The following is a 115,343-nucleotide window of genomic DNA, read 5'->3' as shown; positions in this document are numbered from 1 at the left end:
ACCCTCACGTACGACCCGAACCTGCGCCCGGCGCTGATGGGCGACCCGGCCGCCGTCCGGCCGGTCGTCGAGCGCCTGGTGGCCCTCGCGGACGTCGTCAAGGTCAGCGACGAGGACCTGGCGTGGCTGCGGCCCGGCGTCGCGCCGGCCGAGATCGCCGAGGCGTGGAGCCGGTCCGGCCCCGCCCTGGTCGTGGTCACGCACGGTGGCGAGGGCGCGTTCGCCGTCACGTCGGCCGGCGCACGCCTGTCCGTCGCGGCGCCCCGGGTGACGGTGGCCGACACGGTCGGCGCCGGCGACTCGTTCATGGGTGGCCTGGTCGACGGCCTGTGGGAGGCCGGCCTGCTCGGCGCCGACCGGCGCGCCGCGCTGCACGACGTCGACGCCGCGACGGTGCAGGCCGTCCTGGAGCGCTGCGCCCGGATCGCGGCGATCACGGTGTCGCGCCCGGGTGCGAACCCGCCCCGGCGCGACGAGCTCGAGGAACCGACCGACACGACGGAGGGCACCGACGCATGACGGCTGCGACCACGACACCGACGACGCCCGCCGAGGCGTGGGCCGAGCTGCGCGCAGGCAACCTGCGGTTCGTCGAGGACCGGATGCTGCACCCCTCGCAGGGGATCGACCGTCGCACCGAGGTCAGCAGCGAGCAGCACCCCTTCGCCGTGGTGTTCGGCTGCTCCGACAGCCGGGTCGCCGCCGAGATCATCTTCGACCAGGGCCTGGGCGACCTCTTCGTGGTCCGCACGGCCGGGCACGTGCTCGACACGACCGTCATCGGGTCGATCGAGTACGGCGTCAACGTGCTGGGCGCCCCGCTCGTGGTCGTCCTCGCGCACGACTCGTGCGGTGCGGTCGCGGCCACCGTCGACGCGATGACCAGCGGGAACGTCCCGCCCGGCTTCGTGCAGGCCGTGGTGGACCGCGTGATCCCGTCGATCGTCGGCCTCACGGCCTCGGGGCGGCCGCTGGACTCGTTCGACGCGGCCACGCTCGGCCACGAGCACGTCCTGCACACCGCGCGCCAGCTGCACGGGTACTCCGTGTCGCTCGCGGACGAGATCGCGGCCGGCCGGTGCGCGATCGTCGCGCTGGAGTACGCCCTGGCCGACGGCCGCGCGCGCGTCGCGCGCGTCGTCGGCGACATCGGCGCCGGACCGGGCGTGGTCCCGCAGGACTGACCGTCGTGCCGCGTCGCGCCGCCCCGGGCCTGCCGGGACGGCGCGACGCCGGGGCTCAGGCGGCCGGCTCGCGGGCGCGCTCGGCGCGGCGGTGCGCACGCTCCGTCGTCCGGCGACGCTCCTCGACGCTCTCCTCGTCGGACCGGCGGGCCGACTCCGCGTCGTACGTGAGGTTCTCGCCGTTCTCCGGGTCGAAGATCAGCAGCCGTGCCGGGTCGAACCAGAGCTCGGCGGTGTCACCGTCGCGGACCCGCGCCTCGGAGCCGAGCGCCGCGACCAGCTGGGTCCGCATGCCCTCGCCGTCCAGGTCGCGGTCGAGCTCCTCGAGGGTCTTCTCCACCGAGGCGTGCGTCTCGAACGGCACGTACGCGTAGAGCTCCGCGCCCAGCCACTCGACGACGTCCACGTCGGCCCCGAACGTCACACCGCCCGCGCGGGTGTCGTCGTCGAGCATGTCCGCGTCCTCCAGGTGCTCCGGGCGCAGACCGACGATGACGACCCGGCGGTCGCCGATGCGGGCGCGCAGCTCGTCGGTCAGGGGGACCTCGGTCAGCGGCAGCCGCAGCACGTCACCGTCGACCTCTCCCGGCAGGAAGTTCATGGGCGGCGACCCGATGAACCCGGCCACGAAGAGGTTGACGGGCTGCTCGTACAGCGCCCGCGGGCTGGCGACCTGCTGCAGCACGCCCTTCTTCAGCACGGCCACCCGGTCGCCGAGCGTCATCGCCTCGGTCTGGTCGTGCGTGACGTAGAGGGTCGTGGTGCCGAGCCGGCGCTGCATCCGGGAGATCTCGGTGCGCATCTGCCCGCGCAGCTTGGCGTCGAGGTTGGACAGCGGCTCGTCGAAGAGGAACGCGCGCGCCTCGCGGACGATGGCCCGCCCCATCGCGACCCGCTGCCGCTGCCCGCCGGACAGGTTGGCGGGCTTGCGGTCGAGGTGCTCACGCAGCTCCAGGGTGTCGGCGGCGCGCTCGACGCGCTCACGCACCTCCGCCTCCGAGAACTTGCCCTTGTCGAGCCGCAGCGGGAACGCGATGTTCTCGAACACGCTCAGGTGCGGGTACAGCGCGTAGTTCTGGAACACCATCGCCAGCTTGCGGTCCCGCGGCGCCTTGTCGTTGACCACGTCGCCGTCGATCGAGATCTCGCCGCCCGTGATGTCCTCGAGACCGACGACCATGCGCAGCAGGGTCGACTTCCCGCACCCCGACGGCCCGACGAGGATGACGAACTCGCCGTCGTCGATGTCCAGGCTCACGTCGTTCACTGCCGGGTACCCGTCGCCGTACTCCTTGACGACGTGGCTCAGCGTGATCGCTGCCATGACGCTCCTCCTCCTGCGACGGCCCGTCAGCCCTTGACGGCACCCTGGGTGAGCCCGGCGACGATCTGGCGCTGGAACAGCAGGACCAGCACGACGACGGGGATGGTGACGATGACCGCGGCGGCCGAGATGGCCCCCGTCGGCTCCTCGAACTGCGAGGCGCCGGTGAAGAACGCGAGCGCCGCCGGCACGGGCCGGGCGCGCTCGGTGGACGTCAGCGAGATGCCGTAGACGAAGTCGTTCCACGCGAGGAAGAAGGCGATGATCGCCGTGGTCGCCACGCCCGGTCCGGCGAGCGGCACGATGACCTTGCGGAACGCCTGCGCGGTCGTCGCGCCGTCGACCTGCGCCGCCTGCTCCATCTCCCACGGGATCTCGCGGAAGAACGCGGTGAGCGTCCAGATCGACAGCGGCAGCGTGATCGACAGGTAGGGGATGATCAGGCCGGGCCACGTGTCGAACAGCCCGATCGCACGCCAGATGTTGAACAGCGGCGTGACGATCGAGATGACGGGGAACATCGACACCCCGAGCGCGAGCCCCAGCACCAGCGCCTTGCCGGGGAAGTCGAGGCGGGCGACCGCGTACGCGCACAGCGCCGCCAGCACGACCGCGATCCCGGTGGCGATGAGGCAGATGCCCACGGAGTTGCGCAGCGCCGGCAGGAACAGGTCGGACGCGCCGCCGGTGAGGATCAGCTGGTAGTTCTGCCACGACACCGACGTGGGCAGGAACGACCCGTCGTCGAGGTCGGCCGGCGCCTTGAGCGACAGCGACACGATCCACGCCACCGGGAACAGGCAGTACAGGACGATCAGGATCCCGCCGACCCACCACCACGCCTTCGTCCGCCCGCTCATCGTCCCGCCCTCGTCGACGCCGCCAGGTTGACCTTGAAGCCCTTGACGAACAGCAGCGCGATGAGCGCGACGCAGATCGTCAGCAGCACGGACACCGCCGAGCCGATGCCGATCTCCAGGCGCTGGATGGTCTGCCGGTAGGCCAGGAACGACACCGACTCGGTGCCGGCCGCGCCGTTCGTCATGATGAAGATGTTGTCGAAGATGCGGAACGCGTCGAGGGCCCGGAACAGCAGCGCGACCATGATCGCGGCCTTCATGTTCGGGATCGTCACGCGGCGCATCCGCTGCCACCACGTGGCGCCGTCGACCTTCGCCGCCTCCTGCAGCTCGCCCGGGACCTGTGCGAGCCCCGACAGCAGCAGCAGCGAGATGAACGGCGTCGTCTTCCAGATCTCCGAGATGCAGATGACCGTGATCGCGGTGCCGAACGACGCGAACCAGTCCACGTCGTCGGGCACGAACGGCAGCCAGCTGTTCATGAACCCGCTGGTCAGGTCGAACATGAACCGGAACGCGAACGCCGAGACGACCGTGATGATCGCGTACGGGATGAGGATCGCCGTGCGCAGCGCGGGACGCAGGGTGCTCAGCGCGTTGTTCATCACCAGCGCCAGGGCGAACCCGAGGACGAGCTCGACGACCACGGTGACGACCGTGATGAGCACGGTCACCCACAGCGCCTGCCACCAGATCGGGTCGGACAGGATCAGCGCGTAGTTCTCCAGGCCGACGAAGCGCCGCGCGTCGGGGTTGGTGAGCTTGTAGCTGTACAGCGAGTCCCAGACGGCCTGCAGGATCGGGTACCCCACGACGGCGACGAGGACGAGGATCGCGGGCGCGCACAGCAGCAGCCCGAGCCGGGCCTCCTGGCGCGCCCGGTCCGACCGGCGCGGCTTGCGGGGACCGCCGGTGGCCGCGTCAGCCGCGGCCGGGACGGTGGTGGTCGCGGCGCTCACAGCAGTGCCCTCCCCTGCAGGACGTCGGTGATGAGCGTGTCGCCCGAGGCCGGGGTGGAGTCCGGGGAGACGCTGCGGGGCGAGTGCCACGTGCGCTGCAGGCTCGTCGACACCTCGTTGTAGAACGGCGTCTGCGGCCGTGGTGCGGCGTTCTGCAGCGACTCGCGGATGAGGTCGGCCATCGGGAATGCCTCCTGCACCTCGGGGTCGTCGAACGCCACGAGGGACCCGGGCGGGTTGCCGTCCGACAGGTAGTACTCCGCCTGCTTCTCGGGCTGGACGATGCACTGCGCGGCCTCGAACGCCAGGTCGGGGTTCTCGCTGAACGCGCTGACGCCGAGCGTGACGCCCCCGATCGGCGGGCGGGACTCCTCGCCCTCGACCGCCTGCGGGTACAGCGCCCAGCCGTAGTCGTCGACGACCGACCGGTCGAGGCTGCCGGACTCGACGCCCGCGTTGGCGCGCTGCCAGACGAACGGCCAGTTGACCATGAAGCCCGCGGAGTCGCCCTCGAACATCGAGGCGTTGATGTCCTCGTCGGCGTTGGAGAGCTGCGGCCCCCCGACACCCGAGGCGGCGAGGTCCGAGATGATCTGCGCAGCGGTGCGGCCCGCGTCGCTGTCGAGGCTCGGGGTGACGGCCTGCGGGTCCTCCTCGTCGGGGTTCTCGAGGATGTGCCCGCCGGCGGACTCGACCAGCGCGTTGACCCACACGGTGAGCGACTCGGCGCGCGTGCCCTGGACGGCCACCGTGACGTCCTGCTGCTCGGCCGCGTCGATGATCTGGTCCCACGTGACCGGCTGCGACATGTCCAGGCCTGCGGCCTCGGCCACGGACTTGCGGTACCAGAGCAGCTGCGTGTTGGCCCAGAACGGCACGACGACGAGCTCGTCGCCGTACGTGGCGGCCGCGACGGCCCCCTCGGCCACGTCCTGCGTCACGGTCTGCGCCACGTCGTCCGGGATCTCGGCCAGGAAGCCCGCGTTGGAGAACTCCGGGACGAACGGCGGGTCGATGCTCATGAGGTCGATCGACGTGTCGTTGGCCGCGAGCCGCCGGACGAGCTGCTCGCGCTGCCCCGGGGCGTCGCGCGGCAGCAGGGCCACCTCGAGGCGGTACGCGCCGTCGGACTCGTCGCTGCACTCGGCGGCGATGCGCGCCTGCCCCCCGGAGTCGGGGTTGATGTACCACGTCAGCGTGGGAGGCCCCTCCTCGGCCGACGCGCAGGCGGCCAGCGGGGCCACCAGCGCCAGGGCGAGGAGAGCTGCGCGTCGTCGCACCGGGGGTACCTGACCTCTCGCGTCGTCGGAAGGGTCGAACGGTGCTTCACATACGACTACGACCTGCACCGTTCCGCCACCGGAAGCCTGCGCGACCCGACGCGGCGGCGGTGGAAGGATGTGCGCATGACTGACACGAACGGTCCCGACGTCGCGGCCGACGCCCAGCCCGCGTACCGCATCGAGCACGACACGATGGGTGAGGTCCGCGTGCCCGCCCACGCGCTGTACCGCGCGCAGACCCAGCGCGCGGTGGAGAACTTCCCGATCTCCGGGAGCACCCTGGAGCGCGGCCACATCGAGGCGCTCGCGCGCGTGAAGAAGGCGGCCGCCCGCGCCAACGCCGAGCTGGGTGTGCTCCCCCAGGACGTCGCCGACGCGATCGCCACCGCCGCGGACGAGGTCGCGTCGGGGGTCCACGACGCCCACTTCCCGGTCGACGTCTACCAGACCGGCTCGGGCACCAGCTCGAACATGAACACCAACGAGGTCCTCGCCACGCTCGCGACGCGCCTGCTGGGCCGCGACGTGCACCCGAACGACCACGTCAACGCGTCGCAGTCGTCGAACGACGTCTTCCCCACCTCCGTGCACGTGGCCGCCACCGCGGGCGTCGTGCGCGACCTCGTCCCCGCGCTCGAGCACCTCGCCGGCGCGCTGGAGGAGAAGGCGACCGCCTGGGCGCAGGTCGTGAAGTCGGGCCGCACGCACCTCATGGACGCGACCCCGGTGACGCTGGGCCAGGAGTTCGGCGGGTACGCCGCGGCGGTGCGCTACGGCGTCGAGCGCCTGCAGGCCGCGCTGCCGCGCGCCGCGGAGGTCCCGCTGGGCGGCACCGCGGTCGGCACCGGCATCAACACGCCCGCGGGCTTCCCGCAGCGCGTGATCGCGCTGCTGGTCGAGGACACGGGCCTGCCGCTGACGGAGGCGCGCGACCACTTCGAGGCGCAGTCCTCCCGCGACGGCCTCGTGGAGCTGTCCGGCGCGCTGCGCACCATCGCCGTGAGCCTGACCAAGATCTGCAACGACCTGCGCTGGATGGGCTCGGGCCCCAACACCGGCCTGGCGGAGATCGCCCTGCCCGACCTGCAGCCCGGGTCGTCGATCATGCCCGGCAAGGTCAACCCCGTGGTGCCCGAGGCCGTGCTCATGGTCTGCTCCCGGGTCGTCGGCAACGACGCGACGGTCGCGTGGGCCGGTGCCAGCGGCACCTTCGAGCTCAACGTGCAGATCCCCGTGATCGCCTCGGCGGTGCTCGAGTCGATCCGCCTGCTGTCGAACGCGTCGCGCGTGCTGGCCGACCGCACGGTGGCCGGCACGACACCGAACGTCGAGCGCGCACGTGAGCTGGCGGAGTCGTCCCCGTCGATCGTGACGCCGCTGAACCGCACCATCGGCTACGAGAACGCCGCGAAGATCGCCAAGCACGCCGTGAAGGCGGGGGTGACGATCCGCCAGGCGACCCTCGACCTGGGCTTCGTCGAGCGCGGCGACCTCACGCTCGAGCAGCTCGACGCGGCGCTGGACGTCCTCGCGATGACCCGGCCGCCGCAGGCCTGACCAGCGCGTGCGGGGTGTCCCGGGAGGACCCGGGGCACCCCGTACGCCACGGAATTGACCCGCCCGCCGACCCAACCTTTCCTATCACCCGAACGAGTGTCAGAGCACCCCCCACCTGCGCTTTCATCTCGCCTAGCATCGCCGTGCGGTCGCGCGACGACGACGGCGCGGACGAGAGGTGGCGCAGATGGGCTGGCGGGCGCAGGTGCTCCTGGGACGCCTGCGCGACCAGGCCGCCGTCCTGGCGACCGTCACCCTGGTCACCTTCGTGGCCACCACGCTGCTCGGGACCTTCGCGTTCCTGCTGCACGCGACGGGCGACGGCGCGGTGGACGCCGCCCTCGCCCGCGTGCCGGACTCCGAGCTGACGCTCGAGACGAAGATCCGCCTGTCGAACCGCGACGTCCAGGCCGCCGTCGACGCCGCCTCGACCGTGATCGGCGACACCCTGGGCGACGTCCCGACCGAGCAGACGACCTGGCTCACGGGCCGCCTGTGGATGCTGCCCCGCGACCCGAGCGGCGGCACCGCGCCGATGGCGTACCCCGCGAGCACACCGGCCGTGCCCGAGCACGCGGAGCTGCTGTCCGGGGCCTGGCCGGAGCGCGCCCGGGACGACGCGGGCCGCACCCAGGTCAACGTGCCCGACGTCGCCGCGAAGCGTTACGGCTGGTCGACGGGCACCGAGATCCCGGTGCGCACGCTGGGGGGCCAGACCACCGACACCTGGGTCGTCGTGGGGACCCACGTGCTCACGGGCGGCAGCCTGCAGTGGTCGCGCGACCTGCTGGGCGGCACGGGGCACGACGCCGCGTTCCCCGTCCCCGGGAGCGGGGGACGGCTGACGGCCGACGTCTGGGGCCCGGTGGTCGTGGCGCCCGAGACCCTGCTCGGCGCGGGCACCACGGAGACCGCGAACGTCCTGTTCACCCCGACCATCACCGACCTCACCCCCGGTGCCCTGACCGACGTGCGGACGGCGCTGGACACCACCCAGGCGCGCCTGTCGGCCGCACTGAAGGCCGCCGGGGTGAGCGGCATCGTGCGCACGGACCTCGGCACCACCATCGACGCCGCCGCGCGGGAGCTGGCCGTGACCCGCATCGGCGTCATCGTCGTCGGGCTCCTGCTGGTCGTGCTCGCGACCACGGTGATGCTGCTCACCGCACGGCTGCTCAGCGAGCGCCGCGCCGGTGAGGGCGCGCTGCTGGCGGCACGGGGCGGGGCGCCGCACCAGCTGCGCTCGCTCGCGGTGGCCGAGGCCGCCCTGATCGCGGTCCTCACCGCGGCCGTGTCCCCGCTGGCGGCACGCGCCGTGTTCGACGTCCTCGCCGACCGCAGCGGGCTCGGGGCGGCCGGCCTGCGGACACCACCCGGTGTCCCGACCTCCGTCTGGCTCGCGTGCGGCGCCGTCGCGGTCGTGCTGGCCGTCGCGCTCGTCGTGCCCGCGTGGCACGTCAGCGGCTCGTCGAGCGCCGCGCCGCACGCCGCGCTGGTGCGGACGGGTGCCGACCTCGGTCTGGTCGCGGTCGCCGGGGTCGTCCTGTGGCAGCTCGTCGACTACGGCGCCCCGCTGACCCAGGGGACGTCCGGCGTGCGGCTGGACCCGGTGCTCGTGGCCGGACCCGCGCTGGTCGCCCTCGCCGCCGCCGTGCTCGCGCTGCGGCTGGTGGGGCCCGTGGCCCACGGGGCGGACGTGCTCGCGCGCCGCAGCCGGTCGCTGGTCGCGCCGCTCGCGGCGTGGCAGGTGTCGCGCCGGACGGCCGCCGCCACGGGCACCACGCTCGTGGTCGTCCTCGCCGTCGGCGCCGCGACCTTCTCCCAGGCCTTCCAGGCGACCTGGCGCGAGTCCCAGCTGGAGCAGGTCGACCTGGCACTGGGCACCGACGCCCGCATCGACGGGCAGCCGTCCGAGCGGCTGACAGGGTCGGCGGACGTGCGCGCCGGGCTGGCGGACGCGCCCCCGGGCACCCGGCTGCAGCCGGTGGTCGACCGGACGGCGAACCTCGGGCGCAACCTCGGACCGGACCGGGGCACCGCGTCGATCGAGGCCCGCCTCGTCGCGGCCGACACCACCGACCCCGGTGCGCTGCGCGGCCGGTCGGACCCGTCGTGGGCGACGCTCGTCGACCAGCTGGGCGGGACCACGGGGCAGGACGCACCCGGCGTGCCGCTGCCGGGCGAGCCCCAGTGGATCGTCGCGACCGTGACGCCCGGCACGCAGCCGTACGCCGAGGGCCGCGTCGACCTCCAGCTCGCCATCGAGGACGAGGTCGGGGTCCGCTCCTGGCTGAGCGCACCGGAGCTGTCGCTCGGCTCGCCGTCGCTGCTGGTGCTCGAGGTCCCGCGGTCGCGCGGACCGCTGCGACTGGTCGCGCTGCGGGGCGTCGTCGGGCTGCAGGCGGTACCGGCGGAGGTGCCGGACGGGGCGCAGGGACACGACCGGCTGGGCCGGATCGGGGTGGCGCTGCACGACCTGCGCGTGGTCGACCGCACGGTCGGTGCGGGGTCGGACAGCGAGGCGCTCACGGCCTCCGAGACCGGCGGCACCGCCGTGGAGACGACCGCGTCGGGATGGCAGGGGTCGGCGACCACCGACGGGACCCGCCGGGAGGTCGGGACCGGGGAGGCCGCCGCCGTGCCCACCGCCTCGTCCCACCCGGTGAACGCGCTCGTGGTCGACGGCGCGTTCGACATGGTGAGCCTGGTCAACGGCAACGGTGTGCTCGTGGCCCACGCGTGGCCCTCCTCCCCGACGCTGCCCGTCGTCGTCACCTCGTCGTTGGCCGAGCGCGCCGCCTCCGGCAAGGGTGCCGTGCTCGTCCTGCGCGCCGGTGGTGCGCAGATCAGCGCCAAGATCCAGGAGGTCACGCCCCACCTGCCGGGGACACCCCGGGGACCCGCCCTGCTGGCCGACCGCACAGCGCTCGCCCGTGCGGTCACCGAGGCCGGCGGGACGGACCCGCTCGTGGACGCCTGGTGGCTCACGGCGCCCGACGAGGCCGCGCCCGTCCTCGCCGCGGAGATCGCCCGCTCGACCGGGGCGACCGCCACGGTCCGCGTCACCGAGCGGGAGGCGGCGGTCGCCGGGCCCCTGCGTGTCGCCGTGCCCGCCGCGCTCTCACTGGTCACCGGCGCCACCCTCGTGCTCGTGCTCGTGGGCCTCGGCGCGAGCACCGCCGCGGCCGTGCGGTCGCGGCGCCTGGAGCTCGCGAGGCTGCAGGCTCTCGGCGCAGGACGGCGCTCGCTCGTGGCCGGGCTCGTCGGCGAGCACGCGCTGCTGGTCGCGCTCGGTGCCGTCGCCGGCGCGGCCATCGGGTACGGCCTGGCCCGCGTCGTCGCCCCCATCCTCACGGTGTCCACCGACGGCCGCCGACCGGTGCCGGCCCCGGTGCTCGTGTGGGACCCGGGGGCGTCGCTCGCCCTGACGACCGGGCTGGCTGCCGCCGCCTGCGCGGTCGTCGCCGTGCTCGCCGCGGCGCTGGTCCGACGCGCCTCGGGGGCGCTCCTGCGGCTGGGGGACGACCGATGAGCACGACCGCAGCCACACGCGCCCTGGCCCGGGCGACCACCGGCGACGCCCTGCTGGTCGCGCGGCGGCGAGCCGCGCAGGACAAGGGCCTGCTGATCGGCAGCGCGGTCCTGCTGCTCGCCTCCCTCATCCTGACGTCGGCGGTCCCCCGCCTGCTGGAGCGCACGGCGGACCGAGCGGTGCAGGAGAGCATCCTCGCGGCCGGCGACGACGCCGACCTGCTGGCGCGCGCCATGCCCGACCCGTACGGGGAGGGACCGAGGGACCCGGTGACCCTCAGCTACGAGTCGGCGGGGTGGCTGCGCTACCAGTTCGGGGACGTCACGCACCCCCCGGTGGTGACGATCTCCTCCGCGTACACCGTCATGCGGACGCCCGAGGGTGCGTTCGCCGCGGACCTCGTGCACGTCGCCACCCCGGGGGCCGACACGGAGCCGGTGCGCTGGGTGGTCGGCACCGCCCCCGCGGACCTCCCCGACCAGCCGGACGAGGCCGAGGACCCGAGCGGCGCGGAGGCGGCGAACCCGCTCACCGTGCAGGTCGGCCTCAGCACGGCGGCCGCCGCCGCGCTGGGGATCACGCTGGCCGACGGTCCGATGACGATGCGCCGTGACGAGCCCGGCGGCTACGACCACGTCGTGGTGACGGGCCTCTACGAGCCCGTCGACCCGACGTCCCCGATCTGGGAGGACCACCCCGGGCTCCTCGGGGCCCTGACCTCGGCGCCCGGGGCGCCCGTCGAGATGCGGGTCTCGGCGTACGTGCCGTTCGCCGCGGTCCCCGACATGGTCGGGGTGGTGGGCGAGCGCGCGGTCCGCAGCTCGGCACGTTCCGCCGTGCGCACCGACGGGATGACGGTCAGCGACGCGCACGCGCTGGTCACCGACGTCATGCGGACCTCGGCCACCACCGGACGCCTCCAGACCGGCCTGCCGGGGGTCGTCGAGGCGTTCGACGCCGGCATGGCCGCAGCGCGGGCGCTGGTGTCCCTGGTGCTCGCGGGCGTGGCCACCACCGCTGCCCTGTGCCTCGTGCTCACCGCCTCGCTCCTCACGGAGCGCCGCCGCACGTACTTCGCGGCCGAGCGCGCCCGCGGCGCGTCGATCGCGTCCGTCGCGTTCCGCGCGCTCGTCGAGTCGGTCCCCGTCGTCCTGCTCGCCGCCGTGCTCGCCACCGGCGCGGTCCTCCTCTGGCTGCCCGACCAGCGGGGCTCGGCCCTGCTCACGGTGGCCGTCGCCCTCGTGGCCGCCGGCGCACCGGCCGTGCTCGCGGCACGCACCGCCGCGCAGGCCGCGAACGGTCGCCGCGTCCCGGCGGACCGTCGGGACCGTGCCGCGCAGCAGGCGCGCCGCGGGGCTCGCCGGCTCGTCGTCGAGGGCGTGGTCGTGACCCTCGCGGTGGCAGCCCTGATCGCCGTGACCGGGCGCGGCGTGGTCCCGCTCGAGTCCGGCGAGATCGACCCGCTGCTCGCCGCCGCACCGGTGCTCCTGGCATCCGCCGCGGCCCTGGTGGTCGTCCGGGTCTCCCCCGCTGTGGTCCGCGCGGCGGCCCGCTGGGCGGGGCGGTCCCGTGGCCTCGCGGCGCCGCTCGCCGTCGCCCGCGCGCACGGCGCCACCAGCGCGGTCGTCCCCCTGCTCACCGTCACGGTCGCCGTGGCCCTGGTCGTCCTGTCGGGCACCGTCGTGCAGACGGTGCGGACCGGGCAGCAGCTGGCGGCGGACGAGCTCGTCGGCGCACCCGTCCGGATCGACGGTGCGATCGCCGCCGCCGGCGGCGCGGAGCTGCTCGACCGGCTGCGGGGGGCGCCCGGCGTCACGACCGTCGCGACGGGATCGCAGGTGGGCAAGCGCGCGTTCGGTGAGCGGACCGGCCTGAAGGCGACGCTCGTGGTCGTCGACGCCGCCGAGCTCGACGCGGTGCGCCGCGCCCAGGGCCTGCCCGAGGTGGCCGGCCTGGCGGCGCTGGCGGAGCCGGGACCCGCCGGCACCGTCCCCGCACTGGTGGGCGGGGACCTGCTGGCGAAGGCCGGCACGGAGGGCACCGAGCAGGTCATGACGGCGCTCAACGCCACGATCCGGCTGGACGTGCGGGGGGCCACCGACCTGACCGCCGACGCCGGGGCACCGCCGCTGGACACGCGCGCGGCCGTCCGCTTCGGCCGACCGGACGACGGGATCGTCGTCGTCGACCGCCAGGTGCTCGCCGACGTCACGGCGCAGGAGGCGAGCGTCGACCGCGTGTGGCTCGCCGGCCCGGGCGCCGTGGCCGCGGTGGCGGCCGAGAAGATCGCCCCGCCCGCCACGTCGGGCCTGGTCGTGACGACCCGCGACGGCTGGTACCAGGCCTGGTCGCAGTCGACGCTGCCCTCGGCGCTGACGGCCACGTTCCTGGCGGCGACGGGCCTGCTGGCCGCGCTGGCTGTCCTCGCGCTGGTGCTGGTGGTGGTCGCGACCGCGCGGGAGCGGGGACGGACCCTGTCCGCCCTGCGCACCCTCGGGCTGGACGGGCGGACGGCCCGGTGGGCGACGCTCGGGGAGCTGGCCCCGCTGGTGCTCGGCGGCCTGCTGGGCGGCTGCGTGATCGGGCTGGGGCTGCCGGCGCTGATCGGCGGGTCCCTCGGCCTGCGCCGGCTGACGGGTGAGCCGCGCGGGACCACGATCGACGTCACGTGGTGGCCGGTCAGCGTGGCGGTCGCCGCGCTGCTGGTCGCGCTCGTGGTGGCCGTCGCCGTCGAGCGGGCCGTCCGCCGCCGGGACCGGCTCGGGGAAGTGCTGCGGGTGGGTGAACGATGACCAGGATGGAGCAGGCCATGGACCACGGGACGACGGTGCAGCAGGACGCAGCCCGGACGAGCCTGGCGACGCTGGAGGAACGTGCGCGGGCACGCCCGGAGGCGTTCGGGCGCACGTCGCTCATCGTGTGCGAGTCGCTCGTGCGCATCTACCAGGCCGAGGGCATCGAGGTGCAGGCCCTGCAGGGGCTGGACCTGCTCGTCGACGAGGGCGAGATGATCGCCGTCGTCGGCGCGTCCGGCTCCGGCAAGTCGACGCTGCTGTCGGTGCTGTCCGGGCTCGACGTGCCGACCGCCGGCAACGTGCGCGTCGGCGAGTGGGACCTCATGACGATGACCGCCCGCGAGCGCGTGGAGTACCGCCGCTCCACGGTCGGGTTCGTGTGGCAGCAGACCGCACGCAACCTCGTGCCGTACCTGACGGCGGCGGAGAACGTGGCCCTGCCCATGGCGCTGGCGGGCAGGCCGCGCAAGCAGCGCCGCACCGAGGCCGACGCCCTGCTGGACGTGCTCGGCGTGGCGTACTGCGCGGACCGCCGCCCGGGGCAGATGTCCGGCGGTGAGCAGCAGCGCGTCGCGATCGCCGTCGGCCTGGCCAACGCCCCGCGCGTCCTGTTCGCCGACGAGCCCACCGGTGAGCTCGACACCGCGACGTCCGCGGACGTGCTGGAGGCGATGCGGGCCGTCAACCGCGACCTGGGCACCACCGTCGTGGTCGTGACGCACGACCCGGGGGTCAGCGACCACGTGCAGCGCACGGTCGCGATCCGCGACGGCCGCACGAGCTCGGAGGTGCTGCGCCGCACCGCGACCCGCGACGACGGCACCGAGCACGAGGTGGCCGAGGAGTTCGCCGTGCTGGACCGCGCCGGGCGCGTGCAGCTGCCGCAGGAGTACCGCGAGACGCTCGAGCTGGTCGGCCGGGTGCGGCTCACGCTCGAGCAGTCGCACGTCGCGGTCCGCCGCGGGCACGACACCCCCGCCGCGGCAGCCCCGACGACCACCCCGGCGACGGCGCAGCGGGGCGAGGACCACCCCGGACACGGACGGAGAGCCCGATGACCGCCACCACCACCGCCGCGGCGGGGACCACCCCGGGCGCGCAGGCACCGCTCGTGCGCGTCGAGCACGTGGACCGCACCTTCGGCAGCGGCCACGCCGCCGTGCACGCGCTGCGCGACGTGTCCCTCGAGGTCGCCCCGGGTGAGCTCGTCGCGCTCGTCGGGCGCTCGGGGTCGGGCAAGACGACGCTGCTCAACACCATCGGCGGTCTGGACCGCCCCGACGCCGGGCGCATCGAGGTCGCGGGCCGGGAGGTGTCGTCGCTCGACGAGCGCGGCCTGGTCTCCCTGCGGCGTGACGTCGTCGCGTTCGTGTTCCAGACGTTCGGCCTGGTGCCGGTGCTGACGGCGGCCGAGAACGTCGGGGTGCCGCTGCGGATGCGACGCACCCCGGTCGACGAGCGCGAGGCGAGGGTCCAGCTGCTGCTCGACCTGGTCGGGCTCGGGCCGCACGCCAAGCAGCGCCCCGGGCAGCTGTCCGGCGGGCAGCAGCAGCGCGTCGCCATCGCGCGCGCCCTGGCCAACTCCCCGCGCCTGCTCATCGCCGACGAGCCGACCGGGCAGCTCGACTCCGAGACGGGCCGGGCGGTCATGGCGCTGATCCGTGCGGTCGTCGAGGCCGAGGGCATGACCGCGATCGTCTCGACCCACGACCCGGTGATGGTCGCCCTGGCGGACCGGGTCGTGCACCTGGCCGACGGCCGGCTCGTCGACGGCTGACCGGGACACGACCGGTGCGTCACGTGGTGCGGCCAGGAGGGCCGGGCGGTGCGGGCTGGCGGGCGCGCGTCGTGGGCGGGCGGCTGCGGGACCAGTCCCTGGTGGTCCTGATGGTGACGGCCGTGGCCGTGGCGGCGACCACCGTGGTCGGCCTGCTCGCGGGTCTGCTGCACCTCGCGCAGACCGATGCCGTCCGCTCCGCTCTGGGTGATCTCGACCCCGACGACGTGCGGATCGAGGCCACGGTCTGGGTCGACGGCGAGGACACGGAGACGGTCCTCGCCAAGGCCGGCGACGGGTTGGCGGCGATCACGGGGGACGTCCCGACGGACGTCGCGACCTGGCTCATCGGCCCGTGGTACGCAGTTCCGCGCCCGGACGGTGTGCCCGCGCACATGGCCTACCTCGCCACGCTGCCACGCACGGAGAGCACCGCACGGCTGGTCGACGGCCGGTGGCCGCAGGCGACGACCGCACCGGACGGCGCGCTCGAGGTCGCCGTCCCGGTGATCGCGGCGACGTCGAACGGGTGGGGGGTCGGCGCACGGATCGACGCCAAGGTCTGGGAGACCCGGCAGGACGCGACCTGGACCGTCGTCGGCACGTACGAGGCGATCGGACCGAGCGCGGGGTGGGCACGCGACCGGCTGCGCGGCGCCGGCATGGATCCCGCCCGGAACGTGCCGGGCAGTGCGGGGATGCGGACGACCGTGGCCTGGGGACCGTTCCTGGTCGACCCGTCGGTCCTCAGCGGTGCGGGGACCGTCGACACGGCCTACCTGCTCGCCGAGCCGCGGCTGGGCGAGGCGTCGCCCGACGCGGTCGCGGGGCTGCGCGAGCGGGTCGTCGACGGGCCCGTCCTCCTCGCCGAGGCGATCCGGCCGGAGGTACGCGGCCGGCTGACCACCTCGCTGGACGACACGGTCGACGCCATCGGGTGGCAGGTCGCCGTCGCGCGCGCCGGCGTGGTGACGACGGGCCTGCTGCTGGCGACGCTCGCGACGACGGTCATGCTCCTGGCGGCACGGCTGCTGGCCGAGCGCCGGACCGCCGAGAACGAGCTGCTCGCGGCGCGCGGCGCCTCGCCGGGCCAGCTGCGCTCGGCCGTCGTGCTGGAGGCGCTGGGGCTGGCCGCGCTCACCTGGCTGGCGGCGCCGTGGGCCGCCCAGGCAGCTCTGGGCGCCCTCGTGCGGTCGGGCGACCTGACGGCGGCCGGCTACCAGGTGGGACCCGGCGTCCCGGCCCCCGTCCTGCTCGCGTGCGCCGCGATGGCCGGTGTCCTCGCGGTGGCGCTGTGCGTCCCCGCCTGGCACACCGCCGGGTCCAGCACGGGGACCGCGCACGCGGGTCTGCTGCGCGCGGGGGCCGACGTGATGCTGCTCGGGATCGCCGCCGTCGCACTGGCCCAGCTGGTGACGTACGGCTCCCCCGTGGTCCGCGGCACCGGCGGCCCGTACGTCGACGTCGTCCTGGTCGCCGGTCCCGCGCTCGTCGTCCTCGCGGTCGCCACGGTCGCGCTGCGCCTCGTGGCACCCGTCGGACGGGGGGCCGACGCCCTCGCCGCGGGCGCGCGCTCGTTCGTCGCGCCGTACGCGGCCTGGCAGGTCGCCCGGCGTCCCGCCGTCGCGTCGGGGACCGTCCTGCTGGTGGTCGTCGCGGTGGCCGCCGGGTCGTTCTCGGCCGCGTTCGGTGCGACGTGGCGGACCTCCCAGCTCGAGCAGGTCGACCTCGCCCTCGGGACGGACCTGCGCGTCGGAGGCTTCCCCGACGCCCCGCTGACGGCGTCCGTGGCGGTGGCCGGGGCCACCGCGGACCACCCGACGGTCCACGCCCAGCCGGTGGTCGACCGCCACGTCGACGTGGGTCCCCGGAACGGCACCGCCGGTGTCTCGGCGCGGTTGCTGGCGGTCGACGCCTCACGGCCGCAGGACGTCCGCGGACGCACCGGCACCGAGCCCGCCGACCTGCTCGCGGGCCTCGGCACCCTGCCCCCGCCGACCGGTACCGCCGCCGACGTGCCCCCGGACACGCAGTGGCTCGTCGCCGACGTCACGGTCACGACGGACCCGGTCACCGGGGGCGGCTCGGGCCTGGTGCACCTGACGGTGGAGGACGACCGCGGCGTCGTGGTCCAGCTCGCCCCGCGCACCGTCCGGCTGGGTGAGCGCGTCCAGGTCGCCACGCAGGTGCCGCGGTCGGACCACCTGCGGCTCGTCGCCGTCGGGGCGTTCGTCGCGCCCGAGGCGCTGCCGGACCTCGACGCCGCCGCACCGATCCGCGGCAGCGTCCGTCAGCTGGATGTCCGGCTGACGCTGCACGGCCTGCACGGCGTCCCCCGGTCGGCCGGTGTCACCCACTACGCCGCAGCCGCCGAGGCACCCGGGCCGGCGATGACGGTCACCGGCGACGGCTGGTCCGGGACCGTCCACCAGGCGCCCCGGACGTCGGCGCTCGACGTCGCGGGCGGTCTGACCCCGGGCGATCCCGACCGCGCGCTCGAGATCACGGGCTCCGTGCTCGGCGACGGCCGTGCGATGACCCAGGCGAGTCTCGTCGCGAGCGTCGGGAGGCCGACGACGCCGGTGCCCGCCGTCGTCAGCCGGGCCCTGGTGCAGGAGATCGACGTCCGGGAGGGCGACCTCCTGTCGCTGAGCGTGACGGGCACGCCGGTCGACGTCGTGGTGCAGCGCGTCGTCGACGACGTGCCGGGGGCACCGGGCCGCCCGGCCCTGCTCGTGGACCACCGCGTCCTGGCGTGGAGCGTGCTGGACACCGGCGGGCAACCAGGCCTCGCGGACGTCTTCTGGGTGGCCGGGCCGCAGCCCGCCGTCGCGGCCGTGGCGGCGGAGCTCACGGGGACGGACGCGGAGCTGACGTCGCGCGCCGGACGACGCGCCACCGCGGTCGCCGGACCCGTCTCGGCCGCGGTGCCCGCAGCGCTGTCCCTGCTCACGATCGCCGCCGTGGTGCTGGTGCTGGTCGGAGTCGGGACGGTGGCGGCGGCGGCGCTGCGGGCGCGACGGCTCGAGCTGGCCCGCCTCCAGGCCCTCGGTGCGTCACGGCAGGGTCTCGTGGGCGGGCTGGTGGTGGAGACCACGCTGCTCGTCGTGCTCGCCGCCGCCGTCGGTCTGCTCGCCGGCTACGGCCTGTCGGCGGTGGTCGCGCCGCTGCTGACCCTGTCGCCCGACGGCCGTCCACCCTCCCCCGATCCCCGCCTGGTGTGGGGCTGGGGGCGCCAGGCGGTCCGGACCACGGGCCTCGTCGTCGCGGCGTGCGCCGTCGTCACGGCGGTCGTCGGCCTGGGCCTGCGTCGCGCGTCCGGCGCCGCGCTGCGGATGGGGGACGCGCAGTGACCGGCACCACCGCCACCCGTCTGCGGGCGACGACCGGGGACGCGGTGCTCGTCACCCGGCGCCGTGCCCGCCAGGACGCGGGCCTGGTCATCGGCACCGCGGTCCTGCTGACCGCGACGCTGCTGGCGCTGCTGGCCGTGCCGCGCCTGCTGGCCCGCACGGCCGACGACGCGCTGCGCGAGGCCGTCACCCACGCGGGCGCCGAGGCGGACGTCGTCGCACCGGTCGCCGTGGCGGAGTTCGTGTACCCCCCGCCGGAGGACCCGTTCGCCTTCCCCGTCGAGGCGGCCGTGATGCTCGACGAGACCTTCGAGGACCTGCGTCCCGCGACCGCGGTGTCGACGTCGCCGCCCTTCGTCGCCCTGCTCGACGCGCAGCGGTTCCCCGCCCGTCTCCTCACGATCGAGACGCCGTCCGACCCGGCGCCGCCGGTGCGGTGGACCGCCGGACGCGAGCCGGCGACCCTGGTGCCCGACCCGGAGACCGTCTCCCCCGACGACGTGCTGCCGGCCGCGACGCAGACGGACCTGGGGCCCCGTGCCATCGAGGTCGGGCTGAGCGTGGCGTCCGCGGACGAGCTCGGCGTGGACCCCACCGACGGGCCGGTCACCGTCAGCCTGGTGAAGCGCGGCGAGACGGTGGAGGCGCGAGTCACCGGGCTCTACGAGGCCGTGGACCCTGCCGACGTCCGCTGGTCGACCGTCCCCGAGCTGCTCGCGGTGCCGGCCGACGAGAGGGACCCCGTCGGCCTGTACGTGCCGCCCACGGTGCGGTGGGACATGGTCGCCGTCGTCGGGGGGACGCAGCTCGGCGGCTCGGCCGTCGCCCCGGTGGACACCGACGCCCTCACGGTCGACGACGCGCACCGGCTGCGCCGCTCGATCCAGACGGTGGCGGCCCGGGAGGCGATCGTGACGAGCGGCCTGCCCCAGGTGGTCGACGCGTTCGACGCCCACCTCGCCGCCGTCCTCGCGCAGGCCACGCTCGTGGTGACGGGGGTCGGCACGACGGCCGCGTGCTGCCTCGTGCTCGCAGCCGGTCTGCTGGTGGAGCGTCGGCGCACGCACCTGGCCGCGGACCGCGCGCGCGGCGCGTCGCTCGCGTCCGTCGCCACCCGCAGCCTCCTGGAGTCCCTGCCCACGGCCCTGCTGGCGGCCCTCGTCGCCGGTGGTGCCGTCGCCTGGTGGCTGCCCGGCACCGCGGGCCCGACCTGGACCGCGACGGCGGTGGCGCTGGTCGCCGTGGTGGCGCCCGCGGTCCTGGCCGTCCGGGCCGCCCGCGGCGCCTGGACGGGGCGCCGCACACCGGCGGACCGCCGCGAGCGGGCACGCCTCGCCGGTCTGCGTCGCGCCCGGCGGCTGGTCGTCGAGGTGGGTGTGACCGTGGTGGCCGTGGCCGCCGTCCTCGCCCTGCGCGGCCGCGGGATCGTCCCGCAGGCGTCCACGCAGGCGGACCCGCTGCTCGCTGCCGCGCCCGTGCTCCTCGCGGCCGCCGCGGCGCTGCTCGTCGCGCGGGCGGCACCCGCGGCGGTGCAGGCGGCGGCGGGGTGGGCGATGAGGTCGCGCGGGCTGGCCGCACCGCTCGCCGTGAGCCGGGCGCACCGTGCCGCGACGGCCCTGCTGCCGCTGCTGACCGTCACGGTCGCCGTGGCGCTCGTCGTCCTGAGCGGGGTGCTGGTGCAGAGCGTGCGCGACGGCCAGCGGGCCGCCGCGGACCAGCTCGTGGCCGCGGACGTGCGGATCGACGGCGTCATGGACTCCGACGCCGCCCGCGCCGCGATCGCTCGGCTCGGCACCGCCGACGGCGTGACCGCGGTCGCCACGGGCGCCCAGATCGGCGGACGCGCGTTCGGCCCCGGGTCGGATCCGAGGGCCACGGTCGTCGTCGTCGACACCGCCGCCCTCGCCGAGGTGCGCGCGGCCCGTGGCCTGCCCGTCGACGCGGGCCTGGCGACGCTGGGCGAGGCCTCCGACGGTCGCCTGCCCGCGCTCGCGGACGCCGCGCTGCTGGACCGGGTGGACGTCACCGGGGGCACCGAGCTGCAGGTCATCTCCGGGCGGGTCGACGTCGACGTGCGCGGCGCGACGACGGTCCTGGCCGACAACGGCCCCCCACCCGTCGACGCGCGTGCCGCCCACGCCACGCGCACCGGCGACGACGGCGTCGTCGTGATCGACTCCGGCGCGCTGGCCACCGTGTCGGACCGGCTGCCCGCGACGACGCGGGTCTGGGTCGCGGGGCCAGGGGCCGAGCAGGCCGTCGCCGACCTGGGGTTCGCCCAGCTGCCAGGCGTGACGGTGACCACGGCGGACGGGTGGTGGCGCGACTGGTCGCGGGCCCCGCTCCCGTCGGCCCTCATGACGCTGCTGGTCGTCGCGGTCGCCGCGCTGTCCGGTCTCGCCGTGGTGGCGCTCGCCCTCGTGGTGGTCGCGACGTCGGGGGAACGCGGGCGGACGCTGTCGACGCTGCGCACGCTGGGCCTGGACGCGCGGACCGCGCGGTGGGCGACGCTCGGCGAGCTGGCACCGCTCGTGCTCGGCGGGTTCGTCGGCGGCACGGTCATCGGGCTGGCGCTGCCGCCGCTGATCGCCCGGACGCTCGGGCTGTCGTGGGTGACCGGCAGCCCCGGCGACGTCCCGGTGAGCCTCGTGGCGTGGCCGGTGCTGCTCGCCGCGGTCGCGCTCGGGGCCGCCCTCGCCGTCGCCGTGGCCGTGGAGCAGGCCGTGCGGCGCCGGGAGCGGCTCGGCGAGGTGCTGCGCGTCGGGGCCCGCTGACCGGGCGCGCCGACCGGGGCGAGCCGACCGGGGCGCGCTGACCGGGTCCCGCTGACCCCCGCGCCACGGGCGGTCGTCCGGCCGCGCCCGGCCCGTCAGCCGACGGCGGCGCTGACGTCCCTGTCCGGTGCCGGTGCCGCGTGCTGCGGACGGCCGCCGCGCATCGCGAACGCGCAGGCGGCACCCAGCAGCAGCACGAGCACGGTGAACCCCAGCGTCTGGCCGGCGGCCGCGGCGAACCCGGCTCCGGCGGCGGACTGCGCCGCCGCACGCAGCTGCTCGGCCACCTCGGCCGGGACACCCGCCGGCAGGTCGAAGCCGCCCCCGGCCGATCCCAGGCCGGCTGCCGCCGCCTGCCGGAAGCCGTCGACGAAGGGCGTGCGCAGCTCGGCCGGCAGGCCCGCGGCCGCGTCGCGTGCCGCCGCAGGCATCGTGACCGCGAGCCGCGACGTCAGCAGCGCCACGACGACCGCGGACCCGATGACCCCGCCCACCTGGCGGTTCGTGTTGAACGCACCGGCTCCGGCCCCTGCCGTGCGCTGGTCCAGGCCGGTCGTCGCGAGGTTGCCCAGCGGGGAGAACACCAGCCCGGTCCCGACACCGAAGCCGAGCATCGGCACCACGAGGCGCCAGACCTCGACGTCGGGCTGCACCTGCGTCGCGAGGATCCCGATGGACACGGCCAGCACGGAGAACCCGGTGGCCACCACCCACTTGCCCGCGACACGGTCGGACAGGCGGCCCGCGAACGGGGCGACCACGCCGGAGATCAGCGACCCGGGCAGACCCACGAGCGCGGCGTGCAGGGGCGAGAGCCCGAGCACCTGCTGCAGGTACAGCGTGAACGGGAAGAAGATGCCCGTCATGGCGAACGACACCGCGGCTCCCGCCACGTTGGCCAGCGAGAAGTTGCGGTGCGCGAAGAGCCGCAGGGGCAGCAGCGCGTCGTCGCCGCGGTGGCGCTGCCAGAGCAGGAACGCGGCCGACACCAGGGCACCGGCGCCGACGACCAGGGGCACGGTCACCGGGCCGACGATCGTGCCCCACCCGTAGCTCGGTCCTTCCTGCAGGCCGAACACGAGGAGGCTCAGGCCCACGACGGACAGCACGACACCGGGCACGTCGAACGTGCGCGCGTGCGTCGGCAGGGCGGGCAGCCGCGTCAGGGACAGCCACAGCGCGACGACGCCGACCGGGATGTTGACGTAGAAGATCCACTCCCACCCGATCGTCTCGACGATCACGCCGCCGAGCACGGGTCCGGTGATGGTGGCGACACCGGCCACCGAGCCCCACACGCCCAGGGCAGCACCGCGCTTCTGCGGCGGGAACACCCGCGTGATCATCGCCATCGTCTGCGGCGTCATGAGCGCACCGCCGACGCCCTGCACGGCGCGGGCGGCGATGAGCACCTCGACGGACCCCGCCAGGCCGCAGGCCAGCGACGCGGCCGTGAACACCACGAGCCCGGCGACGAACACCGGCCGGGGACCGAACCGGTCGCCCAGCCGGCCGGTGACCAGCAGCAGCACGGCGAAGGTCAGCAGGTACGCGCTGTTGACCCACCCGACGGTGACGAGGTCGGCGTCGAACACGTCCTGCAGGGTGGGGACGGCGATGTTCACGATGGTCGTGTCGACCATGATCATGAAGAAGCCGAGGCACAGCGGGGGCAGGACGCTCCACGGGCTGCGCCCGTGCAGGTCGACACCGGGTGCGGACGAGGTCATGGCGTGCTCCGGTCTGGGGGCGCCGGTCGGCGCGGGTACGAGTGGTGCGGTGCGGCGGTCGCCCGGGGCGACGTCGGCGTGGGGCGGGTGCGGGCGGCGCGGGCTCAGCCCGGGTGCGCGTCGACCCGCGCCTGACGGCGCTCGCGCGCGGCCAGGAAGTCGTCGGGCGGAGGGCCGCCCCAGGTGAGGGTGCCGTCGGCGAGGTCGCGCAGCACCTCGTCCAGCCAGGCGACCTCGCGCTCGAGCAGCGCGAGCTCGCGCTCCCCGTCGAGGACGAACCGGCGGGGCAGGCCCAGGGCGAGCGCCTCGTCGAGGCGGTCCCGCAGGTCGGCGAGCCGCGCCGCCTCCCGGTCACGGCGCGTGGTCAGCGCGGCGGCCACCTCGTCGGCGGGCAGACCGGGTGCGTGGGCCAGCCCGACCGGGAAGTCCGCGTAGGCGGGGCGGTGGTCGGCGAGGTAGGCCGTGACGGCGCGTCCGAGGGTGGCCCGCCCGGCGGGCGTGACGGAGTAGGTGGTGCGCTCGGGTCGGTTGCCGCACCGTTCGGTGCCGACCGCCTCGACGAGGCCGTCGCGCTCGAGCCGCTGCACCGCGTGGTAGACGGCGCCGGGGTTGACCCGCACGAGCCGGGCGTCGCCCCGCTCGACCAGGGTCGTGAAGACGTCGTAGGGGTGGCGGGGCCGCTCGTCGAGCAGACCGAGGACGAGCACCGCGACCGCGCTCGGCTCGCCCGCCATCGTCCACCCCCGTCGACCCGTGACCTTCGTCCTACTCCGCACGGAACATTACGCCCGGATCAAACGGCGGTCCAGCGGAGCACCCGACCGCGCGCACCGGCCGTGCGCACGGGACGGTGCACCGCCGGAACGCACCGCGGGCCGGGCCCACGGGGGACCCGGCCCGCGACGGGCGTCGGACGCTCAGGCCTCGATGCCCTCGAAGAGCTCGGTGACCAGTGCCGCCACCGGTGACCGCTCGGACCGCGTGAGCGTCACGTGCGCGAACAGCGGGTGACCCTTGAGCGCCTCGATCACGGCGGCGACGCCGTCGTGCCGTCCCACCCGCAGGTTGTCGCGCTGGGCAACGTCGTGCGTCAGCACCACCCGCGACGACTGCCCGATGCGCGAGAGCACCGTCAGCAGGACGTTGCGCTCGAGGGACTGCGCCTCGTCGACGATCACGAACGCGTCGTGCAGCGACCGGCCGCGGATGTGCGTCAGCGGCAGCACCTCCAGCAGGTCGCGGTCGAGCACCTCCTCGACCACCTCCTTGCTGACCAGCGCGCCGAGCGTGTCGAACACGGCCTGCGCCCAGGGGTTCATCTTCTCGGCCTCGGAGCCGGGCAGGTACCCCAGGTCCTGGCCGCCCACCGCGTACAGCGGGCGGAAGACCATCACCTTGCGGTGCTGACGCCGCTCGAGCACGGCCTCCAGGCCCGCGCACAGGGCCAGCGCCGACTTGCCGGTGCCGGCGCGACCGCCCAGCGACACGATGCCGATCTCCTCGTCGAGCAGCAGGTCGATCGCGATGCGCTGCTCGGCCGACCGGCCGTGCACCCCGAACACGTCCTGGTCGCCGCGCACCAGCTGCACGTGCTTGTCGGCCGTGACGCGCCCGAGCGCCGACCCGCGCGGGGAGTGCAGCACCAGGCCCGTGTGGCACGGCAGGTCGCTCGCACCGCCCGCGAGCGCCGAGGGGCCCGTGACGACGTCGGCCAGCGCGATCGACTCGTGCTCCCACAGGTCGGCCATCTGCTGCTCGGACACGTCGAGCGCGTCCATGCCCGTCCACCCGGAGTCCACGGCCAGCTCGGCGCGGTACTCCTCGGCCGGCAGCCCCACGGCGGACGCCTTGACGCGCATCGGCAGGTCCTTGGACACGACGACCACGTGCTGCCCCTCGGCGGCCAGGTTGGCGGCGACCGCGAGGATCCGCGTGTCGTTGTCCCCCAGCCGGAAGCCCGCGGGCAGCACGGCCGGGTCCACGTGGTTGAGCTCGACGCGCAGGGTGCCGCCCTGGTCGGTCACCGGGACGGCGGCGTCCAGCCGACCGTGCTCGACGCGCAGGTCGTCGAGCAGGCGCAGCGCGCTGCGGGCGAAGTACCCGAGCTCCGGGTGGTGCCGCTTGGCCTCGAGCTCGGTGATGACCACGACCGGCAGGACGACGTCCTGCTCGGCGAACCGCCGGATCGCGTGGGGGTCGGAGAGCAGGACCGACGTGTCCAGGACGTACGTCAGGCGGGGGCCGGCGGGGCCGCCCGTCACAGGTGCGGTGCCCTCGTCGTGCTGCTGCTGCGAGATGTGGTCCACGGCAGGCTCCCCTCGGCGCGTCAGTGCCGGTCTGGGCGCCGTCCGGCGACTCGGGGCGCGGACGCGCACGCGGGTCGGCAGTCGGCGGCGGGACGGGGTCGGTCGGCCGAGGGCCGGGACCGGCCCTCCTCCCGGAGCGCATGCTCCATGGGCTGACCTCCCGGGACGACGGGTGTCGTCCGTTGCCCCGACCGTAACCCGCATCACATCCGCGACGGCACGAATCGGGTCACGACACGCGAATCGTCACACGCCGTTCACCTGGACGACGGAGGCCTCAGCGACCCATCCGGCGTTCCCGCTGGCTGTAGGCGCGCACGGCGCGCAGGAAGTCGACGCGCCGGAAGTCCGGCCAGTACGCCTCGCAGAAGTAGAACTCGGAGTGGGCGCTCTGCCACAGCAGGAACCCGCCGAGGCGCTGCTCGCCGGACGTGCGGATGACGAGGTCCGGGTCCGGCTGGCCCTTCGTGTACAGGTGCTGGGCGATGTGCTCGACGTCGAACGCCTCGGCCAGCTCGTCCAGGCTGGAGCCGGCGTCGGCGTGCATGCGCAGGAACGAGCGCACGGCGTCGGCGATCTCGCGCCGCCCGCCGTAGCCGACCGCCACGTTGACGTGCAGGCCCTCGACGTCGGCCGTCGCGTCCTGCGCCGCCTTGAGCGCGGCCGCGGTGCGGTCCGGCAGCATGTCGAGCGCCCCGACCGCCTGGATGCGCCAGCGCCGCTCGGCCGCCAGCTCCCCCACGACGTCCTCGATGACACGCAGCAGCTCCTCGAGCTCCGCGGGGTCGCGCGCGAGGTTGTCCGTCGACAGCATCCACAGCGTCACGACCTCGACGCCGACGTCCTCGCTCCACTCCAGGAGGTCGCTGATCTTGTCCGCGCCGCGGCGGTGGCCCGTCGCGGACGGCAGCCCGCTGCCGCGCGCCCAGCGGCGGTTGCCGTCGAGGATGACGCCGACGTGCCGGGGCACCTGCTCCGGGTCGAGCGATGCGGCGAGCCGTCGCTCGTACAGGCCGTACAGCGGGTGCGGCAGGCGCACGCGGAGCCTCCCCCGGGGGTGGGACGTCGGACCCGACAACGGTACTCGCCGCCGCGGCACCCCGGCGGCGGGTGGTCCCGGGGCACCCCGTTCGGGCGTAACCTACGGTGTCGTAACTTCCGGCGGACGAAAGCGGTCACAGCCTCCGATGAGCACTCACCCGGCGCCCGGTCAGCCCACTTCCCGGTCTGCCCCCGCGACCCCCGGCGCCCCCGCCGACGACACGCACGAGGCCGGGCCCGTCGCCCGTGCGGCGGACGCCGTCGGTGACGCCGTCGAGGCCGCGGTCGAGGCCGTCAAGCCCCGCCTGCGAGGCATGATCCACGCCGGCGTGGCCCCGATCGCCCTCGTCGCGTCCATCGCCCTGGTGGCCCTGTCCCCCACCTCCGCGGCCCGCTGGTCGACGGCCGTCTTCGGGGTCACCGCCGTGCTGCTCTTCGGCACCAGCGCGGTGTACCACCGCGGCACCTGGTCCCCGCGGACGGCGGCGCTGCTGCGGCGCCTGGACCACACCAACATCTTCCTCATCATCGCCGGCACCTACACGCCGCTCGCGGTGCTGCTGCTGCCCCCGGCGACCGCCCGCAGCCTGCTGCTCATCGTGTGGTCCGGTGCGGTCGTGGGCATGCTCGCGCGAATCTTCTGGCTCGGCGCGCCCCGGTGGGTCTACGTGCCGATCTACCTCGCGCTCGGCTGGGTCGCGGTGGGGTACTTCCCGCAGTTCTGGCAGACCGGCGGCGCGACGGTCGTCGGGTTCATCGCCGTCGGCGGCCTGGCGTACACCGTCGGCGCGATCATCTACGGCATGAAGCGCCCCAACCCCAGCCCGCGCTGGTTCGGGTTCCACGAGATCTTCCACGCGCTGACCGTGGTCGGCTACGGGTGCCACTTCGTGGCCGTCGCGATCGCGGTGTCCCGCCTGGCCTGACAGGACACGCCTGGCCTGACAGGACACGCCTGGCCTGACCGGGCACCGGCCCGTCGTCAGGCCCGGGGGACCACCGCGTACCGCCGGTTGGCCAGCGACGGGTCGCGCTCGCGCACGGCCCGCAGCGCGGCCGCGTCCAGGTCGACGGTCCGCACCTGCGGCGTCCCGTCCAGCTCCAGCCCCACGACGCCGTCCGGCCCGACGACCAGCGAGCGCCCCACGACACCCGTGCCGGCCTGCCCGACAGCGACGACGGCGGCGGTGTTCTCGATGGCGCGGGCGACGGCGAGGGTCCGCCAGTGCAGGGCCTTCAGGTCGCCGGCGACCCACGCCGCCGGCACCACGAGCACGTCCGCGCCGGCGTCGACGACGCGCCGCGCGGACTCCGGGAAGCGCAGGTCGTAGCAGGTCAGCACGCCGAACCGCAGGCCGGCCACGTCGAGCACGAGCGGCGGGGCGTCCGCGGGGCCCGGGGCGAGGCGGTCCGACTCCCGGTGCCCGAACGCGTCGTAGAGGTGCACCTTGCGGTACACGCCCGCGACGTCGCCCGTGGCGTCCACGGCGACCACCGCGTTGACGGCACGCGGCCGCCCGTCGGCGCCGGGGGCGCCGTCGGGGAGCGTCGTCCCGGCCACCACGGCGAGCCCGTGCCGCGCGGCGGCCTGACGCAGCGCCCCGACGAAGGGGCCGTCCAGCGGCTCGGCGAGGTCCACGCCCACCCCGCGGGGATCGTAGGCGGAGGCGTACTCCGGCAGCACCACGACGTCGGCACGCGCCCGCGCCGCCGTGCGCAGCGCGTCCTGCGCAGCCAGCAGGTTCGCGGTCCGGTCCGGGCCGACCTGCAGCTGGGCCACGGTCACCCGCACCGCGGGGCGCTGGGGCGGCGCGGGTCGGTCGCTCATCGCCCGGGTGCGGGCGGCGCGGCCGGCGGGTCCTCGACGTCGCCGGACGCCGTCACGGCACCCGCGGACGACGCGGCGGTCCCGGCACCCTCGGCGCCGGCACCCTCACCACCGGCACGCTCGCCGACCGTGCCGTCACCGACCGTGCCCTCGCCGGCGGACCCACGCAGCCGCTCGCGGTGCGTCGCGCGCCGCATGCGCCGCGAGAAGGACACCGCGAGAAGGATGACCGCGAGCGCCAGCACGAACGTCGCGATGAACCCCGCGAGCCCGGGGGACCCCTCCTCGGGGCTCTCGATCGTCGGCCCCGGCAGTCGCTGGGACCAGCGGACCCCGGCGACCAGTGCGGTCGCCACCAGCGTGTTCATCGTGCGTGCTCCGTCCCGCGGATCCCCGCGAACAGGTCGGTCTCGGGCAGGGTGGTCTCGACGCGGGACTGCGCGAGCTCGTACTCCTCGTCCCGCCAGCTGGCGAGCTCGACGTCGCGCGGGACGGCGAAGAACCAGCCCTCGGGGTCGATCTGCGTCGCGTGCGCGCGCAGCGCGGCGTCGCGCCGGTCGAAGTACTCGGCACACTCGATGCGCGTCGTCACCTCGCGCTCGGGCACCTCGCGCGCCTGGCGGGAGTCGATCCAGTCGCTGAACGGCGACTCGCCCCCGGCCGCGACGATCGCGTCGTGCACCGCCCGCATCCGCGCGAGCGAGAAGCCGTGGTTGTAGTACAGCTTCAGGGGCATCCACGGCGCACCGCGCCCGCGGTAGCGCTCCGCGTCGCCGGCGGCGTCGAACGCCTCCACGGCCACGCGGTGGCACATGATGTGGTCGGGGTGCGGGTACCCGCCCGTCGGGTCGTACGTGGTGACCACGTGCGGGCGGAACTCCCGGACCAGCTCGACCAGCGGGGCCGACGCCTCCTCGAGCGGGAGCGTGCCGAACGACCCCTCCGGCAGCGGCGGCAGCGGGTCGCCCTCCGGGAGCCCGGAGTCGACGAACCCCAGCCAGTGCTGACGCACCCCCAGCGCCGCCGCGGCGGCGGCCATCTCCTCGCGGCGCACGGCCCGCATCGCCTCCAGCCCTTCGGGGGCGGGCCCGTAGTGCGGGTTGAGCACGTCGCCGCGCTCGCCGCCCGTGCAGGTCACGACCAGCACGTCGACGCCCTCGGCGGCGTACCGTGCGGTGGTCGCGGCACCCTTGCTGGACTCGTCGTCCGGGTGCGCGTGCACCGCCATCAGCCGTAACCGCTCCGAGGTCACCGGGGATCCTTCCGTGGCAGGTCGTGGGACGGGAGACAATGATCCCTCACCCCACCCACAGGTACCGCACGGACGTCCACGAGACACCGCTCGGCGGACCGCAACGCAGCAGGAGGCACCACCGTGGTCGCACCGGCCCCCCGCCCGCCCGTCGGGCGCTACGGACCGGAGCCCACCGACGCCACGCGCCGCCTGCAGCGCGTCGCGCTGGCGGCGCTGGTGGTGGGCGCCATGCTGCTGCTCGGCTGGATCGGCAGCGGCGTCCTGCGGGACCCCGTCCAGTGGCAGGACGTCGGCTACCGCGTGGACGGGCCGGGCTCCACCGAGATCACGTTCGACGTCACCACGGCCGTGGGGACCGGCGCCACCTGCCGGGTGCAGGCGCTGGCCGCGTCGTACGCGCAGGTCGGGGTCCTCGACGTGGACGTCCCGCCGGCCGAGACCCGCACGCGCCGGGTCACCGTGACCGTTCCCACGGTCGAGCTCGCGGTCACCGGCGTCGTGCAGGGCTGCGAACCCGTCGACTGAGCCCGCCGTGCGGGCCGACGCCGCCGCGCCAGGCCCGCGACCTGCGGCGACGTCCCCGCTCACCCGTCCGGCCCACCCGGTCCTGGACGGTGGGTAGACTGTACGTTTACGCCGCCCCCGGTCCGGCGTCGTACGTCAGGTCGACGCGACCGCGGTGGCACGCCCCCCACACCACCCCGCGCCGTCCGGACGTCGGCGACGACCGCGGGCACCGTGCCGCCGGACGGGCGGCCACCCCCAGGCAAGGAAGGGAGCGACCGTGACCGACACGACTGCGGCCACGTGGCTGACGCAGGAGGCCTACGACCGCCTCACGGAGGAGCTCACGCACCTCCAGACCGACGGGCGCAAGGAGATCGCGGACCGCATCGCCGCGGCGCGTGACGAGGGCGACCTCAAGGAGAACGGCGGCTACCACGCCGCGCGCGAGGAGCAGGCGAAGCAGGAGGCGCGCATCCGCGAGCTCCAGGCCAAGCTGCGCAACGTGCAGATCGGCACGCCGCCGGACGACGGCGTCGTCGAGCCGGGGATGGTCGTCACGGCGCTCGTCGCCGGCGACGAGATGACGTTCCTGCTCGGCTCCCGCGAGATCGCCGGGACCGCCGACATCGACGTCTTCTCCCCCACCTCGCCCCTCGGTGCCGCGATCCACGGGCACAAGGTGGGCGACGCCACGTCGTACGTGGCGCCCAACGGCCGCGAGATCCCGGTCGAGATCACGGCGGCCAGCCCCTTCCAGGGCTGACGCGACCCGCCCGACGCGGGGGCACCCCCGAGCCCGAGCCCTGCTCGCCGCTCGACGGGGCGCCCCCGCGCGGTCGTTCCGGAGGGCTCAGGCGTCGCCGAGGCGGTACCCGGCCCGGCGCAGCCCGGCCAGCACCGCCGCGCAGTGCTCCGGGCCCTTCGTCTCGATCTGCAGGTCGACCGCGACCTCGCTGAAGCCCAGGTCGTCGCCGGTGCGCAGGTGGCTGACGTGCATGACGTTGCCGCCCAGGCCGGCGACGTCCCGCAGCAGGTCCGCGAGCGCCCCGGGGGTGTCCTCGACCACCACGTGCAGCTGCAGGTACCGGCCCGCCGACGCCAGGCCGTGCCGCACCACCCGCAGCAGCACCAGCGGGTCGATGTTGCCGCCCGACAGCACGCACACCACCGGGCGTCCGTCGTCGGTGCCCAGCCCGTGCGGGTCGGCCATCAGGGCCGCCACGGCAGCGGCACCGGACGGCTCGACGACGAGCTTGGCGCGCTCCGCCACCAGCAGCAGCGCGCGTGACAGGTCCTCCTCCGAGACGGTCCGCACCGGGACCCGGTGGGCCGCGAGGAGCTCGAACGGCACCGCACCGGGCGTCCCCACGGCGATGCCGTCGGCCATGGTCCGCAGCTCCGGCGCCGGGAGGGGCCGACCGGCTGCGAGCGAGGCGGGGTAGGCGGCGGCGCGCGCCGCCTGGACACCGACGACCCGCACGTCGGGCCGGTCGGCCAGCGCCGCGGCGATCCCCGCGGCCAGGCCACCGCCACCGACGGGCACGACGATCGTGCCCACGTCGGGGACCTGCTCGAGCACCTCGAGCGCGACCGTGCCCTGGCCCGCGTCGATGTCCGGGTGGTCGAACGGGTGGATGAGCACCGCGCCCGTGCGGTCGGCGTGCTCGCGGGCCGCCACGAGCGCCTCGTCGACGGACGTGCCCACCAGCTCCACGTGCGCGCCGTAGCCGCGGGTCGCGGCGATCTTGGGCAGTGCGGCGTCCACGGGCATGAAGATCACCGCGTCGAGCCCCAGCAGACCGGCGGCCAGCGCCACGCCCTGCGCGTGGTTGCCGGCGCTCGCGGCGACGACACCGCGCGCCTGCTCGTCGGGGGTCAGCCGCGCCATCCGCGTGTACGCGCCACGGATCTTGAACGACCCGGCGCGCTGCAGGTTCTCGCACTTGAGCCACACGTCCGCACCGGCCAGCCGCGACAGCGCACGGCTGCGCTGCACCGGCGTGCGCTCGGCGACGCCCTGCAGCAGCTCCGCCGCCGCGCGGACGTCCGCGGGGCCGATCACGACGTCACGGGCGAGCCGCCCGGGGTCGCGTCGGGTGCGTCCGCCTGCTCCTCACGGGTCGCCTGCGCCTCGGACTCCGCCTCCGCGGCCGCCGCGACGGCGCGGTCGAGGACGGGGTGCCCCTTGGCGCGGATGGGGACGTGGTCCCCGGTGCCGAGCTGCGGGAACTTGTCGTGCCCGTGCAGGTACAGCACGACCGTGTTGAGCACGGCTGCGATCGGCACGGCGAACAGCGCGCCGACGATGCCGGCGACCAGGGAGCCGGTGGTCACCACCAGCAGCACCGCCACCGGGTGCAGCGACACCGCGTGCCCCATGAGGAACGGCTGCAGGACGTGACCCTCGAACTGCTGCACCACCAGCACGATGGCCAGCATGATCAGCGCCGAGCCCCAGCCCTGCGTGACGAGCGCGACGAGCACCGCGACGGACCCGGTGACGATGGCCCCGACGAACGGGATGAACGAGCCGAAGAACACCAGCACCGCGAGCGGGACGACCAGCGGCAGCTGGAGGAACGCGGCACCGACACCGATGCCGACGGCGTCCACGCCGGCGACGAGGATCTGCGTGCGCGTGTACGCCCCGAGGGTCACCCAACCGCGGCGGCCCGCCTGGTGGACGCGCTCGCGCGACCCGCGAGGCAGCAGCCCGACCACCCACGCCCAGATGTTCCGGCCGTCGATGAGGAAGAACAGCGTGCAGAACAGCGCGATGAGCGCCCCGGCGACGACGTGCCCGACCGTCACGCCCACGGACAGCGCGCCCGACGCGATCTGCTGCCCGCTGGACGCGACCGCGTCCTGCAGCTGCGACACGTAGTCGTCGAGCTGGGCCGTGCTGAGCTTCAGCGGCCCTTCAGCGAGCCAGTCGGTGAGCTGGGCGAAGCCCTCGCGCGCCTGCTCGCCGAGCTCCGCGATGCCGTTGACGATCGAGCGTCCGGCGAGCGTGAGCAGGCCGATCACCAGCGCGAGCGTCAGCACGAGCGCCGTGCCCGCCGCGACCGCCCGCGGCAGGCGGGCGTGCCGGTGCAGGCCCCGCACCAGCGGCGACAGCAGCACCGTGAGCAGCAGCGCGACGGCCACGGGGACGACGATGACCTTGACCACGGACAGCAGCCAGAGCCCGACCGCGAGCGCGGCGAGGATCACCAGCGCCCGCCACGACCAGCCCGCCCAGGCGCGCACCGACGCCGGCACGGGGTCCGGCCGGGGGGTGACGGCGGGCGGCGTCGGCAGCGCCGGCTCCCCGGCGGGCGTCACCGCCCCGGACGTGCCCGGCGCGCTCACCGAGCGAGCCCCGCCGCGGCGAGCGCCTGCTCGAGGTCGGCGAGCTGGTCCTCGACGTCCTCGATGCCCACCGACAGGCGCACCAGGTCGTCGGGGACCTCCAGCGCGGTGCCGGCCACCGAGCCGTGCGTCATACGGCCCGGGTGCTCGATCAGCGACTCGACGCCGCCGAGGGACTCGGCGAGCGTGAAGACCCGGGTCGCCGCGCACACCGCGACGGCGGACTCCGCCGATCCCGTGCGGAACGCCACCATGCCGCCGAACCCCCGCATCTGCCGGGCCGCGACCTCGTGCCCCGGGTGCTCGGGCAGCCCGGGCCACAGCACCTCGCGCACCCCGGGGTGCGCGACGAGGAACCGCGCGACGGCCTCGGCGTTGGCCACGTGCCGGTCCATGCGGACCGCGAGCGTCTTCAGGCCGCGCAGCGTGAGCCACGCGTCGAACGGCCCGGCGACGGCACCGGACGCGTTCTGCAGGAACCCGACCGCGTCGCGCAGCTCGGTGGTGCCCGTCGGGCCCTGCATGCCGGCGGGGAGCTGGGCGCCGTCCGCGACGACGACCGCACCCCCGACCACGTCGGAGTGCCCACCGACGTACTTGGTGGTCGAGTGCACGACGGCGTCCGCCCCGAGGGCGAGCGGCTGCTGCAGGTAGGGCGTCGCGAAGGTGTTGTCGACGACGAGCACGACGCCGTTGGAGCGCGCGTGCGTCGCGATCGCCGCGATGTCGGCGATGCCGAGCAGCGGGTTGGTGGGCGTCTCGACCCAGATGGCCTTGGTGCGGCCCGGCTGGATCGCGGCGAGCACCGCGTCCGGGTCGGACAGGTCGACGGGCGTGTGGTCGATCCCCCACGGCCCGAGGACCCGCGCCACCAGGCGGTACGTGCCGCCGTACGCGTCGTCGGGGACGACCAGGTGGTCGCCGGGGCGCAGGATCGAGCGCAGCAGCGTGTCCTCCGCCGCGAGCCCGGACGCGAACGCGAACGCGGCGGCGCCGCCCTCGACGGCGGCGAGCGCGGTCTGCAGCGCGTCGCGCGTCGGGTTGCCGGAGCGGGAGTACTCGTAGCCGCCGCGCAGGCCGCCGACACCGTCCTGCTTGTACGTCGAGACCTGGTGGATCGGCGTGACCACCGCACCGGTGGCGGCGTCGGGGTCCTGACCTGCGTGGATGGCGCGGGTCGAGAAGCCGGAGTCGGTCCAGTCGTGGGGCTGCGCGAGCGGGTCGTGGGTCACGGACCCAGGCTAGGCGGTGGGCGCGGCGCCAGCGCGTGACGGCACGCACGGCACGACGGTGCGGTCCGGGCGGGGCCCGCGGAACAGCGTCCGCACCGCGCCTGTTGCACGTGCTGGACCCGACGGAAGGAGACGGTCATGGCCTCGTTGTTCGAGACGCTGCTGGGCACGTCGCTGCGCACGACCATGGTGGACGCCGAGCACGCGCTCAAGGGCCGGGACGCGTACGCGTACCCGGTGCCGACGACGCACGCCGTGCTGGGCACGCCGCTGCAGGGCCCGTGGCCCGAGGGCACCCGCGTGCTGTACCTGGCGTCGGGCTGCTTCTGGGGTGCGGAGAAGGAGGCCTGGCAGCTGCCGGGCGTCGTCACCACGGCCGTCGGCTACATGGGCGGCTTCACGCGCTACCCGACGTACGAGGAGACGTGCACCGGGCGCACCGGCCACACCGAGACGGTGATGGTCGCGTACGACCCGACCGTGCTGTCGGACGTCGACCTGATGCGGCACTTCTGGGAGGAGCACGACCCCACCCAGGGCTTCCGCCAGGGCAACGACGTGGGCACGCAGTACCGCTCCGCGGTGTTCTTCACGACGCCGGAGCAGGAGGCCGCGGCGCGGCAGACGCGCGACGCGTACGCCCCGGTGCTCAAGGCCCGCGGCTACGGCGACGTGACCACCGAGATCCGCTCCGTCGAGGACGCCGGCACGTTCTACTACGCCGAGGACTATCACCAGCAGTACCTGCTGAAGAACCCGGGCGGGTACTGCCCGGTGAACTCGACGGGCGTCGCCTGCCCGGTGCCGTCGGCGTGACACGTGCCCCCGGCCTGACAGTGCCCTCGGCCTGACCGGCCCGGATCGACCTCTCGCCCACGGGTTCCCTAGGTCGCGAGAGGTCGGTCCGGCACGTCAGGCGGGTGTGGGTGGGGCGGGCCAGGATGGGCGCATGCTGCTCGACGACGTCGCCGACGCGTCCGCCCGGGTCGCGGCCACGCGGTCGCGGCTGGCCAAGCGGGCGGTCCTGGTCGACGTGCTTCGCCGGGCTGCGGCCGACGGCCCGGACGACGTGGCGATCGTGTCGCGGTACCTGGGCGGTGAGCTGCGGCAGCGCCGGACCGGGCTGGGGTGGCGGTCGCTGACGGGCATGCCGTTGCCGGCCGACGCACCGTCCTTGACGGTCGGGGAGGTCGACGCCGCGTTCGCCCACATGGCCGGCCTGTCCGGGTCGGGCTCCTCGACCGCCCGCCTCGAGGCGGCGCGTGCGCTCTTCGCGGCCGCGACCGAGCGCGAGCAGCACCTGCTGCGCGGGCTGGTCAGCGGTGAGCTGCGGCAGGGCGCCCTCGACGCGCTGCTGCTCGACGCGGTCGCCGAGGCCGCGGGCGTGCCGGCCGACGTCGTGCGACGGGCCGCGATGCTGGCCGGCGAGACCGAGGCCGTCGCCGTCGCGGCCCTGGGTGCGTCCTCCCCCTCCGCGGCCCGCACCGCGCTGGACGCGTTCACGCTGACCGTCGGCCGGCCGGTGCGCCCGATGCTGGCCCAGTCCGCCCCCGACGTCCCGACGGCCGTCGCCCAGCTCGCCGGCACCGGTGACGCCCCTGCCGTGCCGGTGGTCGTCGACACCAAGCTCGACGGCATCCGCATCCAGGTGCACCGCGACGGTGACGAGGTGCGGGTCTACACGCGCAGCCTCGACGACGTGACCGCCCGGGTGCCCGAGATCGTGGCGGCGGTCCGCGCCCTGCCGGCCCACACCCTCGTCCTCGACGGCGAGGCCCTCGCCCTCGACGCCGAGGGCCGTCCCCGCCCCTTCCAGGAGACGGCCTCGCGCAGCGCGACCCGCGACGCCGACCTCGCCGCGTCGGCGACCCTCACCCCGTTCTTCTTCGACGTGCTGCACGTCGACGGGCACGACCTGCTCGACGCGCCGCTGCGCGAGCGGCTCGCGGTGCTGGACCGGGTGGCCGCGCCGCACGTCGTCCAGCGCGTGGTCACGTCCGACCCGGCCGTGGCGGCCGGGCACTTCCGCAGCGTCGTCGCCGCGGGGCAGGAGGGCGTGGTCGTCAAGGCCGCCGACGCCCCGTACGAGGCGGGGCGGCGCGGCGCGGCGTGGGTCAAGGTCAAGCCGCGGCACACCCTCGACCTGGTCGTGCTGGCGGTCGAGCGGGGCTCCGGACGCCGCGCGGGCACGCTGTCGAACATCCACCTGGGCGCGCGGGACCCGGCCGGCGGGTTCGTCATGCTCGGCAAGACCTTCAAGGGCATGACGGACGAGATGCTCGCGTGGCAGACCCGGCGCTTCCGCGAGCTCGAGGTCGCCGACGACGGGTGGACCGTCACGCTGCGCCCCGAGCAGGTCGTCGAGATCGCGTTCGACGGGCTGCAGCGCTCGACGCGCTACCCGGGAGGGCTGGCGCTCCGGTTCGCGCGCGTCCTGCGGTACCGCGACGACAAGTCCGCCGCCGAGGCGGACACGATCGACACCGTCCGCGCGTTGGTGGCCCCGACGTGACGACGTCTGCCAGGCTCGGCGCATGTCGGACGACGTCCTCCGCGTCGCGGACCTCCGCGCCGCGCTCGCACTCGCCCTGGACGCCTTCGAGGCAGAGGTCGGGCCCGAGGTGCCGCTCGACCACGACCACTACTGGCACCTGCCGGTCGACGCCTCGTTCGACCTCTCGCGAGAGCCGCAGGAGCACACGGTCGGCCAGATCATCGACGACCTCCACGAAGCCCAAGGCCTGGCCGCGGACGGCGATGCGTTCCCGGCGTGGCACGCGCTGAACCATGCCATCGGGCTGCTCCGCGTCCTGGAGCACGCAGCGCGTCGTTGAGGCTCGTCCGTCATCGCGTTGCCCGCAAGACGTTCAAGGGCATGACCGACGAGATGCTCGCGTGGCAGACGCAGCGCTTCCGCGAGCTCGAGATCGCCGACGACGGGTGGACCGTCACGCTGCGGCCCGAGCAGGTCGTGGAGATCGCCTTCGACGGGCTGCAGCGCTCGACGCGCTACCCCGGCGGCCTGGCCCTGCGCTTCGCCCGGGTGCTGCGGTACCGCGACGACAGGTCCGCCGCCGAGGCGGACACCATCGACGCCGTCCGGTCGCTCGCCGCTCCGACCTGAGGACCGTCACGAGCTGCTCGTCCCTGGCCCCGCACGCGCCCGCCCGCATCCGACCACCGGAACCGGCCCGCACGGCGGCAGGCCGCGGCAGGATCGAGCCGTGGGCCGAGCCAGCCGCGCCAAGCGCCGCCGCCGCGACGCGGAGGAGCGCCGTCTCGCCCTCTCCAAGGCTCCGGACCCGGACGACGCCGCCACCTGGACGCTCGCGGGCGTCGTCGCGCTCGTGGCCGTCGCCGTCGTGACCGGGTGGTGGTCGGACACCCGGGTCGGCCCGGGTGGTACGCAGCTGGGCGCGCTCGTCGGCAGGCGCAACCCCGAGCTGCTCACGCTCGACGTGCCCGACGGTCGCCTCGCCCTCGTGGCGGCCGCGCTGACGCTGCCCGCCGTGGTGCTCGCCCTGCTCGGCCGCCGGGCCACCCGACGCGCGACCACGACGTCCCGGCTGACCGGCATCGCCGCCGTCGTCGCCGTGGTGGTGGCACCCGCCGTCGTCTCCTCGTACGTCGCGGCCGCCCTGGGCGCCGCCGCCGACGGCTGGTGGATGGTCGTCACCCACGTGTGGCCCGTCCCGGCCGCGTTCGTCGCGACGTTCTGCGTCTGGGTCGCCGCCGACGGGATCCGGCCCCGGCGCGGGCCCGCCCGCACCTGAAGACCCGCTCGACGCGCCGAGTCCGGCGCGACTCCCTAGCCTGGCGACAACGGATCTGCCCAGGGGGAGCGCATGAACCGGTCCATCAGCATCCTGTTCCGCGCGATCCCGCTCGTCATGGGGGTCGTCTGTCTCGCGTTCGGGCTCGACATCCTGTCCGGCAGCGACAACGCCGGGCACTTCGTCGCGGGCCACGTGAACATCGCGCTCACCGCGATCTGCATCGCCCTGTTCACGACGGCGGCGACGATCATCCGGCAGCTCATCCACCGCTACGGCGAGGTGTGGGAGGTCGCGCTGCCCGTGCTCGGGTACCTCGTCGCGTTCGGCACGATGGTCTGGGGCGTGACGGTGTTCACGCGCGGCGACGAGCCCAAGCTGGTCGTCGCGGGCCACGTGATGCTGGGCATCGGGCTCATCGCCGCCTGCGTCAGCACCGTGGCGACCGCGTCGACGAAGTTCGTCCTGATCCAGCAGGCCGCGGCCCGCGCACCGGGCAGCGGCCCGCCGGACGGCGCGTACTCGCGCACCGCGGGCGCGGTCCTCGTCGCGGTCCCGGTGGTGCTCGCGGCCGTGGGCCTGGTGATCTCCGCGACCCTGTACGCGCACGGCGGGACGCCGCAGCTGGTCGCCGCGCACGTCCTGACCGGGCTGTCGTTGATCTGCGCCGCCCTCATCGCTCTGGTCGCCAGCATCGTGCGGCAGGTGCGCAACGAGTTCGGCGACGCCGAGCGCTACCGGTGGACGTGGTGGGTGGTGGCGATGGGGACGATCAACGTCGTCCTCGGCATCGGTGTCCTGCTGGCGTCGGACGACCCGAACCGCCTCGCACCCGGCGTCGTGCTCATCGGCCTGGGGCTGGTGTGCTTCAGCATCCTGTCCAAGGTGCTGCTGCTCGCGCTGGTGTGGCGTCAGGTCTTCGCGCTGGCCAACCGCATCCCGCTGATCCCGGTGGGGACCGCGCTCGCCTGCCTGTTCACCGCGGCGTTCCTCTTCGAGGGCACCGAGCGGCAGGCGGGCCTCTTCGTGCCCGCCCACGTCATGGTCGGTCTGGGTGCCGTGTGCTTCACGCTCTTCTCGATCGTCTCGATCCTCGAGGCGGGCACCTCGAAGGACTGAGGGGCGGTGCGGCGACACGACGCGCACGCCCGTGGGCTGCGCGGACGCACACCGTGAGGCAGGGTGTGCGGGTGGACGAGACAGCGGGGACCCTGCCGGCAGCGGCCGACGACGCACCCCCGCGGGCCCTGGCGCACCCCGCCTGGCGGTACCTGGCCGCCGCGCTCGTGTGCGGGTCGGCCGTGCTGATGTTCGCGATCCACGTCCGCCCGCTGGCGTACCTGCCGCTCGTCGTCGGGATCGCCCTGGGCTGGGCCGTCGACCGCGTGCTGGGGCGGGACCTGCTGATCATCGGCGCCGGCATGGGCATCGTCAGCACGATCCCGCTCGGCGCGGACCTGTCCGACGCCAGCATGCTGCGCTTCACGCTCGCGCTCGGTCTGGCGGTGGTGGTCCCGTACGTGCTGTCCCGGCACGTCCTGGGCGACGACGTCATCCGGTTCCCGTGGCGCACCGGCCGGCGGTGGACCCGCACGCAGTGGGCGTACCTCATCGGCGTGCAGTCCGCCGGGTACCTGCTGCTGCCCTTCTACTTCCTGTCGTCCGGCGCGTACCGCAACTGGCCGACGGTGATCGAGGGGCAGGAGATCGCGCGCCTCTTCGTCGGCGTCAACGCCGTGGGCACCTGGGACGAGCTGTTCTTCATCTGCACCGTGTTCGCCCTGCTGCGTCGGCACTTCCCGCTGTGGGCGGCGAACCTGCTGCAGGCCACGGTCTTCGTGTCGTTCCTGTGGGAGCTGGGCTACCGCGAGTGGGGCCCGCTGCTGACGATCCCGTTCGCGCTGATCCAGGGCTTCACGTTCTCCCTGACCAAGTCCCTGACGTACGTGCTGGTCGTGCACCTGCTCTTCGACGCCGTGGTCTTCATGGTGCTCGTGCACGCCCACACCCCCGAGCTGTTCGACATCTTCATCACCGCACCCGGGCGCTGACGCCCGCACGAGAGGACCCCCATGACGGACGCCCTGACCACCTGGGCCGGCAGCCACACGTTCCGCGGCGGGCCCGTGGTGCGCCCGACGAGCGTCGACGAGGTCGCCGAGATCGTGGCCGGCGCCCGGCATGTGCGGGCCCTGGGTTCGCGGCACTCGTTCCACGACCTGGCGGACTCCCCCGGCACGCTCGTCGTGCTGGACCGGCTCGAGGCGCCGACGGTCGTCGACCCCGAGGCGGCCACCGTGACCGTGGGCGCTGGTGTGCGCTACGGCGAGCTCGCCGACGACCTGCACGCGGCCGGCTGGGCCCTGCACACCATGGCGTCGCTGCCGCACATCGCGGTCGCCGGCACGGTCGCCACCGCGACGCACGGCTCGGGCGTCACGGCGCCCAACCTGTCGGCCGCGGTGCGCGGGCTGGAGATCGTCGGCGCGGGCGGTGAGGTCCGCACGCTCGGGCCGGACGACCCCGAGCTCGCCGGGTCGGTCGTCGCGCTGGGCGGCCTGGGCGTCGTGACGCGCGTGACGCTCGCGGTGCAGCCGACGTACGACGTCGCGCAGGAGGTGTGGCTCGACCTGCCGTGGGCTACGGCGCTCGACCGGTTCGACGACCTCATGGCGTCGGCGTACTCCGTGAGCCTGTTCACCGACTGGACCGGGGACGACGTCGCCCAGGTGTGGCGCAAGCACCGCGTCGACGCGGACGCGTGGACCCTGCCGGGGCCCGGCGACGTCCTGGCGGGCGCACGCCCCGCCCCGGGCCCCGTGCACCCCGTGCCGGGCCCGGACCCCGTGGCCTGCACGCAGCAGGGGGGTGTGCCCGGGCCGTGGCACGAGGGGCTCCCCCACTTCCGGCTCGACTTCACGCCGTCGGCGGGTGCCGAGCTGCAGTCCGAGTGGCTCGTGCCCCGCGAGCACGCGGTCGCGGCGATCGAGGCGCTGCGCGGCATCGGCCACCTGACGTCCCCGCTGCTGCTCATCAGTGAGATCCGGACCATCGCCGGCGACGACCTGTGGCTGTCCACCGCCCACGGGGGCGACCGCGTCGCGCTGCACTTCACGTGGCAGCCACGGCGGGCCGAGGTGGAGGCGGTGCTGCCGGTGATCGAGGAGGCCCTCGCCCCGTTCGGGGCTCGCCCGCACTGGGGCAAGCTCTTCGCGGACGAGCAGCGCACGCTGCGCGAGCTCTACCCGCGGTGGGACGACCAGGTCGCCCTGCTGACCCGCCGCGACCCCGAGGGGGTCTTCGCGAACGACTTCCTCACCCGGTACGGCCTGCGGGGCTGACGGCCCGGCACGCTCCGGGTCACCCGCGCCGACCGGTCGGAGAAGGGCTGGACGCTTCCGGTGCCGCGGGGGTTCCATGGGGTGTACCCCTCGGGAGGTCCACGTGCGCACCCTCGGCGTCATCGGCGGCATGAGCTGGTACTCGACCGTGGAGTACTACCGGATCGTCAACTCCCTGGTCCAGGAGCGGTTGGGCGGGCACCACAGCGCTCACCTGCTGCTGGAGTCGCTGGACTTCGCGCAGGTGCGCGAGCTGCAGCTCGCCGACGACTGGGACGCGGCCGGTGCGCTGCTCGCGGACGCGGGTCGACGCCTCGAGGCCGCCGGTGCGGACGCCGTGCTCATCGCGACCAACCTCATGCACAAGGTGGCACCCGCCGTGGAGGCCGCCCTCGACGTGCCGCTGCTGCACATCGCCGACGCGGTGGCCGAGGTCGCCACCGCCGCGGGGCACCGCACCCTGGGCGTCCTGGGGACGCGCTGGGTGATGGCCGAGCCGTTCTACGCCGACCGGCTGGCCCGGCACGGCATCGCGACCCTCGTGCCGGACGCCCCCGCGCAGGAGGAGGTCGACCGGATCATCTTCGACGAGCTCACGCAGGGCAGCGCCCCGGAGAGCTCCCGCGCGCGGCTGCAGGAGGTCGTCACGGACCTGAGCGCGGCGGGCGCAGATGCGGTGGTCCTGGCATGCACCGAGCTGGAGCTCGCCCTCCCGCCGGACGGCGGCCCCGTGCCGCTCATCGCGTCGGCCCGCGTGCACGCGGAGGCCGCAGCGGCCTACGCCCTGGCCGGGGCGCAGGTGCCCACCGGGGGCCGCTGACGGCTCAGTCGCCCCACGCGGTCGTCCGCGCCACCAGGTCGGTCCAGCCGCGGCGGCCCAGAGGGGAGTCCGTGAGCACGCGCCGGCCGACGTGCAGCCGCGGGTCGTCGGTGTAGCGCCGGGCGAGCTCGTCCTCGGCGCCGACGTCCCCGGCGTCGGCGCGGACCAGCAGGTCGGCGAGGACGTCGGCGAGGGCGTCCCCCTCGGCACCCGTCGTGCCGTCGAGCGCGGCGCCCCACACGTCCCACAGCAGCACCTCGTCACGACGGCGGTGCGCCACCTCGAGGAGGACGTAGCCGCGGACGAAGTCGGGGCCGGCGAGCTCGGGGACGCCCGCGACGCCGTACCGCGTGAGGTCCAGGCCGTCGCGGCGGTGCGCGGTCCACAGCTCCGCGGCGGTGGCGAACGGGCTGTCCGGCCCCGTGGGCATGTCGAACGGGTCGAACGGCTCCCCTGCCGCGGGTGCCGCCCCGAACGCGGCGTCGAGCTCCGGGTCGTTGCGCACCCACCGCTCGCCGTCCCAGCGCTCGACGACGACGTGGTCCACGCCGTCGCCCGGGAAGAAGTACCGCGCGAAGCCGATGCGGGAGCGCGCCGGGATGCCGTGCTCCCGCAGCAGCCCCACGCCCAGCAGGGTGTGGTCGCGGCAGCAGCCCGCGATGCGGTCGGCGTGCCGGCGGCCGGGCAGCGGGGCGGACGAGACGTCGAGGCCCGCCTCGAGGATCCGGTCGAGCCAGCGCAGGTCGATCGTCGGCAGACGTGCGGGGTCCAGCGTCGCGGCCTCGGCGCGGTAGTGCGCGATCAGTCCCGTCGCGGCCGCGTGCACGTCCTGCGGCGCGGTGCCGAGCGCGCGCAGCACCGCGGAGTGCGGACCGGGGTCGGAGTACGGCGAGTGCGCCGCCCACTCCTGGGGGTCACGGGTGCGTGCCACGCTCACGGGTCCTGCCTCCCGGACGCCGCGCCGTGCGGTCCTCGCGACCGCACCACCGGCGCCCGCGAGGGTCGACCGGTGGTGCGGCGCGGACTCATCGGGTCGTCAGCTGACGCCGACGATGTCCACGACGAACACGAGGGTGTCGCCGCCCTTGATGCCGGCCTGCGGCACGCCGCGGTCGCCGTACGCCAGGTGCGACGGGATCGACAGCAGCACGCGGGAGCCGACCTGCTGGCCCACGAGACCCTCGTCCCAGCCGGCGATGACGGCGCCGACGCCGATGGGGAAGCTGATCGACGAGCCGCGGTCGAACGAGTTGTCGAAGACGCCCCCCTGCCACGACTGGCCCAGGTAGTGCACCTCGATGTCCTGGCCCGCCTCGACGAGCGCGCCGTCGCCGCGGCTCAGCACCACGACCTCGAGCTCCTCGGACGGCGCGGCGTCCGGGAACGTCAGCGTGGGCTTCGTGCCGGGTGCGCCCGAGACCTCGGGCAGCGCTGCGGCCATGGCGATTCTCCTTCGGTGGATGACAGTGCCGGACCATCCTGCACCGTCGAGCACGTCGTCGCCGACCGGAGCGGCGACGCGCACGACGGCCCGGCTCAGCGCCCGAGCGTCGCCGCGAGCCAGCGCAGCTGCGCCTCGACCTGGAAGGCGCCGCCGCCCTCGTGCCCGTTGAACTCGTACACCTCGATGGCCCGCTCCGGACGCGTCGCGGCGAGCGCGCCGTAGTGGTTGTACGCCGCGTACACGGTCGACGGCGGGCAGATCGGGTCGCGCAGCGCGACCGAGAACAGCGTGGGGGCGGTCGCGCGGCGGGCCAGGTGCACGCCGTCGAGGTACGACAGCGTCCGCATGGCCGCGTCCTTGTGCTCACGGTGCACGGACAGGTACGTGACGACCTCGTGGTACGGGTCCGAGTCGATGAGCGAGATCGCCCGCGGGATGTGGCACATGAACGGCACGTCCGGCATGACGCCGGCGAGGTCGTCGACGAGGCCCGCGACGGCCAGCGTCATGCCGCCGCCCTGGCTGCCGCCGGTGACGACGACACGCGCCGGGTCGACGCCGGGCAGGGCGCGCACGGCCTCGACCGCACGCACGCCGTCGGTGTACACCCGGCGGTAGTAGTGCTCGGCGGGGTCGAGGATGCCGCGCGTCATGAACCCGGGGGTGTGCGGGCCCGAGCCGACGGGGTCGGGCGTGCCGCCGCCGCTCCCCCACCGGGAGCCCTGGCCGCGGGTGTCCATGAGCAGGTGCACGTACCCGGCGGCTGCCCACGCGAGCCGCTCCACCGGGCGGCCGCGCCCGCCCCCGTAGCCGATGAACTCCACGACCGCCGGCAGCGACGACCCGTCGGTGGCCGACCCCGCCGGGCGGGTGACCCACGCCTTGACCGGGTGCCCCCCGAACCCCGCGAACGTCACGTCCTCGACGTCGAGCAGCCGCAGCCCGGCGTCGTACGGCTCGCGACGCAGGGCGAGGTCGAACCCGCGGGTCTCGCTGAGGGTCTTCGCCCAGAACGCGTCGAGGTCAGCGGGCTCGTCGAGGTCCGGCAGGTACCGCTCGAGCTCGGGAAGGGGAAGGTCGTACAGCGCCATCGCGGAAGGTCCTTCGCAGGTCAGGCCCATCAGGTCGGGCCGATGCTAACCCGGTCCCGCCCGGGACCTGCGGACCGCGTCCCGCGGTCCGCACCGCCGTCACCCGGTCGCCAGGAACCCCAGGAGGTCATGGCGCGTGAGGACGCCCACGGGCCGCCCGTCGTCGACGACCATGAGGGCGTCGGCCTTCTCGAGCGCCGTACGGGCGGACCCCACCGGCTCCCCCGAGCCGATGAGCGGCAGCGCGGGCGCCATGTGCTTGTCGACGCGGTCGGCCAGCGACGCAGCGCCGGAGAAGACGGCGCTGAGCAGGTCGCGCTCGCTCACCGCGCCCGCGACCTCCCCGATCATCACGGGCGGCTCAGCACCGACCACCGGCATCTGGGAGACGCCGTACTCACGCAGGATCTCGATGGCGTCGCGCACCGTCTCGTTGGGGTGCGTGTGCACGAGGGCGGGCAGGTCGCCGTCCTTGGTGCGCAGCACGTCGGCCACGGTGGCGCCCTCGCCGCCGGCGAGGAACCCGTACGACCGCATCCACGAGTCGTTGAAGATCTTCGACAGGTAGCCGCGCCCGCCGTCCGGGAGGATCACGACGTACACGGCCCGCGCGGCCGCCTCCGGGTCCGCGTCCTGCAGGGCGCGCGCGTGGCGCAGCGTCGCCTCGACGGCCATGCCGCACGAGCCGCCGACGAGCAGGCCCTCCTCGCGGGCGAGGCGCCGCGTCATGGCGAACGAGTCCGCGTCGGACACCGCGATGATCTCGTCGGGGACCGTCGGGTCGTAGGCGGTCGGCCAGAAGTCCTCGCCGACGCCCTCGACGAGGTACGGGCGCCCGTCGCCGCCGGAGTAGACGGACCCGGCCGGGTCCGCGCCGACGACCACGACGCGCCCGCCGTCCGCCGCCGGGCGGTCCGCCGAGACGTCGTGCAGGTACCGGCCCGTGCCGGTGATGGTGCCGCCGGTGCCCACACCCGTGACGAGGTGCGTGATGCGCCCCTCGGTGTCGGCCCAGATCTCCGGGCCGGTGCTCGCGTAGTGGCTGGCCGGGCCGTTCGCGTTGGCGTACTGGTTCGGCTTCCACGCCCCGGGCGTCTCGCGCGTGATCCGGTCGGACACCGAGTAGTACGAGTCCGGGTGGTCCGGCGGCACGGCGGTGGGCGTCACGACGACCTCGGCGCCGTACGCACGCAGCACGTCACGCTTGTCCTGGCTGACCTTGTCCGGGCACACGAAGACGCAGCGGTACCCCTTGCGCTGCGCGACGAGCGCGAGCCCGACGCCGGTGTTGCCGGAGGTCGGCTCGACGATCGTCCCGCCCGGCTGCAGCTCCCCCGAGGCCTCGGCCGCCTCGATCATGCGCAGCGCGATCCGGTCCTTCACCGACCCGCCGGGGTTGAGGTACTCGACCTTGGCCAGGATCGTGGCGCTCAGGCCCGCGGTCACGGACGTCAGCCGCACCAGCGGGGTGCCACCGACGAGCTCGGAGATGTGCTGGGCGTACTTCACGCCGTCGATCCTCTCATCGGGGCTGCGCAGGAGGGACGACGACGCCCCGCCGGCCGGTGGGCCGACGGGGCGTCGCGGTGAGCGGTGGGGTCAGTTGTCCCCGCGCAGGATCGCCAGCAGGCGCAGCAGCTCGAGGTACAGCCACACCAGGGTGACGATGAGGCCGAACGCGGCCGACCACGCGAACTTGGCCGGGACGCCCTGCTCGACGCCGCGCTTGATGGAGTCGAAGTCCATGATCAGGCTCGCGGCGGCCAGGCCGACGGCGACGAGGCCCACGATGATCCCGAGGAGACCCGAGCGCAGCGGGCCGTACGTGCCACCGCCGACGCCGAACATCATCAGGACGATGTTCAGGAGCGAGTACACGAGGTACCCGACCATGCCGATGAGCACGGCGCGCTGGAACTTCGGGGTGACGCGGACCTTGCCGGAGCGGAACAGCACGAGCGCCACGGCGAACACCGACAGGGTGGCCATGACCGCCTGCCCGACGATGCCGTCGTAGAACGACTCGTACATCGCGCTGATGCCACCGAGGAACATGCCCTGCGCGACCGTGTACAGCGTGATGAGCACCGGGCTCGGGTTCTTCTTGAACGCGTTGACCAGGCCGAGGACGAGACCGACGACGGCCCCCACGATCCACAGGCCCGGCGCGAGCGTCCACGTCGCCGCGGCGACGACGACGAGCAGCGCGAGCAGCCCGCCGGTCTTCACGATGACGTCGTCGTAGGTGAGGCGTCCGGTCTCGCGCGTGGTGGCCGGCGGCGCGTCGTACATCTGCTCGAGGGTCGCGGCGTCGGCGGCCTGCGCACCCGGCGTGCCCCATGCGGGGCCCTGCACGACGGTCTGCTGCCCGCCGCGACGCTGCTGGCGCGGGTCACCGAAGACGGCACTGTTGTTGAAGACGGGGTTGCTCATGCGGGGGACTCCTGGTCGTGGCCGGCCGGGGATGGTTCTCTCGACGAGGTGTTCAACGTAACGGGTGCCCCGGACGTTCCCCATCAGTGACGCCCCGGAGCCGTGCAGCGCGCGGTCTCGTCCTCTCGGATGAGACGCCCCGTCCAGGATCCGTCGCGGGAGGGTGCCGCGCGCACCCCGCCCGGCCGTAGCGTCGACGACGTGAGCACAGCGACACGACACCTGGGGGCCTGATGATCGAGGCGCACGGACTGACCAAGCGGTACGGCAGCAAGACGGCGGTCGACGGCGTCGACTTCACGGTGCACCCCGGCCGCGTGACCGGCTTCCTCGGGCCCAACGGCGCGGGCAAGTCGACGACGATGCGCATGATCGTCGGCCTGGACCACCCGACGGCGGGCACGGTGACCGTGCAGGGCCGCCCGTACGCCCGCCTGCGCTCACCGTTGACCGAGGTGGGCGCGCTGCTGGAGGCGAAGGCGGTGCACCCCGGGCGCTCCGCGCGCCAGCACCTGCGCGCGCTCGCAGCGACGCACGGCATCGGCGACAAGCGGGTCGACCAGGTCATCGAGATGGCCGGCCTGGGCCCCGTGGCCGGGAAGCGCGTCAAGGGGTTCTCCCTCGGCATGGGTCAGCGCCTCGGCATCGCCGCCGCGCTGCTGGGCGACCCGCACACGCTGATCCTCGACGAGCCGGTCAACGGGCTGGACCCCGAGGGCGTGGCGTGGGTGCGCGGCCTGGCCAAGCACCTCGCGGCGGAGGGCCGCACCGTCTTCCTGTCCTCGCACCTCATGAGCGAGGTCGCCGTGACGGCGGACGACCTGCTGGTCATCGGGCGTGGCCGCATCGTCGCCCAGGGCCCCGTCGCCGACGTCGTGGCACGCGCCACCAGCACCACGGTCCGGGTCCGCAGCCCGCAGGCGGCCGAGCTCGCCGCGGCCCTGTCCGGGCCCCGCGCCACGGTCGAGGCGATCGAGCCGGGCCTGCTGGAGGTCCACGGCCCGACCGCCGCGGAGATCGGCGAGCTGGCGGCGGCCTCGCGGTTCGTGCTGCACGAGCTCACGTCCGTCAGCGGCTCGCTCGAGCAGGCGTACCTGTCGCTGACCGCCGACGCCGTCGAGTACCACTCCGCCACCGAGGGCACCGACCCCTCGCCCGCAGCCGCCGGTGCCGCCGGCACGACCAGCCCGGAGGCGCAGCGATGAGCACCGCGACCACCCCCCGCACCGAGCACGCCCACCACGCCGCACCCGCACCCGCCGTGCGCCTGACGCCGTGGCACGTGCTGCGCTCCGAGTGGATCAAGATCTGGACGCTGCGCTCGACCCTGTGGACCATCGGCCTGACCGTCGCGGTCCTCGTCCTGCTGGCCTGGGCCATGGCGGCGTCGGCCGGCGTGGCGCCGGAGCAGTTCGAGGGCGGTGCGGGCAGCGCCACGATGGTCTACCTGGTGCTGGCGCCTGGGCAGATCTTCGGTTCGCTGGTGCTCGTCGTCCTGGCGGCGCTCAGCATCACGGGTGAGTACGGCACGGGGCAGGTCCGCTCGACGTTCGCGGCCGTGCCGACACGCCTGCCCGTCCTGTGGGCGAAGGGTGCGGTGGTGGCCGTCGTGACGTTCGCGACCGCGGCCGTCGGCACGGCGCTGTCGCTGCTGCTGGCCGGCGCGATCGAGCCGAGCATGCAGCCCGACTGGTCGGACCCGGAGATGCTGCGCATCGTGGTCGGCACGCCGCTGTACATCGCCACGGTCGCGCTGCTCGGGTTCGCGCTCGGCGCCCTCATGCGCAACACGGCGGCGACCATCGCCACGGTCATCGGCTTCGTGCTCGTCGTCGAGAGCGTCCTGACCCTCATCGCCTGGAAGCCGCTGGAGTACGTGCGGCCGTTCCTGCCCTCGTCGGCCGGGGCCCGCGTGGCCACGCCCGAGGAGTACCTGGACATGACGAACCAGATGTCGGCGCAGGCCGTCGAGCTGTCCCCCTGGGGCGGGTACGCGGTGCTGGTCGCCTGGGTCGTCGTGATCCTCGGTGCCGGCGCCCTGCGCCTGCGCACGCGCGACGTCTGAGACGTCGCCACGACCGACGCGGCCCACCGCCGTCCTGGAGGGGGACGGTGGCGGGCCGCGTCTCGTCGTGCCCGGCGGGGATCAGGCCGCGGGGGTGGCGCCCGCCGCCGCGACGCCGGACCCTGCCGAGCGGCGCCCCGCCCGGCGCAGCCGCGCCCGCTCGACGAGGGTGTAGAGGACGGGCACCAGCACCAGCGTGAGCAGCGTGGACGTGAACAGCCCGCCGATCACGACGATCGCCAGCGGCTGCGAGATGAACACGCCGCCGCCCGTCAGGCCGAAGGCCATCGGCACCAGCGCGAAGATCGTCGCGGCCGCCGTCATGAGGATGGGCCGCAGCCGCTTGCGCGACCCCTCCGTCACGGCGTCGTCGAGGTCCCGCCCGCGGTCGCGGTACTGGTTGACGAGGTCGACCAGCACGATCGCGTTGGTCACGACGACGCCGATGAGCATGAGCACGCCGATCAGCGCGGGCACGCCCAGCGGGGTGCCCGTCAGCAGCAGGCCCAGCAGCGCGCCGGTCGCCGCGAACGGCACCGACACCATGAGGATCAGCGGCTGCAGCAGCGACCGGAACGTCGCCACCATGACCACGTAGACGATCACGAGCGCGACGAGCAGCGCGAGCCCGAGGTCCGCGAACGCGTCCTCCTGGTCCGCCGCGACGCCGCCGATCTCGACGCTCGCCCCGGCGGGCACGTCGACGTCCTCGAGCGCCATGCGCATCCGCTCCGTGAGGCCACCCAGGTCCTGGTCGGCCGGCGTCGCCGAGATCGTCGCCGCACGCTTGCCGTCGATGCGGGTGGTCGAGACGGGCACCTCCACCTGCTCGACGTCGGCCACCGACGTCAGCGGGACGAGGCCCGTCGCCGTCGGCAGCACGAGCTGCTCGACCTCCGCCACGCTCGCGGGCGCGGGGACCGTCACCACGGTGACGTCGACAGGACCGGCACCGAGGTCCACCGTGCCGACGGGCTGCGGGCTCATCAGCCCGGCGACCGTGCCGACCACCGCGGTCTCGGTGAGGCCGGCGGCCGCCGCCTTCTCGCGGTCGACCGTGACGCGCACGGTCGGCTGGTCCGCGGCGAGGTCGTTCGTGACGTCCGTGGTGCCCTCGACGTCGGCGACGACGTCGCGCACCTGCGCCGCGAGCCGCTCCAGCTCGTCGGGGTCGTCGGCCTGCACCACCACGTCGACGGTCGACGACCCGAACGCGGCGTCGGCGCCGGCCACCACGACGTCGCCGTGCCCGTCGCTGCCCGACAGGTCGGCGACGGCCGCACGCACGTCGTCGGCGACCGCGGTGTTGTCGGAGTCGTCGGTGAGGGTCAGCGCGAACGACGCACGCGGGGCGCCGCCACCGCCGAGCACCGCCTCGATGCCGCCGGCGGAGCCGACCGTGGTCTGCACGGTCTGCACGCCCTCGACGCCGAGCAGGACCTCCTCGATCTCCTGCGCCGCCGCGTCCTGCGCCTCGAGCGAGGTCGCGGGCGGGAACGTCTCGGTGACCGTGAGGGTGTTCTGGCCCGCGTCGCCCAGGAAGTTGGTCTCGAGGCGCGTGGCCAGGCCGATCGTCCCCGCGAAGACGACGACGGCGGCCAGCAGCGTGACGACCGGGTGCGCGAGGGCACCGCGCAGCGTGGCGAGGTACGACCGCTGCATCCAGGACCGGCGCTCCTTGGCCTCGGCGGCGGCGCGCTGGGCCTCCGCGTCGTCCCCGGCGGCCGAGGCGTCGGCCTTGACGAACCAGTACGCCAGGACGGGCACGATCGTCAGCGAGACGAGCAGGGAGGCGACCAGGGCGATCGCGGTGGTGAAGGCGAACGGCCGGAACAGCTCGCCGACCATGCCGCCGACCAGGCCGATCGGCACGAACACCGCCGCGGTGGCGATGGTCGAGGCGGTGATCGCGCCCGCCACCTCGCGCACCGCGGTGACGATCGCGTCGCGCTTGCCCTCGCCGTACGACAGGTGGCGCTTGATGTTCTCGATGACGACGATCGAGTCGTCGACGACGCGCCCGATGGCGATGGTCATGGCGCCGAGCGTGAGGATGTTGAGCGAGTACCCGGCGACCTGCAGGCCGATGAACGTCACCAGCAGGGACAGCGGGATCGAGATGGCCGAGACCAGGGTCGAGCGGATCGAGCCCAGGAACAGCAGGATGACGACGACCGCGAACAGCAGGCCGAGGCCGCCCTCGGTGGCCAGCCCCTCGATGGACTCCTCGATGAACGGCGCCTGGTCGAACACCACGGCGATGTCGACGTCGCCGCCGAGCTGCTCGCGCAGCCCGTCGACCGCGTCCTGGGCGCCGTGCGACACGTCGACCGTGTTGCCGGCCGGCGTCTTGGTCAGGGAGACGGCCAGGGCGGGCTGCCCGTCGAGGCGCGACAGGCTCGACGCGGGCACCGGCGCGAGGACGACCTCGGCGACGTCACCGAGCGTGACGGCCTGCCCGGTGGCGGAGCCCAGCAGGGGCAGCGCGCGCAGGTCGTCGACCGACGAGATCGGTGAGCCCGCCTGGACCGAGAGGGTGAGGTCGCCGTCGTCGACCGTGCCCGTGGGCAGCACGACCCCGTTGTCCTGCAGGATCGTCTGCACCGCCGCGGGCGACAGGCCGGCGGCGGTGAGCGCCTGCAGGTCCAGCGTGATCGTCACGGCCTGCTCGGCGACGCCGGTGACGGCGACCTCGCGCACGCCGTCGACCTGCTCGAGGCGGGGCACCACGACGTCCTCGACGACGCGGGCCAGCGCGGCCTGCGGGTCCTCCCCCTCGCGCACGTCGTCCGGGGTGCCGGCGACCGCGAGCTGCACGACCGGCAGGTCGTCGATCGAGCCGGTGATGACCATCGGGTCGACGCCCTCGGGCAGCGCCGAGCGGATGCGGTCGACCGCCTGCTGGATGTCCTGGGCCCGCGCGTCGACGTCGACGCCGTAGGTCAGCTCGACGGTCGTCGTCGAGACCGACGTGGCGGACGTGGACGTCACGGACTCGACGTCCGCGACCCCGGAGACGGCCTGCTCGATGGGCTCGGTGAGCTGCTGCTCGACCAGCTCCGGCGACGAGCCCGGGTCGACCGCGACGACCACGGCGGTCGGGATCTGCAGCGACGGGATGAGCTCCTGCTTGAGGGAGCCGAGGCTGAACCAGCCGAAGACCGCGATCGCGATCGTCACGAGCGCGACGACGGAGCGGTTGGCCAGCGAGAGCCGGGCGAGGCGGGACACGGGTTCCTCCGAGGGGGCCGGGCGAGCGGTCGTGAGGGGTGGGGCGGTGACCGCGGCGTGCGCGACAGGGCGACAGTACGTGCGGGGTGCGGGAGCCGGCACCCTGCCGGGGCCAACGGTTGCCCGGGGCACGGGGTTTCCCGCGGCGGACGTGGGTCCGGTCACAGCCGACCACGTCCGGTGCGGCACGCGAGGTTAGGCTCACCTGATGAGCGCCACCCGACCGACCGCCCTGCCGCTCGTGGCGCCGCGCCGCCCCGCCCCCGTCCTGGCCCGGGTCGTGCGCACGCAGCGCCTCACGCCGCACCTCGCGCGGGTCGTGCTCGGCGGCCCGGACCTGCGGCCGCTCGCAGACCCCGTCTGCGCGGACTCGTACGTCAAGCTCGGGTTCCTGCCCGACGGCGCCCTCGACGACTGCCCGCTGGGCGACGACGGCCGCGTCGACCTCGCCGCGCTGCGCGCCTCCCTCCCGGACGGCGTCCAGGTGCGCCAGCGTGCGTACACGATCCGCGCGTGGGACCCCGGCACCCGCGAGATGACCCTCGACTTCGTCGTGCACGGCGACGAGGGCCTCGCCGGGCCGTGGGCGGCGGCCGCGTCGCCCGGTGACCGCGTGCTGGTGCACGGGCCCGGCGGCGCGTGGGACCCGCGGCCCGACGTCGACGTGCACCTGCTCGTCGGGGACGCCAGCGCCCTGCCCGCGGTCGCGGTCGGTCTGGAGCGGCTGCCCCGCGACGCCGTCGGCGCCGCGTTCGTCGAGGTGCACGGCCCCGACGACGAGATCGCGCTCGACGCCCCCGCGGGCGTCACGGTGACCTGGCTGCACCACGGCGACGCCCCCGCGGGGTCCACGCTCCCCGAGGCGGTCCGTGCCTGGCCGACCCCCGCGGGACGCATCGGGGCCTTCGTCCACGGCGAGGCCGGCGCGGTCAAGGAGCTGCGGGCGCACCTGCGCACCCACGGGGTCGCGCGCGCCGACCTGTCCATCTCCGGGTACTGGCGCCTCGGCGCCGACGACGAGAGCTGGCGCGCGAGCAAGAAGGCGTGGAACGCGCAGATCGAGGCCGCGGAGGCGGCCGCGGGGCTGGACTGAGAGAGTCACCCGGGAACGTCGAGAACCTGGTCGCCCACCCGTCATCCAGGTACCGGCGCCACCCCGGCGCCCCGAGGACGGAGACCGCCATGCCCCGGTACCTGCTGATCGTCGACTTCCGGTCCGGCCCGGACCCCACACCCATGGAGGAGTGGGACGACGCGGACGTGCAGGCGCACCTCGACCACTACGCCCGGCTGAACGACGAGCTGCGGGCGAGCGGCGAGCTCGTCGGCGGCATCGCCCTCGAGGGTCCCGACGTCGCACGGGTGGTGCGGTCCGACGGGCGGTCGGGCACCACCGTGACCGAGGGCCCGTTCACCGAGTTCTCGGAGTGGCTCGCGGGGTTCCAGGTGGTCGACGTCGTCGACGACGCACGCGCGGTCGAGATCGCCGCCCGCGTGTCCGCCGTCCCGGGCCGTGGTGGTGCGCCCTGCGAGCAGCCGGTGCAGGTCAGGCGGGTCGTCGACGGCGCGATCGCGGACCCGGCCACGATGCGTGACTGGCTCGGCACGGCCGACGGGCGCTGAACCGGCCGCCCGGGCGCCAGCCTGCCCGGACGGCGCACACCCCAACGGGTGAGTCCCGACGAAATCGGCACGAGGCTCCTCGCCCCCCGCTAGCGTTCCGGTGCCCACGACGCGAGGGGGACCTGGTGCTGCGCTTCCTGCCGGTGATCGTCGAGATCGCCCTGCTGGTGTTCTGCCTGATCGACTGCATCCAGTCCGACTCCGACCGCGTGCGCAACCTGTCGAAGGGCTGGTGGCTCGTCCTCATCGTCGTGCTGCCCCTCGCCGGCGGCATCGCGTGGCTCACGGTGGGCCGGCCGCAGACCCCGCGCACGCACGTGCCCTGGCGCAGCACGCAGACCGCGGGCTTCCCGGAGTACGAGCACCCGCGCCGCTTCGGCGACGACGACGTCGCCGCCGCGCGCCGCCGCGCCGAGGAGCGGCGCTCGGACGACCTGCACGAGCAGATGCTGCGCGACTGGGAGGCGCAGCTGCGGGCACGCGAGCAGGGGACGCCCGAGGACGGCGCCCCGCGCGCGTGACGCCACGCGACGCCGTCGCCGTGCGGTCGACGAGCCGGGTCCGCCGGCCGGGACCGTGACCGTGCCCTAGGCCTCGAAGACCTGCCCGGCCGCGGGCAGTCCCGGCGTCACCTCGGTCCGCACGGTCGTGGCGCGGGAGGTGTCCTGCACGTCGTCGAGGATCCGCGCGTCCCGCCAGCGGAACGGGATCCCGGCCGCACGCAGCGGCTGCGGGCGGTCCATGAGCTGCACGTGCAGGTGGGGCTCGGAGGTGTTCCCCGAGTTGCCGACCTCCCCCAGCACGTCACCGGCGGCGACCCGCTGACCAGGGGTGACGCGCGCGCTCCCCCGCCGCAGGTGCGCGACGAGCGAGAACACCCCGTCGCCGTGGTCGACGACGACGTGGTTGCCGACCACGGCGCCCGGTCCCCCGAGGTCGCGCAGCGACTCGACGGTCATGAGGTACGCCAGCGCGGGCCACGACGTGCGGGCGCGGTGGTCGCGGCGGCCGTCGACGACGCGCACGACGGTGCCGTCGGCCACCGCGTGCACGGGGAGCCCGAACGACCCGAACGTCTCGGGTCGTGCGAAGCCGCCGGTCCACGGCACCACGGGCGGCGTGCCCGGCGGGCTCGGGAGCAGCACGTCGACCGCGTACGTCTGCCCGTACGCCCGCACGCCGTGGCTCGGCACCTGGTCGGCCGGGCTGTTGAGGGCCGTCCAGCGCCCGCGCACGGGCGAGGCGACCTCGACCGGGTCGTGCGCGACCCGGGGCGGCCGGACGAACGCCATGCCGGCGAGCAGCAGCGACACCGCGACCGACACCACCCGCGGCGGGTCGATCACGAACCCCGCGGCGAGCCACGCGGCGATCCCCCAGAACCACAGCGGCATGAGGCCCGCCACGCCGCGTCGCACACGGTCGCGGCGGCGCTCGGGGGCACGGACGGTCGCGGTGGTGGTCATCGCAGGCCTCCCAGGACGGTGGTGAGCAGCGGGACGAGTCGCTCGGCCGGCACGACGTGCTCGCCGCCCGCCGCGGTGCGCAGCCAGCCGGCCGCCTGGAGCTGGCGCAGGTGGTGGTACACCTGCCCGGTCGAGCCGACGTCGACCGCCGCCGCCAGGTCGCGCGCCGTCCGGGTGCCGTCGAGCACGGCCCGCAGCAGGGCGAGCCGTACTGGGTGGCCCAGGGCCGCGAGGACCGGTGCGACGTCCGCCCAGTCGGCGGCGAGCACGTCGTCGGTGGTCAGGGCGTACTGCCACCGGGCCGTGTCGCCGGCCGGGGTGGTGACGTCGCCGACGACCATGACGGCGCCGGTCGAGCCCGGGCCGCCGGCGCGCCGGGTCAGGCCGTCGAGCGCCCAGAAGGCGTCGCCGTCGGCGGTGGCCGCGTGGGGGGCGTGGGCGTCGGCGGCGGGAGCGACATCCGGAGCGGCGTGGGGAGCGGCGGCGGACGCCCGCTCGAGCGCGGCCACCCGGTCCTCGAGCGCACGGAGCTGCGCGGCGGTCTCGTCGTCCATGCGTCCAACGTACCGTAATTCTGGAATTCCGTAACCGCGACGAGCGCCGGGGTGCCCGGGTGCCCCCGCCGGGGTTCGAACCCGGACTGGACCGGGTTTAAGCCGGTTGCCTCTGCCGGTTGGGCTACGGGGGCGCGTGCGTCATCCTGCCAGCCGCGCACGGCCCGACGTGCCGGGCGCCGGATGCACGACGGCCCCCCGACCGGTCAGGTCGAGGGGCCGTCGGGGCAGGTCTCAGGCCGGGCGGGCGTCACCCTTCGCGGCCGGGGAGTCCTTCTCGGCCTTCTGCGGCGGCAGCGCGGCGTCGCCGGACGCCGGGGCGGCCGGCGCGGCCTTGGGCGCCGCCGGCACGGACGCGGCGCGGAACTCCGCACGCGGGTCGTGCAGCGAGCCCAGGGCGACGACCTCGCGGCGCAGCAGCACCGAGCCGGTCCAGCCGGCGGCGATGCGCAGCTTGCGGTTGAAGGTCGGCATCGCGAACACGTGGTACGAGCGGTGCAGCACCCACGCGAGGAACCCGCGCACCTTGATCCTGCCGAACATCTGCGCGACGCCCTTGTACATGCCGAGCGAGGCGACGGCACCGACGTTGCGGTGCTTGTACTCCGTGGGCTGCGCCGAGCGCAGGACGAGGGCGAGGTTGTCGCCGATGTGGTTGCCCTCGCGCAGCGCGTGCTGGGCGTTCGGCGGGCAGAACTGGCCCGGGTTGTACAGGTCGGGCACGGCGGCGCAGTCACCGGCGGCCCACGCGTCCGCGACGACGGCGCCGTCCGCGTCCGTCACCTGCAGCCTCGCGTTGCAGATGACCCGGCCCAGCTTGTCGAGCGGCAGGTCGGAGTCCTGCAGCACGGGGTTCGCCTTGACGCCGGCGGTCCACACGACCGTCTCGGCGTCGAACTCGGTGCCGTCCGACAGCACGATGTGCCCGTCGACGCACGAGTTGAGGAACGTCGACAGGAAGATCTCGATGTCGCGCTTGCGCAGCTGCTCGAGCGTGTACCCGCCGAGCTCCTCGTTCACCTCGGGCAGGATGCGGCGGCTGCCCTCGACGAGCACGAAGCGCAGCTCGGACTGCTCGATCTGCTTGTACTTGCGCACCGCGTAGCGGGCCATGTCCTCGACCTCGGCGAGCGCCTCGATGCCGGCGAACCCGCCGCCCACGAAGACGAAGGTCAGCATCTTGCGACGCAGCTCGGGGTCCCACGTGGACGCCGCGACGTCGATGCGGCCCAGCACGTGGTTGCGCAGCGCGATGGCCTCCTCGACGTTCTTGAAGCCGATGCCCTGCTCCGCCAGCCCCGGGATGGGCAGCGTGCGGGCCACGGACCCGAGGCCGACGACGAGGTGGTCGTACGTCACCCAGTACGGCTCTCCCTCGATGGGCGTGATCTGCACGCGACGGCTCGCGTGCTCGATCTGCGTGACGTGGCCCTGCAGCACGTCGACGCCCTTGAGGGCGCGGCGGTGCGGGGCGACGACGTTGCGGGGGTCGATCGAGCCGGCTGCCGCCTCCGGGAGGAACGGGGCGTACGTCATGTACGGGCGGGGGTCGACGACGACGATGGCCGCATCGCGCTTGCCGAGCCGGCGGCGCAGCCGCCGCGCGGAGTACAGCCCGACGGTGCCGCCGCCCAGCACCAGGACGCGGGGCACCTTGCGGGGCTTGCCGACGGGCGCCGACATGAGCGCACCCGCGGGGCGGGCAGCGTCGACGGGGGCAGCGGACGACTGAGGCATACCTCATACGGTAGACGCGCGCACCCGCACCGAGCCCCTCCGGAGCCGGTGACGCCGCGCACACCCGGGGACCAGGGCCCGTCCCCGGTCGCGTCAGGCCCGGGGCTGCGACCCCGGCGCGTCGTCCTGCGCGGCGACCGGCACCCGCTCGACGCGCACGCCGGTGATCCGACGCCGGTCGACCCGCCGCACGCGCAGGACGGTCCGCGTCCCGGCGTCGTCGTCCTGGTCGGGGTCCACGTCGACGACGTCCCCGGGCTGCGCGATGCGACCCAGCCGCGCGAGGACGTAGCCGGCGACGGTCTCGTACGGACCCTCCGGGAGCACGACGCCCGTGCGGTCCGCGAAGTCCTCGAGCGAGAGCCCGGCGTCCACGTCGGTGGCGCCGGCCACCCGCACGGGGACGGGGTCGTACTCGTCGACGATGTCCCCCACGAGCTCCTCGAGCAGGTCCTCGAGCGTGACGATGCCGTCGGTGCCGCCGTACTCGTCGACCACGACGGCGATGTGCGCCCCCGTGCGCCGCATGGTCGACAGCGTCGGGAGCACGGCGTTGGTGCCGGGCAGCGACACGATCGGACGGGTCACGTCCCCGACCGTGGTGGCCGCGACCTCGATGATCGCCTCGACGACGCCGGCGCGCCCGTGCGTGTCCGGGTCGAGGTCCGCCTCGCGCACGGCGCGCGCCACCGGCGCGAGCAGGTCCCGGACGTGCACGAACCCGACGATGTCGTCGAAGTCCTCACCGGTGACGGGGTAGCGCGAGTACGGCAGCGTCCCGACGACCCGGGCGGCCTGCGCGATCGGGGCGTCGGCCGCGAGGAACGCGACGTCGGCGCGCGGCCGCATCACCTCGACCAGCGACCGGTCGCCCGCGTCGAAGACGTCGTCGATGAGCCGGCGCTCGTCCTCGGGGAGGTCGGGGTGGGTGCGGACCAGGTCCCGCAGCTCCTGGTCGCTCATCTGGTCGCTCGTGGCCGCGGGGTCGAACCCCAGCAGGCGCACCACGCCGTTCGTGGACTTCGACAGCAGCCAGATCACCGGCGTCATCAGGGCGGCGAAGCGGTCCAGCGGCGGGCCCACCCAGAGCGACACCCGCGAGGCCTGCTGCATGGCGATCCGCTTGGGCACCAGCTCGCCCAGCACGAGCGACAGGTACGCGATCACCAGCGTGAGGACGACCAGCGCGACCCCCTCGGCGGTGCCGCGCGCCATGCCCAGGGACACGAAGACGGGCGCGAGCGACGACGCGAGCGTGGACGCCCCGAACGCCGCCGAGAAGAACCCGGCGACCGTGACGCCGATCTGCACGGCCGCGAGGAACCGGTTGGGGTTGCGCGCCACGGCGGCGACCCGGGCGCCGCGCGCCCCCTGCTTCTCGATCTGCCCGAGCTGCGACTCGCGCAGCGACACCAGGGCGAGCTCGGTGCCGGCGAACACGCCGCCGATGACGATGAACAGCAGGACGAGGCCGATGTCGGCCCAGGTGTCGGCGGTCACGGGCGTCGGGTCTCAGGTGTCACGTGGCGGGTCCAGGGACGAGCGGTGGGGACGTGGCCAGCGTAGGGCCACGTCCCCGCCGCACCCATCCGGGGTACCCGGTCACGGCGCACCCGGGACCGCGAGTCAGGGCGTGCCGGGCGCCGCCCGGGTCGCCGTGACCGTGGTCGGGGAGGTCGGTGCCACGTCGTCCGTCGTCCCGTCGGCCGGCTCGCCCGCGCCGTCCGTCGCGTCGTCCGTCGCCTCGTCCGACGCGGCGCCGTCCGCCCCGTCACCCGGCACCGCGAGCGTCGGCGCCTTGGCGAACGGGTACGGCGGGGTGAGCGCCTGCACACCGGTCCGCGCCCGCCACTCCCCCGTCTCCGCGTCGTTCTCGAAGGCGGACTCCGGCCAACCGCGCAGCGGGTACACGTTCCACCGCGTCCGCCCGTCCTGCGTCGCCGCGGGGGCGAAGTACCACGCCTCGTCGCTGTCCGGACGCGACCACGGGCTCTGGCCGTCGTCGTAGGTCGTGCGGACCTGCCGGCCGCGGTCGTCGTAGATCTGCACGTCGGTCAGCGGGTTGCCCGCCGCGTCGTACACGAACAGGTTGCTCACGGGCATGCCGCCCACGACGACGCCGTCGACGGGGACCTCCTGCACCTGCACGTGCGACGGCCCGGCGTCCGCGTGGCGGTAGGCCCACGCCTCGGCCCGCAGCCAGCCGTCGTGGCCGGCCACCGTGGCCCCGACCGGCACCAGCGCGACGGCGGCCAGGACCGAGACGAGCTGCATCCGCTCGCGCGCACGCGGCGAGGCGAACCACTCGCCGCGACCGATCTGGGCGCTCACCAGGACGAGGCCGCCGAGCAGCAGCGCCCCGGCGAGGTGCCGCGGGAGCCACGCCGACTCCACGCCGAGCATGTGCACGACGACCTGGTAGACGACCCAGCCGCGCAGCACCCACCACACCGGCCGCAGGTCCGTGGCGAGATCCTCGACCGGGGGCCACCACGGCTCACGGCGCAGACGGGCGAGGACCCGGGAGGCCGCCTCCCGCACCCGGCGGTCCGGTGCGCGCAGCAGACGGCCCACACGACCGACGCGACCCGGCACCGGCTCGGCGGGGGCCAGGCCGGCCGCGGACCGCAGCTCGGCCGCGTAGGTCGCGGGTGTCCCGAACTCGTCCACCAGGGACCCGCGGTGCGCCCGACGCTCGTCCGCGAGCGCGTCGGTGAGGTTGGCCTCGAGCCCGTCGGTCAGGTCGTCGACCTGCTCCCGGTCGAGGTCGGCGAGAGCCTCGCGGACCTGCGCGGCGTACGTCCGGACGTCCTGCGCGATCGCGTCGTCCACGATGCTCATGCCACCTCCTCCGTCCCGAGCAGGCGCTGCATCGTGCCTGCGAACTCGTACCAGTCCTTGCGCTGCGCGCTGAGCACGGCCCGCCCCTCCGCGTTGATGCCGTAGTACTTGCGGTGCGGCCCCTCGTCGCTGGGCACGACGTACGACGTCAGCGCCCCGGAGGAGTACAGGCGCCGCAGCGTCCCGTAGACGGAGGCGTCCCCGACCTCCTCGATGCCCGCGGCACGCAGCCGCCGCACCACGTCGTACCCGTAGCCGTCCTCGTCCGCCACGACGGCGAGCACGGCCAGGTCGAGCACTCCCTTGAGCAGCTGCGTGGTGTCCATGCGGCCTCCCGCGGTCGTCCGGCCCGCCACACCGGCCCCGGGATTGCACCGGGGCCGGTGTGCGGCACGTGGTGCGGGCACCCCTCCAGCGCCCGCAGCATGCACAGTACTGCGCAGTCCGCACTACTGTCTACGACGAGACACACGATGTCCCGACTTCACCCGTCCGCGCAGCCCGCACCCGTCGGCCGCCGGGCGGCCCGCTCGGTCCGGGACCGGTCAGCCCTCGGCGATGCTCCAGGCGATGCCGTCGAGGATGTCGTGCTCGGAGGTGACGACCTGCGTCAGCTCACCACCGGCGGCGGCGACGGCGGCCCGCACCCGCCGCACCACGTCACGCCACACGAGCGCCCCGGCACCGATGACGTCGACACGCCCCGGGTGCAGGTACGGCAGCGCCGCGCGCTGCTCACGCGTGCGGGCCAGCATGTCCTCGCACGCCGCGAGCACGTCGTCGACACCGAGGACGGCACCGTCGATCCGGTCCCGGTCGTAGTGGTCCAGGCCCAGCGCGTGCGCCGTGAGCGTCGTCACCGACCCGGCCAGCCCGACGAGGGTCACCGTGCGTCCCAGCGGGACCACGGCCGCCGCGGCATCGAGCGCCGCGTGCACGTCGGCGTCGGCCGCCGCGACCTGCGCCGCGGTCGGCGGGTCGTCGTGCAGGTGCCGCTCGGTCAGCCGGACCGAGCCGACGTCCATGGACACCGCGGCCTCGGGTGCGCCCGTGCCCAGCACCAGCTCGGTCGAGCCGCCGCCCAGGTCCACCACCAGGAACGGCCCGTCGAACCGGGTCGCGAGCACGCCGGTCGCGCCACGGAACGACAGCCGCGCCTCCTCGTCGCCGGCGACGACCTCGGGGTCCACGCCCAGCGCGTCCCGCACGCCCGCGACGAACTCGTCACGGTTGCGCGCGTCCCGCGTGGCCGAGGTCGCGACGAACCGCACCCGCTCCACGCCGAGCCGCTCGCAGACCTCGTGGTACCGGCGGGTGGCGTCGAGGGTGCGCGAGAGCGCCTCGGGCGCCAGCAGGCCGGTGCGGTCGACGCCCTGGCCCAGGCGCACCACCTCGTTGCTGCGCTCCAGGTCGACGAGGGTCCCCGCCGCCGGGTCGACGTCCGCGACGAGCAGACGGATGGAGTTGGTCCCGCAGTCGATGGCAGCCACGCGTGTCACCGGCACATCGTGCCACCGCGGACCGACACGTCGGACCGGAGGACGACCCGCGGACGACCCGCGGGCCGACGTACCGGGGTCCGCGGTTCAGCAGGTGCAGCGGGTCAGCAGGTGCAGCGGTCGGGGCGCCAGCGCTCGGCGATCATCTCCAGCGCCAGGTCCCCCACCGGGTTGACCCCGGGTCCGGCGGCCAGCGCGTGCGCGACCAGGACGTGCAGGCACTTGACGCGGTGCGGCATGCCCCCGGCGGAGACGCCCGCGATCTCGGGTACGTGACCGAGCGCCTCGCGGTCCGCGAGGTAGGCCTCGTGGGCGCGCCGGTGCCCCGCCGCGAGCTCCTCGTCCTCGACCAGCCGCGCGGTCAGCTCCTTCATCACACCGGTCGCCTCGACGGCGCTGACGGCGGCCACCGCCTGCGGCGACGTCAGGTAGTACGTCGTGGGGAAGGGCGTGCCGTCGTCGAGCCGCGGGGCCGTGCGGACCACCAGCGGGCGCCCGCACACGCAGCGCGCCGCCACACCGACGACGCCGCGCGGCGGGCGACCGAGCTGCTCCCGCAGCACCTCGACGTCGCGCGGGCTGACAGCGTCCGTCCCGGGGGTGACGGGGGTGGGCGCGTCGGGCAGCGCGGAGGGTCCGGGGACGTCGCGGTGCGCGGTGGGGTCGGGTCGTGCGGGCACGTCGGTCCGTTCGGTCGGCGGGGGCGGTCCGTCCATTGTCCCCCACCGGCACGTCAGTCCGTGGGGACCGTGGGCTCCGCCGGCAGGGGCGGGTCGTCGGCGGGCGCCACCGGGTCGGCCGGCGGCTCGCCGTCGACGTCCAGCGCACCGGCGACCTGCACGGACTCCCAGACCGTCGCGTACCAGGGCTGCGTCGAGCCGTCGACGGGCGAGGCCGCCGGACCGTCAGCCGCCACCGGGGCGTCGGGCACGACCTCCGGGTCGACGACGCGGAACGCGGTCTCCCCCGGCATCACGAACGACAGCCGCTCGCGGGCCTGGGCGATGACGTACGCGTCGTCGTCCCACCGCCGCAGCTCGGCCTCGAGGTCGGCGTTCTCGGCGCGGGCCGCCTCGGTGGCGGCCCGCAGCTGCTCGACCTCGGCCCGCGACTGCAGGTACGAGCCCAGGGTCGGGTACACCAGCACGAACGCCACGAGCAGCACCAACGAGAACACCATCGCCCGCACCGTGAACATGCGGGGCACGGGCAGGCGGGTGGCCGCGGACGGCGTACCGCGGGGCGGGGTGCCCGCCCGGCCCGGGCCCGGACGCCCGGCGCCGCGCCCCGCACCGGATCGCGACGCACCGGCCTTCGACACCGGCCCCGAGCGCGGCGCCGCGCTGCGTACGCCTCGCGGCGACGTCGACGGCTTCGCCGGCCTGGCCGCCGACCCGCGTCCCGCGCGTGGCACCGACCCCGACGACGGCTCGTCCCGACCCGAACGGCCGCCGGAGCGGGGCGTGGGAGGACGACGGGGGGACGGCATGGCCTTGATTCTGCCTGTCGCACGGCAGATCGGCCGCACGTGGCGGTGTGCGTCGCGTGGAGGCTCGACCTGGCCGTGTCACGACCGGAGATCGCGGGGCGTGGGGCCGCAGGGCAGACCGCCGGCCTCGCCGGAGGGGCGGCCGCGCCCTCACGGCCGGGGGTCGGGCCGGTCCGCGCTCGGCGCGGACGGCGCGCGGAGGGGCTGCCCGCCCGGCGACCTGAGGAGGAGGCCCGACAGCCCCACCAGCACGTACACGGCGCCGTACCACCAGGGGATGAGCGGGTTCCGGGCGAACACCCCGGTCAGGGTCACGAGGACGCCCGCCACGACCACGGCCCAGCACGCCACGACCGACCACGCGTAGACGCCCACGGCGAGCCCCACGGCGACGACGAGGAGGACGACAGACGCCGCGAGCGAGAGGTCGACCGGAGCGCCCGCGCCAGCGACGTGCCACTCACCGCTGATGGCCGCACCGAGCGCAGGCATCGCCGGGGCTCCCACCAGCGCGCAGCCGAGGACCCGCCACACGCTCACCCCGCCCGAGGGGCCCGTCACCTCCCCGGCACCGCTGCGGGCCGGTACAGCCGCGCGACGACGTGCTCGCCGCGCGCCGGCCGGAGCTTGTCGGCGACGTGCCGGGAGCTCTCCTCCGAGAGAGCAAGAACCGCCCGGACGAGACCGGCGATGTCAGAGGTGGCGAGCGTGTCCACCGGTGCGACTCCTCGATCGAGGCCGGTTCGGCGGCTAGAGATGGTGCCGCCTGGAGACGAACAGCACGCTCGGCTCCGCGGACTCGTCGAAGCCGGAGTGCAACGCGATCACGAGCTGGAAGGCGACGACGTCGCATCCACCGTGGGTCAGGATCGGGCCGCTCGCGGTCCGACGCCGCGTCGGGGGTCGACCCCTGGCGCCAGGCACGACGACGCCCGGTCCACCGTGACGGTGGACCGGGCGTCGTCGGTCAGGCCGGGATCAGCCCTGGAAGCGCGGGAAGGCGCTCGCACCGGCGTAGACGCCGGCGTCGTCGAGCTCCTCCTCGATGCGCAGGAGCTGGTTGTACTTGTTGATGCGCTCGCCACGGGCGGGGGCACCGGTCTTGATCTGGCCGGCGTTCGTCGCGACCGACAGGTCGGCGATCGTCGTGTCCTCGGTCTCGCCGGAGCGGTGCGAGGTCATCGTCGTGAAGCCGTTGCGCTGCGCGAGGGAGACCGCGTCGAGCGTCTCGGTGAGCGAGCCGATCTGGTTGAGCTTGACCAGCAGCGAGTTGGCCGCCTTGAGCTGGATGCCCTTGGCGAGGCGCTCGGGGTTGGTGACGAACAGGTCGTCCCCGACGATCTGGACCTTGTCGCCGATGCGCGCCATGAGCGCGACCCAGGCCTCCCAGTCGTCCTCGGCCAGCGGGTCCTCGATGGAGACCAGCGGGTAGTCCGCGACGAGTGCCTCGTAGTACTCGATCATCGCGGCCGACTGCAGCTTCTGGCCCTCGAACGCGTACTTGTCGTCGGCGAAGAACTCCGTCGCCGCGACGTCGAGCGCGAGCGCGACGTCCTTGCCGGGCACGAAGCCGGCCTTCTCGATCGCGGTGATGATGAGGTCGAGCGCGGCACGGTTGCTCGGCAGGTTGGGGGCGAAGCCGCCCTCGTCGCCGAGACCCGTCGACAGGCCGTTGCTCTTCAGCACGGACTTCAGGGAGTGGTAGACCTCGGTGCCGGTGCGCAGCGCCTCACGGAACGTGGGGGCGCCGATCGGGGCGACCATGAACTCCTGGACGTCGACGTTGGAGTCGGCGTGCGACCCACCGTTGAGGATGTTCATCATCGGCACGGGCAGGACGTGCGCGTTGGGGCCGCCGACGTAGCGGAACAGCGGCAGGTCGGCCGAGTCGGCCGCGGCCTTGGCGACCGCCAGCGAGACGCCGAGGATCGCGTTGGCGCCGAGCTTGCCCTTGTTGGGCGTGCCGTCGAGCTCGATGAGCGCGGCGTCGACGAGACGCTGCTCGCTCGCCTCGAAGCCGATGAGCTCCGGGCCGATCTCGTCGATCACGGCGTTGACCGCGCCCTGGACGCCCTTGCCGCCGTAGCGGGGGTCGTCGCTGTCGCGGCGCTCGACGGCCTCGAACGCGCCCGTGGACGCACCCGAGGGGACGGCCGCGCGGGCGATGGTGCCGTCGTCGAGGGCGACCTCGACCTCGACAGTGGGGTTGCCGCGCGAGTCAAGAATCTCGCGGGCGCCGACGGCCTCAATGCTGGCCATGGCTGCTCCTTCGACAGACGGTGGGTTTGCCTCCCCAGCCTAGTGCCGCCGGTGACCACGTGCCGGGGGACCTTCGGCTGCTGGACACGACCCCCTGACCAGGGACGATGCGAGGCCGTCGGTCCGCTCCCCCCGGGGCGCCGGACGTGCGAGCATGCGACGTGACCTCCGGACCGCCCCCCGCGACACCCGTCGGGCCCGGCGCCGGGGTGCCCGCGGAACCCCCGGCCGCGCTCGTCGCGCGGCTGCGCGCGGCGGGCTGCGTGTTCGCGGAGGACGAGGCCGTGCTGCTGCTCGCCGCGGCGGCGGAGCGCCGGCGGACCGGCGGGCACGGCGCGGCTGCGCAGGCGCCCGACGGGTCGCCCGGCTCGTCGCCCGAGGACGAGGAGCCGCCCGGCGACGAGCCGGGCCCGGCCGAGGACGCGATGCTCGCCGCGCTCGTGGCACGCCGCCTCGCGGGCGAGCCCTTGGAGACCGTGCTCGGCTGGGTCGCGTTCGCGGGGCTGCGGCTGCTGGTCGGGCCGGGCGTGTTCGTGCCGCGGCGCCGCACGGAGCTGCTGGCGCGCACGGCGGTAGGGCTGGCCCGCGGCGCGGGGTCGACGCGTGCGACGGGGCCGGCGGTCGTCGTCGAGGCGTGCTGCGGCGTGGCACCCGTCGCCGCGGTCGTCGCGCGGGACGTGCCCGGGGCGGACGTGCACGCGGCCGACCTGGACCCCGTGGCCGTGACGTGGGCGGCCCGCAACCTCGCCGGCACGGGCCGCGCCTGGGCGGGCGACCTGCTCGACCCGCTGCCCGCGGACCTGCGCGGCCGGGTCGACGTGCTCGTGGCGAACGCCCCCTACGTCCCGCACGACGCGATCGCGACCATGCCGCCCGAGGCGCGCGAGCACGAGCCGCACCTCGCGCTCGACGGCGGCCCGGACGGCCTCACGGTGCAGCGTCGGCTGCTGGCCGCCGCGCCCGCGTGGGTCGCGCCCGGCGGGCACGTGCTCGTCGAGACCAGCGTCGGCCAGGCCGCGGCGACGCGGGCGGCGTGCCCGGCGGGCTGGGCGACCGAGGTGCTGCACGACGACGACGTCGACGGCACGGTCGTCGTCGCGCGCCGCCCCGGCTGACGCCCCGAGCACTCCCCCGGGCGTCCACGGACCGGGACAGGGCCGACGCGAGACCGGGCTCAGAGGGCGGATCGGCCCCGATCAGCGATCCCGGTCTCGCGAGCGGTCCGCCCGTTCAGGGGATGCGTCGCTCACCCGACCGCGCACGGGACGCCGCCGAGCGCGAACGACGTCGGACGCGGGTTGCTGCCCGTGTGCGAGCCGTTGAAGCCGATGTCGACCGACCCGCCCGGCGCGAGCGACCCGTTCCACGCGGCGTTGGTGGCCGTGACGCGGGCTCCGGACTGCGTCCAGGACGCCGACCAGCCCTGCGTCACCCGCTGCCCACCGTCGAGGCTGAACGTCAGCGTCCACCCCGACAACGCCGAGGTCCCGGTGTTGGTGACGCGGACACCCGCCGTGAAGCCGGTGTTCCAGTCGTTCGTCGTGTACGCGACCCGGCACGCGCGCGGGTCGGCGGGAGTCGGCGTGACGCTGGGCGTCGCCGTGACGGTCGGCGTGACGCTCGGCGTGGGCGTGACGCTCGGCGTGGGCGTGACCGTCGGCGTGACCCCGGGCGTCGCGGTCACCGAGGGCGTCGGCGTGGGCGTCGCACCGATGCGGGACGGGTCCACGATCCCCCAGTACGCGGGCTTGGCCTGCAGCGCGCCGTCGAACAGGAGCGGCGCCGCACCGGACCGCAGCCACGTCCGCGAGTCCTCCAGGCCCCAGATCGTGATCGACTCGAACGACGAGGCGTGACGCTCGAGCATCGCGAGCATGTCGCGGTAGTAGTACCCCTGCTCGAGCAGGCGGTCGGCGGGCGGCTGCGTCCACGACTCGCCGGAGTCGCGGTACGCGGAGACGTCGAGCTCGGTGACCGCCTGGGTCACGTCGAGGGCCTCGAACGCCTCGATCGTGTCCTCGACCATCGGGATCGAGCGACCGACCTCGACGTGCAGCTGGTGGCCCACGCCGTCGACGGGCACACCCTGGGCGAGCAGGTCGGTGACGAGCCGCAGGTACGGCGCGCGCTTGTCGGGGTACTCGGTGTTGTAGTCGTTGATGAACAGCAGCACCTCGGGGCCGAACGCGGCGCGGGCGTAGCGGAAGGCGTCGGCGATGTACGACGGTCCGAGGACCCGGTACCACTCGCTGCGGCGCAGGCCGTCGGGCTGGCTCTCGTCGATGACCTCGTTGACCACGTCGAACGCGAAGATCGGGTTGCCGGGCGTGCCGTACTCGCCGTACGTCTCGCGGTAGTGGTCGGCGACCGCCTCGATGTGGGTGCGCAGCCGCTCGCGCAGCAGCGCCTGGTCGGCCGCCGACGTGGTCAGCGCCGCACCGTCGCGCTGGAAGAACCAGTCCGGCGTCTGCTGGTGCCACAGCAGCGTGTGCCCGTAGACGCGCATGTCGTGCTCGATCGCCCAGTCGACCAGGCCGTCGGCCGCCGCGAACGTGAAGGTGCCCTCGGTCGGCTGGATCGCGTCGGGCTTCATCTGGTTGCCGGGCGTGATCTGCTCGGCGTGGTGCGCGAGCAGGTCGCCGCGGCCGCCGAGCAGGTCCTGCGGCTCCACCGCGATGCCGAACGGCACGGACACCGCGTCCGAGACGGGCGTCAGCGAGAGGTCGGGGGTGTAGCGGACGCCCGACACCAGGACGTCGTCGACCATGACGTCGGCGGGCGAGGAGACGGACTCGACGTAGAGCGACGCGGTGTCGAACAGGCCGGGGGTGTAGGTCGCCGTCACCTGCCGCCACTGGCTGGAGACGCCCTCGACGGTGGTGAGCGTCTCGTACGACGGCTGCCCGTCGAGGTCACGCTGCACCGAGACCCGCAGGTCGGCGGTGCCGGCGCCGTCGGGCAGCCGCAGCCACAGGCCGATCGTGTAGGTCGTGCCCGGCTCGAAGATCTCGGTGACAGGGATCAGCGCGCCGTCCCACGGGTCGACGCGGTCCTGCACCAGCAGGCTCCCGGCGCCCCGGGCACCGGTCGCCGTGGTGCTCACGCTCGCGGCGCCGCGCGCCTGCCAGCCGTCGAGGCCGGACTCGAAGTCGCTCGTCAGCACCACGGCCGGCGACAGCGCGCCGGCGGGGGTGGCGAGCGACGACACCAGGGCGCCGGCGGCGACCAGGGCGAGGGCGACCAGGGCCGCCGCAGCGGCGACGACGGGCCGGAGGGCCGACGGGACGGGACGGGCGGACGGCATGACGGGCTCCTCGCGCTGGGGTGGATCGTCACAGCACGACCCCGCGCGAGGCTAGGTCCGCACGTGCGGCGCGGTCAGCCCACGAACCGTTTCAGCACCGCAGGCGCGACGGGGCGGCGACGCAGGACGGGGCCACGACGCAGGACGGGCCACGACGCGGGACAGGGCGGCGACGCCACGCGTCACCGCCCTGCCCCGGCCTCGGTCCGCCTGCGTCAGCCGACCGTCAGCGGTGCGACGATCTGCTCCACCTGGTCCTTGGCGTCGCCGAACAGCATCGCGGTGTTCTCACGGAAGAACAGCGGGTTCTGCACGCCCGCGTACCCGGTGGCCATCGACCGCTTGAACACGATCACCTGCTTGGCCTTCCAGACCTCGAGCACGGGCATGCCCGCGATCGGCGACGACGGGTCGTCCAGCGCGGAGGGGTTCACGGTGTCGTTGGCGCCGATGACCAGCACGACGTCGGTGTCCGCGAAGTCGTCGTTGATCTCGTCCATCTCCAGGACGATGTCGTACGGCACCTTCGCCTCGGCCAGCAGCACGTTCATGTGCCCGGGCAGGCGGCCGGCGACCGGGTGCACGGCGAACCGCACGTCGACGCCCTGGCCGCGCAGCTTCGACACCAGGTCGGCCACGGGGTACTGCGCCTTGGCGACGGCCATGCCGTAGCCGGGGGCGATGACCACGCGCTGCGCGTCGCGCAGCATGTCGGCGACCTCGACCGCCGTGACCTCGCGGTGCTCGCCGTAGTCCGTGTCGCCCGCCGCGACCTTGCCGCCCTCGGCCCCGAACCCACCGAGGATCACCGAGACGAACGACCGGTTCATCGCCTTGCACATGATGAACGAGAGGATCGCGCCGGAGGACCCGACGAGCGCGCCGACGATGATGAGCAGGTCGTTGCTCAGCATGAACCCGGCCGCCGCCGCGGCCCACCCGGAGTACGAGTTGAGCATCGACACGACGACGGGCATGTCGCCGCCGCCGATCGACGCCACCAGGTGCCAGCCGAGCGCGAGGGCGACCACCGTCATCAGCGCGAGCGGCAGCAGGGAGTGGTCCGCCAGGAACCAGGCCATGAGCCCGCCCGACGCGACGAGCGCACCGAGGTTCAGCCAGTTGCGACCCGGCAGCATGAGCGGCGCGCTCTTGATCCGCGCCGACAGCTTGAGGAAGGCGACGATCGACCCGGTGAAGGTGACGGCACCGATGAGCACGCCGAGGAACACCTCGACCAGGTGGACCGCGTCCGGCTCCTCGGTGAGGAACGAGTTGAAGCCGACGAGCACGGCCGCCAGGCCGACGAACGAGTGCAGCACCGCGATCATCTCGGGCATCTGCGTCATCTCGACGCTGCGGGCGCGCCAGATGCCGATGCCCGCACCGAGCGCGAGCGCCATGGCGATGAGGAACAGCGTCACGGGCACGGCCCGCTGGGAGACGTCGGCGGCGAGCGCGACCGTGGCGAGCAGCGCGAGGGCCATGCCCGCCATGCCGTAGAGGTTGCCGCGACGGGCGGTCTCCTGCTTGCTGAGCCCTGCCAGGGACAGCACGAAGAGGATCGCCGCGATCAGGTAGACGGCCTGGGCCAGTGACGTGAGCACGCCCGTCACGCCTCCTTCCGGAACATGTGGATCATGCGGAACGCGACGAGGAACCCGCCGAAGATGTTGATCGCGGCGACCGTGGCGGCCACGAACGCGAGGGTGCTGACCACCCAGCTCGAGTGCCCGATCTGCAGCAGCGCGCCGACCAGGATGATGCCGCTGATGGCGTTGGTGGTGGCCATGAGCGGGGTGTGCAGCGAGTGGCTGACGTTCGAGATGACGTAGTAGCCGACGACCACCGCGAGCGCGAACACGGTCGCGTGCCCGAGGAACGAGGCGGGCGCGGCCGTCAGCGCGAGCACCGTGAGCACGGCACCCAGCCCCGCGAGCACGGCGTTGCGACGCCCACGGCGCTGCGCGGCGGCGACCGCAGCGGCCTTCTTCGCGGCGGCCTCCTCCGGCGTCTCGACGGGAGCGGGCGCGACGGCGGCCGGCGCGGCGGAGACGGCGACGGGCGGCGGGGGCCACGTGACGTCGCCCCCCGTGGTCACGGTCATGCCGCGCTGCACCGGGTCGTCGAGGTCGAGGACGAGCTCGCCGTCCTTGCCCGGCGTGAGCAGGGCCAGCAGGTGCACGACGTTGGTGCCGAAGAGCTGCGAGGTGTGCTGCGGCATGCGGCTGGGCAGGTCGGTGTAGCCGAGGATGATCACGCCGTTGTCCGACACGACGCGCTCGCCGGGGACCGTCAGCTCGCAGTTGCCGCCGCCGGAGGCCGCCAGGTCGACGATCACCGAACCCGGCCGCATCGCGGCGACCATCTCCTTGGTGATGGTCCGCGGCGCCTGCCCGCGCACGAGCGCGGTGGTGACGACGACGTTCGCCCACGCGGTCTGCTCGGCGTACATCTGCGCGGTGAGGCGCTCCTGCTCGGCCGTGAGCTCGCGGGCGTAGCCGTCCGTCGAGACCTCCTGGCTGGCGCCCTCGGCCTGCACGAACGTCGCGCCCATGGACTCGATCTGCTCGCCCACCTCGGGCCGCACGTCGAACGCGCGGACCTGGGCGCCCAGGCTGCTGGCGGTGCCCAGGGCGGCGAGCCCGGCGACGCCGGCGCCGATGACGAAGACGTTGGCGGGCGGGGTCTTGCCCGCGGCGGTCATCTGACCGGTGAACATGCCGCCGAACTCCTCGGCGGCCTCGATCACGGCGCGGTACCCCGCGACGTTCGACAGCGTCGACAGCACGTCGAGCGCCTGCGCGCGGGAGATGCGCGGCACGGCGTCGAGGGCCAGGGCGGTGATGCCGAGGGCCGCCAGACGCTCGGCGAGCCCCGGGTCCGCGAACGGCGCCATCGTGGCGACGAGCGTGGCACCGCGGCGCATCGTGCCGACGTCGGCCGGCAGGTGCACGGCGGTGACGACGTCGCTCGCCATGACCTCGGCGCGCTCGGTCACCGTCGCGCCGGCCGCCCGGTACGCGTCGTCGGTGAACGTCGCGGCCGCGCCGGCGTCGTGCTCGACGAGCACGTCGTACCCGAGGCCGCTGAGCTTCGCGACGGTCGCGGGCGTGGCGGCGACGAGCCGCTCTCCCGGGCGCTGCTCGCGCGGGACGCCGATCCTCATGCGTGCTCTCCTTCGACGGTGACGGGGGGCGGGCGGGGCCCGCTCGCAGGCTCATCTTCGCCGTCCCGGACCGGTGACGGGTCGGACCTTGGACCCGGTAAGCGTATTCCGAGCCCGCTTCGGGCGGACGAGTCCTTGGTCACCCTCTCGTCGTCTCACCTCCCGAGACGCACGCCTCGACGCCGTCGCCCACCGTTGGACGACCCCCGACGCCCTGCGGGACCACGCTCCGCCGAACCCGCCACCGGGTGCCCCCGCCCGCGCGCCGGACGCCCCCGGGCCACCTCGGGGTGGCGTCGACCGGTCAGTGCTCGACCGGTCAGTGCTCGACCGGGAGGTGCTCGGCTGGTCGGTGCTCGACCGGGAGGTGCTCGGCTGGTCGGTGCTCGACCGGTCGGTGCTCGACGTCGCGGGCGACGCACTCCCACCTGGCCGTCGCCGCGCGCAGCGCCGTCTCCGCGTCGACTCCCCCGGCGTGGGCGGCGACGACGAGGGCCAGGAGCGCGTCGCCGACGGCCTCCGGGGTGGCCGGCGGTGCGACCGGGGCCGTCGTGCCGTCGGGGTCGCGGCGGCCGCCCGGCGCGGTCGACGCGACGGGCGCAGCAGCACGGTCGAGCAGACCGGCACGGTCCCCGCGGACGACGAGCCGCTGGGCCCGCGCGAGCGCGCCGAGCGACGCGGGGACGCCGTCGAGGACGGACGTGCGCCCGGGCTTCTCGGCGCGCTTGAGCCCCTCCCACCGGGCGTCGACCGCGCGCGCGTCGAGCTCCTCGGCATCCCCCGTCGTGAAGACGTGCGGGTTGCGCCGCACCAGCTTGGCCGCGAGCGCGTCCGCGACGTCGCCGACGTCGAACGGCTCGTCGGGGTCCTCGGAGGCCAGGCGGGCGTGGACCAGCACCTGCAGCAGCAGGTCCCCGAGCTCCTCGCGCATCCCGGCGCGGTCGCCGGCCTCGACGGCCTCGACCAGCTCGTGCGCCTCCTCGACCGCGTACGGCAGCAGCGACGCGTGCGTCTGCTCCGCGTACCAGGGGCAGCCGCCGGGCGAGCGCAGCCGGTCCATCACCTCGACGACGCGCGCGAGCGCTGCGGCCCTCCGCCCGACATCGGCCGACGTCGCGGGGTCCTGCGGCGCCGGCGGACCCTGCGGCGCCGGACCGGTCATGGGCGTGCCAGGACCCGAGGTCAGGGCGTCGGGACCGGCTCGAGCGCCGGCTCGTCGGCGGGAGCGGCCTCGAGGCCGCCCGCCGGGACGATCCACGACGGCTGCTCGGGCGGCACGACGCCGAGGTCGATCGTGAACTCACCGAACCGGGGGTTCACCTCGATGTCCGCGTCGAGGACCCGTGCCTGGTACTCGGCGACGGCGGCGGCCGGGTCGGGCGCGTCCTGCAGCGCCGCCAAGGCCAGGGAGTAGCGGGCGATGGCCACGGCACCCGGGCCGAACTCCATCCCGGCTGCCTCCTCCGGACCGACGGCGCGCTCCGCCACCGTGCGCAGCAGGTCGAGTGCCTGCTGGTCGCTCACGCCGGCGCCCTGCTCGGCGGCGAGCTCGGTCGCGAACGGCTCGGTGATGAGGATGCCCAGGACGTTCTGCGGCGCGACTCCCTGGAGAATCGGGGCCATCTCCTCGAACGCCGTCGCGAGCTCGGCCGTCGTGATCGCACGACCGTCGACCAGGGCCGCGTCGCCCGGGTGCGTCGAGCACCCCGCGAGCAGCCCGCCCGTCACGACCGCAGCCGCCACCAGGACGCGCCCTCGCGTCCGTCGTCCCACCGCCACCAGGGCCTCCTGCTCACGTTCCGTCGGGGTCGCGAGCCATCGTAGGCCCTGGTGGTGTGCCCCTCGTCACGGGGCCCGGCGCGCACGCCGCCGGGACGCACCGCCTCAGCGCGCCGCCGTGCCCGCGGCCGCCGCGGCCGAGACGTCCCCGCGGACCACCGCGTCGATGAACTGCCGCGCCCACGTGAGCACCTCGCGCCCGTGCAGCGGCTTGCCGCCGATGCGCGCGGTGGTCGGGAACGGCACGAGCACCGTGCGCACCGCCGGCTTGAGCACCGACCCCGGGTACAGCCGCTTGAGCCGCAGCTGCGCGGACTCCGGCAGCTCGACCGGCGCGAACCGCACGAACCGGCCCTGCGCGGTGACGTCCGCGATGCCGGCGGCCCGCACGTGCAGCCGGAACTGCGCGACCTCGAAGAGGTTGTCGACGGCGGCGGGCACCGGCCCGTACCGGTCGACGAGCTCGGCGTGCACCTCGCGCAGCGTCGCCTCGTCGGTCGCTGCGGCGATCTTGCGGTACGCCTCCAGACGCAGCCGCTCGTGGGCGATGTAGTCGTGCGGCACGTGCGCGTCGACGGGCAGCTCGATCGTGACGTCGGGCAGCTCCTCGGCCGCCTCACCCTTGAACGACGCGACCGCCTCGCCCACCATGCGCACGTACAGGTCGAACCCGACGCCCTCGATGTGCCCGGACTGCTCCCCGCCCAGCAGGTTGCCCGCACCGCGGATCTCGAGGTCCTTCATGGCCACGGCCATGCCGGCGCCGAGGTCGGTGTGCGCGGCGATGGTCTGCAGGCGGTCGTGCGCGGTCTCGGTGAGCGGCACCTCCGGCGGGTACAGGAAGTACGCGTACGCCCGCTCGCGCCCGCGGCCCACGCGCCCGCGCAGCTGGTGCAGCTGCGAGAGCCCGAGCCGGTCGGCCCGCTCGAGGATGAGGGTGTTCGCGTTCGAGATGTCCAGGCCGGTCTCGACGATCGTCGTGCAGACCAGCACGTCGAACTTCTTCTCCCAGAAGTCGACGATGACCTGCTCGAGCCGGTGCTCACCCATCTTGCCGTGGGCGACCGCGATGCGGGCCTCGGGCACGAGCTCGTTGAGCCGCGACGCCACACGCTCGATCGACTCGACCTTGTTGTGCACGAAGAAGACCTGACCCTCGCGCAGCAGCTCACGCCGGATCGCGGCCGAGATCTGCTTCTCCTCGTACGGCCCGACGAACGTCAGCACCGGGTGGCGCTCCTCCGGCGGCGTGGCCAGCGTCGACATCTCGCGGATGCCCGTGACGGCCATCTCGAGCGTGCGCGGGATCGGCGTCGCGCTCATCGCGAGCACGTCGACGTTGGTGCGCAGCGCCTTGAGCGTCTCCTTGTGCTCGACGCCGAAGCGCTGCTCCTCGTCGATGATGACGAGCCCCAGGTCCTTGAACCGCACGCTGCCGGTGATGAGCCGGTGCGTGCCGATGACGACGTCGACGGACCCGTCCGCCAGCCCGTCGATGACCTCGGTCGACTCCTTGGCGCTCTGGAACCGGGACAGCGCCTTCACGTTCACCGGGTACGGCGCGTACCGCTCGGTGAACGTGTCGAGGTGCTGCTGCACCAGCAGCGTCGTCGGCACCAGCACGGCGACCTGCTTGCCGTCCTGCACGGCCTTGAACGCCGCGCGCACCGCGATCTCCGTCTTGCCGTAGCCGACGTCGCCGCAGACCAGGCGGTCCATGGGGACCGTCTTCTCCATGTCGGCCTTGACCTCGTCGATCGTGGCCAGCTGGTCCGGCGTCTCGACGTACGCGAACGCGTCCTCGAGCTCGCGCTGCCAGGGCGTGTCGGGGCCGAACGCGTGGCCCGGCGTCGCCATGCGCGCCGAGTACAGCCGGATCAGCTCGGCCGCGATCTCCTTGACGGCCTTGCGCGCGCGGCCCTTGGTCTTCTGCCAGTCCGAGCCGCCCATGCGGTTGAGCGTCGGGGACTCGCCGCCGACGTACTTCGTGACCTGGTCCAGCTGGTCGGTGGGCACGTACAGCCGGTCCCCCGGCTGGCCGCGCTTGCTCGACGCGTACTCGACCACCAGGTACTCGCGGGTCGCCGCCGACGCGCCCGAGCCGATCGTGCGCTGCACCAGCTCGACGAACCGCCCGACACCGTGCTGCTCGTGCACCACGAAGTCGCCGGGGCGCAGCTGCAGCGGGTCGACGACGTTGCGCCGCCGGCTCGGCATGCGGCGCATGTCGCGGGTGCTCGACCCGGCCCGCCCCGTGAGGTCGGCCTCGCTGAACACCGCGAGGTGCAGGCCCTCGTGCACGAACCCGGGGCCGACCGGCGCGGGCGTGACCAGCACGACCCCGCCCTCGGGCTCGTCCGGGACGGTGGCGACCAGGCGTGCCGGGACGTCGGCCGCCCGGAGCTGCTCGACCATGCGCTGCGCCGGGCCGTGGCCGTCGGTCGCGAGCACCAGCCGCCACCCGTCGTGCTGCAGGCGGCGGACGTCGTCGACGGCCCGCGCGACGTCACCGCGGTACCGCTCGACCTCGCGCGCCCCGACGACGAGGGTGCGGACGTCGCCCTCCGCGCCCGGCCCGTCCGACGCCCCGCCGTCGCCGGTCACCGCGTCCGCGTCGAGCGTGAAGCCCGACAGCGTCCACCAGCCCAGCGCGCGCACCGCGGCCAGCCCGCGCACCTCGGCGAACGACGCGAAGGACGCCGCCGACAGGTCCAGCGGCGTGGCCGCACCCGCCGCGGCCGACGTCCACGCGGCCTCGAGGAACTCCCGGGTCGTGGCCACCAGGTCGTGCGCCCGGCGACGCACGCGCTCGGGGTCGACGACGACCAGCAGCGACTCCTCGGGCACCAGGTCGAGCACGGGCACCATCCGGTCGACCAGCACCGGGGCGAGGGACTCCATGCCCTCGACGGCGATCCCCTCGGCCAGCCTGTCGAGCATGTCCAGCGCCCCGGGCAGCTGCTCGCGCAGCGACGCGGCACGGGCGCGGACCGCGTCCGTCAGCAGGATCTCCCGGCACGGCGGGGCCCACAGGCCGTGGTCGGCCACCTCGAGGCTGCGCTGGTCGGCCACGGAGAACCAGCGGATCTCCTCGACGTCCTCGCCCCACAGCTCGATGCGCAGCGGATGGTCCTCGGTGGGCGGGAACACGTCGAGGATGCCGCCGCGCACGGCGAACTCCCCGCGTCGCTCGACCATGTCCACGCGCGTGTACGCGGCGTCGACGAGCCGCTGGGCGAGGTCGTCGAGGTCGACCGTGTCACCCGTGTGCACCTCGACCGGAACCAGCTCGCCCAGCCCCTCGACCACCGGCTGCAGCAGCGCCCGCACCGGCATGACCAGCACCCGCACGGGACCGGACGGCCCGGGCTCGGGGTCCGGGTGCGCCAGGCGGCGGAACACCGCGAGGCGGCGCGCCACCGTGTCCGACCGGGGGCTCAGCCGCTCGTGCGGCAGCGTCTCCCAGCTCGGGAGGACGGCGACGTCGTCGTCGGGGAGGTAGCAGCGCAGCGCGCCCGCCAGCTCGTCCGCGTCGCGACCCGTGGCGGTGACCACGACGAGCGGCCGGCCCGCGGCGCCCTGCGTGCCGGCACCCGCGGTCGGGTGGGCACCGGCCAGCGCCGCGAGCAGCGGGGGCCGGATGCCGGCGGGCCCGACGACGTCGAGCTCACCGCGCGCGCGCACGGAGGCGACCGCCTCGGCGGCGGCGGGGTCGCCGAGGAGAGCGGGCAGGAGGCCGGTGAGATCCATGGGGTCCTTGGGCAGCATCGATCACCCGACACCCCGGGGGGCGGCGGGGGTGGCAAGGCGTCGGTCCCAGTCTACGGAGGTCGACGTGGCGGGCAGCCCGGCGGGCGACGCCGGGTTTCACCCGGGGGGCGTGTGGGCGCGACGGCGGCCGGGTGCCAGTCTGGAACGGCCGATGTGCCCGTTTCGTCCGGATCGAGGTGGCACGCATGCGGTTCGAGGGTGTGCAGGCCCTGCGGTTCGTCGCGGCGTTCCTCGTCCTGGTCACGCACGCGTCGTTCTACGCCTCGGCCCGGCTCGACCCGTCCGTGGGCACCTGGTGGTTCGGCGCGGTCGGGGTGGACGTCTTCTTCGTCATCTCGGGCTTCGTCATGATGGTGAGCACCCCCGGACTGTCGCGCGACGGCGACGGCGCCCTGCGGTTCGGCTACCGCCGGGTGATCCGGATCGCACCGATGTACTGGATCGCCACGACCGTGAAGATCCTCACCGTCATGGCGGTCCCGACGGTCGCGCTGCACCCGGACCTGTCCCCCGGCCGCGTCCTGGCGTCCTACTTCTTCCTGCCGACGCGCGGGCCCACGGGCGAGACCGGCGTCATCCTCGGTGTCGGGTGGACGCTCGTGTTCGAGATGCTGTTCTACCTGCTCTTCACGCTGGGCCTCGCGCTCCGGCTGGATCCGATGCTGTTCTCCGGCGGCGCGCTGATGCTGGTCGCCGCCGGCTCGTTCCTGCGCCCCGAGACCGGGTGGCCGGTGTGGTCGTACCACTTCAGCTTCATCGTCGTGTACTTCGTCATCGGCATGGCACTGGGCCGGCTGGTGCTCTCCGAGCGGCTGCGCCCGCACACGCCGCGCGTCGCGGCCGGGGCGGTCGCCGCGACGCTCGTCATCGCGTTGCTGCCCGGCGGCGTGGCCTGGGAGAACAGCTCACCGCTGCGCGTCGTGGCGGTCACGGCGTTCGTCACGTGCGTCGTGGCCGCCGAGCCGCTGCTGCGCGGCCGCCTGCCACGGCCCGCGCTGTTCCTCGGCGACGCCTCGTACTCGCTCTACCTGTTCCACCCGCTCGTCGGACCGGTCGTGCCGGTGGTGCTGGCGCGCGCGGGGCTCATCGACCACACGGTCGCGACCGTCCTCACCATCGTGCTGGCGGTCGCGGCCGGGGCGTTCCTGTTCCGGTTCGTCGAGCGTCCCGTGACCGGCCGGCTGCGGGGCCTGGAGCCCCGGGTGGCGCGCGTCGTCCTGCGACGTCGGCAGCCCGCGCCGGCCGCTGTGCCGGCGGACGCCACGGCCCGGCCGGACACGGCGACGTGAGCGCGGACGGCACGCTCGGCGCCCCCGCGGGTGTCGAGCGGGAGACGGCCACGGCGGCCGGCACCCGGGCCCCGGCGGGCACAGGCACGTCGGCAGGCACAGGCACGTCGGCAGGCACAGGCACGTGGGCCGACCGGGTGTCGTTCGCCCGCAGCAGCACGGTGCTCGTCGCGGCGTACCTGGCGTCCCGCGTGCTCGTGCTCGGGGCGGTCGACCTGGCGCGCCGGCAGCAGGACCTCGGGTGGACCCGGGCGCTGGCGCCCTGGGACGGGCCGTTCTACCTGTCGATCGCCGCGCACGGCTACCCCGACGTCGTCCCGGCGGCGGACCAGCCGGACCTGGCGACCGCGGCGTTCTTCCCCCTGTTCCCGCTGCTGGTGCGCGGGGTCGCGGAGGTGACCGGCGCCCCGCTGGTCGCGGCGGGGATCGCGCTGAACCTGCTGCTGGGGGTCGCGGCCGTCGTCGCGGTGCACGCGGCCGGCCGCACCGTGCTGTCGGCGGGGACGGCGTTCCTCGCGGCGCTCGTGGTCGTGGCCATGCCGGGCGCGGCGACGTTCTCGCTGCTCATGGCGGACCCGCTGTTCGTGGCCCTGGCCGCGTGGTGCCTGGTGCTGCTCGCGCGCCACCGCTGGCTCGGCGCCGGCCTGGTGGCCGTGGCGGGCACCGCGACGCGGCCCAACGCGGTCGGGCTGGTCGCGGCCGCGGCCGTCGCGTCGTACCTCGCGCTGCGCCGGGACCGGGACGTCACGAGCCTGGTCGCCCCGGCCCTGGCCCCGCTCGGCACGCTCGGGTACTGGGCCTACCTGTGGTGGCGCACGGGACAGCCGGACGCCTGGTTCGTCGTGCAGGAGCGCTTCTGGCACCAGCAGCTCGACTTCGGGGTCCAGTTCGCGTACCTCGTCACGGGCTTCTCCGAGCTGGTCCACGACCACACCTACCTGGTGATGTGGTCGGGCTTCCTCTGGCTGGCGGTGGTCGCGTGGGCCGTGTGGCGCGGGGCGCGCATCCCCGCGGTCCCCACCGCGTACACCGCGGTCCTGCTGGGCCAGATGCTCGCCTACAGCGGCCTGGGACCGCGCCCCCGGTTCCTGCTGGCGGCGTTCCCGCTGGTCTGGCTGGTCGTGCAGCGCTTGGGCCGGCGGCTCGTGCTGCTGCTGTGCGGGATGCTGCTGACCGCCCAGGTGCTGCTCGCGTGGGCCTACACCTCGCAGTACGTGATCCCGTGAGCGCCGCGCGCGGCACCGTCGTGTCGGTGATGCCCCGCCACGCCGGCCTGGGCAACCGCATGCGGGCCCTGCTGGGGGCGCGGTCGCTCGCGCGGCGCGAGGCGCGGGGGTTCGCGTACGTGTGGCCCACGGGGCGGTCCTTCGGCGCGCAGCTCAGGGACCTGTGGGACGACGACGCACGGGACGACGCTGCACAGGACCGCGCACGCGACGACGCGCTGCGCCGGCTGCCGGGCGTCGCGCACCGGGCGCTGCGCCTGCGGTACCCCCACCGCGACTGGTCGCTGCACTGGCTGGACGACGCGCGGGACGAGCGGGTGTGGCTGGTCCGCACCGGGCACGCGCTCGTGCTGCCCGACGACGCCCAGCCGTGGCCCCACCTGCTGCGCGAGCTGCGGCCGGCCCCCGCGGTCGCCGACCGGGTGGTCCGGCTCGCGCGGCGCCTGGCGGGCGAGCCGTACGTCGGCGTGATGGTGCGGGCCCACCACGCGTCGCACCCCGAGACGCTGCGGTGGTCGCCGGTCGGGTGGTTCGTCGAGCGCATGCGCCGGATCGAGCAGGAGCAGCCGGGGGTCCGGTTCCTCCTCTCGTGCGACGTCCCGCGGGTGCAGCACGAGCTCCTCGCGGCGTTCCCCGGTGCCGTGGCGCAGGACGACAAGGGCGCGTACAACTCGCGCCACGGGCTCGTCGCGGCCGTCGCGGACCTGTACCTGCTGGCCGGGGCCAGCCACCTGCTGGGACCGCACTACTCGAGCTTCCCCGAGCTGGCGGTGCACCTCGCCGGACCGCCGCGGGTGCTCGAGACGTCGCGGACGCCGACGCGCGACGGTCTGCCGCTCGTCACGGTGCCGGACCCGCTGCGCCCGCACGTGGGGCGCAGGGACGTCGCCGCCGGGTCGACCGCGCGCGACCAGCACACGGACTGACCGCCGCCCGCCCCTCCTACCGGCGGTCCGCCGCGGGCACGGACGACACCCCCGCGGGGCCCTGCGACGCGCGGCGCGCCACGTCGCGCCGGACGTACCGCACCCCCGGGACCAGCTGGCAGACCAGCACCGCGAGCGCCGACGCGAGCACGGGCCCGGCCGCACCGAGGCGCCCCACCAGCCACCACGTGAGCAGCACGTTGCTCACGCACATGCTCAGCACCGGCACCACCTGGAAGCGCAGCCCCGCCTCGTCCGTCATGTACATGCCGACGGGGTACAGGACCGCCTGCACCAGCACGAACCCGCACCACCCGAGGACGACCCCGGCGCCGAGGTGCAGCGCACCGTCGGTCACCAGCGCCTCGAGCGCGGGCAGCGCGAGCACCAGGACGCCCAGCGCGAGCACCGCCGCGACCCCGAACGCCACGCTGAGGCGGAACGGCGCCACCACGTCGTCCTGCGCCCGGGCACGGGCGAAGTGGGGCCACAGGCTCAGCCCGGCGGACAGCACGACCTGCATGACCAGGCCGAACATCTGCCCGGCGAAGACGTACTGCGCGAGCGCGTCCGTGCTCGCCAGGTGCGAGAGGAACAGCCGGTCGGTCTGCATCGCCACGGGCATCGCGACCGACTGCACGAGCATCGGCACGGCCGTCGCCGCGACGGGCACCCCCGGCACGGCCCGGACCCGCGGCACGTCGCGCAGCGCCCGGCCCACCTGGGGGGCGACGACCCGCGCGGCGACGGCGAGGACGACCGCCGAGACCACCGACGCGGCCGCGTACGAGACCAGCGCCACCCAGTCACCGGCCGCCCGGCCCAGGAGCGTGAGCGCCAGGACACCGGCGAGGAACAGCGGCGAGACCAGACCCTGCAGCACCGTCTGCGCCGCCGTCCGCCGCAGCCCGACCAGGATCCTGCTGCCGACACCCAGCGGCAGCGACAGCCCGAACAGCGCGAGGCAGAGCGTCGCGACGACGTCACCGCCGGGCGTCAGGCCGTCCCCCAGCAGCAGCGGCCACCACCCGCCCACCTGCACCACGACGCACAGCGCGGCGACGACCAGCCCGGACACCGTCAGCAGCCGGAAGGCTGTGGTCAGCACCCGGTGGACGCTGCGCGCCCGCGCCGGGTCGTCGGCGTGCGCGACGGCGTTCAGGACGACCGCGCCGATCCCCAGGTCGGCGAACGGCAGCAGGTTGCGCAGGCCGTTGAGCAGGCCGTACTGGGCGTAGGCGGCCACCCCGAAGTGCTCGATGACGACGCGGGTGCTGACGACCCCGAGCAGCCCGCCGAGCGCGACGACGCCCGCGCGGGCCCCGGCGGTGCGCACCAGGTCCCCCCACACCGCCCTCACGGGGGCGCCCGCCCGACGGTCCGCGAGTCCGTGACGGCGAGCGCCACGGCGAGGACCATCACCGCGATCGACGTCGAGAAGAACGGGCTGAACAGCAGGTCCCACGCCACCAGCGAGGTCACCAGCACGCGCAGCGCGGAGGCCTGCCGGCGGGCGAGCGCCCGCACGAGACCGGCGGCCGCCAGCCCGGTGACCGTCACGGCGAGCACGGCACCGGGCGGACCGAGGCGGATCCACAGGTCGCCGAGGACGGAGTGGACCTCGAACCCCGACCCGAACAGGTACCGCTCGACGTAGCCGTTGTCCGGGTCGTACCGCAGCTGCGCCATCCCGGCCTTGGCCGTGAGCACGTCCCCGTGGTCGGGCAGGAGCCCGGAGCCGTACCCCCACGGCTGCGCGCCGAGCAGCGCCGCGGTGGCGCCCATCTCCGGCCGGGCGCCGGCCAGCACGAACCCGCTCGTGTCGATCTGGGCCTGCGTGCGGGCGCGGGCGCTCTCCCCGAAGACGCCCTCGACGAGCATCGCCTGGATCGAGAAGACGGCGATGACGCCCAGCAGCGCGAGCTGCACGACCGTGCGCGTCACGGTCGAGCGGGGCGCCAGGGCGCCGGCCGCGCGCTGCCACACGAGCACGGCGGCCGTCACCACCAGCAGCGAGGCGCCGGAGCGCGCGTCGTTGGCGGCCGAGACGGCGGCGAGCGCCAGCACGGCGACCACCTGCACGAGCACCGAGGACACGGTCAGGCAGGCGCCGAGCACGAGCACCGTGACGGGCACCGAGAGCTCGTACTTCCACGGGTCGGTGCTGCCCGCCGCACGGGGCAGCGCCGACGCGAGCATGCCCGCGCCGTACAGCACGACCACCGTGCGGGGCGCCAGCACGCGGTGCGCCCAGACCAGCACGCCCGCGGACGTCACCACGACCGCGACCCCGGACGCCGTCAGGCGTGCGCCGTAGGGGTCGGGCGCGCGGGTGCCGGCGCCGGCCAGGGTCAGGTACGCGCCGCACAGGACCGCCGCGACGGCGAGCCCGAGCAGCAGGCGTCCGGCGCGGTACCGCCACCAGACCGGCAGCCACACGGGCGTGAGCAGCACCGCGACCAGCAGCCCGAGCGTGAGGCCGACCGCGAGCTGGGTCCAGAACCCCACGCACACGCACGCGACGACGGCCGTCGCACGGTCCAGCGCACGGCCCGGCGCACGGTCCCCCGGGACCGTGGCCAGGGGCACGCGTCCTGCGGGGGTGGGCGGTGCCGCGGGGACCGGGACCGTCGCGGGCGCCGTGACCGCCGCGGACCCGGGCCGCTGCGGCACGGGCGCCGCGCCCGGCGCGGCCGCACTCACCCGAGCACGCCCGCGAACACCGCGGCCGGCTCACCGGGCAGGACGTCGACCACGAGCGTCACGTCCGCCGCGGTGCCGTCCGCGAGCCGGAACAGGAAGACGCCGGTGCCGGACGCGCCCGGGGCGAGCGACCCGGCGAGGGGCCGTCCGCCGGGCTCGACCAGGGCGACCAGCGGCACCCCGGCGGTGGACGCGTTGACGGCCACGAGCGCCAGGTCGACGGGGGTGTCACCCTCGTTGGTCACCTCGACCGTGCACCGCACCGCGGGGCCGGCGATCTCGCCCGGGCTGGTCGCGACCCCGTCGACGCGCTCCACCGCGGCCAGGCGCACCGCGGCGCCGGCCGTGCGCGCCGCCTCCCGCGGCCCGACGGCGGGCAGCTCCAGGGGGGCCACCGGTGGAGCGCCGGCCGCGGCCGCGTCCGGTGGTGCGACCGGGTCCGCCGTCTCCCCGCCGGGCGACGCGGCCGCGTCGGCCGGGGCCCGGGCACCGTCCGGTGCGTCGCCCCCGGCGGTGGTCGGTGCCACCGCCGTCGGCCCGCTCGCACGCGCCGGCGCCGCGCCGGCGCCCCCGCCGTCGGCGGCCGCGTTCAGCAAGCCCGACACGACCGCGGCCAGGACGCCGGCACCGAGCGCTCCTGCGACGACGACCCGGCGGCGGCCGGTGCGCGGCGGCCCCGACGTCACGCCGCACCCTCGTCACCACCGGCGCGGGCCGCCGGGGTGGGTGACGGCTCACCGACGCCACGCGCCGCACCGGCCGGGACGGGGACGGGGACGGGCTCGGCCGGCCCGGGCACCGCGGCCGGTCGCCGCGGCGAGGGCGGGCGCAGCCGCTCGGCGTACCGCGCGCGCGTCCGCAGCGGCGCGCCACCGAGCACGAGGCCGAGGACGTGCCCGCCGGCCAGGCGCAGCCGCGCGACCGTCCGTCGCAGCCGGCGCCCGCGCGTCGTCCCCGGCCGGACCACGACCAGCACGCCGTCGGCCCGGGACGCGAGCCACAGGGCGTCGCTCAGCGCGAGGGCCGGCGGGCTGTCGAGCACCACGTGGTCGTACGCCGCGCGGGCGTCGCGCAGCACCGCGGCGAGCGCGTCGGACGCGAGCAGCGGCCCCGGGTCGGACGGCAGCGGGCCGCTGGTCAGCACCGTGAGCCGGTCCGGGCCCCAGGGACGCCCCACCGCGGCCGACGCGTCCCCCGCCAGGACGTCGGTCAGGCCCGGCGCGGGCGGCAGCCCGGTGGCCCGGGCGACGGTCGGGTGCCGCAGGTCGGCGTCGACGAGCAGGACGCGGCGCCCCAGGCCGGCCAGGGCGACCGCGAGCCCGAGCGCGACGGCGCTGCGACCCTCCTCGGCGTCACCCGACGCGACGAGCAGCACCTGCCGCGGCTGCGCGGCGTCCCCCGGCAGCAGCGTCGCGAGCAGGGAGCGGAACGCCTCCGCCTGGGCACCCGCCGGGTCCGCGGTCATCTCGGCCGCCGGGCCGACGCCGGGTGGCGTGGCCGGCAGCTCCGCGAGCACGGGGGCGTCCGCCGCGCGGGCCGCCTCCTCGGCGCTCGCCGGCCGGGTGTCGAGCACCCGCCGCAGGACGGCGTAGGCGCACCCGAGGAGCGCGCCCAGCAGCAGCCCGCTCGCCACGAGGAACCGGGTGTTGGGCGCGACCGGCGCCTGCGCCGCGGTGGCCGGTGCGATGACGGTCACCCGCACGGCGGAGGCCTCCTGCGCGCCGCGCGGCGACACCTGCGGGACCGCGTCCGCCAGGCTCGCCGCCACCGCGTCCGCGACGGCCCGGGCCTCCTGCGGCGACGGCTGCGCCACCGAGATCTCGATGACCGACGTGTCGAGCGGCGAGTCCACGCGCACCTGGCGGGCCAGGTCGCTCGGGGTCGTCGCGAGCCCCAGGTCCTCGATGGCGTGCTCCAGCACCAGCGGCGAGGACGCCAGCACCGTGTAGGACGCCATGAGGTTCTGGACGTAGGTGGCGCCCTGCAGCAGGTCGACCGGCGACTCGCCCTGCTGCGCGGCGAGCATCACGGACGCGGTCGACCGGTACTGCGCGGGCTGCGAGGCCGCGTAGAGGTAGCCGACCACGCCGCCCGCGAGCGCCGTCAGCACGATCACCACCCAGTGGCGGGCCAGCGCGCCGGTGTACTCCTGGACCGTCATGCGCAGCTCCCACCGGCCGGGCGCCCGCGGCGGGCGGACCGGGTGCTCACCTGGCTCATCCCTCACCTCCGGGCGGTGCGTCGGGCGCGAGGGCGTCCGGTGCGACGGCGTCCGGTGCCGCCGGCGCCGGCGCCTTCGGTGCCGTGACCTCCGGGGCCGTGACGTCGGGCGCCGTGGTGCCGGGCGCCGTGGTGCCGGGCGCGGTGGTGCCGGGCGCTGTGACGTCGGGTGACGTCGCGCCCGGTGCCGTCGGCGACGTCGCCGCCGGGGGCACCGCCGTCCGCGCCTGCGCCCCGGCGGGGGTGGCGACGGTCGTCCAGTCGGTCCACGTCCAGGCACCCCAGCGGTCCGTGGCGCGCACCCGGTAGCGGTACGTCGTCCCGGGCACGACCGACGTGTCCACGAAGGACATGGCCGGGCGCGACCAGAACGTCGACGCGGCCTCGACCGTCTGCAGCGGGGTCGACCCGCGGTCCTGGCGCAGCACCTCGTAGCGCAGCACCTCGTCGTCCTGGTCGTGGTTGGCGGTCCAGGCGAGCCGCACGCCCGACGACGTCACGGTGGGCGTCAGCGCCCACGCGCCGCCCTGGACCTGCGGACCGAGCCGGTTGGGCGCCCGGTCCCGCGTGGTGAACCGCACGAGGCCCTGCTGGGCGACGCCCGCGACCCGCGGGAACTCCCCGCCGAAGGCGACGTACGCAGCGGTACCGGTGATGCTGAACGCGGCCTGCGACATGCCCGTGTACGACCCCGTCCACCACTGGGGGTACCAGGTGACCCGGCTGGTCGCGGGCCGTTGCACGCCCTTGAAGGAGACGGTCCGCCCGGAGGGCTCCTTGGTCCAGACGAGCCCGTGCCGGTAGATCCGGGGGCTCATCTCCGGGAAGCTGCCCATCGCGCTGCAGTTGTGGGAGTGGCTCGCGGTGTACACGTGCCCGCCGAGCGCCGCGATCGCGTACGTGTCGCCGCGGCACGTCTCGATCCAGCGCAGCTGCCCGGTCCACGACGCACGGAAGGCGCCCTCGAACCCGTCCTGGCTGGTCCCGCCGAAGTCGTACCCGGTGCCGTAGACGCTGTCCCCGTCGCTCGACAGGGAGTACACCGCCGCATTCTGCCCGCCGTTGCGGATGACGGAGTTGACCGGCCACGGCAGGCTCGCCCCGGTCACCGGGTCGAGCGCCGCCATGCCCCGGCCCGGGTTGGTCGAGCCGTTGACGCTCTCGAAGGAGCCGGCCAGCACGACGCGCGCGCCGTCGGGCGACACCACCACGGCGCGCCCTCCCCAGCCGCCGGCCAGGGTCGGGGCGAACGGCAGCAGCTGCCCCGTGCTCGCGCTCACCGCCGCGACGCGGGTGCGCGGCACGTTGTCCACGCCCGTGAACTCCCCCGTGAGGTACACCGTGCCCTGGGTCGCCGCGATGCCCTGGACCTTGCCGTTGACCTGCGGACGGAACGACGTGACGAGCGCACCCGTGGCCGTGTCGAAGGCCGCCACACGGTAGCGGGCCTGACCCGCCACCGACGTGAACGCGCCGCCGACGTACAGCCGCGTGCCGTCCGGCGACAGGGCGAGCGCGAGCACCTGGCCGTTCGCCCCCGGGTTCCACGCGGTCATGACCCCGGTCGTGAGGTCGTACGCCATGAGGTTGGCCCGCGGTGAGAGCGACGTCCCCGGTGCGGCACCGGCGGGCCGGGCGTTGGCGAACCCGCCGCCCACGTACACGACGTCGCCCTGCACCACCTGCGCCCACGCGACGCCGTCGATCTGGGCAGTCGGCAGCGGGTCGGCGGAGACCAGCGCCTCGGGCACGCTCGGTGCCAGTGCGGTGGCCGCCGCGTCCGCGGCCGTGGTCGTCGCCGCGTCCGCGGCCGTGGTCGTCGCCGCGTCCGCGGCCGTGGTCGTCGCCGCGTCCGCGGCCGCGTCACCGACCGGCTGCTCGGCACCGGGCGCACCGGCGCGCACCGCCGGCGCGGCCCCGGACAGGACCACCACGAGCGCCGACGCGGCGACGACCGCAGCGAGCCGGCCGACACCGGGTGGCCACTGGAGGGCGGCGGTGGGGCGGTCCCCCACGGGACCGGCGCGTCGTGACCTGGCTGCACCCATGGAGCACCTCACCCCCCGGACCTCCTGGCGCTGCCCCGCGCCGGTCGGTCGTCCTGCGCGGCCACGTGGGCGGGGCAGACCATGACAACCCCAGCATTCCACCGCATACCCGACATCAGGGGGGCCGGGCACGCTTTCACCCCGCCCCGGGCGCGCATTCACCCGCCCCGCCGCGCGGCGGCGCTGCCGGCCCCGGCGGCGGTCCGGCGGACCGCCTCGCGCACCTCCCGCGCGGGTCCGTCCCACCCCGGCGGCACCCACGGCGCCGGGTGCCCCGGCGGCTGCCAGGCCCGCAGGGCGGCCGCGACGGCCCCGACGTCGTCGGGGGGGACGCGCAGCGCCCGGCCCCCGAGGGTCTCCCGGAAGACGGCCAGGTCGCTGACGACGACCGGGCACCCCAGGGCCAGCGCCTCGACCGGGGGCAGCCCGTACCCCTCGGCCAGCGAGAGGAAGACGAACAGCTCCGCGTGGCGGTAGAGCCACGCGAGCTCGTCCGTGGCCACACCGCCGAGCAGCACGACCGCGCCGGCCCGCACGGCCGCCCCGACCTCGTCCGGCAGGCCGGGGCCGCGCCCGTCGCTCTCGCCCACCACGACCAGCGGGCGCCGCGGTGCCACCCGGCCGGACCGCAGCGCGCCCACGACCGTGGTCGCGAGGTTCTTGCGGACGTTCAGCCTGCCGACCGACAGCCAGAACCCCTCGACCGCGGGCAGCGCGGCCGGGCGGCGCGGCGCGGCGGTCAGCAGCGCGGGGTCGGGTGCGAGCCCGATCGGCGTCACGCCGGGGACCCGGGGGTTGAGCCGCCGCACGTGCGCCGCCTCGTGCGTCGACGACGTGACGACCGCCCCGGCGCGGACGAGGCCGGGCCCGACGAGCGAGAGGTAGCACCGCTCGGCCCGGGTGAACCACTCGGGGTGGTCCTGGAAGAGGACGTCGTGGCAGAACACGGTGGTGCGCGGCGCGGCGCCGCCCCGGGGTGCGAAGTTGTGGGTGAGCAGCGCGTCGGCGCCCGCGCGCCGGGCGAGCCGCCCGTACTCGAGCTCGACGGCGACCGCGTGCGGGCGCCCCCGTGCGGGCAGGGCGCCCGCCAGCTCGGGGTCCGCCCCGGCCCGCGCGAGCGCCGCGGCGGGCACGACGGGCACGAGCACGTCCTGCGGGTGGGCGGCGCGCCAGGCCCGCACGAGCTCGCGCTGCACCATCCGGTTGGACGGCGGCCCCTCGAACCACCAGTACGCGTCGACGAGCACGCGCATCCCGTCCGGCGCGGGTGTGCCGCTCACGCCGGCACCGCCCCCGCGGCGGTCGCGCGGTCCGCCAGGCGTGCCCGCACCCGCTGCGGGGCCTCCCGGCAGCGCCGCACCCAGACCCGCCGGCGGTAGGTGCGGCGGAACCCGGCGACGAAGCGTGCGGCGTCGCCGCGTGCCGCGAACAGCCCGTGCGCGACCCACAGGTCGGTCAGCGCGTCGGTCGCGTCCGCGGGCATGCGGACGAGCGCGGTGCGGTGCACAGAGAGCACCGGCGCACCCGTGCCGTCCAGCTCCTCCCCCGCGGCGCGCACGGCCCGCAGCGAGGGATCACCCGGCCAGACCACCGGGCACCCCGGCTGCCCGTCGGCGTACCAGCGGTCCCGGCCGCCGGCGCGGGCCTCCAGCCACGCGGCGTACAGGAAGAACTCGGTCAGCCGGTGGTCCACGAACTCCTGCGCGAACGGCCGCCCGGCCCGGTCCCCCACGTCCTCGACCATGGCCCGCACCAACGACGTGACCAGGACGAACGGCGTCACCGTGGCCGGGAACCGGTCGAGCACGGCGCCCGGGTCCAGCCCGAGGTAGCGGACGGTGCGCTCGAGCGCCGGGCGCAGCGGGTGGCCGGCGTAACCGTGGACGCCCAGCCGCGCGCGGCCGTCGGGCACCCCGAACCAGGCGGGGTCCGGGGCCCGCACCAGGTGGTTCTTGGCATCGAGGGCGAGGTAGCGCCCGGTGGTGACGCGCGGGGCGACGAGCAGCTTCAGCGCCTGCTGCCGCTGCCACCCGGGCGCGGCCGGGACCCCGCCCAGGTCGTCCGGGCGCAGCAGCGTGACGCGGTCCGCGTGCGGGCCGTACGCCGCGAGCAGCTCCGCGGCGCCGCGGGCGGGCAGCCCGCGGGCCGTGTCGTCGATGACCAGCACCTCGGCCACGGCGCCCACGGGCACGTGCCGCGCGAACGACCGGGCCTGCAGCAGGAGCAGCGGCACCTCGAGCTCGAACACCACGGTGACGACCGTGCCCGCGCCGAGCACGTCCCCGGTGCTCACACCCCCACCCCCTGGGGCGCGAGCCGGTGCCGGTGCGCGTACTCCTCCTGCCGGTGGCCGACCAGACCCGCGAGGTGCCCCGCGCCGCGGGCGGCCATGCGGGCGGCCCGCGCGGACCGGCCGGGGCTGCGTCGCAGGTGCGCGACCACGTGCAGGCCCGTCCCCACCAGCATGCGCGCCACCCCGCCGGCGGCCAGCAGGACCCCGCGCCCGCCGCGTGCCGGCAGGGTCGGCGCCGTCCGCAGCGCGACCACGGCCTCCGTGACGCCGGAGCGGAACGCCCGCCGCAGGATCCACCGGCGATCCAGCCGCGCCGGTCCCACCGACTCCACGACGCGGGCGCCGGCGCACCACCGGATCGTCCCCCCGGCGCGCACGAGGTCGGACGTGAACTGCGTGTCCTCGCCGCCGGTGAGGCCCAGGGCGGGGTCGAACCGCACGCCCGCGGCCCGCACGGCCGCCAGGTCCAGCAGCAGGTTGTTGGTCGCCGCCGCGGCCATGCGCTGCCCGCCCACGCGGGCGGGTCGCACGTAGCTCGCCCGCACCCAGTCGTCGGCGCCGGGCGGCAGCAGGGTGCGCACGGGTCCGGCGACCGCCGCGGCACCCGTCGCCCGGTGGGTGTCCAGCAGCGCGACCAGCCAGCCCGGCTCGGGCACCTCGTCGTCGTCGAGGAACACCAGCAGGTCGTGCGCGGCCGCCTCGTCCAGCGCGCGGTTGCGCACCGCCGACAGCCCCGGCACCGGCTCGGTGACGTGCCGCGCCCCGTGCGCCCGGGCGACCGTGCCCGCGGACCCGGCGGGGTCGTTGTCGACGACGAGCAGGTCCACGTCCACCCCACGGTCGGCGGCGCAGCGGACCGCCTCGGCCCGCACGGCGCGCAGCGCCGCGTCCAGCGTCACCGGGCGGTGCAGGGTCGGCACCGCCACCACCACACGCGTCACGTCCGCCCCCGCCCCAGGGCCGCGCGGTACACGGCCAGGTGGGCGCGGCCGGCCTCCTGCCAGCCCCGCCGTGACAGGTCGGGACGGGCACCCGGTGCCCGGTCGCGGGTGGCCGCGACGGCCTTGAGCAGGTCACCGCCCGTGAGCTCGTCGTCGTACGTGAGCACCCACCCGGGCCCGACCTCGTCGGCCAGCGCGCGGTTGACGGCGGTGTCGGGCACCAGCACGGGCCGGTCCAGGGACAGGGCCGCCAGCACCGCGCCCGAGTTGTGCATGTGCCGGTAGGGCAGGACCACGACCTGCGCCGACGTCACCGCCTGGACCAGCGCCGCGTCGTCGAGGAAGCCCAGCCGCGCGCGGACGCGCGGGTCACGGGCCGCTGCGCCACGGACCGCGTCGGCCAGCGCCTCGGACGACGGCCTGCCCGCGATCGTCAGGGTGAGGTCCGGGCCCTCGCGGGCGGTCTCCGTGAACGCGGCCAGCAGCCCCTCGACGCCCTTGTACCGACGCACCAACCCGACGAACGCGATGCTCCCGGGACGCGCGTCGTGCCGCGGGTGCGGCGCGTACCAGTCCCGGTAGTGCCCGTGCAGCACGCACGCCGTCGGCACCCGGGTGCGCACCTGCGCGTCGACGTCGTTGAGGACGACGCGAGCCGTGGTGAGGCGGTCCACCGCCCGCAGGCCGAGCGACTCCAGACGGCTCACGTCGCGCGGGTGCTCGACGTTGTGGACCGTGCGCACCACGGGGGTGCGCAGCACCGCCAGGCGGACCGTCCAGGCCAGGAACGCCCAGCGCTTGAGCGTGCGCCGCGTACCTGACCGGGCGGCGAACAACGACTCGGGCCAGTGCAGGTGCACCACGTCGTACCGACCCGCCAGCGCGGTGCGCCAGGTGAACCGCCGCAGGTCGACGCCGTCCTGCGCGTCGAGCGCGGCGGCGAGCATGACGATGTAGGGGTTGGTGGTCGGCCGCGGCACGCCGAACGACGGCAGCACGCGCACCGGCCGCCCGCGCTCCTCACCCCGTCCCGCGCGCGGGTCCCCCGTGCGGCCCCGCGCACCGTCGAGCAGGCCCCGGGCCGCCGCGACCCACGGGGCGGGCCGCAGCAGCTGACGTCGCCCGCCCTGCAGCACGACCGCCCTCGCGGCGGGCAGCGCCAGGAGGTGCCAGCGCAGCCGGTCTTCCCGGGGCAGCCACGCGCGGGCGAACACCATGCGGTTGCGGACGTTGTAGTAGTAGTACGTCGCCGACTTCGCCCGCCCCGCGACGCGGTCCGGGTGGGTCGAGCCCTCGTCGTGCACCGCGAGCGCCCGCGGCACCACCGCGACCGCACCGCCCACGGCCAGGACCCGCCGCGACAGGTCGACGTCCTCCCAGTAGAGGAAGTAGTCGTGGGCGAACCCGCCGGTGCGCTCCCACAGCTCCCGCGTGACGGCCAGGCACGCGCCGGACACCCACGGCACCGCCCACGGCGGCGCCGGGTCGGCACGACGCTCGGCCGCCGTGCGCATGCGGCCCGTGCGCAGGTCCAGCGCGAGCACCCCGGTCATCCACGGCGTGCCGTCGGGACGCTCCACCCGCGGTGCGGCGAGCAGCAGGGGCCGCTCCCGCACGGCGTCGACGAGGACCCGGCGGTCGGCCGGGGCGAGGCGCGCGTCGGGGTTGAGCAGGACGACGACGTCGGCACCCCACGCGAACGCCTCGGCGGCGCCGGCGTCCGCTCCCGCGCCGAACCCGAGGTTCCGGTCCGGCAGCACGGTGGCCCACCCCTCGCGGTCCGCCAGGTCGGTCACCCGCCGGCGCTCGTCGTCGTCCGTGCGGTTGTCGACCACGACGACGAGGTCCGCCCCCGGTGCCGACGGCACCAGGTGCTGCTCGAGCAGCGCCGCCGACCCGTAGCCGACGACCACCAGCGCCACCCCGGCCACGCGTCACCCCCGCCCGGGCACGTCGAGGGCACCCACGTCGCGGAACCACCGGGGCAGCGCGAGCGCGAGGAACCCCGCCGCACCCGCCGTGACCACGGCCAGCACGACGACGAACACGCCCGGCGCGCCGTACAGCAGGAAGCTCAGGCAGAGCACGCCGTAGTCGGTGGGCAGCACGAGCAGCGACCGCCACGGGCTGCGCCGCCCGTCCACCGCCGCGCTGGAGACCACGCCGTGCGCCCGGCGCAGCTGCTCGGTGAGCATCATCGCGAAGAACAGGACCGAGCCGACCACCGCGTTCGCGACGGGTACGAGCAGCCACGGGTCCGCGACGGCGCCCGACCGGTACAGCCCGACCAGCACCGCGAGCGGCAGCGCGACGACCTTCACGGCGTCCACCACGTGGTCGAGCCACTCCCCCGCACCGGACGCGGAGCCGGTGAGCCGGGCGACCTGACCGTCGGCCGAGTCCAGGGCGTACCCCAGCACGAGCAGCAGGCACACCACGAGCCCCGTCGCCGCGGCCACGGGAGCGAGCGCGAGCACCGCGACCCCGGTGAACGTGCACACCGCGCTGAGGGCCGTCACCCGGCCCGGGCCGAGCCCGCGCCCGTACGCCCAGGCGGCGAGCACCCGCCCGAGGCGCCGGTTGACGTACCGGGAGTAGGCGGGGGCGCTGCGCGCGGCCGGCTTCTGCGCGAGGGCGAGCCGGGTGAGCGCGTCCCGCACGTCGCCGCGGCGGGCGGCAGCGCGCTCCCGCCGCACGCCGGTCGCGCCGCTCACGGCACGACCGCCAGCCCGGGCAGAGCCTCGGCCTCGGCGGACCACGCGTGCCGGCGCCGGGCGCCGGGGGCGGGCCCGGGGGTGCGGTGCGCGGCGAGCGCCGCCACGAGCCGCTCGTACCCCGCGGCGACCGCGTCCCAGTCGTACCGGGACGCCCGCGCACGCAGCCGCTCACCGCGGGCCGCGGTCGCGGCGGGCGCGGCCTCGGCGTCCGCGAACGCCTGCGCGACACCGACGGCGTCGCGCACGTACACGCCCTCGTCGCCGAGCACCTCGCGGTTGAACGAGACGTCGTACGCCAGGGTGGCGGTCCCGGCGCCCACCGCCCGCAGCAGTGACGGGTTGGTCCCGCCCACCGAGTGGCCGTGCGCGTACGTCAGCGCGTGGACGTACAGCTGGTCCAGCGCGCGCTGGTCCCAGACCGCGCCGATCAGGCGCACGCGCGGGTCGTCCCCCACCAGCGCCCGCACGCGCGCCGTGTAGTCGTGCGCGTACGGTGCCGCGCCCACCACCACCAGCGGCAGCCGGGCGGGCGAGCGGACGTAGCCGTCGACGAGCAGGTCGACGTTGTTCTCGGGCTCGAACCGCGCCACCACCAGGTGGTACCCCCCGGCGACGAGGCCGAGGGCCGTCACCGCGTCGTCCGCCTGGGGAGCCAGCACCGGGGCGCCGTAGGACAGCAGGGTCGTCGGGACGCCGAACTCGGTGCGGTAGTAGTCCGCGATGCCGACCGCGTCGGCGATGAGGGCGTCGGACCACCGCACCGCGGCGGCCTCGGCGGCGCGGTAGTAGCGCTGCCCCGCACCCGCCCACTTCGCGCGCTTCCACTCCAGCCCGTCGACGTGGGTGGCCAGGGGGATGCCCGCGGCCCGCAGCACGGGCAGGAGCGGGGCGTTGGCCGCGTTGAACACCAGCGCGACGTCCGTGCGGTGGGCGAGCAGGTGCGCCACCGACAGGCCGGTGTGGCTGAGGGTCTCCAGCGCGCGCCGACGCACCGCCGGGAGCGTCACCAGCTCCATGCCCCGGTACGTGCGCGCCCCCGCGGTGCCGGTGCCGCTCCCGGACGCCGTGCCGGAGCCGCGGCAGTACACCCGCACGCGGTGCCCCCGGTCGACCAGGCGTCGGCCGACCTCCTCGACGGCCGTCTCGAACCCGCCGTAGCACGCCGGCACCCCCCGGGTCCCGAGCATCGCCACGTGCAGCCCGCTCACGGCACGACCCGGTGGGCCACGGCCCCGGCGGGGCGCCACCCCGCCGCCGGCGCGGCGCGTGGCGGGCGACCCCCGGGGGTGCGGCCCCGGAGCAGGCAGCCCCGTGGGACGCCGCCGGGCACGCACGACGACAGGTGATCCGCTGCAGGTGTCATGGTCCCCCCGGTCCGACACGCGCCTCGCCACCGACGCTAGCGCGATCGACGGGCGGTTTGGGACCTTCTGCCCGGATTCACCCGTCCCGGGCCGGGTGAGACGCCGCGGGCACGCAGGCAGCAGCGGACCGCCGCCCGGCACCCGGGCGGCGGTCGGCAGGACTGCTCGGGTCAGGAGACCTCGGACGCCCGGGACCGGCCGGACGGCGCCTCGAGCTGGGCGAGGGCCGCGCGCAGGATCGTGCTCGACGTGTGGACCGTGTACGGGAAGTACACGACCTCGACGCCCACCTCGGCGAACCGCCGTTCCAGCTCGTCGCCCTTGGGGGTGCCACGCCAGTCGTCACCCTTGAAGAACACGTCGAACCGCAGCTCGCGCCAGGTGTCGAGCTTGTCGAGGAGCACCTCGTGGTGCACCTGGTCGACGTACGAGATGTGCGCGACGATCTCCGCGCGCTCCGCCAGCGGCACGACGGGACGCCGGCCCTTGGTGATCTCGAGGACCTCGTCGGCCACCACGCCGGCGATGAGGTGGTCGCAGTGCGACCTCGCGTGCCGCAGCACGTTGAGGTGCCCCACGTGGAAGAGGTCGAACGCCCCGGCCGCGTAGCCGATCCGCATGAGCCGCTCCTTCGTCACACCGCGACCGCGGTCGCGGCGGGTCGGGTCCGTACGGTGTCGAGCAGGTCGAGGTACCGCCGGGCGGCCGCCTCCTCGCCGTAGACGGCCTCGCCGTGCCGGCGGGCGGCGGCGGCGAGGCGGTCGCGCAGGGCCGGGTCGCCCCGCAGCTCGAGGATCGCGTCGAGCAGCCGCCCCGGGTCCCCCGGCGGGACGACGAGGGCGGCACCGGCGGCGCTGAGCGTGCGCCCCGAGATGCCCTCGGCCTCGACCCCGGCGAGCACCGGGCGGCGCGCCGCGGTGTAGCTCGTCAGCTTGCTGGGCAGGCACATCTCGCGCACCCCCGGCCGCTCGTGGAGCAGCAGCACGTCGGCGGCGGCGAGGACGAGCGGGTAGTGCACGTCGTCGACGGGGTCCAGCACCCGCACCGCCGCGACCCCACGGGCGCGGGCGACCAGGTCGTCGCGGCTGTTGCCCGCGCCGACGAGCACGATCTCGACCCCCGCGACCCCGCGGTCGGCCGCGACGCGCGCGGCGTCCACGACGTGCTCGAGCCCCTGCTTCATGCCCATGTTGCCGGTGTGGACGACCCGGAAGACGGCCGGGTCCCACCCGAGGGCCGCGCACGCCTCGTCGCGGGTTGCCGACGACGGGCGCACGTGCGTGAAGTTGCCGACGTCGAGCACGCGGTCCGCGGGGACGCCCGCCCCGGCGAGCGACTGGCGGAACTGCGGCGTGATCACGCCGATCGTCGCGCAGCGTCGCAGCAGGGCGACCTCGCCGGCGCCGATGAGGCCCGCGGCGAGGCCGCCGGCGGCACCGGACTCGCGCGCCCCCTGCCCGGTGAGGTCCTGCACGACGGCGGCGACGGGACGCCCGCGCGCACCGAGCACCGCCGCTGCCAGCCCCGACAGCGACGGCGTCACGGCGACGACGGCGCCGGCACGGCTGCGCCGGACCAGCGGCAGGGCACGCCGCAGGAACGAGGACTCCATGCGCGCCCGACCGGCGAGGTCGACGCGCGCCGGCACGTGGTGGCGCACGCGGTGCAGCCGCACGTCCCCGTCCCGCTCGCGCCAGGAGCTCCCCTCGAGGTACCGCGGGTCGTCCACCCGCCAGGCGGGGTAGTGCGGCACGCCCGTGACGACCTCGACGCGCACGCCCGCGGCCGCCCACGCGCGCGCCATGGCCGTGGTGTACGGCGCGATCCCGGTCGTCTCCGGGGCGTAGTTGATCCCGACGAGGCAGACGTCCGCCGCGGTGTCCGTCCCGGCCGCGGCCCCCGGGTCGGGTGCCACGTCAGTCGCCCGTCAGCCGACGGACCTCGGCCTCGGTCATGATCCGCGCGAGCTCGGGGGTGTGGACCTCTGCGGTCCACCCGAGCTCGGTGGCCGCCTTGGAGGCGTCGCCGATGAGGGCGTCGACCTCGGTGGGGCGCAGGTAGCGCGGGTCGAACTCCACGTGCTCCTGCCAGTCGAGCCCCACGTGCTCGAAGCAGAAGCCGAGGAAGTCGCGCACCGTGTACGGCGCACCGGTGGCGAGCACGTAGTCGGAGGGCTCGTCGGCCTGCAGCATCCGCCACATGCCCTCGACGTACTCCTTGGCGTAGCCCCAGTCGCGGACGGCGTCGAGGTTGCCGAGGTAGAGACGATCCTGCTTGCCGGCGGCGATCCGCGCGGCGGCGACCGAGATCTTGCGGGTCACGAACGTCTCGCCGCGGCGCGGCGACTCGTGGTTGAACAGGATCCCGTTGACGGCGAACATCCCGTACGCCTCGCGGTAGTTGCGCGTCATCCAGTACGCGTAGACCTTGGCCGCGCCGTACGGCGAGCGGGGCCAGAACGGCGTCGCCTCGCTCTGCGGCGGGGGCGTCGCCCCGAACATCTCCGAGCTCGACGCCTGGTAGTACCGCGTCTGCAGCCCGGTCGACCGGATCGCCTCGAGCAGGCGCGTGGAGCCCATGCCGGTGGTCTGGCCGGTGAACTCGGGCTCGTCGAAGCTGACGCGCACGTGCGACTGCGCCGCGAGGTTGTAGACCTCGTCCGGGCCGATCCGCTCCAGGAGGGTCGCCAGGCGGGACCCGTCCGTGAGGTCCGCGTAGTGCAGGAAGAGGCGGGCGCCGGGGTCGTGCGGGTCCTCGTAGAGGTGGTCGATCCGCTCGGTGTTGAAGGTCGACGCGCGGCGCACGAGCCCGTGCACCTCGTAGCCCTTCTCGAGCAGCAGCTCGGCGAGATACGACCCGTCCTGGCCCGTGATCCCGGTGATGAGCGCCTTCTTGGACATCCGAACCCCTCCCGACGAACTAGCAGCGGCGCACACGCTAGCGTCAAATGTCGGGATTGAGACGGTCCCATCCCCTTTATCACCCTCTCGGCCCCTTTCACCCGATCCGCCGTTCCCGCGCGGCCCGTGGCGTCCGTAGGGTGACGCCATGTCCGACTCGTCCCACGTGCCCCCGCTCGACCCGACCTCCCGCGTGTACGTCGCGGGCCACCGCGGGCTCGCCGGCTCCGCCGTCTGGCGCGAGCTCGAGCGGCGGGGCTTCACCGACCTCGTCGGGGTGCCGTCCGCCCGCCTGGACCTGCGCGACCGGCCGGCGGTCGACCGGTTCTTCGACGAGGTGCGCCCGGCCGTCGTCATCGACGCCGCGGCACGCGTCGGGGGGATCCTGGCCAACGCCACGCAGCCGGCGGACTTCCTGTCCGACAACGTGCGGATCCAGGTCAACCTGCTGGACGCGGCCGTGCGCACGGGGGTCCAGCGCTTCCTGTTCCTCGGGTCCACCTGCATCTACCCCCGGCTGGCACCGCAGCCCATCACCGAGGACGCGCTGCTCACGGGCCCGCTGGAGGAGACGAACGACGCGTACGCGATCGCCAAGATCGCGGGCGTCCTGCACGTGCAGGCCATCCGCCGGCAGTTCGGCCTGCCGTACGTCTCGGCGATGCCGACCAACCTCTACGGCCCGGGGGACAACTTCTCCCCCACCGGCTCGCACGTGCTGCCGGCGCTGCTGCGCCGGTTCCACGAGGCGGTCCGCGACGCCGTCCCCGAGGTGGTCTGCTGGGGCACCGGCGAGCCGCGCCGCGAGTTCCTGCACAGCGACGACTTCGCGTCGGCCGCGGTCTTCCTGCTCGAGCACTACGACGACGCGGCCCCGATCAACGTCGGCGTCGGCGAGGACCTGACGATCCGCGAGCTGGCCGAGACGGTCGCCGACGTGGTCGGGTTCCGCGGCTCGATCGTCTGGGACACCACCAAGCCGGACGGCACACCGCGCAAGCTGCTGTCGGTCGACCGTCTCACCGGCCTGGGCTGGAAGGCCTCGATCCCCCTGCGCGAGGGCATCGAGCAGACGTACCGGTGGTTCCTCGAGCACGAGGGCGAGGTGCGCTCGTGACCGCGGGCGCCGCGCTGACCCGACGCAGCCTGGCCGGGTTCACGGGCCGGGGCTACGACCGCGGCCGCCCGGTGGCGGTGCAGATCGCCTGGTTCGCCGTCAGCGGCCTGGTCGTCACGCGGTGGTGGTGCCCCGGCGGGGTACGGGTCGCGCTGCTCCGGGCCTTCGGCGCGCGGATCGGGACGGGCACGAACATCCGCCACGGGGTCCGCATCCACTGGCCCTGGAAGCTCACGGTCGGCGACCACAGCTGGATCGGCGAGGGTGCGCACCTGCTGAACCTCGAGCCCATCGTCATCGGCTCCGACGTGTGCGTCTCGCAGGACGTGCTGCTGTGCACCGGCAGCCACGACCGCCGCTCACCCACCTTCGAGTTCGACAACGCCCCCGTGGTCGTCGAGGACGGGGCCTGGGTCGCCGTGCGCGCCACCGTGCTGCGCGGCGTGACGATCGGGGCCGACGCGGTGGTCGGCGCCACCGCCCTGGTCACGCGCGACGTCCCGGCCCGCGCCGTCGTGCTCGCGCCGCAGCCGCACCCGCACGGCGGGGTGTGAGCCGTGCGCGTCCTCTCGGTGGTCACCCTCTTCACCCCCGACGGCGCCTACGGCGGACCCACCCGGGTCGCGCTGAACCAGGCGGCCGCGCTGCGGGCGGCCGGTCACGACGTGCGGCTCGCCGGCGGGGCGTCGGGCTACGACCCGCTGCCGGACCGGGTCGACGACGTCGCGGTCGACCTGTTCGGCGTGCGGCGGCTGCTGCCCGGGACGGGGTTCGCCGGCCTGACCAGCCCCGGTCTGCGCCGCTGGGCGCGCCGGCTGCTGCCCGGGGTGGACGTGGTGCACGTCCACCTGGCGCGGGACCTGGTCACGCTGCCCGTCGCCCTCGACGCCCGACGCGCGGGTGTCCCCTACGTCCTGCAGACGCACGGCATGATCGACCCGAGCGACCACCCGCTCGCCCGCCCGCTGGACGCGCTGGCCACGCGCCGCGTGCTGCGGGACGCGGCGGCGGTGACGCACCTGACGACGGACGAGGCGGAGCGCCTCACGGCGGTCGCCGGCCCCGGTCTGCGCCTCGTCGAGCTGGTGAACGGCGTGCCGGTGCAGCCGCCGCGGCCGACGCCGGGCACGCGGGAGGTCCTGTACCTGGCGCGCCTGGCACCCCGCAAGCGACCCGCCCTGTTCGTGTCCGCCGCGCAGCGCCTGGCCGCCACCCACCCCGACGTCCGCTTCACCCTGGTGGGGCCGGACGAGGGCGAGGGGGACGCCGTCCGCGCGCTGCTCGCGCGCGACGACGCGGACGGGCGCATCACGTGGGAGGGGCCGCTGCCGCTCGACCGGACGGCGGCACGGGTGGCACGGGCGGCGGTCTCGGTCCTGCCGAGCGTCGACGAGCCGTTCCCCATGTCCGTGATCGAGGCGATGTCGGCCGGGGTGCCCGTGGTCGTCACCGACACGTGCGGGCTCGCCGGACGCATCCGGCGTGCGGGCGCCGGCGAGGTCGCGGGACCGGACGAGCAGTCCCTGGTGGACGCCGTCGACCGGTTGCTGGGCGACGCCGACGCCGCGCGCGCCGCCGGCGAGGCCGGCCGCAGGCTGACCCGCGAGGAGCTGTCGATCGACGCCGTGCGGGACCGGCTGGAGTCCGTCTACGCCGACGCGGCGGCGCGCGGTGCGGCGCGCGCCCGGACGTAGAGCACGCAGGCCACCGCGACGACGAACGTGCCCGTGGCCTGCAGCAGCGATCCCCGCAGCAGGATCATCATGTAGATCGGGAAGATCCCGCCGACGACGGCCCACAGGTGCCCGCCCCCGAGCAGGGCCGCCGACACCCTGCCGTCGAGCCTGCCGAGCAGGGCGCCGAGCAGCACGAACCCGAGGACCAGCGCCACGAGCCCGCCGTTGACCAGCAGCTCGGCCCACAGCGGCGCGGACAGGTTCTCGAACGAGTACCCGCGGTACTGCGCCAGCAGCACGCCGGTGTCGATCGGCTTGTCCGGCCACAGGGGGCGGGGCACCCAGAACAGCAGGACGCCCGCGGCCTGGCGCAGCGGCTGGGCCAGGCCGCTGTCCGCGTACAGCGCCGCGTTGCCGATCTGCCAGAACGCGTCGTAGTCCGGGTTGGCGAGGTACTCCCCGAAGAACCCGTTCCGGCTGGTGTTGACGGCGTCCGAGCGGAACGCGTCCGCGACGGGGAACACGAACAGCAGCCCCACGACGACCGCCGCCATGAGCACCCGTCCCCGTGCCACCGTGGCGGCGGCGCCCGCCATCACCGCCAGCGCGAAGACGACGGTGCCGAAGTCGTACCGCGCGGCGCTGACGGGGTTGACGACCGTCAGCAGGACCACCACCGCCAGGGCCAGGAGCGGGGCGTACCGCGTCGAGAGCGCACCCAGGGCCCGGGTGGCCCGGATCCGCAGGAAGACCCCCGCGGCGACGAGCAGCGGGTAGGAGCCGGCGGCCGCCACGATCGAGCGCACCGCCACGTCCGGCATCCGCTCGCTGCGGATGTCGTACGCCGTGTACCGGCTCATGAAGAGCGTCGAGAACCCGATCCGGGTCACGAAGTAGGCGGCTGCGAGCACGCCCACCGCCGTGAGCACCACGGCCCGGCGTGGGACGACGTCGAGCACCGGGCGCTCGCCGTCCCGACCGCCGGCGGCCGCGTCGTCGACGGGAGGGGCGCCCCCGTCGGCGGCCGCGTCACCGGCCCGGCCACGCAGCGCCCCACCCCGCGACGACCCGTGGCGCGCCACCGCCCGCCCGATCTCGTAGCAGGCGAGGCCGACCAGGACGAGGGCGGCGATCCGCGCGTCGTCGAAGGGGTCGAGGCCCGGGGTGGTGGTCGACGGCTGGTCGGCGCGCATCTGCGCGGTGGGCGCCAGCCCCATGAAGATGTAGACGAACAGCCAGAAGACGAAGTCGAAGAGCGCCGGGCGACCCACGGCGATGCGGTGGGCCAGCCGCAGCCCCGCCCAGACCATCACGGCGAGGGTGAGCCGCCAGGCCCCGCTGCGCAGGTCGTCCGGCACCGCCTGGAGCAGCGCCAGCGGCACGACGCCGGCGAGGACGGCGGCCACCAGGACGAGGACGAGCCAGCGGACCGCCGCGGGACCGAGCCCCGCGAAGCCCTCGGCGGCCGCGCGGTCGGTGCCGGCCGGGGCGGTCACGGGCACCGCGGCGACGGCGCCGCCGGGACGGGCAGCGCCGGACGCTGCAGGGCCGGGCGTGGGCATGCAGCGAGGCTACGGACGGGTCAGGGGGTTGCCCACCCTCGGCACCCCGGCCGACGGGTGAAAAGCGCCGCAAAAGGGGACAGACGTGTGCTGATAGGGTGAAAACTGCCACTGTCGGGCCCGGCAGGCCCGGATGTCGGTTCTCATGAGAACTCCGGAGCGCCGTGCTCCGGACTGCTCCCCGACCCGGGGCGCGTCGACACAGAAGGAGATGCCGGTGCGCGACTACGTGGCGATGGCACGTGCTCACTGGCTCGGGCTGTCCGCGTTCGCCGTCGTCGGGGTGCTGCTCGCCGCGCTGGCCGCCTTGCTCACCACACCGCAGTACACCGCCCGCGCCGAGATGGTGGTCGTGGCGGACACCGGCAGCGCCACCGACCTGGTCCAGGGGTCGGAGTACACGCAGAAGCAGGTGCGCACGTTCAGCGCGCTGGCGACCCGCCAGGTCGTCGTGCAGCCGGCCATGGCGGAGCTCGGCCTCACCGGGAGCACCGCGGCGGTCGTGGAGCGGCTGTCCGCCACGAGCGTGCTCGGCACCAACGTGATCTCGGTGACGGCGACGGACCCCTCGCCCCAGGCCGCGGCGGACCTCGCCAACGCGGTGGCCAAGCACCTCACCGCGGCGGTCGGTGACATCGTGCCGTCGCTGCCCGACGGCTCCAAGAGCGTGCGGCTCGAGCCGATCACGACCGCGACACCCCCCGCGCAGCCCACGTCGCCCCGCGTCGTCCTCTGGATCCTGCTGGGAGCGATCGGCGGTCTCGCGCTCGGGGCGACGCTCATCACCCTGCGCCAGCTCGTCGACACGAAGGTCCGCGACGAGGCGAGCGCCGTCTCCCTCGTGGGGGCACCGCTGCTCGGCGCCGTCACCGTCCACCGGGGTCGTGCGCCGGTGCCGGCACCGGCGGGCTCCCCGCAGGCCGAGGAGTACCGCCAGCTGCGCACCAGCATCGCCGCCCTCGCGGCGGGCGGACGCCGGCTCGTGGCCGTCACGTCCTCCGTGCCGGGCGAGGGCACCACGGCCACGGCCGTGAACCTCGCGTCGGTGCTCGCGGCCGCGGGCGACCGCGTCTGCCTCGTCGAGGCGAACCTGCGCCGACCGCGGCTCGCGGGCCAGCTGGGGCTCGAGCAGCGGGACGGCCTCACCTCCGTGCTGACCGGGGGCGTCCCGCTCGAGGACGCGGTCGCGGCACAGGGACCGGGTCTGCCGGACGTCCTGACGTCCGGGCCGCTCACCGCCCACCCCAGCGAGCTGCTCGCCACGAGCCGGATGCGGGAGCTGCTCGCGGAGCTGACGGAGCGCTACGACCACGTCGTGCTCGACTGCCCGCCGGTGCTGCCCGTCACCGACGCCGTGGTCGTGGGGCGGCTGTGCCACGGCGTGGTGCTCGTCGTCGGGGCCGGGGCCGTCCGGCGCCACGAGGTCAGAGCCGCTGCCGCCACCCTGGCCGCCGGGGGCGTGCCGGTCGTCGGCCTCGTCGCCAACCGCGTGCCGCGGACCGCGTGGTCGCGGTACGGCGACGCGCTTCCGGCGGCGGAGACGCCCGCCGCGCCCGCTGCGGCGCCGGGCGGGCCCACGGGGGCAGAGCCCGTCGACGCTCCCGCCGGGGACGCGCCGGACAGCGCGGACGAGGCGCCCCGCACCCTCGGCGGTGCGGTCCGTGCCGCGGACGTGGCACGCCACCTCGAGCGGGCCTCGCGGCCCGCGGCCGCACCGGTGCCGCCGGACCACGACACCCCGGCAGCGCCGCCCGCGGCCCGCGCGCCCGCCGGGGACGATCCGGCGACCCCCGGACCCGCGGACGACGCCACGGTCGGCGACGGCGACACCGCACCCGACCCCGGCACGACGCGTGACCGGCAGGCCGGCGGCGGACCGGCCGGTGACGGGCACACCTCCGACGCGCCGCCTCCCGCGGCCCCCCTTCCGCACGCGTCCCCGGAGCAGAGCACGCCCCGCGAGGCGGTGCTGCACGACGACTCGAGCTTCGTGAGGGGCTGAGGCGATGACCGCGGCCGCACCGACGGACCACCGCCTCGACATCGGTGGCCTGCGGGCGATCGCGGTCCTGCTCGTCCTGCTCGCCCACACCGTCGGCCTGCCGTCCGGCGGCTACCTGGGCGTCGACGTCTTCTTCGTGCTGTCGGGCTTCCTCATCACGGGGATCATGCTGCGGGAGCACGCCCGGACGGGGCGCATCAGCTTCGCCGAGTTCTACCGGCGCCGCGCACGGCGCATCCTGCCCGCGGCGGTGCTGGTCGTCGTGGCGACGGTCGGGGTCGCGCAGGTGCTCTTCCTGGCCAACCGCGCGCACGACGTCCGCGTCGATGCGCTGTGGTCGACGTTCTTCCTCGCGAACGTGCACCTCACCGCCCAGGGCACCGACTACTTCGACGCGACGGGGGCCGTCAGCCTGTTCCAGCACTACTGGTCGCTCGGCGTCGAGGAGCAGTTCTACGTGGTCTGGCCGCTGCTGGTCGTCGGGTGCCTCGCGCTCGGGCGACGCGCCCGGACCCGCCCGCTGCTGCCGCTCACCGTCATGGCCGTGCTCGTCACGGTCGGGTCGTTCGCCTGGGCCGCGCACCGCACGGCGACCGCGCCGACCGACGCGTACTTCTCCACCGCGACGAGGGCGTGGGAGCTCGGCGTCGGCACGCTGATCGCGGTGGGCGCCGGCTGGATCAGCAGGCGCCCCGGCGTGTGGTGGCGGCACGCGCTGGCCTGGGGCGGCCTGGCGGCGCTCGGGCTCGGCGCGTTCTGGTTGACGCCCGCGTCGCCCGTCCCCGCCCCGGGTGCCGCGCTGCCCGTCCTGGGCACCGCCGCCGTCGTCGTCGCGGGAACGGGCGCGCGGGCACCCCGGCTGCTCGGCATCCTGTCGAACCCCGTGGCCCAGTACATCGGTCTCGTGTCGTTCTCGCTGTACCTGTGGCACTGGCCGGTGGTGGTGTTCCTCGACGCGGTCATGGCGCCCGGCCGCACGGCCCAGCTCGTGGCGATCGTCGTCTCCGTCGCGCTGGCGGTGCTGTCGTACCACCTGGTCGAGGACCCGGTACGCCGGTCCACGTGGCTCGAGCCGCGAGTACGCCGCGCGGCGGCGGGTCCACGGCCGGCGCTCGTCGCCCGGCCGGCCGCCCTCGCCTGCGTGGCGAGCCTCACCGTCCTGGCCGGCGTCGCGTCGGGCTACGCCGTCCTGCGCACACCCGCACCCGCGGGACCGCCGCCGGGGGCGGTCGCCGCGGCGACCGTCGGTGCCGTGCCCGCGACCGGAGCCGAGCCCGCCGCGGCGGAGCCGACCGGCGCGGCGGCGGAGCTCGCCCAGCAGGTGACGGCTGCCGTCGGCGTCGGGCAGTGGCCCGACCTGTCACCGGCGATCGACGACCTCGGCGAGGACGACCTGGCCGCCCCCTGGGCGACCGACGAGTGCCTGGACGTGCGGGACGACGACGACGTCGAGCGCTGCCGGTACGGGGCGGCCGACGGCGCGCAGGTGGCCGTGGTGCTGGGCGACTCCGTCGCCACGAGCTACGTGCCCGGCATCGCCGACGCGCTGGGCGCGGCCGGCTTCGCGGTCCAGCCCCTGACGCTGCAGGCGTGCCCGGCGGCGGACGTCGCCGTGGACGACTTCCAGGGCGAGCCCTGGGCGCCGTGCGGACCGCACCGCGAGTGGATGACGGCGAAGATCGCCGAGCTCCGACCGTCGCTCGTCGTGGTCGCCGCCGCGGAGGACTCCGTGAACCGGCTCAGCTCGGGGGCCACCGGTGCCGCCGCGTACGCCGAGTGGACCGCCGGCCTCACCCGCACGCTCACGACGCTCGAGGGCCTGGCTCCGGACGTCGTGGTGCTGGCACCGCCGCCCAGCGGCGAGCACCCCGCCACGTGCGCGACGGCGCGCTCCGGGCCCGGGGAGTGCCTCTCGCCGGTCCACGACACGTGGTGGCACGTGCGCACGGCCGACCAGGCCGCCGTCGAGGCCGCCGGCGGCGCGGCGGCGGGGATCCGCTACGTCGACAGCCTGCGCTGGTTCTGCACCGCGCAGGGGTACTGCCCGGTGTTCGTGGGCAGCACCCCGGTGCGGGTCGACCCGAACCACCTCACCGACGCCTACTCGCACGCCCTGGCCCCGGTGCTGCGCGACGCGCTCGTCCCGGCGGACGAGCGGACCGTGGTCGCCGGCGACGCCTGACACCGCGCCGAGCGCCGCACGGTCCGCGACGGCGCCGGGCCGTCGAGCCGCTCACGGACCCGCGGTCACGGCGCGCGACGACGCTCGGTCCGCCACGGGGGAAGCGCGGGGCGTTCAGGCACCGACAGGCCGAGCGCCGCAGCGCTCAGCCCAGCGGCGTTCAGCCCGCCGCGGGGAGCCACAGGCCGCAGCCGGCGGAGTTCACGGCCGCGTCGGTGGCGCCGACGACGAGCGTGGCGACCTCCCCGGCCGTGGCGACGCCGCCCTGCGAGCTCGTGGCACCCGCACCGTCACGGACGCTCCACGTGCAGCCTGCCGCTGCCGTGACGCTGCGGTACTCACCCGGTGCCACCGCTCCGGGGTCCCCGGCGGCGACCGCCGACTCCCCCTCCCCGATGCCGCCGCGTGCCCGGGCGAGGGGCCCCAGCAGGTCGGGGCACAGCAGCGGCACCGCCGTGTCGGCGAGGGTGAGCGGACCGTCGAGCGCCGCCCGGAACTCGTCCTCGCTGACCTGCACGAGGTACGACACCCGCTCGCAGGTGTGCTGCCCGGCCTCGACCACCGACTCGGGGAAGACCTCGCCCGTGCTGTTCAGCGACACGTACAGGTCGACCGCACCCGTGCCCGGGCTCGGCGCCGCCAGCGGTGTCACGGTCGGGGCCGGTCCCAGCGGCGTCGCGTCCTCGGTCGCGCCGGCGACCGCCGGGGTCGCGCCGGCGGTCGACCCGGCGCCCGACGAGCAGCCGGCGACGAGCCCGCCGACGAGCAGACCGACCAGGAGCGGTGCGAGGAGCAGCGGACGGGCGGGCATCAGGACTCCTCGGGACGTGCCGGTGGGGCGGCGGTGCGCCCGCGGGGCGGCGGACCGGCGGCGGGAGGCCGGTCTCACGGTCCTCCTCACGGCTCCGTCACCCCCGGCTCCGCTTCCGGGTCCGCCGCGGGCGGCGGCTCCGTCGTGGTGCCCGGCGTCGGCTCGGGCTCCGTGACCGGCTCCGTCGGGACGGCGACCGGGCCCTGCTCGGGGCGCGGCGGGGCCGGCACCGGGACTGCCGGTGCCGCGTGCTCGCCCGGGACCGCGCCGCCCGTGCCCGACGGCGTGGTGGCACCCTCCTCGACGGCGGCCGTGTCCGCCTGCGGGACCGTTGCGGCTGCCGGAGGCACCTCCGCCGCAGGCGCCGCCTCGACGGGCGTGAACGTGAGGGTGAGGACCGGTGCGTACGTGGCGTTGGTGGCCTCACGCGACCAGAACCGCGCGTTGTCCGACCCTCCACCGGCCAGCCGCAGGGTGACACGGCCACCCAACGACGAGGCCAGCACCGCCGGGTCACCGACCAGCTCGTACGCCGTGTTGCGCACCGGCACCTGCGGCAACGAGCCCAGCACCACCCCGGCACCGGTGGGCCGGTTCACCCAGGTCACACCCGACTCGGTCCACGACCCCCCGACCACCGAGGCCGTCACCGCACCCTCCGAGGCCGCCGCCGGGTCCGTCGAGGAACGCACCCCCAGCACCACCGACGTCAACCCCGCACCCGCCGGCGCCGCCGGCAGGTCGAACGACAGGAACGACTCCTGCGCCGACCCCTCCGAACGCACCGCCAGCTGCGTGTTCGACCCGTAGTTCGTCGACGCCGCCGAGGCCAGCACCATCGCATCGCCCGACGCCGGCACCACCACCGTCACCGGCTCACCCACCGGCTCGGGCACCGTCACCGACGCCGCCGACGACGCCGCGGACACGTTGCCCGCCGCGTCGAACGCCACCACCTTGTAGAAGTGCTCCCCCGGCACGGCACCGGCATCCACCACCGACAGACCCGTCACCTCACCGACCAGCACCCCCTCAGCGGCCACGAAGTCCGCCGACGCACCCCGGAACACCCGGTACCCGGCCACCCCACGATCGTCCGACGACGCCGACCACGACACCGACACCGCACCGGCACCGTCCACCGACCCCGACACCCCACCCGGAGCACCCGGAGCCGACACATCCGGCTGCGGACCGACCGTGCCCGGTGTGAACGTCAGCGTCAGGGCGGGTGCGTACGTGGCGTTGGTGGCCTCACGCGACCAGAACCGCGCGTTGTCCGACCCTCCACCGGCCAGCCGCAGGGTGACACGGCCACCCAACGACGAGGCCAGCACCGCCGGGTCACCGACCAGCTCGTACGCCGTGTTGCGCACCGGCACCTGCGGCAACGAGCCCAGCACCACCCCGGCACCGGTGGGCCGGTTCACCCAGGTCACACCCGACTCGGTCCACGACCCCCCGACCACCGAGGCCGTCACCGCACCCTCCGAGGCCGCCGCCGGGTCCGTCGAGGAACGCACCCCCAGCACCACCGACGTCAACCCCGCACCCGCCGGCGCCGCCGGCAGGTCGAACGACAGGAACGACTCCTGCGCCGACCCCTCCGAACGCACCGCCAGCTGCGTGTTCGACCCGTAGTTCGTCGACGCCGCCGAGGCCAGCACCATCGCATCGCCCGACGCCGGCACCACCACCGTCACCGGCTCACCCACCGGCTCGGGCACCGTCACCGACGCCGCCGACGACGCCGCGGACACGTTGCCCGCCGCGTCGAACGCCACCACCTTGTAGAAGTGCTCCCCCGGCACGGCACCGGCATCCACCACCGACAGACCCGTCACCTCACCGACCAGCACCCCCTCAGCGGCCACGAAGTCCGCCGACGCACCCCGGAACACCCGGTACCCGGCCACCCCACGATCGTCCGACGACGCCGACCACGACACCGACACCGCACCGGCACCGTCCACCGACCCCGACACCCCACCCGGAGCACCCGGAGCCGACACATCCGGCCCGAGCAGCGTCACCTCGGCGGCGGTGCTCGGCTCGCTCGCGTTGCCGGCCGCGTCGTACGCGACGACGCGGTAGTGGTACGTCCCGACGTCGAGCCCCGTGTCGGTGTGCGACGTGCCCGTCACCTCGGCGACCTGCGTCGTGCCCGCGGCCGGGAAGTCCGGCGACGTCGAGCGCTGCAGCACGTAGCGGGTGACGGCGCGGTCGTCCTGCGCCGCCTGCCACGCGAGGCCCACGGTGTCCTCACCGGTCACCGCGGCGGTCAGACCGGCCGGTGCGCCGGGCGCCGTGGTGTCGGGCCCCGCGACCGTGATCTCGACCGCTGCACCGGGTGCGCTCACGTTGCCTGCAGCGTCGTGGGCCAGTACCTGGTAGTAGTACGTGCCGGCCGCCAGCCCGACGTCCGTCACCGACGTGCCGGTGACGTCCTCGAGCTGGGTCGTCGACACGGCCGGGAAGTCCGGCGAGCCGGACCGGCGCACCGTGTACCCGGTGACGGCGACGTCGTCCGTCGCCGCCTCCCAGGCCAGCGCGACGGCGTCGTCCCCGGCGGCCGTGGCCGTCAGGTCGGCCGGCGTGCTCGGCGGGGTCGTGTCGGGCAGCGGGAGCTGCGCGCCGAGCGCGTGGTGCAGGGCCACGTCCTGGCCCGTCAGCACGCTCCCGTAGACGGCGACCTCGTCGATCGACCCCGTGAACCAGGGGCTCGAGGTGCCGCTCCAGGACGTGTCGCCGCCGACCCGCCAGTACCCGGTGTAGGACTGCGCCCCCGTGGCGGCGTTCGTGCCGACCAGCTGACCGTCGACGTACAGGCTCATGCCGGTCAGCGGCGAGTGCGTCGCGACCACGTGGTGCCACGCACCGTCGGTGTACGCCGCGGGGCTGACGACCGTGTTCTCGGTGCCCGTCCAGACCCCGAACACGAGCCGGCCGTCGTCACGCTGGTACACGTGCCGGTCGTAGTTGCCCGACAGCGCGGACCGCTCGTTGCCGAAGCCGATGAGCTTGCCGCCCACGGCCGACGACGACTGGAACCACAGCTCGAGCGAGTAGCCGCGCGGGTCGGTGAACGACACGTCGGAGGCGATGGTGCCGCCGTCCGCCGCGCCGGTCCCCACGGGCGTGAAGGTCGCGGCCGTGCCCGGCTCGACCACGCCCGGGGTGCCCAGGGCGACCCGGCCCGTCACGGTGCCGGTGACGCCGTAACGGCCGGAGTCCGCGACGGTGCCGGTGGCCGGCGGCTCGTCCAGACGCCAGTACAGGTCCGGGTCGAGCCCGTAGACCGCGGCGCCGTACTCGTCGGCCGGGGCCGGCGGGACCGCGGGCTCACGCCCGGTCGCCCGGTAGTGGGCCTCGACCTGCGCACCCGTCAGCGCCGTCGGGTACACGGCGGTCTCGTCGATCTGCCCCGCGAAGAAGTTGCTCGTGGGCCGCGACGGCCACCCGTTCAGCTGGTCGCCGCCGATCCGCCACGAGCCCTCGTAGGCCTGCGCCACCGAGTTCGCGTTGCGGGCGACCCGCTTGCCGTCGACGTACAGCGCCATCCCGCCCGGACCCTGCGTCGCGACCACGTGGTGCCACTCGCCGTCGTTGAACGACTGGGCGGACGTCACCGCGACGGCGCTGCCCGTGTACGTGCCGAACACGAGCCGGCCGTCGTTGGTCATGTAGACGTGCCGGTCGTAGCTGCCGGACAGGCGCGTGGCGCCGGTACCGGTGTTCGGCTTGCCGTTGCCGAAGCCGATGATCTTGCCGCCCTGGGTCGTGGTGGTGCGGATCCAGGTCTCGACCGAGTACACCGACGGCCCGGGCACGGTGCGCTCGTCGTACGCGTACCCCGTCGCACCGTCGAACGTGGCCGACCAGCCGGCGGACCCGATGGCGGCGTCCTCGCCGCCCCGGTGGGTGACGCCCTCCATGTAGTTGACCTGCGAGGCACCCGACGCGGAGTCCACCCCGTACCGGCTCGACGCGAGCTCGCCGCGCCAGTAGAGCTCGGCGCCGTCGTCGATGACCGCGGAGGCGTAGGCCTGGGTCGTGGTCGCCGCGCGGGCGTTCACCCCGCCGGACTGGGGGCTGGTGCTGGTGCCGTCGCTCGCGGTGACGCGGTAGGTGTACTGGACGCCGGGCGTCGCCGTGGTGTCCACGAACGAGACCTGGGGGCGGACCCACCAGCGCGAGTCCCCCGTGACGGTCGCGATCGGCTCGCTCGAGGACCCACGGAAGACGCGGTACGTCAGCGCCCCGTCGTCGTCGTCGTACGACGCCCGCCACGCCAGCCGGATCTCCCCGGTGCGCAGCGACTCCGCGCGCACCACCGGGGTGGTCGGCGCACCGGTGTCCGGCCCGTCGGCGAACCGCGTGAGCGACTGCTGGGTGTTGCCGTTGACGCGCGTGAACTCCCCGCCCACCCACAGGTAGCGCCGGGCACCGGTCTCGGCGACGGTCAGCGCGCGCGGGCCGATGCCCTCGCCGATGCCGTCGTTGAGCCGCGGGCGCCACGCGAGCATCTCGTTGCTCGCGTCGGCGCGGTTGGCCGTGAGGTAGACGCGCACACCGTCGGTGAACTCGCCCCGGTTGTTCGGCGCGCAGTCGTGGTGGTGGTGCGCCTCGTAGACGATCGAGCGGTCGACGAGGATGGCCTGCGTCGCGCCGAGGCAGCGGTCCCGCCAGCGCTGCGCGAACGACCCGTAGTCGACGGCGAACGACCCGTCGAAGACACCGCCGCCGGTCCCCTCCGCGCCCGCGTAGTACCCCGTGTCGTCCGCGGTGATCGCGTGGATGACGGACGTGTCGGGGATGAAGCCGCGCGGGAAGTTCCGCACGTTCTCGCCCGTGGTGGCGTCGACCACCGCGAACCCGTGGCTGTCCTGGCCGTTGACGGTGAAGAAGTCGCCGCCGACGGCGACCGTGCTGCCGTCCTTGCCGGCCGCGACCGCGAAGCCGCGCAGCTCGGCGTCCGCGACCCACGGGAGCAGCGCGCCGTTGGTCGGGGAGACCGCGGCGAACGAGCCGCGCGGCTGCCCGGCCACGCTGGTGAAGTCGCCGCCCAGGTAGACGGCGTCCTGCGTCACCGAGACGGCGCGCACGACCGAGGAGATGCCGGTCGGCCGGAACGCCGCGCGCACGGTGCACGTGGGGACGTCGAGGGCGGCCAGGCGGGCGACGTTGGTGCCGCCCACGTTGGAGAAGTTGCCGCCGATGTACAGGGTGCGGCCGTCCGGCGCGAGCGTCAGCGCGCGGATGGTCGCCGTCCCGCCCGACAGCGTGACGGACGGGCGGCAGGACCGCGGCGCACCCGTCGTCGCGTCGAAGCTCGCGAGCGCGGAGACCGTGATCGGCGACCCGCTGCCGCCGACCGGGGGGTCGAGCCTGCTGAAGGTGCCGCCGGCGAAGACGGTGTCACCGACGGCCGCGACGGCCCAGACGGTGCCGTTCGTCTGCCAGGTCGGCAGGTCGTCGGCCGTGAACCCCAGCCCGTCCGACAGCGCCTGCGCTGCCGGTCCGGACACCAGTGTTGCCGCGACGAGCGCGGCGGCGGCTGCCACCGAAGCCCCGCGAGCGACGATCCTCTTCATTGCCGACCTCTCCCGGACTTCGGTCCCACGACGTGGGGGAAGACTAGGCCGACCAAACGGTGTCAAGGGAGACATCTCGGACATCTTCACCCACGCACCTCCCGCCCCGGTCGCCGGCGGGGCCGCACGGGTGAATCGCCGGAGGCGATTTGCCCCGATTGACGGGTTGTCGCCACAGTTGGCACATGCAGAGGTGGCGCAGGACGGTCGGCGAGCTCGCCGCGGCCCAGAAGGCGGCCCGGGGGGTCTCGCTGTGGTCCCGGTACGTGAACCGCCCGCTGGGGCGGCGCCTGGCGGCGACCGCGATCGTCCTGGGGCTGTCGGCCGACGCCGTGACCGTCCTCAGCGCGCTGGTCACGGCCGCGGGTCTCGCGCTGGTGGCGCTGGTGCCGCCCGCCCTGTGGTCCGGCCTGCTCGCGGCTGCCCTGCTGGTGCTGGGCTTCGCCCTGGACTCGGCCGACGGCCAGGTCGCCCGGTACACCGGGACGGGGTCGGCGGCCGGCGAGTGGTTCGACCACGTCGTCGACGCCGCCAAGATGGTCGCGGTCCACACGTGCGTGCTCATCGGCTGGTACCGGTTCGGTGACCTGCCGGGCGACGCGTGGCTGCTGCTGCCGCTGGCCTACCAGCTGGTCGCGGTCGTCGTCTTCGCGGGCGGCACCCTGGCCTCGCTGCTCCGGCGCTCCCCCGCGCCGCCCGCCGCCCCCTCGACCGCGCGGGCCGTGGCGCTGCTCCCCGCGGACTTCGGCGTCCTCGCCCTGACGTTCGTCACCTGGGGTGCGCCGGAGGTGTTCCGGTCGCTCTACGCCCTGCTCGCCGTGGCGACCACCGTCATCGGCGCCGCACTCGTCGTGCGCTGGTACACCGGGCTCCGGACCCCGCAGGCCGTGCTGTCGTGACGGCGGCCGGGGGGACGGGCCGACGGGGCGGGACCCTGGGCCGTGGCGTGCGCCAGACCGCCGGGTTCGCGCTCGGCATGGTGGTCCTCGCCGTGGCGTCCCTGCTGCTGGTGCCGGCCCTGATCGCCGCGGGCGGACCCCGCGCCTGGGGCGCCGTGGCCGTGGGCCAGTCGGTCGGCACCGTCGCCGCCGTGCTGATCGGGCTGGGGTGGGGCGTGTCGGGCCCCGCGGCCGTGGCGCGTGCCGGCACCGCCGCGCGCCGGCGGGAGTTCCTCGACGCGGTGCTCGCCCGCAGCCTCGTCGCGGTGCCCGTCATCGTCGTGGCGGCCGGGCTGGCGGCGGTCCTCGCGCCCGCGCACCGCCCCCTCGCCGCCCTCGCGGCCGTGGCGCTGTCGCTGGTAGGGCTGTCCGCCAACTGGTACTTCGTCGGGACCGCCGCACCGTGGGCGCTGCTGCTGACCGAGACCGTGCCGCGCGCGGCGGGCTCGCTGGTCGGCGTGGTCCTGCTGCACGGCGGGGCACCGCCCGCGGTCGGC

At 75.3% G+C, this 115,343-nt stretch carries 91 protein-coding genes, 1 tRNA gene and 1 pseudogene (2 of these 93 running past the window's edge); 37 read left to right on the top strand and 56 right to left on the bottom strand.

Going from position 1 to position 115,343, the window contains the following annotated elements; all coding sequences use genetic code 11:
- Positions 1-519 carry the 3' portion of a carbohydrate kinase family protein gene (locus KG103_RS05075; RefSeq protein WP_207341587.1) on the top strand. Its footprint begins 441 nt before the window's first position, so 519 of the gene's 960 nt are visible here — the last part of the coding sequence; its start codon lies off the left edge, out of view; it ends in the stop codon at positions 517-519.
- Positions 516-1,184, top strand: a complete 669-nt coding sequence (locus tag KG103_RS05070; RefSeq protein ID WP_207341586.1) for a carbonic anhydrase — start codon at positions 516-518, stop codon at positions 1,182-1,184. The genes KG103_RS05075 and KG103_RS05070 overlap by 4 nt, the downstream gene beginning before the upstream one ends.
- Positions 1,185-1,239: 55 nt before the next feature.
- Here KG103_RS05070 and KG103_RS05065 read toward each other — a convergent pair whose 3' ends face one another.
- From KG103_RS05065 to KG103_RS05050, 4 genes are read right to left on the bottom strand one after another with little or no spacing between them, the layout of a single operon-like run.
- Positions 1,240-2,508, bottom strand: a complete 1,269-nt coding sequence (locus KG103_RS05065; RefSeq protein WP_207341585.1) for an ABC transporter ATP-binding protein — start codon at positions 2,506-2,508, stop codon at positions 1,240-1,242.
- Between the two features lie 26 nt (positions 2,509-2,534).
- Positions 2,535-3,368, bottom strand: coding sequence for a carbohydrate ABC transporter permease (locus tag KG103_RS05060; RefSeq protein WP_207341584.1), 834 nt, complete (start codon positions 3,366-3,368; stop codon positions 2,535-2,537).
- Positions 3,365-4,327, bottom strand: coding sequence for a carbohydrate ABC transporter permease (locus tag KG103_RS05055; RefSeq protein ID WP_207341583.1), 963 nt, complete (start codon positions 4,325-4,327; stop codon positions 3,365-3,367). Before KG103_RS05055 ends, KG103_RS05060 begins: the two co-directional genes overlap by 4 nt.
- Positions 4,324-5,607 carry an extracellular solute-binding protein gene (locus KG103_RS05050; RefSeq protein WP_207341582.1) on the bottom strand — a complete coding sequence of 428 codons (1,284 nt, stop codon included), beginning with the start codon at positions 5,605-5,607 and terminating at the stop codon, positions 4,324-4,326. The genes KG103_RS05055 and KG103_RS05050 overlap by 4 nt, the downstream gene beginning before the upstream one ends.
- Positions 5,608-5,733: 126 nt before the next feature.
- Here KG103_RS05050 and KG103_RS05045 point away from each other — a divergent pair, with 126 nt between their 5' ends.
- The 7 genes from KG103_RS05045 (at position 5,734) to KG103_RS05015 (ending at position 21,398) form a co-directional block, all read left to right on the top strand.
- Positions 5,734-7,167 (top strand): class II fumarate hydratase, encoded by a 1,434-nt coding sequence (locus tag KG103_RS05045; protein WP_207341581.1) that lies wholly within the window; start codon positions 5,734-5,736, stop codon positions 7,165-7,167.
- Positions 7,168-7,354: 187 nt separating this feature from the next.
- Positions 7,355-10,699, top strand: a complete 3,345-nt coding sequence (locus tag KG103_RS05040; RefSeq protein ID WP_243656506.1) for an FtsX-like permease family protein — start codon at positions 7,355-7,357, stop codon at positions 10,697-10,699.
- On the top strand, positions 10,696-13,491 hold the full coding sequence (locus KG103_RS05035; protein ID WP_207341579.1) for an FtsX-like permease family protein: 2,796 nt from the start codon (positions 10,696-10,698) through the stop codon (positions 13,489-13,491). Before KG103_RS05040 ends, KG103_RS05035 begins: the two co-directional genes overlap by 4 nt.
- Before the next feature lie 5 nt (positions 13,492-13,496).
- Positions 13,497-14,552 carry an ABC transporter ATP-binding protein gene (locus KG103_RS05030; protein ID WP_243656505.1) on the top strand — a complete coding sequence of 352 codons (1,056 nt, stop codon included), beginning with the start codon at positions 13,497-13,499 and terminating at the stop codon, positions 14,550-14,552.
- Positions 14,549-15,271 (top strand): ABC transporter ATP-binding protein, encoded by a 723-nt coding sequence (locus KG103_RS05025; RefSeq protein ID WP_207341578.1) that lies wholly within the window; start codon positions 14,549-14,551, stop codon positions 15,269-15,271. Before KG103_RS05030 ends, KG103_RS05025 begins: the two co-directional genes overlap by 4 nt.
- A gap of 23 nt (positions 15,272-15,294) precedes the next feature.
- Complete coding sequence (locus KG103_RS05020; RefSeq protein ID WP_207341577.1) at positions 15,295-18,624, top strand: FtsX-like permease family protein; 3,330 nt, start codon at positions 15,295-15,297, stop codon at positions 18,622-18,624.
- Positions 18,621-21,398, top strand: a complete 2,778-nt coding sequence (locus tag KG103_RS05015) for an FtsX-like permease family protein (RefSeq protein WP_207341576.1) — start codon at positions 18,621-18,623, stop codon at positions 21,396-21,398. Before KG103_RS05020 ends, KG103_RS05015 begins: the two co-directional genes overlap by 4 nt.
- 95 nt (positions 21,399-21,493) lie before the next feature.
- On the opposite strand, the gene KG103_RS05010 is transcribed toward KG103_RS05015, so the two are convergent.
- The 4 genes from KG103_RS05010 to KG103_RS04995 all read right to left on the bottom strand — a co-directional run bounded on the left by KG103_RS05010 (position 21,494) and on the right by KG103_RS04995 (position 26,473).
- Positions 21,494-23,128, bottom strand: coding sequence for a DHA2 family efflux MFS transporter permease subunit (locus KG103_RS05010; RefSeq protein WP_207341575.1), 1,635 nt, complete (start codon positions 23,126-23,128; stop codon positions 21,494-21,496).
- 104 nt (positions 23,129-23,232) lie between these two features.
- Entirely contained in the window at positions 23,233-23,862 is a 630-nt protein-coding gene (locus KG103_RS05005; RefSeq protein ID WP_207341574.1) for a PadR family transcriptional regulator, read from the bottom strand.
- 183 nt (positions 23,863-24,045) lie between these two features.
- Positions 24,046-25,389: a PhoH family protein gene (locus KG103_RS05000; RefSeq protein WP_207341707.1), complete on the bottom strand. Its 1,344-nt coding sequence runs from the start codon at positions 25,387-25,389 to the stop codon at positions 24,046-24,048.
- A gap of 322 nt (positions 25,390-25,711) precedes the next feature.
- Complete coding sequence (locus tag KG103_RS04995; protein ID WP_207341573.1) at positions 25,712-26,473, bottom strand: isoprenyl transferase; 762 nt, start codon at positions 26,471-26,473, stop codon at positions 25,712-25,714.
- A gap of 148 nt (positions 26,474-26,621) precedes the next feature.
- On the opposite strand from KG103_RS04995, the gene trhA reads away from it, so the two are divergent.
- On the top strand, positions 26,622-27,401 hold the full coding sequence (trhA, locus tag KG103_RS04990) for a PAQR family membrane homeostasis protein TrhA (protein WP_207341572.1): 780 nt from the start codon (positions 26,622-26,624) through the stop codon (positions 27,399-27,401).
- Positions 27,402-27,457: 56 nt separating this feature from the next.
- Here trhA and KG103_RS04985 read toward each other — a convergent pair whose 3' ends face one another.
- The 3 genes from KG103_RS04985 to mca are packed head-to-tail and all read right to left on the bottom strand — an operon-like array spanning position 27,458 to position 29,555.
- Positions 27,458-28,303, bottom strand: a complete 846-nt coding sequence (locus KG103_RS04985) for a nitrilase-related carbon-nitrogen hydrolase (RefSeq protein ID WP_207341571.1) — start codon at positions 28,301-28,303, stop codon at positions 27,458-27,460.
- Entirely contained in the window at positions 28,300-28,671 is a 372-nt protein-coding gene (locus KG103_RS04980) for a hypothetical protein (protein WP_207341570.1), read from the bottom strand. The genes KG103_RS04985 and KG103_RS04980 overlap by 4 nt, the downstream gene beginning before the upstream one ends.
- On the bottom strand, positions 28,668-29,555 hold the full coding sequence (gene mca / locus KG103_RS04975) for a mycothiol conjugate amidase Mca (RefSeq protein WP_249670810.1): 888 nt from the start codon (positions 29,553-29,555) through the stop codon (positions 28,668-28,670). Before mca ends, KG103_RS04980 begins: the two co-directional genes overlap by 4 nt.
- A gap of 123 nt (positions 29,556-29,678) precedes the next feature.
- Here mca and KG103_RS04970 point away from each other — a divergent pair, with 123 nt between their 5' ends.
- Complete coding sequence (locus KG103_RS04970) at positions 29,679-30,083, top strand: DUF4307 domain-containing protein (RefSeq protein WP_207341569.1); 405 nt, start codon at positions 29,679-29,681, stop codon at positions 30,081-30,083.
- A gap of 259 nt (positions 30,084-30,342) precedes the next feature.
- Positions 30,343-30,828 (top strand): transcription elongation factor GreA, encoded by a 486-nt coding sequence (gene greA, locus KG103_RS04965; protein WP_089800908.1) that lies wholly within the window; start codon positions 30,343-30,345, stop codon positions 30,826-30,828.
- An 87-nt stretch (positions 30,829-30,915) separates the two neighbouring features.
- On the opposite strand, the gene ilvA is transcribed toward greA, so the two are convergent.
- Genes ilvA through KG103_RS04950 form a run of 3 tightly spaced genes read right to left on the bottom strand, consistent with a single transcriptional unit; the run spans position 30,916 to position 34,648 of the window.
- Positions 30,916-32,127 (bottom strand): threonine ammonia-lyase, encoded by a 1,212-nt coding sequence (gene ilvA / locus KG103_RS04960; RefSeq protein WP_207341568.1) that lies wholly within the window; start codon positions 32,125-32,127, stop codon positions 30,916-30,918.
- Complete coding sequence (locus KG103_RS04955) at positions 32,124-33,416, bottom strand: AI-2E family transporter (RefSeq protein ID WP_372434916.1); 1,293 nt, start codon at positions 33,414-33,416, stop codon at positions 32,124-32,126. Before KG103_RS04955 ends, ilvA begins: the two co-directional genes overlap by 4 nt.
- On the bottom strand, positions 33,413-34,648 hold the full coding sequence (locus KG103_RS04950; RefSeq protein WP_207341567.1) for a cystathionine gamma-synthase: 1,236 nt from the start codon (positions 34,646-34,648) through the stop codon (positions 33,413-33,415). The genes KG103_RS04955 and KG103_RS04950 overlap by 4 nt, the downstream gene beginning before the upstream one ends.
- 138 nt (positions 34,649-34,786) lie before the next feature.
- Here KG103_RS04950 and msrA point away from each other — a divergent pair, with 138 nt between their 5' ends.
- The 9 genes and pseudogenes from msrA (at position 34,787) to KG103_RS04905 (ending at position 42,582) form a co-directional block, all read left to right on the top strand.
- On the top strand, positions 34,787-35,464 hold the full coding sequence (gene msrA / locus KG103_RS04945) for a peptide-methionine (S)-S-oxide reductase MsrA (RefSeq protein WP_207341566.1): 678 nt from the start codon (positions 34,787-34,789) through the stop codon (positions 35,462-35,464).
- A gap of 133 nt (positions 35,465-35,597) precedes the next feature.
- On the top strand, positions 35,598-37,160 hold the full coding sequence (locus KG103_RS04940) for an ATP-dependent DNA ligase (RefSeq protein WP_207341565.1): 1,563 nt from the start codon (positions 35,598-35,600) through the stop codon (positions 37,158-37,160).
- A gap of 22 nt (positions 37,161-37,182) precedes the next feature.
- Positions 37,183-37,482: a hypothetical protein gene (locus tag KG103_RS04935; RefSeq protein ID WP_207341564.1), complete on the top strand. Its 300-nt coding sequence runs from the start codon at positions 37,183-37,185 to the stop codon at positions 37,480-37,482.
- Between the two features lie 26 nt (positions 37,483-37,508).
- A pseudogene (locus KG103_RS04930) lies at positions 37,509-37,772 on the top strand (ATP dependent DNA ligase); the annotation flags it as partial.
- 100 nt (positions 37,773-37,872) lie between these two features.
- Positions 37,873-38,421, top strand: a complete 549-nt coding sequence (locus tag KG103_RS04925; protein ID WP_207341563.1) for a hypothetical protein — start codon at positions 37,873-37,875, stop codon at positions 38,419-38,421.
- A gap of 72 nt (positions 38,422-38,493) precedes the next feature.
- Positions 38,494-39,540 (top strand): DUF2776 family protein, encoded by a 1,047-nt coding sequence (locus tag KG103_RS04920; protein WP_207341562.1) that lies wholly within the window; start codon positions 38,494-38,496, stop codon positions 39,538-39,540.
- Positions 39,541-39,611: 71 nt separating this feature from the next.
- Complete coding sequence (locus KG103_RS04915) at positions 39,612-40,472, top strand: CPBP family glutamic-type intramembrane protease (RefSeq protein ID WP_372434915.1); 861 nt, start codon at positions 39,612-39,614, stop codon at positions 40,470-40,472.
- A gap of 21 nt (positions 40,473-40,493) precedes the next feature.
- The gene (locus KG103_RS04910; protein WP_207341561.1) at positions 40,494-41,762 is read left to right on the top strand and encodes an FAD-binding protein; all 1,269 of its coding nucleotides are present in this window, start codon (positions 40,494-40,496) and stop codon (positions 41,760-41,762) included.
- A gap of 103 nt (positions 41,763-41,865) precedes the next feature.
- Positions 41,866-42,582 (top strand): aspartate/glutamate racemase family protein, encoded by a 717-nt coding sequence (locus KG103_RS04905; protein WP_207341560.1) that lies wholly within the window; start codon positions 41,866-41,868, stop codon positions 42,580-42,582.
- A 4-nt stretch (positions 42,583-42,586) separates the two neighbouring features.
- Here KG103_RS04905 and KG103_RS04900 read toward each other — a convergent pair whose 3' ends face one another.
- The 5 genes from KG103_RS04900 to KG103_RS04880 all read right to left on the bottom strand — a co-directional run bounded on the left by KG103_RS04900 (position 42,587) and on the right by KG103_RS04880 (position 47,550).
- The gene (locus KG103_RS04900) at positions 42,587-43,519 is read right to left on the bottom strand and encodes a transglutaminase-like domain-containing protein (protein WP_207341559.1); all 933 of its coding nucleotides are present in this window, start codon (positions 43,517-43,519) and stop codon (positions 42,587-42,589) included.
- 99 nt (positions 43,520-43,618) lie between these two features.
- Positions 43,619-44,023: an FKBP-type peptidyl-prolyl cis-trans isomerase gene (locus tag KG103_RS04895; protein ID WP_089800891.1), complete on the bottom strand. Its 405-nt coding sequence runs from the start codon at positions 44,021-44,023 to the stop codon at positions 43,619-43,621.
- A gap of 95 nt (positions 44,024-44,118) precedes the next feature.
- Entirely contained in the window at positions 44,119-45,117 is a 999-nt protein-coding gene (locus tag KG103_RS04890) for an acetylxylan esterase (protein ID WP_207341558.1), read from the bottom strand.
- Between the two features lie 99 nt (positions 45,118-45,216).
- Complete coding sequence (locus tag KG103_RS04885; RefSeq protein WP_207341557.1) at positions 45,217-46,626, bottom strand: cystathionine beta-synthase; 1,410 nt, start codon at positions 46,624-46,626, stop codon at positions 45,217-45,219.
- 90 nt (positions 46,627-46,716) lie between these two features.
- Positions 46,717-47,550 (bottom strand): Bax inhibitor-1/YccA family protein, encoded by an 834-nt coding sequence (locus tag KG103_RS04880; RefSeq protein ID WP_207341556.1) that lies wholly within the window; start codon positions 47,548-47,550, stop codon positions 46,717-46,719.
- A 233-nt stretch (positions 47,551-47,783) separates the two neighbouring features.
- On the opposite strand from KG103_RS04880, the gene KG103_RS04875 reads away from it, so the two are divergent.
- Together KG103_RS04875 and KG103_RS04870 are read left to right on the top strand one after the other, a co-directional pair.
- On the top strand, positions 47,784-48,755 hold the full coding sequence (locus tag KG103_RS04875) for an ABC transporter ATP-binding protein (RefSeq protein WP_207341555.1): 972 nt from the start codon (positions 47,784-47,786) through the stop codon (positions 48,753-48,755).
- Positions 48,752-49,615, top strand: coding sequence for an ABC transporter permease subunit (locus KG103_RS04870; protein ID WP_207341554.1), 864 nt, complete (start codon positions 48,752-48,754; stop codon positions 49,613-49,615). The genes KG103_RS04875 and KG103_RS04870 overlap by 4 nt, the downstream gene beginning before the upstream one ends.
- A gap of 81 nt (positions 49,616-49,696) precedes the next feature.
- Here KG103_RS04870 and KG103_RS04865 read toward each other — a convergent pair whose 3' ends face one another.
- Positions 49,697-52,846: an efflux RND transporter permease subunit gene (locus KG103_RS04865; protein ID WP_207341553.1), complete on the bottom strand. Its 3,150-nt coding sequence runs from the start codon at positions 52,844-52,846 to the stop codon at positions 49,697-49,699.
- A 208-nt stretch (positions 52,847-53,054) separates the two neighbouring features.
- Here KG103_RS04865 and KG103_RS04860 point away from each other — a divergent pair, with 208 nt between their 5' ends.
- The 3 genes from KG103_RS04860 (at position 53,055) to KG103_RS04850 (ending at position 54,990) form a co-directional block, all read left to right on the top strand.
- A complete protein-coding gene (locus KG103_RS04860; protein WP_207341552.1) occupies positions 53,055-53,939 on the top strand; it encodes a siderophore-interacting protein in 885 nt (294 codons plus the stop codon).
- A gap of 89 nt (positions 53,940-54,028) precedes the next feature.
- Positions 54,029-54,469 (top strand): YciI family protein, encoded by a 441-nt coding sequence (locus tag KG103_RS04855; RefSeq protein ID WP_207341551.1) that lies wholly within the window; start codon positions 54,029-54,031, stop codon positions 54,467-54,469.
- A gap of 125 nt (positions 54,470-54,594) precedes the next feature.
- A complete protein-coding gene (locus tag KG103_RS04850; protein WP_207341550.1) occupies positions 54,595-54,990 on the top strand; it encodes a PLD nuclease N-terminal domain-containing protein in 396 nt (131 codons plus the stop codon).
- A gap of 66 nt (positions 54,991-55,056) precedes the next feature.
- Here KG103_RS04850 and KG103_RS04845 read toward each other — a convergent pair whose 3' ends face one another.
- From KG103_RS04845 to eno, 13 genes are all read right to left on the bottom strand, one after another.
- Positions 55,057-55,935, bottom strand: a complete 879-nt coding sequence (locus KG103_RS04845; RefSeq protein WP_207341549.1) for a M23 family metallopeptidase — start codon at positions 55,933-55,935, stop codon at positions 55,057-55,059.
- Positions 55,932-56,489, bottom strand: a complete 558-nt coding sequence (locus KG103_RS04840; RefSeq protein WP_213319989.1) for an ArsR/SmtB family transcription factor — start codon at positions 56,487-56,489, stop codon at positions 55,932-55,934. The genes KG103_RS04845 and KG103_RS04840 overlap by 4 nt, the downstream gene beginning before the upstream one ends.
- Before the next feature lie 60 nt (positions 56,490-56,549).
- A tRNA-Leu gene (locus KG103_RS04835) sits at positions 56,550-56,623 on the bottom strand.
- A 100-nt stretch (positions 56,624-56,723) separates the two neighbouring features.
- Complete coding sequence (locus KG103_RS04830; RefSeq protein ID WP_207341548.1) at positions 56,724-58,226, bottom strand: NAD(P)/FAD-dependent oxidoreductase; 1,503 nt, start codon at positions 58,224-58,226, stop codon at positions 56,724-56,726.
- A gap of 93 nt (positions 58,227-58,319) precedes the next feature.
- Positions 58,320-59,726: a hemolysin family protein gene (locus KG103_RS04825; RefSeq protein ID WP_207341547.1), complete on the bottom strand. Its 1,407-nt coding sequence runs from the start codon at positions 59,724-59,726 to the stop codon at positions 58,320-58,322.
- A 126-nt stretch (positions 59,727-59,852) separates the two neighbouring features.
- Positions 59,853-61,067 carry a hypothetical protein gene (locus KG103_RS04820; RefSeq protein ID WP_207341546.1) on the bottom strand — a complete coding sequence of 405 codons (1,215 nt, stop codon included), beginning with the start codon at positions 61,065-61,067 and terminating at the stop codon, positions 59,853-59,855.
- A complete protein-coding gene (locus KG103_RS04815; protein WP_207341545.1) occupies positions 61,064-61,393 on the bottom strand; it encodes a PadR family transcriptional regulator in 330 nt (109 codons plus the stop codon). Before KG103_RS04815 ends, KG103_RS04820 begins: the two co-directional genes overlap by 4 nt.
- 219 nt (positions 61,394-61,612) lie before the next feature.
- Positions 61,613-62,566 (bottom strand): Ppx/GppA phosphatase family protein, encoded by a 954-nt coding sequence (locus KG103_RS04810; protein ID WP_307860960.1) that lies wholly within the window; start codon positions 62,564-62,566, stop codon positions 61,613-61,615.
- Between the two features lie 104 nt (positions 62,567-62,670).
- Positions 62,671-63,246, bottom strand: coding sequence for a DUF501 domain-containing protein (locus KG103_RS04805; protein WP_249670809.1), 576 nt, complete (start codon positions 63,244-63,246; stop codon positions 62,671-62,673).
- A 53-nt stretch (positions 63,247-63,299) separates the two neighbouring features.
- Complete coding sequence (locus KG103_RS04800; protein ID WP_207341702.1) at positions 63,300-63,764, bottom strand: FtsB family cell division protein; 465 nt, start codon at positions 63,762-63,764, stop codon at positions 63,300-63,302.
- Between the two features lie 441 nt (positions 63,765-64,205).
- Positions 64,206-64,616, bottom strand: coding sequence for a hypothetical protein (locus KG103_RS04795; RefSeq protein ID WP_207341542.1), 411 nt, complete (start codon positions 64,614-64,616; stop codon positions 64,206-64,208).
- Positions 64,613-64,771 carry a hypothetical protein gene (locus KG103_RS04790; protein ID WP_207341541.1) on the bottom strand — a complete coding sequence of 53 codons (159 nt, stop codon included), beginning with the start codon at positions 64,769-64,771 and terminating at the stop codon, positions 64,613-64,615. The genes KG103_RS04795 and KG103_RS04790 overlap by 4 nt, the downstream gene beginning before the upstream one ends.
- Before the next feature lie 262 nt (positions 64,772-65,033).
- On the bottom strand, positions 65,034-66,314 hold the full coding sequence (gene eno, locus KG103_RS04785; protein WP_207341540.1) for a phosphopyruvate hydratase: 1,281 nt from the start codon (positions 66,312-66,314) through the stop codon (positions 65,034-65,036).
- 161 nt (positions 66,315-66,475) lie between these two features.
- Between eno and KG103_RS04780 the strand changes: the two genes are divergently transcribed.
- Complete coding sequence (locus tag KG103_RS04780) at positions 66,476-67,429, top strand: putative protein N(5)-glutamine methyltransferase (protein WP_249670808.1); 954 nt, start codon at positions 66,476-66,478, stop codon at positions 67,427-67,429.
- 131 nt (positions 67,430-67,560) lie between these two features.
- On the opposite strand, the gene KG103_RS04775 is transcribed toward KG103_RS04780, so the two are convergent.
- The 6 genes from KG103_RS04775 to mfd all read right to left on the bottom strand — a co-directional run bounded on the left by KG103_RS04775 (position 67,561) and on the right by mfd (position 78,316).
- Entirely contained in the window at positions 67,561-69,618 is a 2,058-nt protein-coding gene (locus tag KG103_RS04775; RefSeq protein ID WP_207341539.1) for an endo-1,4-beta-xylanase, read from the bottom strand.
- Between the two features lie 215 nt (positions 69,619-69,833).
- On the bottom strand, positions 69,834-71,225 hold the full coding sequence (pntB, locus tag KG103_RS04770) for a Re/Si-specific NAD(P)(+) transhydrogenase subunit beta (RefSeq protein WP_207341538.1): 1,392 nt from the start codon (positions 71,223-71,225) through the stop codon (positions 69,834-69,836).
- Positions 71,226-71,230: 5 nt separating this feature from the next.
- A complete protein-coding gene (locus tag KG103_RS04765) occupies positions 71,231-72,787 on the bottom strand; it encodes a Re/Si-specific NAD(P)(+) transhydrogenase subunit alpha (protein WP_207341537.1) in 1,557 nt (518 codons plus the stop codon).
- A 319-nt stretch (positions 72,788-73,106) separates the two neighbouring features.
- Positions 73,107-73,949 carry a MazG family protein gene (locus KG103_RS04760; protein ID WP_207341536.1) on the bottom strand — a complete coding sequence of 281 codons (843 nt, stop codon included), beginning with the start codon at positions 73,947-73,949 and terminating at the stop codon, positions 73,107-73,109.
- Positions 73,950-73,969: 20 nt separating this feature from the next.
- Positions 73,970-74,566 (bottom strand): hypothetical protein, encoded by a 597-nt coding sequence (locus KG103_RS04755; RefSeq protein WP_207341535.1) that lies wholly within the window; start codon positions 74,564-74,566, stop codon positions 73,970-73,972.
- 105 nt (positions 74,567-74,671) lie between these two features.
- On the bottom strand, positions 74,672-78,316 hold the full coding sequence (gene mfd, locus KG103_RS04750) for a transcription-repair coupling factor (protein ID WP_207341534.1): 3,645 nt from the start codon (positions 78,314-78,316) through the stop codon (positions 74,672-74,674).
- Between the two features lie 206 nt (positions 78,317-78,522).
- Here mfd and KG103_RS04745 point away from each other — a divergent pair, with 206 nt between their 5' ends.
- The 3 genes from KG103_RS04745 to KG103_RS04735 are packed head-to-tail and all read left to right on the top strand — an operon-like array spanning position 78,523 to position 81,778.
- Positions 78,523-79,626: an acyltransferase family protein gene (locus KG103_RS04745; protein ID WP_207341533.1), complete on the top strand. Its 1,104-nt coding sequence runs from the start codon at positions 78,523-78,525 to the stop codon at positions 79,624-79,626.
- Complete coding sequence (locus KG103_RS04740; RefSeq protein WP_207341532.1) at positions 79,623-80,852, top strand: glycosyltransferase family 39 protein; 1,230 nt, start codon at positions 79,623-79,625, stop codon at positions 80,850-80,852. The genes KG103_RS04745 and KG103_RS04740 overlap by 4 nt, the downstream gene beginning before the upstream one ends.
- Positions 80,849-81,778: an O-fucosyltransferase family protein gene (locus tag KG103_RS04735; RefSeq protein WP_207341531.1), complete on the top strand. Its 930-nt coding sequence runs from the start codon at positions 80,849-80,851 to the stop codon at positions 81,776-81,778. The genes KG103_RS04740 and KG103_RS04735 overlap by 4 nt, the downstream gene beginning before the upstream one ends.
- 16 nt (positions 81,779-81,794) lie before the next feature.
- Here the strand turns inward: KG103_RS04735 and KG103_RS04730 are convergent, their stop codons facing one another.
- The 14 genes from KG103_RS04730 to gmd all read right to left on the bottom strand — a co-directional run bounded on the left by KG103_RS04730 (position 81,795) and on the right by gmd (position 98,964).
- On the bottom strand, positions 81,795-83,138 hold the full coding sequence (locus KG103_RS04730) for a lipopolysaccharide biosynthesis protein (protein ID WP_249670807.1): 1,344 nt from the start codon (positions 83,136-83,138) through the stop codon (positions 81,795-81,797).
- Positions 83,135-84,481, bottom strand: a complete 1,347-nt coding sequence (locus KG103_RS04725) for a hypothetical protein (RefSeq protein WP_207341530.1) — start codon at positions 84,479-84,481, stop codon at positions 83,135-83,137. The genes KG103_RS04730 and KG103_RS04725 overlap by 4 nt, the downstream gene beginning before the upstream one ends.
- Positions 84,478-85,167 carry a hypothetical protein gene (locus tag KG103_RS04720; RefSeq protein ID WP_207341529.1) on the bottom strand — a complete coding sequence of 230 codons (690 nt, stop codon included), beginning with the start codon at positions 85,165-85,167 and terminating at the stop codon, positions 84,478-84,480. Before KG103_RS04720 ends, KG103_RS04725 begins: the two co-directional genes overlap by 4 nt.
- Positions 85,164-86,642 carry a polysaccharide biosynthesis tyrosine autokinase gene (locus tag KG103_RS04715; protein WP_207341528.1) on the bottom strand — a complete coding sequence of 493 codons (1,479 nt, stop codon included), beginning with the start codon at positions 86,640-86,642 and terminating at the stop codon, positions 85,164-85,166. The genes KG103_RS04720 and KG103_RS04715 overlap by 4 nt, the downstream gene beginning before the upstream one ends.
- Before the next feature lie 55 nt (positions 86,643-86,697).
- On the bottom strand, positions 86,698-88,749 hold the full coding sequence (locus KG103_RS04710; protein WP_207341527.1) for a fibronectin type III domain-containing protein: 2,052 nt from the start codon (positions 88,747-88,749) through the stop codon (positions 86,698-86,700).
- Positions 88,750-88,907: 158 nt separating this feature from the next.
- A complete protein-coding gene (locus tag KG103_RS04705; RefSeq protein WP_207341526.1) occupies positions 88,908-90,029 on the bottom strand; it encodes a glycosyltransferase family 4 protein in 1,122 nt (373 codons plus the stop codon).
- The gene (locus tag KG103_RS04700; RefSeq protein WP_207341525.1) at positions 90,026-91,042 is read right to left on the bottom strand and encodes a DUF6492 family protein; all 1,017 of its coding nucleotides are present in this window, start codon (positions 91,040-91,042) and stop codon (positions 90,026-90,028) included. The genes KG103_RS04705 and KG103_RS04700 overlap by 4 nt, the downstream gene beginning before the upstream one ends.
- Positions 91,039-91,962 (bottom strand): glycosyltransferase family 2 protein, encoded by a 924-nt coding sequence (locus KG103_RS04695; RefSeq protein WP_207341524.1) that lies wholly within the window; start codon positions 91,960-91,962, stop codon positions 91,039-91,041. Before KG103_RS04695 ends, KG103_RS04700 begins: the two co-directional genes overlap by 4 nt.
- A 17-nt stretch (positions 91,963-91,979) precedes the next feature.
- Complete coding sequence (locus KG103_RS18785; RefSeq protein WP_249670806.1) at positions 91,980-93,914, bottom strand: glycosyltransferase; 1,935 nt, start codon at positions 93,912-93,914, stop codon at positions 91,980-91,982.
- Between the two features lie 3 nt (positions 93,915-93,917).
- Entirely contained in the window at positions 93,918-94,697 is a 780-nt protein-coding gene (locus KG103_RS04680) for a CDP-alcohol phosphatidyltransferase family protein (protein WP_307859643.1), read from the bottom strand.
- Entirely contained in the window at positions 94,694-95,887 is a 1,194-nt protein-coding gene (locus KG103_RS04675) for a DUF1972 domain-containing protein (protein ID WP_207341697.1), read from the bottom strand. The genes KG103_RS04680 and KG103_RS04675 overlap by 4 nt, the downstream gene beginning before the upstream one ends.
- A 347-nt stretch (positions 95,888-96,234) precedes the next feature.
- Positions 96,235-96,684 (bottom strand): adenylyltransferase/cytidyltransferase family protein, encoded by a 450-nt coding sequence (locus KG103_RS04670; protein WP_207341696.1) that lies wholly within the window; start codon positions 96,682-96,684, stop codon positions 96,235-96,237.
- Positions 96,685-96,698: 14 nt separating this feature from the next.
- Positions 96,699-97,979: a glycosyltransferase family 4 protein gene (locus KG103_RS04665; RefSeq protein ID WP_207341523.1), complete on the bottom strand. Its 1,281-nt coding sequence runs from the start codon at positions 97,977-97,979 to the stop codon at positions 96,699-96,701.
- Between the two features lies 1 nt (position 97,980).
- On the bottom strand, positions 97,981-98,964 hold the full coding sequence (gene gmd, locus KG103_RS04660; protein ID WP_207341522.1) for a GDP-mannose 4,6-dehydratase: 984 nt from the start codon (positions 98,962-98,964) through the stop codon (positions 97,981-97,983).
- A 148-nt stretch (positions 98,965-99,112) separates the two neighbouring features.
- Here gmd and KG103_RS04655 point away from each other — a divergent pair, with 148 nt between their 5' ends.
- Genes KG103_RS04655 through KG103_RS04645 form a run of 3 tightly spaced genes read left to right on the top strand, consistent with a single transcriptional unit; the run spans position 99,113 to position 101,775 of the window.
- Positions 99,113-100,081, top strand: a complete 969-nt coding sequence (locus tag KG103_RS04655; protein WP_207341521.1) for a GDP-L-fucose synthase family protein — start codon at positions 99,113-99,115, stop codon at positions 100,079-100,081.
- Positions 100,078-100,635, top strand: a complete 558-nt coding sequence (locus tag KG103_RS04650) for an LbetaH domain-containing protein (protein ID WP_249670805.1) — start codon at positions 100,078-100,080, stop codon at positions 100,633-100,635. Before KG103_RS04655 ends, KG103_RS04650 begins: the two co-directional genes overlap by 4 nt.
- Positions 100,636-100,638: 3 nt before the next feature.
- Positions 100,639-101,775: a glycosyltransferase gene (locus KG103_RS04645; RefSeq protein WP_207341520.1), complete on the top strand. Its 1,137-nt coding sequence runs from the start codon at positions 100,639-100,641 to the stop codon at positions 101,773-101,775.
- Here the strand turns inward: KG103_RS04645 and KG103_RS04640 are convergent.
- Positions 101,730-103,319 (bottom strand): hypothetical protein, encoded by a 1,590-nt coding sequence (locus tag KG103_RS04640; protein ID WP_207341519.1) that lies wholly within the window; start codon positions 103,317-103,319, stop codon positions 101,730-101,732. The genes KG103_RS04645 and KG103_RS04640 overlap by 46 nt on opposite strands.
- 217 nt (positions 103,320-103,536) lie before the next feature.
- On the opposite strand from KG103_RS04640, the gene KG103_RS04635 reads away from it, so the two are divergent.
- Together KG103_RS04635 and KG103_RS04630 are read left to right on the top strand one after the other, a co-directional pair.
- On the top strand, positions 103,537-105,321 hold the full coding sequence (locus tag KG103_RS04635) for a polysaccharide biosynthesis tyrosine autokinase (protein ID WP_207341518.1): 1,785 nt from the start codon (positions 103,537-103,539) through the stop codon (positions 105,319-105,321).
- A gap of 4 nt (positions 105,322-105,325) precedes the next feature.
- Positions 105,326-107,503: an acyltransferase family protein gene (locus KG103_RS04630; RefSeq protein WP_207341517.1), complete on the top strand. Its 2,178-nt coding sequence runs from the start codon at positions 105,326-105,328 to the stop codon at positions 107,501-107,503.
- A gap of 160 nt (positions 107,504-107,663) precedes the next feature.
- Here KG103_RS04630 and KG103_RS04625 read toward each other — a convergent pair whose 3' ends face one another.
- On the bottom strand, positions 107,664-108,314 hold the full coding sequence (locus tag KG103_RS04625; protein ID WP_207341516.1) for a hypothetical protein: 651 nt from the start codon (positions 108,312-108,314) through the stop codon (positions 107,664-107,666).
- Positions 108,315-108,400: 86 nt separating this feature from the next.
- Positions 108,401-113,908: a LamG-like jellyroll fold domain-containing protein gene (locus tag KG103_RS04620; protein ID WP_213319986.1), complete on the bottom strand. Its 5,508-nt coding sequence runs from the start codon at positions 113,906-113,908 to the stop codon at positions 108,401-108,403.
- 185 nt (positions 113,909-114,093) lie between these two features.
- On the opposite strand from KG103_RS04620, the gene KG103_RS04615 reads away from it, so the two are divergent.
- Both KG103_RS04615 and KG103_RS04610 read left to right on the top strand, forming a co-directional pair.
- Complete coding sequence (locus tag KG103_RS04615; protein ID WP_207342301.1) at positions 114,094-114,807, top strand: CDP-alcohol phosphatidyltransferase family protein; 714 nt, start codon at positions 114,094-114,096, stop codon at positions 114,805-114,807.
- Between the two features lie 47 nt (positions 114,808-114,854).
- Positions 114,855-115,343 carry the 5' portion of a hypothetical protein gene (locus tag KG103_RS04610; protein WP_207342302.1) on the top strand. It continues 750 nt past the right edge of the window, so the window shows 489 of its 1,239 coding nt (coding positions 1-489); it begins with the start codon at positions 114,855-114,857; the stop codon falls past the right edge of the window.

The organism is Cellulomonas wangleii (assembly GCF_018388445.1).
In the GTDB taxonomy this organism is placed as follows: domain Bacteria; phylum Actinomycetota; class Actinomycetes; order Actinomycetales; family Cellulomonadaceae; genus Cellulomonas; species Cellulomonas wangleii.
Note: the sequence above shows the minus strand (reverse complement) of the source record. Positions and strands in the feature narration are given on the sequence as shown.

Excerpts from the sequence above, each read along its gene's own strand:
- KG103_RS05035 (WP_207341579.1), top strand. The coding sequence starts at position 10,696 with ATGAGCACGACCGCAGCCACACGCGCCCTGGCCCGGGCGACCACCGGC.
- KG103_RS04855 (WP_207341551.1), top strand. The coding sequence starts at position 54,029 with ATGCCCCGGTACCTGCTGATCGTCGACTTCCGGTCCGGCCCGGACCCC.
- KG103_RS04860 (WP_207341552.1), top strand. The coding sequence starts at position 53,055 with ATGAGCGCCACCCGACCGACCGCCCTGCCGCTCGTGGCGCCGCGCCGC.
- KG103_RS04820 (WP_207341546.1), bottom strand. The coding sequence starts at position 61,067 with ATGAGCATCGTGGACGACGCGATCGCGCAGGACGTCCGGACGTACGCC.
- KG103_RS04870 (WP_207341554.1), top strand. The coding sequence starts at position 48,752 with ATGAGCACCGCGACCACCCCCCGCACCGAGCACGCCCACCACGCCGCA.
- KG103_RS04880 (WP_207341556.1), bottom strand. The coding sequence starts at position 47,550 with ATGAGCAACCCCGTCTTCAACAACAGTGCCGTCTTCGGTGACCCGCGC.
- KG103_RS04715 (WP_207341528.1), bottom strand. The coding sequence starts at position 86,642 with ATGACGGTCCAGGAGTACACCGGCGCGCTGGCCCGCCACTGGGTGGTG.
- KG103_RS04625 (WP_207341516.1), bottom strand. The coding sequence starts at position 108,314 with ATGCCCGCCCGTCCGCTGCTCCTCGCACCGCTCCTGGTCGGTCTGCTC.
- KG103_RS04940 (WP_207341565.1), top strand. The coding sequence starts at position 35,598 with ATGCTGCTCGACGACGTCGCCGACGCGTCCGCCCGGGTCGCGGCCACG.
- KG103_RS04920 (WP_207341562.1), top strand. The coding sequence starts at position 38,494 with ATGAACCGGTCCATCAGCATCCTGTTCCGCGCGATCCCGCTCGTCATG.
- KG103_RS05010 (WP_207341575.1), bottom strand. The coding sequence starts at position 23,128 with ATGACCTCGTCCGCACCCGGTGTCGACCTGCACGGGCGCAGCCCGTGG.
- KG103_RS04800 (WP_207341702.1), bottom strand. The coding sequence starts at position 63,764 with ATGTTCACGGTGCGGGCGATGGTGTTCTCGTTGGTGCTGCTCGTGGCG.
- KG103_RS04710 (WP_207341527.1), bottom strand. The coding sequence starts at position 88,749 with ATGGGTGCAGCCAGGTCACGACGCGCCGGTCCCGTGGGGGACCGCCCC.
- KG103_RS04630 (WP_207341517.1), top strand. The coding sequence starts at position 105,326 with ATGACCGCGGCCGCACCGACGGACCACCGCCTCGACATCGGTGGCCTG.
- mfd (WP_207341534.1), bottom strand. The coding sequence starts at position 78,316 with ATGGATCTCACCGGCCTCCTGCCCGCTCTCCTCGGCGACCCCGCCGCC.
- KG103_RS04675 (WP_207341697.1), bottom strand. The coding sequence starts at position 95,887 with ATGCTCGGGACCCGGGGGGTGCCGGCGTGCTACGGCGGGTTCGAGACG.
- KG103_RS05070 (WP_207341586.1), top strand. The coding sequence starts at position 516 with ATGACGGCTGCGACCACGACACCGACGACGCCCGCCGAGGCGTGGGCC.
- KG103_RS04615 (WP_207342301.1), top strand. The coding sequence starts at position 114,094 with ATGCAGAGGTGGCGCAGGACGGTCGGCGAGCTCGCCGCGGCCCAGAAG.
- KG103_RS05025 (WP_207341578.1), top strand. The coding sequence starts at position 14,549 with ATGACCGCCACCACCACCGCCGCGGCGGGGACCACCCCGGGCGCGCAG.
- trhA (WP_207341572.1), top strand. The coding sequence starts at position 26,622 with ATGAGCACTCACCCGGCGCCCGGTCAGCCCACTTCCCGGTCTGCCCCC.
- KG103_RS04760 (WP_207341536.1), bottom strand. The coding sequence starts at position 73,949 with ATGACCGGTCCGGCGCCGCAGGGTCCGCCGGCGCCGCAGGACCCCGCG.
- KG103_RS05030 (WP_243656505.1), top strand. The coding sequence starts at position 13,497 with ATGGAGCAGGCCATGGACCACGGGACGACGGTGCAGCAGGACGCAGCC.
- KG103_RS04875 (WP_207341555.1), top strand. The coding sequence starts at position 47,784 with ATGATCGAGGCGCACGGACTGACCAAGCGGTACGGCAGCAAGACGGCG.
- KG103_RS04845 (WP_207341549.1), bottom strand. The coding sequence starts at position 55,935 with ATGACCACCACCGCGACCGTCCGTGCCCCCGAGCGCCGCCGCGACCGT.
- KG103_RS04980 (WP_207341570.1), bottom strand. The coding sequence starts at position 28,671 with ATGAACACGCTGGTGGCGACCGCACTGGTCGCCGGGGTCCGCTGGTCC.
- KG103_RS04895 (WP_089800891.1), bottom strand. The coding sequence starts at position 44,023 with ATGGCCGCAGCGCTGCCCGAGGTCTCGGGCGCACCCGGCACGAAGCCC.
- KG103_RS05005 (WP_207341574.1), bottom strand. The coding sequence starts at position 23,862 with ATGGCGGGCGAGCCGAGCGCGGTCGCGGTGCTCGTCCTCGGTCTGCTC.
- KG103_RS04670 (WP_207341696.1), bottom strand. The coding sequence starts at position 96,684 with ATGCGGATCGGCTACGCGGCCGGGGCGTTCGACCTCTTCCACGTGGGG.
- KG103_RS04815 (WP_207341545.1), bottom strand. The coding sequence starts at position 61,393 with ATGGACACCACGCAGCTGCTCAAGGGAGTGCTCGACCTGGCCGTGCTC.
- KG103_RS04620 (WP_213319986.1), bottom strand. The coding sequence starts at position 113,908 with ATGAAGAGGATCGTCGCTCGCGGGGCTTCGGTGGCAGCCGCCGCCGCG.
- KG103_RS04840 (WP_213319989.1), bottom strand. The coding sequence starts at position 56,489 with ATGGACGACGAGACCGCCGCGCAGCTCCGTGCGCTCGAGGACCGGGTG.
- gmd (WP_207341522.1), bottom strand. The coding sequence starts at position 98,964 with ATGTCCAAGAAGGCGCTCATCACCGGGATCACGGGCCAGGACGGGTCG.
- KG103_RS04985 (WP_207341571.1), bottom strand. The coding sequence starts at position 28,303 with ATGAGCGACCGACCCGCGCCGCCCCAGCGCCCCGCGGTGCGGGTGACC.
- KG103_RS04890 (WP_207341558.1), bottom strand. The coding sequence starts at position 45,117 with ATGGCGCTGTACGACCTTCCCCTTCCCGAGCTCGAGCGGTACCTGCCG.
- KG103_RS05065 (WP_207341585.1), bottom strand. The coding sequence starts at position 2,508 with ATGGCAGCGATCACGCTGAGCCACGTCGTCAAGGAGTACGGCGACGGG.
- msrA (WP_207341566.1), top strand. The coding sequence starts at position 34,787 with ATGGCCTCGTTGTTCGAGACGCTGCTGGGCACGTCGCTGCGCACGACC.
- KG103_RS04640 (WP_207341519.1), bottom strand. The coding sequence starts at position 103,319 with ATGCCCACGCCCGGCCCTGCAGCGTCCGGCGCTGCCCGTCCCGGCGGC.
- KG103_RS04655 (WP_207341521.1), top strand. The coding sequence starts at position 99,113 with ATGTCCGACTCGTCCCACGTGCCCCCGCTCGACCCGACCTCCCGCGTG.
- KG103_RS05045 (WP_207341581.1), top strand. The coding sequence starts at position 5,734 with ATGACTGACACGAACGGTCCCGACGTCGCGGCCGACGCCCAGCCCGCG.
- KG103_RS04745 (WP_207341533.1), top strand. The coding sequence starts at position 78,523 with ATGCGGTTCGAGGGTGTGCAGGCCCTGCGGTTCGTCGCGGCGTTCCTC.
- KG103_RS05060 (WP_207341584.1), bottom strand. The coding sequence starts at position 3,368 with ATGAGCGGGCGGACGAAGGCGTGGTGGTGGGTCGGCGGGATCCTGATC.
- KG103_RS04765 (WP_207341537.1), bottom strand. The coding sequence starts at position 72,787 with ATGAGGATCGGCGTCCCGCGCGAGCAGCGCCCGGGAGAGCGGCTCGTC.
- KG103_RS05040 (WP_243656506.1), top strand. The coding sequence starts at position 7,355 with ATGGGCTGGCGGGCGCAGGTGCTCCTGGGACGCCTGCGCGACCAGGCC.
- eno (WP_207341540.1), bottom strand. The coding sequence starts at position 66,314 with ATGGCCAGCATTGAGGCCGTCGGCGCCCGCGAGATTCTTGACTCGCGC.
- KG103_RS04910 (WP_207341561.1), top strand. The coding sequence starts at position 40,494 with ATGACGGACGCCCTGACCACCTGGGCCGGCAGCCACACGTTCCGCGGC.
- KG103_RS04775 (WP_207341539.1), bottom strand. The coding sequence starts at position 69,618 with ATGCCGTCCGCCCGTCCCGTCCCGTCGGCCCTCCGGCCCGTCGTCGCC.
- KG103_RS04935 (WP_207341564.1), top strand. The coding sequence starts at position 37,183 with ATGTCGGACGACGTCCTCCGCGTCGCGGACCTCCGCGCCGCGCTCGCA.
- KG103_RS04830 (WP_207341548.1), bottom strand. The coding sequence starts at position 58,226 with ATGCCTCAGTCGTCCGCTGCCCCCGTCGACGCTGCCCGCCCCGCGGGT.